Here is a 115,343-nt window from a genome sequence, read left to right as displayed (position 1 = left end):
CTCAACCAGTTACGAACTTAAGCTACAGTAGTAATGAACAGATTTACATCCCTGCTACAACGATGATGAACCGTCTGGGTGAGCAGAATATTACCGGATTGGACGTGTCTGCTAAGTCACCAGCCTTGATGGATCAGGCTCGTATAGACATATTGGAAAGCTTGCGTGTGACACACCAGCTCAAACCTTCAGAACCAGATCAATTTCAAATTATGAGTCTGTCCGAAGCAGCAGGTGCAGCTTCCGGTGTAGAAAGTATCATGACCAGTCTATTGGGTGGAGTAGCCGCGATATCCCTCGTGGTAGGGGGAATCGGAATTATGAATATTATGATGGTCTCGGTTATAGAGCGTACAAAAGAAATCGGTATTCGGAAAGCCATTGGTGCCAAGCCGAGAGATATTATGATTCAATTCCTGTCTGAAGCGATCATTTTTGGTCTGTTAGGAGGCACAATCGGGGTTGTTACAGGTATAGGGGCTTCCAAAATACTTGAGGCGGCTGCGCATATGACCATTGAATTTACAATCTCGCCGATCCTATATTCGTTTCTTAGCTCTGCAGGCACAGGCATTCTATTTGGGGTATATCCGGCTTATAAAGCAGCAAGATTAAAACCAATAGATGCATTAAGGTATGAATAATTGGATTGGCACATGGTCGCGACATAAAACGTGAACTGCTTCTAGGTTTTGGAGGAACATATACTATGGAAAAAAGCTATGTGCAAAATAGAACCAGAGCTCATCGGATAAAGAAAAATAGAAGAAGACTACTGTTTATTATTATCATTTGTATTATTCTAATTGTTTTAAAACTCTTTGACATTCTCAGTAGTAAACCACAACCAGTAAAAACGATTGAATTTGCAGAAAAAATAGAATCCGTATCAACCGGTAAATTAAATAACGAATCCCAAGGGAGCGAATCCCCTAAAAAAAATGTTTCGAGTGCTGAGGATGCTGCATTTGTTGAAAAGTACTTGAATCAGCAAATGCATGGGCAGCGGCCTGAGGGGATCGACGGTAAAAAAGTAGTCTATTTATCTTTTGATGATGGTCCATCAGTTACCGTAACGCCTAAAATATTAGATATTCTTAAAAAGGAAAATGTGAAAGCGACGTTTTTTGTGGTCGGAAAAGCAGTCGAAGAAAATGAAAGTACTAAACATTTAACCAAAAGAATAGTTAAGGAAGGGCATGCTATCGGAAATCATACCTACTCACATGACTACGGTTATTTATATCCTAATCAGACTGTGAATTCGAGCATTTTTATGAACGATATTGAAAAAACAAATCAAATTTTAAAGCAAGTATTGGGGCAGGGCTTTTCGACAAGGGTGATTCGATTTCCTGGTGGTCATATGACATGGCAGAGAAATGACCCCAATGGTATGGAAGTGCTGGACAAAGCTTTACGTGATAAGGATTATCATCAGATTGATTGGAACGTGTTACCTAAAGATGCAGAAGGTGCACCTAAGAATGCTAAACAACTAATTAGCGAATTCATGAGGAATATGGGGAATAGAGAAAAAGCAGTGGTGCTCATGCATGACACCTATGGGAAGGAAGAAACAGCCAAAGCCTTGCCTGAAATCATATCATATTTAAAAAAACAAGGATATGAATTTAAGACTTTAAGGTAGCTAGTATATTGAAGCCAAGAGGAACACTGTAACCCATCGAAACAGAAAGGAAAAGCAATAAATATGGACATTAAAGATCTAGAAGATCTATATTTATCTCATAAATCTGAACTCCTTGGCTATCTTTTAAGAATAGTGCATAACAAACAGGATGCTGAAGATTTGTTGCATGAATGCTTTATTCGGTTTATAAGGGCTGCTCCTGATTTGCCCGAAGATCGTATTCGATTTTATCTTTTGAGAATTGCTAAAAATTTAGCTATAGATGTAATAAGAAAACGAAAAAAGATGGAGGAATTTATTTTACGTAAGGAGCAGATCTACTATCACTGGGATATCTTCGATTTTGAAATTCAGGATGAGGTTAACCGAATTCTTCTGATGGCAAGTAATACCGAGCAAAGGACGGTACTTCAATTGCGTGTACTTCAAGGGTACTCCATAAAAGAAACGGCTAAAATTTTAAACAAGAGTGAAAACTCAGTGAAGTCTTCGCTTCACAGAGCCTCCAAACGTATCAAATTGAAATATATTTCCTGAACACTATGGAGTGCTTCCTTTTTATAACAAAAAGTAAAACAAACAGTCCCGATGAGAACTTTCGATTGCGGGGCTGTTTGTACGTTGTACATAGTAGGTAAAATGGTGGAGAAGGTCGTAAGTAATTACGGTTATTTTTTTATGCCGATCAACAAAACATCAGCTTCAAAATCATGCATACCTATGATCGTGGTGTGCTCTTGCACAGAGATTGAAGCTGTGCCAAAACGACGATTCTCCAGGTCAATGACCGTGAAGTCGTATTCACTCAAATCCACGTTCAGCTTCAGCACCGTGTTGATTGGAACATAGATGGCGACCTTGGTGTAATCGGCGCTTACAGCCGCACAAATTTCTTCCGTATTTTTAAGCACTATATTCCAAGGCTGCATACCTGTAATTCCATATATCCCGAAGAGCCATTTGGCCAATCCGTAATCCCATGCCCCTTCAAATGTAAGTGCAGACTGCCAATCATATGGACTGTCGAATCCCTCCCCAGTTACACCGAACCTTTTGCCTTTTCGATGCCAGCTCCAAATACCATGGGCTCCATAGGTTATGCCCGCAGACGCCCCGGACAGAAGACTTTGCCAGGCTGCCTTACGAACATCGGCGCGGCTGAAGCGGCCATAGACTTTTCGACTGTAGCCCATTTGTTCATAACAGGGCTCCGAGTTGAGCACCGGTCGGGTGACAGGCTTATTGCAGAAATCCAGTGCGAGTGTATACGCTGTTGGTTGAAATTGTGAATTATGTCCTGACTGGTACATGTAAAAATCCAAATGGGGGTCATCAATAAATTCCTCTGGCAGTGCCGCTAATCTTCCTTGAATATGCAGGGTGGTCAGACACTGCGGGCTGTGCTGTTTTATGGTATGGAGAGCAAGTCGGTAATATTGGTTGGCACGCTCGGAAGGGAAATCGGTGTCACCACTTATAATATAAATAGGGTAGAATTTGGAGAACCGATCGGCAATGTAACGCACATAAGGTTCCACTGCCCCAAGTGGCATTTTTTTCTCCTCACGAAGCTTGGCAGCCCAAGTATCCGGAATATAATTACACCATAATAGAACCAGGGCAGGAACAAAGCCTCTGTTTACAGCCATTTCGATCATCGTCTCGGCTCTGGTAAAATATTCTTCGTTCAGCATATAGAAATTGTAGCTGCCATCCTCGGCATATGCAAAAGGCTCATAGTTCAAATCGCTGCCACTTGCATCCCATTGGCGCAGCAAATTGATTTGCAAGACATTGAAGCCCTGACTTTTCCGATAATCCAGATAATAGGCCCATTCCTCCAGCGTGATGTTGGTAAATGCGCTCCAAACCGTATCCGCCAAATAAAAAAAGGGGTTCCCCTTATTCATGAAATATCGTTTGTTCTCAGCGATACTCAGTTGAATCAAAAGCTTCCTCTCCTAACGATTGTAATGGCAGAAGCGGCGAACGTTTATCCGTCTCACCGCTTCTGCCTTTTTATTATAGGATAACAGGACTTGCTGTGGTTTCATTTGCTTGCTTGTCCAGTTGCTCCTGCGCTTCGTGTTCCTTTTTTAGAGCCTGCTTATCCAGCGCTCTAAAGAACGGGTAGTAAATCAGCATACTGATCGGGATGAGCACCAGTTGTGCTGCGGCTAGTTTCCAACTGCCCTCAATGAAGCCCAGAGCAAAGATAGGGGTGCCGAAAGGCGGGTAAATCCCGATGGGTGCCGGCAACAAACCGATGTTGGTGGCAATATAGCCGAGTACCGCACAAATGATGGGGGCAACGATAAACGGAATGGCTAGCAACGGGTTCAATACCATTGGAATTCCGAAGATCAACGGCTCGTGAATGGAGAAAAAGGTACCCGGAAGACCAAGCTTGCCGATCGTGCGAAGCTGTTTGCTCTTGGCCAGGAAAACCAATAGCAGAGCAAATCCAAGCATCGGTGCATAGTTGCAGTAGATGGACCAGAAGGCCAGACCGATCGTGTTCGGAAGTGGAGCGCCTGCCTGGAAAGCGTCAAGGTTGGCTAGATCCAGACTCATCCAGATGGGCTTAACGATAGCGAGTATAACAATTGCACCGTGAATTCCGAACATCCACAGAGCCTGCATAATAATCAGCGCGATAATCAAAGCGCCGAGTGATCCGCCCAACCCTTCCAGTGGTATTTGGAGATAAGTGTAGATAAAATCGTGAACTGTACCAAATGGAGTCTGCATGAACAAACCAGCAACGATAACAAACACAACTGCTACCAAGACAGCTGGGATCAAGCCTGAGAAGGTTTTGACAACGGTGGGCGGGACCCCTTCAGGCATTTTAATCGTCCAATTGCGGTCGACAATCCAAATATACAACCGTGCAGCAACCAAACCGACGATCATGGCAACGAACAATCCCTGCGCGCCGAGCCATTGAAGTGGCAAGGCACGAACTTTATCAAAGGTTTGGATCGGTGTAACGATAAGAAAAGAGAGAAGAGCGGTTGCCGCTGGCACAAGGGGGTCCTTGTCAAAAGCTTGCGCCAGTCTGTAGGCGATAAAAAATACCGCATACAGTGCAATGATGCCAGTGGTCATTGTCGATGCCAACCCGATTATCGCCTTTACGGGTGCAATGAGATTCTGGTAAGGCTCCCAAGCAAGTGCAGAGAAGAGGGTTGCAAATGCTCCGATAATCAGAAAAGGAAGGGTGGACATCAGCCCGTTGGAAATTGCGCTCATGTAACGGTTTTGCTGAATTGTACCCGCTACTTTTTGAAGCTTATAAGAGAATTTTTGTTGGTTAGCCATATTTATTCAACTCCTACTATAGACTTTCATTCGCCTATATAATGACTTAGAGAACGCTTTCGTTTGGTGAAACCCCATGCAGAACCTCATATATCGTTGCCTGATTTGGCCAACCTCCTTGTTCTGAATGGTGAGTGAGCATCTGGCTCTGAGCTTTACAGCTTAAGCGCGTCTTCTAGCACTTTTTCACCGTTCATCATACCGTAGTCCACTATATTGATAACACTTACCTTAATGCCCTTAGGTTCATATTTTGCCTTGAAATCATCCTGCAGGTAGCCGACCTGTGGTCCAATTAGCAGTACATCTGTCTTGTCGGCATATTCTTTAAACGAACTTTCGGAAGTAGCCCTGATTTCAACCTCAAGGTTTTGTGCTTGTGCGGCCTTTTGCATTTTCTGTACCAACATACTTGTAGACATTCCTGCAGCACATACGAGTGTAATTTGTTTCATCCGTTGTTCCCTCCAATAGAAGTGTGGTTTGTGATTTCTTCATAACGATTTAGTCTGTTGTAAAGCTCGATTATATGTCCAGCTAGATCTTTAGTTGTGATGGCTGACATAAGGTGATCTTGAGCATGTACCATAAGCAGTGTGACTTCGTGGGCGGTTCCGCCAGCTTCTTGTTGAATCAGTCTCGTTTGTGATTTATGAGCTTTAACCAACTCGGCTTTGCTTTCTTCAAGCCGCTCTGCCGCCAACTGTGTGTTACCCTTTTGAGCAAGAGCGATTGCTTCCATCGCTTTACTCTTGGCAACACCTGAGTTGGTGATAATTCCCATAATGATTTCTTGATACTCCTCCATCTCGTTCACCTCATGCTTTTTTCTCTTTAACTTACAGTTTCAGTGTATAGGTTTACTGCCAAGATCTAAACCCAAGTCTTTTCCGCCAGTAGCGGAAATTCATTCATTGCTGCTACTCTTCCAATTTAAAAAGCTCCGAAGCAGCACCTGTTCTGTGATATCAGCCGGATGCACTGCGGAGCTTGATTCAATACAGCTTATATTTTACGATAATCCTGGAGAATTCCTCGTACGTTTCGCATTTTAACATCTGCTGGACGATATCCGAATTGTCGACCAGTTCCATGAGATGGTTATACATTTTAGCGGGTGGCTCTTTACCGTTTCTTTCAATGCTGAGGAGACAGATGAACTGCACTGGCTTGTCGCCCCATTCGATAGGCTGTTGAAGGGTGCAGACCGCCCATACGGTTTGATTGCTTTGCGGAATGATAGGGTGAGGAATGGCTACCAAATTTCCGTAAGCGGTGGGTGCAGCCTGTTCTCGTTCCAGGACAAGTCCATTAAAACCTTCGGCAGAGCGAATCAGCCCTTCAGCATATATGTTTTGGCCCAGAAATGAGATGACCTCTTCCTTGGTGGTAAAATTTTGCCTCAGAAATACGAGTTCCTTCCGGATGTAATGAAAATCAAACTCGGCTTCACCAGCCAGCAAATTTTCAATTTTCTCCATATCGCTGCCCCCAAGAAGAGTCTGCACGACTACGACTGGAACCGATAATGGCAGCTGAATGGGAATGGTGCTCACCACGAAATCAATGTCATGAAGGGGAACCTGCTGAAGCTTGTAATATTCCGTTGTACCCGCCACTTCAAGCAAGCTGCCAAAAGTGCTTTGCAGTTTGTATTTGAGCAGTCGGGCGCTTCCGACTCCTGAAGTGCAGACGACCAGACAGCGTTTTGGCGAGGTGTTCATACGCTGTCGTTCGATGGCTGCCCCGATATGAATGGCGAGATAGCCCATCTCCGCTTCCGGGATGGCAACATTCAGCTTGCTCTCGATCAGCTTGGCACCAATGACTCCCGCTTGAAAAGCCAGAGGATAGTTGCTCTTGACATGATCCAGCATGGGGTTTCGGATGTTCATCCCGTACTTTACCCGGTTCAGCGCTGGCTTCAGATGAAGGCAGATGCCTATGAGCAGTTCTGTATCACGGCTGATGTTCAGATTCAAATCCCTGTCAATCTCGGCGAGCATTTCCTTGCCCAGTTCATAGAGGTTCCAGTCCAGCAGCATCTCGGGTCCCATGTCCTCTATTTGGTGTCCTTCAATTCCGACAAACCACTTGTTCCCGGCAAGATGCATGGCAATGTAGGCGATTTCATTTTCAGGAAAAGACAACTGCAATTCCTTTTCGATCAGCTCGACAATATGCTCGGCAGCCCGAAATTCATCTGTGCCCCGCAGATCTCCTATTTCCGCCGAGAGCATAGCTACCTGATTTCCGTCACGAATGCGCTTGCAGGCGATCGCAATATGAATGGACAAATTGCTGAAGGCGATATCGGAGAGCGTTACTTCATATTTCTGAGTCTGTTCCAGAACGATCCCGCAAATCAGCGTCATTTCGCGAGGGGTGACGATGCGCAGCGCTGCATGAAGTGTTCCGCCTTGTTCTTCAGAACGGCTCACAATAAACTCGGACAAACAGAACCGAAGCTGAACTTCATCACCTTTCAGTTTGACTCCGTAATTTGGCCGTTTATCAATGGCGATTCCGTAGCTTTGCAGGGTTTGTTTAACCTCTTTGAAATCATTCTGCACCGTAGACTTGCTTATATATAGCTCATCTGCGAGGTCTTCCAGCTTCACATAATGATCAGCGAGCAGGAGACGCTTGATTAAATACAATTGCCGGTAGCCGGGAGAACCTGGATCATCGGGCTCGCCAGACAGGAATAACTGCTGCAGCAGTGCACGAAAGCTACGATGATCCGCAATTTTCAACTCATATCCCCTTGAACGAACAGGGTCAATTGCTGCCCCATGCTTGGATAGAAACTCATCCAGTTCCCGAATATCGCTGCGGATGGTACGTGAAGTAACTTGAATCAATTTGGCGAGATAATCACTTTTGACAGGGGCATCGGCAGCCAGCAAGTGCTGAAGAATTGAAACCATGCGTGCATTCATTCAAGGTTCCCCCCTTTCTGTAAAGCGGAATACGTGCAGTGTACATAAAAAACCTCCGATTATCCAAGTGTAACACCTGTATAATAATCGGAAGCTTGTAGTAGGCTCAAAAGTAAATGAGGAAGAATAAATCAACCATTAGCGGAGGAAGATGGTGTAAACGGCTGTTCTGAACGGATTACCATCTGCACAGCATTTTGCCAACCTGTATAAAGCCGCTGGCGACTAACTTCATCCATACTAGGAGTGTAGTGCTCATACAGATTCTGATCAGAGGTATCTCCCGTGACGATGCCTTTAGGATCTGACCAGTATCCGACACCGAGACCACCCAGATACACAGAACCCATTGCAGACAGCTCGGCACAGGTAGAGCGGGTAACGTGGCTACCCAGAATATCTGCCTGAAACTGCATGAGCCAGCTGTTAGATGAGGCTCCGCCATCCGTACGTAAACTAGTAAGGGGCACACCGGATTGTTCACGTATAAATTGTACCGCATCTTTCACTTGATACCCGATACTCTCCAGCGCTGCGCGCACAATATGTGCTTTGCCGTTTCCACGGGTCATACCCACAATTGCAGCACGTGCAGAGGGATTCCAGTAGGGAGCACCCAAACCGACAAAAGCAGGGACCAGATATACACCCTCATTGTCCTGCAATTCGGTGATCATGGATTGCATTTCCTCAAATGAAGAGAATAATCCTAAATTATCCCGTGTCCATTTTATACTGTCTCCGGTTGTACGTATAACAGCTTCCAATGCATAAGTAACTTTTCCTGAAGCCCCCCAGGCAATCGTTGTGACCAAGCCTTCACCGCCCTGCACGGGTTGCGAGCCAATATTCATAAGTACAGATGTTCCAGTCCCATATGTCGCTTTGGCGTCGCCAGTCTCGAAGCAACGGTGTCCGTACAGTGCACCCTGTGAATCTCCGATTATCCCTGATATCGCTACTTGTTCGTCCCATAATTCCGCTTCCTGTGTATAGCCATACAAGGCATCGGATGCTTTTACCTCAGGGAGCAGGGAGGAAGGAACACCAAATATATTGCACAAATCCATATCCCAAGCCAGAGTGTGAATGTTAAAAAGGGAAGTCCGGCTGGCGTTACTGTAATCGGTTGCATGCATTTGACCGCCCGTAAGCTTCCATAGCAGCCAGCTGTCCATGGTCCCCGCAAGTAGTTTACCTTCAGCAAGCAATTGGGGGGCATGAGGTACATGTTCCAAAATCCAATTGAACTTGGCGGCAGAGAAATAAGGATCGAGCATTAGACCTGTCTTGGAGCGTATAATATCTTCATAGCCAGTATTCTTCAATCGTGTGCAGACCTCTGCCGTTCGCTGGCACTGCCATACAATGGCATTATAGATAGGTAAGCCAGTAGAACGGTCCCAGATCAGAGCCGTTTCTCGCTGATTCGTAATGGTTACTGCGGCCAGCGAGGAAGGAGAAAGCCCGGCTTTCTCCAGTACGCCTTTCGCAGCAATAAGTACATTGTGATATATCTCAAGCGGGTCATGTTCAACCCAGCCCGGCTGTGGGTAATATTGTTTGTGCTCCAAAGAATAACGGGTAATCACTTCTCCCTGCTGATTGACCAGCAGTGTTTTGGTTCCAGAAGTGCTTTGATCGATCGCCAGAATATAGGTCTCGATATTCATTACAGCTACAGCTCCTTACTTGTTCATCAATTCGAGCACAATCTTGCTGATATTCTCAGAGGTAAGTCCATAATGTTTAAAGACTTCAGCTGTTTTGCCGGCAATCGCTGGTTCATCTGGTATGCCCAGTACTTTCATAGGAACGGGTTGATGTTGAACAACCACTTCTGCTACAGCGGCACCCAGGCCTCCGAATACACTATGCTCCTCTACGGTGACAATACCTCTCGTTTCCCGGGCTGCGGCGATGATCGCTTCCTCATCAAGTGGCTTGATGGTGTGCATATTGAGAACACGAGCTTTCACACCCATCTGCTGGAGCAACTCAGCCGCATGCAGAATGATACGGACGGTCTCACCAGCGCCAATTAGGGTAATGTCTGATCCTTCTTGTAGGGTAACAGCTTTCCCAATCTCAAACGGATAATCATCGGACGGATAGACATCCTCAACAGCATTACGTCCGATCCGTACATATGCGCCTCCTTCATGCTGAACCAGTGCTTCGGTCATTTTCTTGGTTTCATGACGATCGGCGGGGAGTAATACCATTAAACCAGGAATCGCTCTGGCTACAGCAATATCCTGGACAGAGTGGTGGGACATCCCCAGTGCGCCGTAGCTAACACCACCACTTATCCCAATCAGCTTTACATTGGTCCCAGAATAGGCTACATCTACCTTGATCTGCTCAATACTACGCATGCTCAGGAAGCAGGCAGGAGAGGTGACGAACGGCTTTTTACCGCTGTGTGCGAGTCCGGCAGACATACCGACGATATTTTGCTCGGCAATGCCTACCTCCACAAATTGTTCTGGATGTGCATCGGCAAAGGGGGCCATAGCAGCAGAGCCGCGAGAATCACTAGCCAACACCATAATATCCCGATCCTCTTTGGCAAGGCTAAGTAGCGTTTCACAGATGACCTGACGATTTGGGATTTTGTTCATTGTTTATCTCACCTGTCCTTCCCCGGATAATTCGTCTATTTCTTTCGTTAGTTCCGCCAGTGCACGTTCAAGTTCATCATCACTTGGAATACGGTGATGCCAGCCTGGAACACCCTCGGCAAAGGATACGCCTTTTCCCTTGATCGTGTTTGCCAACACCAACGTTGGTTTGCCTTCAATTTCAGGGACATTGCGGAATGTATGGATCAGTTCCTCCATGCTGTTGCCGTCAATGGAGATCACGTTCCAGCCGAAGGCGGTCCACTTTTCCTCCAACGGCTCAAGTCCCATAACTACCTCGGTTGTCCCGCTAATTTGCAGGCCGTTGCGGTCAATGATACCGACAAGATTATCCAGTTTGTAATGGGCACCTGCCATAGCAGCTTCCCAATTGGAGCCTTCCGCTTGCTCCCCGTCACCCATTAGACAGAATACACGGTAGGATCGTCCGTCACGCTTGGCAGCCAGTGCCATACCGACTGAGATGGGGAGGCCATGGCCCAATGCACCTGTATTCATTTCAATACCAGGAACTTTATTGTTCGGATGCCCAATCAGACGGGTTCCGAATTGACTATAGGTTTCCAGTTCTTCTTTAGGGAAGAAACCAAGGTCTGCCAGAATACACCATAAAGACTCGACGGAATGTCCCTTGCTGGCAATAAAGCGGTCACGTTCCTCCCATTTAGGATTAGCGATGTCAATATTCATGATTTCGTAGTATAGGGCGGTGAGTATATCTGTATTGCTCAACGAGCCTCCTGTATGCCCTGTTTTAGCACGATGAATAATGGTGAGCAGGTCCTTACGGATTTGTGCGGCTTTGATTTTCAAGTCTAGGATTTCCATAGTGTCCTCCTGAAATAATATAGTTAAACCAGAATACCCGACTTGGTGACAGCGAGATCGGAGCCACGCAACCAGCGCTGGATTTCCTGTTCGGTAGGATCTACCGGATCTGCCGTGACACCTGGAAGGTAGTTGCAGGCCTCGTACAGAGCCGGGATGACATTAGCGTGAATGCCAACGGAGTGATGGACGTAAGGACCTTTGACGAGCTTTTCTTCCCATAAAGGCCAGTCGTTGACTTCTACCCAGACATACGAGCCGCGGGTATAAGGTCCCTCAATTCCTTTAGCCTTGCCGAGGAAAATGGAATAATCTCCGTGATCACCATCAAAACGTGCGATGGTCATGCCGCCGCCTTTGATCTGTCCTTCATGTGTGCCTGGTGCGTGATCATCGAATAGAAAGTGCTTGCGTAGTTTGGGCTTGTTCTCAATAGACATGGATACTGGAAAGTTCCCACAGTGGAAAAGAAGCTCTCCATTTTCGTTCTCGGGGTGACGTACCGTAATATCAGCAAAAAAAGTAGGAAGTTCGTTCATCCCAGCCGCTTGCACCATAACTGATGTAATTGCTCCGTGAATATCGGTTTCGCAGGTGACCGGAATTTGTTCATCTGTCAAAATGGCATTGGCCAAACAAGGCATAATCCCCATGGCTTCCTGGAGGGAGGACCAGCATTGGATGGCGATGGCTGTACTTCCGGTTTCGATAGCATAGGATTTCATGGCTACTTTAAGTGCAGCGATGCGTCTGATATCTTCTTCGGTGACTTCACTGTAGTCCAGCTTCTCTTTGATATAATCAATCGCTTCTGAAAGTTCAGCACTGCTCCCGGCTGCAATTTTCTTTGAACGCAGCTGAATATCTACTAGCGTAATTGGATGAATCTCAATACCGAATCGCTCCAACAATTCTCCTTCATTGCAGATCATAGTCCAAAAGGAAGCAGGACGAGGACCTATCTGAAGAATCCGTAAACTTTTGAACTGTCGTACTACATTGGCAGCCGAGATAAAGTTGTTAAAGCCGCGTTCAAATACCGGATCAGCTACACGACTGTTTGTGATATAGGTAAAAGGGACATTAAAGCGACGAAGCACTTTCCCACTGGCGAACAATCCACACTGGGTATCCCGCAATCTCATGCCGTCGGCCAAAGGAGCCTCATCACGTGGACCCCACAATAGAACCGGCTTGCCAAGCGCTTTGCCCACACGGGCAACCGTATCCTCGGTACCAAAATTACAGTGGGGGAAGAAAACGGCGTCCACTTCCTCTTCCTTGAAACGTTTGATAATTAAGTCCGCGTTAATATGATCGTCATACAGCAAACCTTCCTCATTAAGTCCTTCCAAATCCACGATATCAATGTTCATTCCGAAGCTCTCGATTTGTTTGCGAATGGCAACTTTGTAGCGGAATGCATCTTCAGCACTGAAGGTGAATCGTCGAGTAGGTGCATAACCCAGTTTCAGCTTTTTCATAAATAACTCTCCTTGTACTAAAGTAAATGAACTGAAATTACGCTAAACAAAACTAAACTAAAGCAGCTAAATTAGATGTTATTTTATTTTCAAAGTCATCGTATCACCTATATAAACCGCTGTCAATTAGCTTGTTTATAAAAAAAGAGTTGCTTAGTTTAGTTATTTTGCGAAAATAAACTAAAAATTCGTATTTTGTTTAGAGTGAATAGCGTATGGATCGTATCTATTAAATTTGACAGGCTCCTAAATCTTTGTTAGAGTTTCAAACAAATATGAATAACCTTTTCATGGGATGTTACCGATAGGGCATAACCTGAATCGGCTTGTTTACACTGCAAGTGTACTCAGGCTGGTTTGGGTTTTTTTATTACTCACACCCTTTCTGTACCTCCTTTATCACACATTTGGAAGGAGAACGTTTATGTCTAGTTATGTTTTTCCTAAAGACTTTTTATGGGGTGGTGCTCTTGCTGCCAATCAGGCCGAGGGGGCTTATTTGGAAGACGGTAAAGGATTGAGTTTGGTGGATCTGCTGCCTACCGGAGAGAAGAGAAGAGGCATAATGAAAGGGATTGTTCCTTCGCTGACTCCACTTGAAAGCGAATTCTATCCTTCCCATGAAGCCATTGATTTCTATCATCGCTATCACGAGGATATTGCACTATTTGCGGAAATGGGTTTCAAAGCACTGCGTGTTTCCATTGCCTGGGCTCGTATTTTTCCAACTGGAGAAGACGCTACTCCCAATGAAGCGGGGCTGCAGTTTTACGATGATTTGTTCGACGAATTGCATAAACACGGCATTCAGCCGGTTGTAACCCTCGCTCATTTTGACGTGCCAGTAGCTCTGATCGAAAAATATGGAAGCTGGCGCAGCCGTAAATTGGTAGGTTTGTTCGAAACCTATGCCAAAACCGTATTCACTCGTTACAAGGATAAAGTGAAATACTGGATGACGTTTAATGAAATCAACATGCTGCTCCACTTGCCGTTTCTCGGTGCCGGGCTTGTATTCCAAGAAGGTGAAAACGTTAAACAAATTCAGTACCAGGCTGCACATCATCAGCTTGTTGCAAGCGCGCTGGCTGTAAAAGCATGTCACGAGATCATTCCAGATGCGAAAATTGGCTGTATGCTTGCTGCTGGCAGCTTCTATCCGTATACATGTAATCCCGAAGATGTATATCAGGGGATGGAAAAAGACCGCGAGTCCTACTTCTTCATTGATGTCCAATCACGCGGCGAATACCCTGGTTATGCGAAGCGCTTCTTCAAGGACCATGGATTAAACATCGAGATGGAATCCGGCGACGCAGCCATTTTGAAGGATCATACCGTTGATTACATCGGATTTAGCTATTATTCGAGCCGGACAACCAGCACAGACCCGGAAGTTGTCAAAAATATGACTAGCGGTAATGTATTCGGCTCCGTGGCCAACCCATATTTGGATAAGTCCGAATGGGGCTGGACGATCGATCCAAAAGGATTCCGCATCACAGCCAACCAATTGCATGACCGTTACCAAAAGCCTCTTTTCGTAGTGGAAAATGGCTTTGGTGCCAATGACGTGGTTTCACCTGAAGGAGAAGTGAATGACGATTACCGAATCGACTATCTCAAGCGACATATTGCCGAAATGGGTGAGGCTCTTCAAGACGGCGTCGAAATTATCGGTTACACCAGTTGGGGACCTATTGACATTGTCAGTGCTTCCTCTGGAGAAATGAAAAAACGCTATGGTTACATTTATGTAGACCGTGACAATGAAGGCAACGGTACGTTGAAGCGTATTAAAAAGAAAAGCTTCGACTGGTATAAAAACGTAATTCATTCCGACGGTGAAAATCTCGGCGAATAATCGTACGACAAGAAAATAGGATCGGATGTCCTCAATCAACGGGAATTTCCGATCCTTGTTTCCCAATTGAAAGCGTTGACAATCGTTCCTTTTCAGGCTATACTTGACGCAATTCCATCATTTTTAGGATTGTTACTGCATAGCAGGCAAAACCTAAGCCCACGAATAAGCGGATTTTGCAGTCTTGTTTATTTGGCGTGCTTCGGTTTTTTTTGTTTGCAAAAAAGTGGATGGAGCATGAGTGGCTCTTGCTGGCATATGGAACGGGGGATCGAGATGAATATAGCAAAGGTCATCAACAACAATGTAATTAGTGTCTACCAGACAGACGGTACAGAACTCGTGGTCATGGGACGGGGGATTGCTTTTAAGAAAAAGCCTGGAGACACAGTAGATGAAACCAGAATTCAGAAGGTATTTGCGCTGAAAAACAAGCAGACATCCGATAACTTCAAAATGCTGCTGCGTGAGGTACCGCTGGATTTGATCGTGATTGTGGAGGAAGTCATTAATGACGCCAAGCATAATCTGAACAGAAAGCTGAACGAAAATATTTATGTTTCTCTGACCGACCATATTAATTTCGCTATTGAAAGATACCGGGAAGGCCTGGAAATTAAAAACGCATTATTGTGGGAAATCAAGCAGCTATACAAAGAAGAATTCGCGATTGGTCTGAGAACGCTAGAACAAATCAAACAAAAGCTCGGTATTGAACTACCTGTGGATGAAGCCGCTTATATTGCCCTTCACATCGTGAATGCTGAAATGAACGAGGAAGTCATTACGACCATGAGTATTACGAAGTTTATCCAGCAAATTATCAATATCGCAAAGTATCATTTTAAGGTTGATTTTGACGAGGATTCTTTGAGTTATTTCCGCTTTATTACGCATCTGAAATTTTTTGCCCAGCGCGTATTTAAGGGAAATCACTATGAAAATAACTATGATCATTTGTATGACATGATTAAGGAAAAGCACAAGGAAGCGGCCGCTTGTACGGAGAAAATCGGAACCTTTGTAAAAAAAGAATACGATCACGAATTGACGAACGAAGAAAAGCTGTATTTGACTGTGCATATTGAACGAGTGGTGAACAGGTAAGCCAAACTCTTTATTCGAAAAAGAATCAAAAATATATCTTTAAATGTTTTTGTTGACAAATATGGCAGATTAAATGTATTATGAGAGCAACAGGAATTTAATAAGTTTTAACTGGGATTGTTACTGGTTATGCAGGCAAAACCTAAGTCATGAAAAATTGCGGGACTCAAGTGCCCACCATTTTTCAAGGCTTAGGTTTTTTGTGTGCCTAAATATGTAAAAAGCCCCTTAGAACATGGAGGTGTCCATCATGAGTTATGAAAAACTAGCTAAAGAAATTGTGCACCTGGTAGGCGGTGAAAAAAATGTAGTATCGCTCGTACACTGCGCCACCCGCCTGCGTTTTGTGCTAAAAGATGATGCGAAAGCAGACAAGGCAAAGCTGGAGAAAACCGATGGAATTATTACGGTCAAGCAGAGCGGTGGCCAGTTCCAGGTTGTGGTCGGCAACAAAGTACCAGAAGTATATAGTGCCATCGGCAAAGTATCCAACATTTTAAATGAAACTGGAAAAGAAGAGAATTCAGCTAAAGGCAAAAAAGGATTTGGCGCTGTCATCGACGTAATTTCCAGCATTTTTGCACCATTGCTCGGAGTTATGGCGGGTTCTGGTATTTTGAAAGGCCTGCTGCTGATTGCGAGCAACCTCGGCTGGTTGGTGCCGAAGGACACGACCTATATAATTTTGTATGCTGCGGCCGACAGCTTGTTTTATTTCCTGCCTCTCTTGTTAGCGGTTACAACGGCACGGAAATTCGGAGGTAACATCTTCGTTGCTCTGACCATTGCCGGAGGGCTGCTTTACCCAACCATTGTCACGCTGAAAACGGAAGGCACGCCTACCGATTTCTTCGGGATTCCCGTCGTGATGATGAGTTATTCGTCTACCGTTATTCCAATTATTTTAGCCGTTATCGTCATGAGTAAGCTGGAAAAATGGTGCAATCGCGTGATTCATGAGAGCGTCAAAAACTTTATTACACCTTTAATTCTACTTGTAGTTATGCTTCCACTGACTCTGATGGTCTTTGGTCCAGTCGGAGTGTATGTGGGCAACGCAATCGCTACCGCACTCGTTGCTGCGTTCAGCTTTAGTCCGCTGCTCGCTGGAGCAATCCTTGGTGCCTGCTGGCAGCTGCTCGTTATTTTCGGTGTTCACTGGGGTCTTATACCTGTATTTATTAATAACATTGCTGTTAACGGCCGGGATGGCATTAAGCCTGCTGCTTCGGCTTCCGTCTTTGCTCAAACCGGCGCAGCGTTTGGCGTCATGCTGAAAACGAAAAATAAAAAGCTGAAAACGCTGGCGGGTTCCGCTACACTTACTGCGTTGTTTGGTATCACAGAACCAGCGGTCTATGGGGTTACGCTGCCGCTGAAACGTCCGTTTATTGCAGGTATAATCGGTGGTGCTATCGGTGGTGCCATTATCGGCCAAGCGGGGACGCAAGCATTCGCCTCCGGCGCACCTGGATTGCTGACCTTGCCGATCTTTTACGGTCCAGGCGGACAAGGCTTCCCGGGATTGATTCTAGGGATTACTGTTTCATTCTTGGTTTCGGCCATCTTGACTTATATTTTAGGTTTCGAAGATCCAGTTGAAGAGGAAGAAACCACTGACCATTCGGCTAAAGAATCGACTTCTACGGTTGCCGTTTCTAATGAAGAGGTATTAAGCCCGATTGAAGGAACGGTGGTCGCTCTGTCGGAGGTTCCCGATCCTGCGTTTGCTTCGGAAGCTATGGGTAAAGGTATCGCCATCCAGCCGACAACAGGCAGAGTCGTAGCTCCGTTCGACGGAACCATTACTGTAGCGTTCAAGAAAAAGCATGCGCTAGCAGTGGTTTCGCATCATGGTGCAGAAGTTCTAATTCACGTCGGAGTAGATACGGTTAAGCTGGACGGTAAGCATTTTACTTCCTATATCAAAGAAGGCGATCAAGTAAAGGCAGGAGATCTGCTACTCGAATTTGATGTAGAGCAGATCAAGGCAGAGGGTTATCCTACGATTACGCCAGTTATCATCACAAATACTTCTGAATATACGGAAATCCTCCCCATCCCTCAAGGGCAGGTAGCGGAGCAGGCACCGTTGTTGAAATTGTCTAGCGCTCCAAATGAGCAAGCAGGCAACGCCTGAATATCTTAAGTAAGGACCAAGCTCTGATGATCCACATTCACGGATCATCAGAGCTTTTTTGTCGTCTTATGATGTAGCGAATACGTCTATTTGTAATTGACAATATGTCAATTAAATTAGCTTGTACGGTTGTGAAAACTAATCTATAATTTTTTGTAATTATGCAAATTTTCTGAAAACACAGACTAGATGAATTGATGGATCAGGGGGAAATGCAAGGAATGTTAGAGAAGTGGGCAGAGGCAGTAAATGGCGTCATTTGGAGCAATCCAGTGGTATATGTCTGTTTGGGCGTGGGGCTATTATTTTCGATCATGACTCGATTTTTACAAATCAGGCATTTCAAAGAGATGATTCGCCTCGTCTTTAAAGGAAAAAGCTCAGAGGCAGGCGTTTCTTCTTTTCAAGCCTTTACGATGGCGCTATCGGGACGTGTAGGGACGGGGAACATTGCTGGGATTGCATTGGCAGTCGGTATGGGGGGGCCTGGGGCGATATTTTGGATGTGGGTCATGGCCTTTATCGGGTCGGCCACTGCGTTTGTTGAATCTACACTGGCTCAGGTATATAAGGTAAAGCGTGATGGTCAGTACCGAGGCGGCCCGGCTTTTTATATTGAAAAAGGAACAGGCTTAAAATGGTTTGCCATTATTTTTGCGGTAGTAGCGTTGGTCGCTATGTGTTTGTTGATGCCGGGAACTCAATCGAACTCCATCGCCGTAGCCTTTCATAGTTCGTTTGGTATGGATATGAAGGTTTCTGGGATATTAGTAGTCGTGTTGCTGGCGCTTATCATTTTTGGCGGTGTAAAAAGAATTGCCAATGTGGCTCAGGTTGTCATACCGTTTATGGCACTGGGCTACATCCTTGTCTCTTTCTATATTATGATAACGAACATTACTGCGCTTCCCGAGGTATTTGCCCTGATCTTTCGCAGTGCTTTTGGTGTAGATTCAGTGTTCGGCGGTATAGCAGGGACAGCCATTGCTTGGGGTGTAAAACGAGGCATTTATTCTAATGAAGCGGGACAAGGCTCTGGTGCACATCCAGCCGCCGCCGCAGAAGTGTCCCATCCGGCAAAACAGGGGCTCGTTCAGGCCTTTTCCGTATATGTAGATACTTTTTTAGTCTGTACGTCTACGGCTTTTATGGTTTTGTTTACAGGTATGTACAACGTGAAGGGACCAGATGGGGGTTATATTGTGCAGCATCTCCCGGGTGTTGAAGAAGGAACCCAATATACACAGGCTGCTATTGAATCGGTATTCCCGGGTTTTGGCTCGAGTCTCTTGTCCATAACCTTGTTCTTTTTCGCATTTACCACCATTATTGCGTATTATTACATCGCTGAAACGAATATGGCTTACCTGGTTGCCGACCGTAAAGCCAAATGGCCTATGTTCCTGTTAAAGTTGGTGATTCTGGGCTCGACGTTTTATGGAACGGTCGTCAAAGAATCGGCCTTGGCGTGGACACTAGGGGATATGGGCGTCGGTATTATGCTTTGGGTCAATCTGATTGCTATGATCCTCCTGGCCAAGCCTGCGCTTCTCGTGCTCAAGGATTACGAGCAGCAGCGGGGGCAAGGGCTAGACCCGGTATTTGATCCGAAACAGGCGGGAATTTCAAATGCAGATTATTGGTCACGGGAATATCAGCTTTCTTCAGATGAGTTGACGATCACGGTTAAACCGGATAAGCTTCAAGCCTAAATAAGATAGATTACTACATTTAAAGATGGCTCCTTGTGGAGTCATCTTTTTTTCGTTATCTTGCCTTTACATTCCAAGAGGGGTACATATGTTCACAATTTAGTTTATAATTTAGGTGCGAGGAAGGGTATGTTGCACAAGAGAGGGGATTAACATGAGCACATCCGATTTATGCATAACAGATGAGAAGTGGAGAGCTATTGTAGAAAACGACAAGTCTTATGACGGGGTATTTTTGTATGCTGTGAAGACAACGAAAATATTTTGTCGCCCCTCCTGCAAATCCCGCCCTCCTAAAAGAGAGAACATTCGTTTATTCATATCAGCAGAGCAAGCTTTGGCTGAGCATTTTCGTCCATGCAAAAGATGTAAACCGACAGGACAACGATTGCCTGATCATGACTGGATCGCAGGAGTTACAGAATACGTAGATTCGAATTATATGAAGGACTTGACATTGCACGTCCTGGCAGAGATCAGTCATGGAAGTCCGTATCATTTACATCGTACCTTCAAGCGAATCATGCATGTAACTCCGATGGAATATATACAGCGTACGAGGTTGAAACAAGCGAAGAAGCTGCTTATTTGCTCGCATCAATCTGTAGCGGAAGTGGGGGAGAACGTAGGTCTGACCAATACACCTTACTTCATTACGTTATTTAAAAAGAATACAGGCTACACCCCGCTCCAGTACCGCCAACTCGAATCCATAGCAACTCAAAAAGGAGATACACAGCATGGTATATCAAATGAATAAAACGATCTATTGGTCATTATTGGCACATGAGGATTGGAATTTATACATTGCAGCTACATCGGAAGGATTATGTTATGTTGGTTCGCTTAATCAAACTGTTGAGGAATTGATTGTATGGGCAGGAAGTCGATTTCCCGGCAGTCCTTTAGTTGAAGAGGATACCATTTTACAGCTCTATGCCAAGGAGTTGATTGAATATTTCCAAGGGGAGCGCACACATTTTACATTCCCCTTTGACTTTCATGGAACTGCATTTCAAATGGCTGTATGGAACGCGCTGCGTAATATTCCGTATGGGGAGACACAATCCTATTCAGACATTGCCAACGTGATTCAAAAACCGAACTCTGTTCGTGCGGTAGGTACCGCTATCGGTGCTAATCCGATTTTGGTCACCATCCCTTGTCACCGGGTCATTGGTAAGAATGGAGCTTTAACTGGGTATCGTGGAGGTCTGGACATGAAGGTGAAGCTTTTGCAGCTTGAAAAGAATCGCACACACAAACCAATATAGTAGTGAGGTCAGGTATGAAAAATGAGTATTACAAATCCCCCAAGACTCTTTTGAATAAAGGGACCGGCTTCTTGTCAGGGTATACACACTCGTTGAACCCGTATACCGGCTGTACCTTTGGGTGCTCGTATTGTTATGTACGCCAATTGCCAGTCTCTACGTTTCGGAAGGAAGCTTGGGGAACATGGGTTGATATTAAGAAAGAGGCGGCAGATATTCTTCGCAAGGAGCTTCGCAGGGCCAAATCCAAGGGTAAAGTCACGATTTTTATGTCGTCAAGCACAGATCCTTACCAGCCGGCCGAGTACAAAGAAGAGGTGACCCGATCTCTGCTAGAAGTGATGGTGGAAGATCCGCCGGATTTTCTCTTTGTACAGACGCGTAGTCCGCTTGTACGACGGGATATTGATTTATTGCTTCAATTGAAAGAACGTGTACGTGTGAGCATCACGGTAGAAACAGACCGCGAGGATATACGCAAACATTTCACCCCGGAAGCACCTCCCATTCAGGCTCGTCTCCAAACGCTGCAACTTTTAAAAGAGGCAGGTGTACCGACGCAAGCTACCATTGCTCCGATGCTGCCAAGCAGTGAGCATTTTGCAGACAAGCTCATGCCTTTGGTCAACCGCGTCTGTATAGATGATTATTTTATGGGAGACGGCAGCGGGGGAAGGCGGACGCGTAGCTTGAAAATGGGTGCGCTGTACGAGTTATTGGGGCTGGAAGAATGGTATCACCCTGCTGCATATAAGGTGGTTTATGAGCGTTTTCTTCAAGTCTTTCCGAAAGAACAGCTCTATGTGAGCAAAGAAGGATTCGAACCCTGATATGTAAGCAACTATGCCATTAAATGAAGAGTTCACCTTACAAGGGGGCGGAAGAAGCAATGGAAATGGTAATGACCAAAAACTTTGACTATGGTGAAAAGGAAATCAACTACCTGAAGACGGTAGATACTGTACTTGGTACAGCTATAACGCAAATGGGCAAGGTAGAACGCGTAATCATCCCCGACCTGTTTGCAGCGCTTGTTCATGCGATTGTGGGGCAGCTTATTTCCGCCAAGGCGGTTCAGACCATATGGACAAGGATGCAACAGAAATTAGGAGCGATCACTCCACAAAACATAGCCGTTCAGACAGCTCAGGACATTCAAAACTGTGGCATCACCATGAAAAAGGCAGCATGTATCCTGAATATAGCCCAAACGATTGAGCAGGGAGCGTTGGATTTACAGGAGTTGTATGAGCTTTCCGATACACAGGTGATCCAGAAATTATCCTCGCTGCAAGGGATAGGGCCTTGGACGGCTGAAATGATGCTGATTAATTGCATGGAACGTCCAGACGTCGTCAGTTGGGGCGATATGGCTATTCGGCGGGGAATGATGAAGCTGTACCATTTAGATACATTGACCAAACAGCAATTTGAGGAATATCGCCGGGTTTATTCACCCTATGGTTCAGTGGCCTCCATTTATTTGTGGAGCATTTCATTTCGTTAACAAACAGGGAGTGGAAAATATGGAGAAGACCATCAGAGAACAGATATTGTCACATGTGGATACAGATTTTCAGAAATTTACAGCTGCATTGCTTCCAACGATTAATAATGTGCTGGGTGTGCGTCTGCCAGTGCTGCGTAAGCTGGCTCAAAATATTGCCAAAGGAGATTGGCGTCTCTATCTGGAGACCGCTGAAAGTGAACACTTTGAAGAAGTGATGCTGCAAGGTATGGTAATTGGTTCTGTAAAAGCAGATATTGAGGAAGTTTTGAGTTATACCGCCAAGTTTGTTCCTAAAATTGATAATTGGTCCGTATGTGACAGTTTCTGTGCCGGATTGAAAGTTACGAAGCAACATAAAGAAAGAGTATGGGATTTTATTCAGCCCTATCTGTTTTCTAAGAAAGAATATGAGATTCGGTTTGGGGTGGTTATGCTGCTGAATTTTTATATTGAGGAACAGTATATTAACCGGGTGCTTGCTTTGCTAGATCAGACCCATCGGGAAGATTATTATGTACAAATGGCGGTAGCATGGGCGATATCTATCTGTTATATCAAGCTGCCCGAGGTAACAACGGCGTATTTAAGTCATAATACATTAGACGATTTTACTTTCAATAAAGCTCTGCAAAAAATCACAGAATCATACCGGGTGGATCAGGCCACAAAAACAACCATTCGTAGTATGAAGCGAAAAAGAAAATAGGAGGAGTCCCCGCCTGTAAGTGTTATACTGAAAAAAACATCCGTGTATAAGACCGACAGGAGGGGAGTCTGTGAATTCGATCCCGCTGGGAGTGCTTGTTGTAGATGATGAAGCTAGACAGCGTCGTGGGTTGGCTGCCATGGTCCGGGATTTACGTCCAGAATACGAGGTATGGGAAGCCAAGAACGGAAAAGATGCTTTGACCATTTCGTTATCCCAACCGATCCAGATCGTTTTTACAGATATTCAAATGCCGATTATGAATGGAATTGAATATCTTCAACAATTGAGAACATCGGGTCAGCATGAGACCAAAGTTATTTTAGTGACAGTCTACCAGGAGTTTAGCTATGCACAGCAGGCGGTACGGTACGGAGCGAATGATTATTTGGTGAAACCGGTGCAATCACAGCAGCTTGTTGAAGTGATTCAACAAATGGAGAAGATCATTGTAGAAGAGCAGGGAGCACTCGGTGAAAATCGAACAGCGCTAAATCAGATCGAGCAGAGTATGCCTGCCTTTGTGGAGCATTTGTTTAGCAGATGCGTGACAGACAAGTTACAGCCTAACGAGAAAAGCTTATTAAAGAGTCACTTTGGATGGCAGGGGGTAGGAGAGGTCCTCGCATTAGGGGCATCTGCATCCCGCCCGGAGGATATATATGCGTGGAATTCTAAGCTACGAAACACGGTGGTTGAAATATTGCGGCCGTGGGCAGCTTCTGTCGTGTTCCCTCTTGAAACTGATAAAGACCACGTGATCGCTGTGGTGAATTGGAGGGATAGGGCTGAAGGCAGAGAGGCCAAAAGCACACTTCAAGCTGGACTGAAAAAGGTGGAGCAGCAGCAAGCTATCCCTATTTGGTTTGCTTGGGGTCAGCCTTTTGGTTTTGATGAAATGCAATTAAGCCAATCTCACGAAAAGGCCGCACGCCTTATCTCCATGCGTTTTTATACGCCTCATATCAGATGTCTGAACCTTGTCGTTTCAGACGATGAACAGCCGGTACAGGAAGTGAGCACTCACGAACAAATGGTTTTTCTGAAATCCATTGAAAGCGCTATCTCCAATGGAGAACTTAATCAGCTATTGGACGAGGTGCACCATTTCATTGGACGAATGACACAAGGGTATCCCCCACCTGATGCACTTAAAGCTAAATTGACACACCTGCTGCTGGTTCGTTTACCACGGTTAAATATAGGGTGGAGTGAGGAAGTCTTCTCACGTTACTCGGAACAGTTGAACCGAGCTGTCGAAGAGACCCCATGTCTTTCGCATCTTGAAGATTGTATTACAGCATGGTTAAAAGGGCTGATTCTTGAGCTTGACGGCAGCTCCAAAGGTGAATCCATTATGAAAAAATGCAAGGAATTTCTGGATGCACATCTACATGAAGACCTAAGTCTGGAGATTGTCGCCCGGCGCTTTCACTATAATGCGTCCTATTTTAGCATTCTGTTCAAAAACTATTTTGGGCTTTCGTTCACGGAATATATGGTGAAGCTGAGAATGCAAAAGGCTCAGCACTTACTGCTGCATACAGATGCCAAGGTCGTAGAAATTAGTAGACAGGTTGGTTATAAAGATATCAAGTACTTCTTTAAAGTGTTCAAAAAAAACGTAATGCACACACCCGAGGAGTTTCGCAGGAAATTCATTTAATCGTTAGGTGAAAGGAAGATACAATGCGCCAAGTCAAATATATATATCAAAAATTTTTGGACAGTAGCTTTCGTACGAAGTTGATGCTGTCCTATTTTTTGTTGTCTGGTTTTATCGTTTTGATCCTGGGCTTTGTCTACTTCGAAACCAGTGCGCGGAATATTACTGCAAACGTAACAGATAGCGTTACAAGTGTATTGCGTAGTAATAACCAGCTGCTGGATAACAAGTTGATAGCTATTCAAAAAACTGTGGATATGATTCCAATTGATCATGATCTTTTACAGACCATTACAGACGTGGATACTACGGATTCTTCATCGCTTTTACGAGCTGATCGGAGCATTACGAAAATTTTGTACAGATACTTTGGCAATATGGAGGAAGTGTACGCTTCTCAGATTATGACGCAAAAGTATGCATACGGAAGTACAGAGCGCATGTATATTCCCGTTCTGCCGTTCTATTCTTCTCCTTTGGCGACAACGGCGGTACAAGCCGAGGGGGCTACCAGGTGGATTCCTGCCTATTCGTATGCCGACACCTTTCATCAGCAGGATTTAAAACAAGGTTCCTATGATTTTAGTTCTTTATTTGCTGTGGTGAAGCAGCTTCATTTGACCGCATTAGATGATGTTGGAACCTTCCATACGCTTCCTGAAGGAAGGGAAAAGCCTATACTTATATTGAATTTCCGGCCTGATTTGTTAAAGGACGGTTTTGAAGATTATGCAGCCCGCAGCGGATTTGCACATCTATCCTACGGTATGATTCACGATAACAACGGGATAGTCATGAGCTCAGATCGACAGCAAAAAGCGGGGGAGCCCGTGGCGGATTGGCTAAAGAATGCCATTACTTCGGAACAAGGGACAAAAATGGTAAACGTGAAGGGGCAAAGTATACTACTGGTTTACGAAGCGATGAAGACAACGGGCTGGGTATCATATATAGCCATTCCCATGGAAGATGTACTGGGGCATTTGTCTACGATTCGTACCTACACCTTGTTCTTTTTAGGCTTTATGATGCTCATTGCTGTCATCCTTGCTTATTTGCTGTCGGTATACATCAGTAAGCCCATCACGGATATGAAACAGGCAATGAAGGTAATGGAGAAGGGACATTTTGATATTCGAATTCCTGAACGCGGCTATGATGAATTGGGGGACCTGGTGATCCGATTTAATCAAATGAATGAGAAAATTAAAGATTTGATCGAAGAAAATTACAAATCACGTCTGCGAGCCAAAGAGTCGGAATTAATGGCACTTAATTTACAGCTTAACCCCCACTTTTTGTATAACACCTTAACGACAATGTATTGGATCGCACTAGAACATAAACAACAGGAATTGGGCCGATTGATCATTAGTCTGGCGGAAATGCTGCAAATTACGACTCGAAACAAAAACGAGACCTGGAGCCTGGAAACCGATCTGAATTGGCTGGAAAAATACATTTATATTATGCAAAATCGCTTTGAGAACAAGTTCACAGTGGAGTATGATATTGATCCCATTTTACTTCAGATGGAGGTTCCCAAACTCTTCTTGCAGCCTTTTGTGGAGAATTCAATTATTCACGGATTCGCCGAAATGGAATCAGGTGGTCGGATTAAGATCACAGCCTGGGTCGAAAAGCAATTGGTGTGTTTTAAAGTCGAGGATAATGGATTAGGAATTCAAGAAGATCATATACGCCGCATTCAAGCTGGAGAAATCCGGTCAACGGGCATTAAAAATGTAGACAGAAGAGTACGGCTGTTATATGGGATGGAATATGGGGTTGCGCTCCACTCACCAGAAGATAAAGGGACATTTGTCCTGATCCGAATCGGAGAAATGCATAGATCTAATCAAATGACACCAATCCAATGAGAGTACGACTATTAAAAATGTAAGCGTTTGCTAGAATAAATTTAGTGACGAAGCAACAAACGAAAAGATAAAAAAATAAACGGTTTGGGGGCGTTACTCATGTTAAAACGAAAGTTATGGATCGTCTGCATGTGCTTGGTCGTTGGACTGATGTCAGCCTGTAGTTCAAATGAGAGCAGCAGTAAGCCGGTAGATTTACAAGGGCACGAGCAAGTGACACTGACCTATGCCAGTTGGGGGAGCACCAATGAGAAGAAGGTTCAACAGGAGATTGCCAAAAAATTCACAGACAAATATCCGTGGATCAAAATCAACTATATGCACATCCCCGGGGATTACGTCACCAAATTAACGACGATGTTTGCCGCCAATCAGGCACCAGATGTATTTCCTATTTATAAAGCACAGGCTCTGCAATGGGCTGAACAAGGCAAACTATATAATTTAAATGAATTTTTGAAGGAGGATAAGGAGCTAACGAAGGAGAGTCTCATTCCTAATTCAGTCATCTATTGGGATAAGGATAAAGTGGCAGGGATCAAGGTGACTGAGGAAGCCTTTGCGCTTTATTACAACAAGGATTTGTTTGATGAGGCTGGTGTTGCCTTGCCGCCAGTCAAAGCTGAAGAGGCTTGGACATGGGAACAGTTCTTAGAGACAGCACAAAAGCTCACCATCGATAAAGCGGGAAATAATGCGCTCAGCCCTAATTTCGATGCAAGTAACATCAAACAGTATGGAGTTCGGTTTGACACATGGATATGGCATCTGCTAGTTCCTTCCAACAACGCAAGCGTTATTTCAGACAAAGGGGACTCGCTTAATCTTGAAAACCCTGATGTGATTGAAGCCGTGCAAAAGATGGCGGATCTGATCAACAAGTATCATGTGGCGCCGTCACCCACGCAGTCCAAAAATATCCCTTCTCCGGCCGTAGCATTGCAAAGCAAACGTGTAGCAATGGATCTGGATGGGCAGTGGGTCCAATTGGATCTTGGAGAATCAAAGGTGAATTTTGGTGTGGGCGTATTACCCAAACTGAAAAGCAGCAAAACGATCTTGTTTGGCGAACCGGAAGTGATCTCTGCCAAAACCAAACATCCGAAAGAAGCATGGATGTTTTATAAATTCTTGCTGGATGCTGAAAGCGGGCTTGACATGCATTCCAGCGGATTGTGGATGCCTGTCATGAAAAAGTGGTACACCGAACCAGACTTGATTAGCAAATGGGCAGATGTCAAGCCAGGCCATGCTGACGGATATCGTGATGCTGTCATGAACCAAACGCTGCATAACGGTGTCAATTCTTATGACTACTATCTGAAAAATTCGGAAAAAATCAATGCGATTATTAACCCGGCGCTGGATCAAGTATGGCTGGGCAAGAAAACGGTGGAGCAAGCATTTAAGGAGGTTTCCGCCAAGGCGAATGCTGAATTTAGGGGGACATACCCGAAAGAATAAGGTGAAGGCAGTGACAGAAAGTGAGGGATAGAATGCAATCGTTATCTTCGATTCGTAAGAGGGAAAATGGGTTGGGGTGGCTTTTCGCCGCCCCTGCTATTCTCGGCTTTGTCATCTTTGTGCTGGGACCGATGTTCGCTAGTCTCTGGTTCAGTCTTACCGATTACAAGGTTGCTTCACAGGCCCATTTTATTGGTCTGGATAATTACGTCCACTTATTTGATGGTACAGATCAATTTTTTTATAAATCCCTTGGGGTTACGTTTTATTATGTGTTTCTGAGTGTGCCCCTACAAATTATTGTGGCTTTCTTTTTGGCCATATTGCTCAATCAAAAGGTAAAGGGGTTGGCTTTTTTTAGGACCGTTTTTTATCTACCTACGATTGTGCCGCTCATCGCATCGTCTATGATCTGGATGTGGCTGTTTGATCCGGATCTTGGCTTGCTGAATGTGGTGCTGCGCACGCTGCATTTGCCGGAAAGTCAATGGATTTATAGTGAAGGGTCGGTAGTTCCTACACTGGTTTTAATGAGTTTGTGGACCGTTGGGGGGACTATGATTATTTTTTTGGCTGGCCTACAAGACATACCTAGGCACTATTATGAAGCCATTGAAATTGACGGTGGGAACGCTCTTCATAAGCTTGTTTATATTACGATACCGTTGACATCGCCCACTATTTTCTTTAATACGATTATGGGCTTCATCGGTGGATTTCAGGTATTTGTCCAGCCTTACGTCATGACTCAGGGCGGACCTAACAATTCCAGCTTGTTCTACACGTTTTATTTATTCCGCGAGGCATTTACTTTTTCGAATATGGGTTATGCCTGTGCGATTGCATGGGTGCTCTTTATTGTAGTTTTGATCTTCACTGCCTTTCTATTCAAGACAGCCCGAAAATGGGTGTACTACGAAGGCGGGGGGGCATGAGGATGAAAAGCCGTGGTTTGAGTTGGGGCAGGATTTTACTCTATACGGTGCTCATTGTGGGGTCACTTTTTTGCATGTTTCCTTTTTACTGGCTGGTGAGAAGCTCCATGATGGATTTAAGTCAGATTTTTTTAATCCCGCCGAAATGGATTCCGGAGCCATTTGTACTTGAAAATTTTTTGCAGCCGTTTGAAGAGCTATCGTTTGGTCGCTATTTTGTAAATACATTTATCGTCGTAGCAGGTACTTTAGCCGGTGTACTTCTGTCGAGTACTATTTCTGCCTATAGCTTTGCGCGAATGAGATGGAATGGAAGAGATAAGGTATTTGCCGTGTTGTTAAGCAGCATGATGCTGCCGTTTGCGGTCACGCTAATTCCGACTTTTATTGGTTGGCAGGCGTTAGGCATGGTTAATTCGTATGTTCCATTGGTGTTACCTTCGTTTTTTGGTGGAGGCGTTTTTAATATCTTTTTGCTCAGACAATTTTATATGACTCTTCCGCGAGAGCTGGATGAAGCTGTATTTGTGGATGGGGGCAACCATTTTACTATCTTTACTCGCATTATTTTACCTTTGTCCCGGTCCGCGATTTTAGTCATCGGATTGTTTACATTTTTGAACACATGGAATGATTTTATGGGGCCGCTCGTTTATCTTAATGATGAAAGCAAATTTACGTTGGCGATTGGGCTACAGCAGTTTCAGGGAATATATTCAGCGCAATGGGGTGTTCTGATGGCCGCTTCTTTAATTGTCGTGTTGCCGGCTATCATTCTTTTTGCCATAGGACAGAAATATTTTATGGAAGGCATTGCCTTAACGGGGATCAAGGGATAAGAACAGCAGCCAGGTACGCACTTTGCTTTTTTTGGAATTTAATAATAAAATGGAAGTAACTTTCGAAAAGGAGATGACGTGAATTGGCAGAGCAAGTGCGTATTGGCAAAACTGATCTTTATGTAAAACCAATCGGTTTGGGTGCGAATAAGGTAGGAGGACATAATCTTTTTTCCGGTTTGAACGATGAAACGGGCAAAGAAGTCGTTCGCACAGCTTTGGATAACGGCATCAATTTTCTGGATACAGCTTTTATTTATGGGCCTGAGCACTCAGAGCGGTTGATCGGTGAGGTGCTTAAAGAGCGCGGCCAGCGTGAGGAAGCTGTCCTTGCGACCAAGGGGGCACATAAATTTGTAAACGGAGAGGTTGTTTTTGACAACTCGCCTGCTTTTTTACGTGAATCCGTCGAATCCAGTCTGAAAAGATTACAAACAGATTATATTGATCTGTTCTATATCCATTTCCCAGATGAAGCTACGCCGAAGGCAGAAGCAGTCGGAGAATTGAAGAAGCTCAAGGACGAAGGCAAAATTAAAGCTATCGGTGTATCTAACTTTTCCATTGAACAACTTAAGGATGCGAATAGTGACGGCTATGTAGATGTGCTTCAATCCCACTATAATTTGTTTCAACGGGAAGCCGAGAAGGATCTGCTGCCGTATACCAAGGAAAATGGTATTTCATTTGTGCCTTATTTCCCACTAGCTTCGGGACTGTTAGGTGGTAAGTATACGAAAGACATGACCTTCACGGACATCAGAGCGAAGGATCCTTTGTTCCAGGGAGATGCCTTTGCACGTAATCTGGACAAAGTGGAGCAGGTACGTGAGATTGCCAATGCATTGAATGCAGAGATTGCGCATGTGGTGCTTGCATGGTATTTGACCCGCGATTCGATCGATGCCCTCATTCCAGGCGCGAAGGGACCGGAGCAGGTTCTGGCGAATCTGAAAACATTGGACGTTCAGCTGAGTCAGGCCGATATCGAAAAGATTGACCACATTTTCAAATGAGTTTGAGTTGAATCGCAGTTGAAATTATATATGTTTACCCCCAAGAGGAGCTGCCGGACGGGCGGCTTCTTTTTCGTTTATTTGCGGCATATCCTTGTAAAGTAAGCTCATCGCTGCGGGGGGATCAGAATGAATAGAAAACCGCAATGGCACAGCAGACCGAACAGAAGGCGACGTGGTAGACGCAGGATGTGGCTCATTGTGGCATTGGCGCTGCTAGTAGGAATCGTACAAGTGGCTGCTTATGTGGAACAGCATTTGAAGCCACCCATGATGCATCTGGCCAAAGTGCGGGTCAAACAAATGGCGACAGAGGCTATTAATTCAGCAATTACTGCGCAGGTAGAGCAGGGGAAGACTGCTGATAACCTAATTGAATGGAGAACGGATACACAAGGGAGAACCTCTGGATTTGTTCTAAACTATGCGGAGCATATGAAAATTACGTCAGACACGCTCAAAGCAGTCAAGGCCACGATGGATAGCATGAGCCATTTTGATGAAAGTGTTCCGATTGGGCAGGCATTGGGTAGTCCACTGCTGGCAGCTTATGGACCCAAGGTCCCTTTAAAGGTGGAGCCGCATGGAGCAATCAAGGTGGATTTAAATACACGTCAGCAGGATGCAGGCATAAATATGATCTTGGTGGAAGTGTACATTCGGATTACGACAGAGGTTTCTGTGGTTATACCGTTTGAGATGCAACCTCAGATTGTGGAGACGGAAATCCCGGTTTCTTATTTACTGGTGGTGGGCAACGTGCCGATGTACTACTATGACAATCAGGGTAAACCTGTCGGTAAAAATGGTGCAACCGCTCCGCAGCTGGCTCTGCCTTCCCATTCCATAAAGAGCAGCGGCGCTGTAGATTCCAGCATTGAAAGTGTTCCAGAGATACAGGAAGACTCAAATTCTCTCAGCCAGTCCCCAACGCCATAAGGAAGAGGGGCGATGTGAGATACTTAGGAAAAACCAAAGGGACCTATGAGGAGGCCCCTTTGGTTTTTCCTGATTTGAGCGCTTTACGTTCACTCTGTTCCCACTGTCTTAATAACGGATAGGGGTCAAAGGACCAATCTGTCCAGCCATTGTCCCGATATATACCATAGTGCAGATGCGGTGGAAACTTGCCTTGGGTACCCGGTTTTCCATAGCCCGAGCTTCCGACCCAGCCAATCGTCTGACCAGGTGTAACGATGTCTCCGGTGTGGACGGTTTTGTCAAAGCCGGAAAGATGTGCATAGTAGTGATAGCGGTTGTGGAGATCACGAATTCCGATTCGCCAGCCTCCAAAGGGATTCCAGCCCTTCATTTCAACTACACCGTAGCAGGTACTGCGAACCGGAACTCCGTATCCAGCAAACAGATCAGTTCCTTCATGTATACGATAGCCGCCCCAGCTGCGACGGCTTCCCCAAGTGCTGCGGTAGCTGTAAATGCTGCTTAGAGGTAGCGGAAAAGCTTGGCTGACCAGATCGAGCTTGCCATATGTCTGATACAGCTTGGCAAACTGCTGTATTCTTTGAACCGCACGACTGTTATGGTAATATTCCCACACGGCAATCCCAAATTCATCCCCGTTATTTCCATACTTTCCGAGATAAGAAGCGATGCTGAACAGTAAATCCTTGTCATTATTGCGGTCAGCAATTCCATCGCCTGACCCGTCTTGTCCTAGCCCGGAAAAAAGTTCAATGGAACGGGGATTTTGATCCTCTGAATCAGGGTTCAACAGGCCGGACCATATTGGTCCTGTCACATAAATACCTATGATCCGTTCCGCATGCTTGCGATCCTTGGGATGAGCCACCGTAAGTGTGCGTTCATACTGGTCGATGGCAGCCAATCTGTACCAAGGGACTCCTGTCAGGGCTTCGATGGAGTGATATAAGGCAAGTCTAGAGGTATACAATGAAGACGAAGCATGTGAAGCATCTGCATTTGCTGTCATGTTATTTCCGGCTGACGAGGACTTTGTGTGCTCGGCAAAGGCATGAGCAGGAAGCGGACAGGCCGTTGTCAGTGTAGTAGCGCACAACAGCAGCGATAACAGACGAACAGCGCGGACTGCCCGCGTAGGGTAAGACACGTGAACCGACCTCCTATAACAGGCTTTAACGCCTGGTAAATTCTTGGCCCGTATCAAAGCGTAATTAGGGCGCTTTTGATTAGATTGAGCCATATCCGCCGCTTTTATCCATCTCAAGAGTTTACTTTTTCCGGCATCAATGTCATATCAAAAAGGGAACAATGAATGGAGGTTTTTCCATGGCTTTCATGCTATAATGTATGGCAATGACAGCTTAAGCTTATCAGAAAGAAGGTCTATGCCATTGTCTAAAAAAGTGAAGGAAGCTAAGCCCGACTGGATTCGTATTAAACTTACGACAGGCGATAACTATCAGGAAATCAAGAGCATGATGCGTTCCAAGACATTACATACCGTATGTGAGGAGGCACGGTGCCCTAATATATATGAATGCTGGGCCAACAGGACAGCTACATTTATGATTTTGGGTGATATTTGTACGCGTGCGTGTCGTTTTTGCGCAGTAAATACGGGAATGCCTACGGAACTGGACTTGCAGGAGCCTGAACGGGTCGCGGAAGCAGCTGAGAACATGAATTTAAAACACTGTGTCGTAACCAGTGTGGCCCGCGATGATTTGAAAGACGGGGGCGCTACAATATTTGCAGAAACGGTTCGTGCGATTCGCCGCCGATTGCCTTTTTGCAGTGTAGAAGTATTGATTCCCGACTTTATGGGCGACGTGGAGTCGCTACGAATCGTCATGGATGCCAAGCCAGATATTCTGAATCATAATATTGAAACGGTGGAACGCATGTCCGACAAGGTTCGGGCTAAAGCGAAATACCATCGCTCTCTCGAATTGCTTCAACGTGCAAAGCAATTAAATCCGGCGATCCCAACGAAATCAAGCATCATGTTAGGTGTCGGAGAAGAGTGGGACGAGATCTTACAAACCATGGATGATCTGCGTAAAGTCGATTGTGATATTATGACAATTGGTCAATACTTGCAGCCGTCCGAGAAACATTTATACGTGCAAAAATATTATCCACCGGAAGATTTTGCGAAGTTAAAGGAAGAGGGATTACAGCGAGGATTCAGCCACGTCGAATCCGGTCCGATGGTCCGCAGCTCCTACCAAGCGCATGAGCAGGTGAAGTCGGCTGCTCAGCATAAGGAAGAAAGCGCCCTTTCGCAGGTTTGATCCGGGAAAGGCGGTCAGAATAGCTTGTTTCAAATCGGTGGTAAAAACTATGAAGTGTTGCAGGATCACAAGAACGGGTGGAATCCCGAAGCCTTTCGTGATCGATATAGTGAAGTGTTGGATCGCTATGATTACATTATTGGCGATTGGGGTTACAATCAGCTACGTTTGAAGGGGTTTTATCGAGAGGGGCACCCCAAAGCCAATAAGGATACATCCATTGTGGTATTGGACGATTATATTAATGAATACTGCAATTTTGGCTGTGCCTATTTTGTGCTGCAAAAAAGCCGTGAAGTGGAAAATAAGAATGGCACCAATGATGACTTCGTTCCTCCCGACATTCAGCAGTTGGTAGATGCTCAAAGGGAACAGGCGGAAATGTCAGAATCCCAAGAGCGCCAAGAAGGATCGCAACCTACAACTGGACAACCGGAATGGCCACAACCACAGCAGGATTCCACAGCTACAGAGGAGTCACGAGTGGAGCAGTCTTCAGAAGCTCGTGAACCGCGCGAGCTGCAACGTAGGGAACCGAAGGATGTTCAGGAAGTACGTGAACGACAGCCTCGTGAAGCTCGCGAAAGTCGTCCATCCAGAGAAGGGCGTGAAGGAAATCGGCAGCGTGAAGCACGTGATTCGCGCCAGCCAAGGGAACCGCGTGAAGCAAAGGATGGACGAAATCCGGGGGAAGGGCAGCAAGCCCGGGAACCACGTAGGCAGCGCAATCAGCAAGGGAATTTCGATAAAAAGGAATCGCGTGGACCACGCAATGATCGCCAACCAAAGGAAAATCGGGAGGGACGGCAAGTTCGTATCTCACGTGAATCCGAGGGGCAGCGTCAGACGCAGCCGCCAGCCAAAGTCGAAAGAACTGAAGGTAGCAAAAAAAATAAAACATTCACATCTCCACAACAAAACGGTTCCTGAATTTTCAGGAGCCGTTTTGTTTGTAAGTCGTTCACAGCTGCCAATGCTATGACCAACTTTTTGTACATTTTAAAATGGAGCTAATCCCCCTCCTGACAAATTAAAAAAAGAGCCAGAATTCGGCTCTTTTACAGATTCTAATTGAGGAAAGCGTTGCGTACCCGATCCCAAAATGGAAAAGGACGGTAACGAGCGAAGCTGATCTTCTGACTTGCAACCTGACATCGAACAGAGATTAAGTCATCCACAGGAAAGTTCAGGTGATCTACTGTCAGTAAAAGACGCTGGTCTTTCCGTGAAAAAATATCACAATGATGATGTTTGGGCAATAGCAGTGGTGATCCCAGTGTCCGATATACACGGTTATTAATGGAGGCGATCTCAGTCAATTGCAATGCTTCAATGGTAGGGTGAACCATTGCTCCGCCAAGTGCCTTATTATAGGCAGTCGTTCCTGATGGTGTAGAGACACATATGCCATCACCACGGAACATTTCAAAGGTGATATCGTTAATATCTACTTGGGCAACGACTGTGCCATCTACCCCTTTTAACGTAAACTCATTTAAGGCAATAAAAGAAGCATTGCCTGACTTCTTGTGAATTTCCAACTCAATTAGTGGATATTTCACGATTCTCGGGTTAAGCGGTCCCTCAGAACCGTTTTGGCTCATCAGGTGGATTAGTTCCTCCAGCTCGTCCGCACGCCAATCCGCGTAAAAGCCCAGATGACCGGTATGTACACCAACAAAGGCAATATCCGGAATGCGGTCAATAAAGGTATGGAACGCATGAAGCATCGTACCATCGCCTCCAATAGACACGACGATTTCCGGCGACTCGGCATCCAGCTTGAAATTCTTTTCTTGGGCAAGACGGTGAAATTGCTGACTCAAGTCCATGGAGTGCTGATCCCCGCGATCCAGAACATAATATCTCAAGATGAAAAGCTCCTTTGTCATGGGTATATATCGATCATAATCAATTATGAGCAAGAACACAATCGTTCATTGCCGGTGTGTTCCTCTCAATCGTACGAATAAGCGACTTGTACCCACGCTTAACCCGGAGAGAGCCAGCATTCCGCCCAGCATACAGGCAAGAAGTAGCAGACTTTGCAGCAGCATGACAGACGAGAAGCCAGGGGACCATGCGATATCGTGTACCGGAGAAAAGACCGGAGAGCTTCCCTGTCCCATTAACGGACGCCATAACACGAGAGCGAGCAATGCGGAGATGATCCCATGTGCAGCCCGGGCCAGTAAAAATGGCATATAGCGGAGATTCGTCATATTTAAAATACTTGCAACCTGTGCATGAACCGATAGTCCGCCCCAGGAGAGAACAAAAGCTGCTGCGGCTACCTTGAACGGTAATGCCGCTACTGCGGCTTCACCCGCAGCCTGCGCGCCTAAAGTGACCTCAAAAATACCACCAACGATGGACTCTGTTAGTGCAGGAGGAAGCCCACATGCAGCCAAAAGGCTTGCTGTAAGCAGATGAAGCCCGCTCATTAAGCCAGAGTTCGTCAAAGCTTCTAAAATGACGCAGAAGAATACAACCAGCCCTCCTACGACAATAATAAGGCGTAGGGAGGAAACAATCGCCTGACGAAGCAACTCACCCAACGGGCGGCCGTCTTCCACACGTGCTGTATGCATGGCATATAACGCTTGGACGAATGGTCCAGACTGCTTATTGCGAGCTGCTGTTATGGTGCTATCTGACTTCGACCAGGCCTTTTGGGGAGGTAGAGAGCGTTCGCTGCGAATATCGTTTTTTTCTGAACGGGAACCGTGAAAGCGCATGAGTAGTCCGATGATGAGTACGCCACCGTAGTGGGCCGCTCCCAGTACGAGTGCAATTTCGGGTTGATGGAAGAAGCCAACAGAAACGGCACCAATCAGAAATATCGGATCAGAGGAAGTTGTAAACGCGACTAGACGTTCGCCTTCAATGCGTGTGATCCATTTTTGCTCCCACAGCTTAGCGGTTAATTTGGCCCCTATAGGGTAACCGGATGCACAGCTGACCGCAGCGACAAACCCTCCGCAGCCAGGTACACGAAATAGAGGCTGCATCAGCGGGTCCAGTAGCGCACCTATGAAATGAACAATTCCGAAACCGAGAAGAAGCTCGGAAATAACGAAAAATGGGAATAAAGACGGGAATAGCACATCCCACCAGATGGCAAGACCGCGAAGTCCGGCATTCAGAGAAGATTGCGGATACGCAGCCATAAGCACGAATAGGAATAACAGCATAAGAATGAGCAAAGGAAGCGAGTAACGGCGGTACATCGACATAGAGGCCCCTCCTTTGGAGTTGTACTATTATACCTATGTCGGGGATGGACAAAGAGTACAAAAAAGTAAAGAAAACGATTACATGGAATGCTGTTTTTTTGTAAAGAGTATGTTAAAATAAGAAAACAACGATTCCATAACCTTAAGGATGGAGTGATCAGGATGAGTATCGTTGCCGGTCTGTTTGTATGTGCTTTTGTGTATGTAATTCGTGCCTCTCTCGTCCATCCCGGTGAAGAGGATTGGCGGAGTTATTAGCTGTATTTATGAAATGACGAAGCTCTGTGCAGCGAAGCAAGCCTCTTCATATGTTAAATTGATAAAATGACGCTTATTTTTAGCGTCATTTTTTGTTTTTTGTTATAATACGAGTGTATATTTATTACCATAGCACAGAAAGTTGGAGGAAAAGTGAATCCTAGCCTGAGCATTTATGATAACCTTGGGGGTGCGGAAGGTATTCGTGCTATTATTGAGGCCTTCTACCCGAGAGTTTATAAAGATCCGTTGTTAAGTCCCCTGTTTCCTAAAGACATGGAGCCGGTAAAGGAAAAGCAGTTTATGTTCCTGAGCCAGTTTTTTGGAGGGCCATCCCTCTTTTCTGATGCATATGGTCATCCGATGTTACGTGCAAGACATATGAAGTTTCCCGTGACGGAGGAGCGAGCAGAGGCATGGTTGTCTTGTATGGCAGATGCGTTAACGGATACGGGAATTGAAGAGCCGCTTCGTTCAATCATACTTAGTCGTTTGTCCGGTCCTGCGCATCATTTTGTAAATACCCCGTAAGCTTTCGGGGATTGCCGAATTTTGGAGAGGGTTGTAAAAACATTGGAACTTGAACCGTTATACCAGATCAAAATCGCCTGTCCGCAGTGCGAACAAGAATTTCAGACATCCCGTGTCAGACCAAGCCTAAAGAAGGCTATTCGTACCGATTCAGATTTTTGTGCTTATTATAAGAACGAAAATCCGGATTTTTATGTCGTACGGGTCTGTCCTCATTGTGGATTTACCTCGACAGAGCACTCTACTGTTCAGTTAAGCGATCAGCAAACCAAGCTATTTAAGGATAAAATCGGTAATCGCTGGCAGCCCCGCGAATATGGTGGGCATCGTAGCTGGGAAGAGGCGTTAGAAACATACAAATTGGGTTTACTTTGTGCACAGGTCATCGGAGAAAAGGAACGCGTAGTAGCCAGTCTATTGCAGCATATTGCATGGATGTACAGATACCAGGGAAATGAGGAGCAGGAGCTTCGCTTTCTCAAATTTAGCTTGGATTCTTACGTTCGAGTCTATGAGCTGGAGGGTGTTGGTGCGAATAATGCCAAGCTGCTATACCTGATTGGTGAACTGCATCGACGTACGGGTAACTTTAACGAAGCAGTGCGCTGGTTTTCGCGTGTCATTAATGACAAGAAAATTATGGATGCGGCGATGATTAGAGCTTCCCGTGAACAGTGGTCTGTCCTACGCGAACAAATGCTGGCAAAAAACTTCCAGTTACCTGAGGAAATGCAAGACGCAAGCTCCTCTTGAAGAAATAAAGGTGTGCACTATGACCAAATCTAGGCTCATGGTTCACACCTTGTTTGTAAAACGGATTAATGATGGCGCAATGTGGTATCTGACAGCAAATAATCGTCGTCACAATCTACCAAAGTAATCTTGTTATGGCAGCATGGAAACACAAGCAGCTTTTTCATGCCTTCATGAATGAGCTTAAGCTCTTTGGGCTTCAGGGGCAGCAAAACGTTATCATGGTTGCAAAACGGACAAGACTGTACATAAACGTCTCCCATGACAATGTCATAAGGCCAGGTTTTATCAAAAGGAATCATGATTTGTCCGATTCTCCGCCGTCCGGGTTAGCGGTATCTTCTTTAGCCAGTTCGGCCAGCTTTTGCATCAAAATGTGCTGGGGTGTATGCATAAGGTGTTCCAGCGGAATGCCGAGTTTTTCGGATAATTTCACAGCCGTTTCCGGCGAAATTTGTAAGGGTCTCATCCTGTTTCCTCCTAATTGTAATGATTGCACCATCACGATGTAGCTTTATTGTATATGAAACCACATGAATTCGCCAAAAAAGAAAGGTGGAACTATTATGAAAACACCGTTAAAGCAAACATGGGATCTGGAATCCATTTTTAGCGGAGGCTCCTCCTCTGCCTCTTTTCATGCATTTTTAGAAGAACTGGAGAGCAAGGTCCAACAGCTGCAATCTCAGCTTAAAGTAGCCAAAGTGCCACAAACGGTGTTGGATACTGAGCGCCTGGATAGTGTTCTGAATAGCATACAGGAGCTGTTTAATGGAGCATCGCAGGCGGGTTCCTTTGTATCTTGTCTAACTGCTCAAAATCAGCATGACAAGTTGGCTGTTCAACTGGGGGCGCGTGTCAATTCTTTGTATGCCCAAGGGAAAAGTGCTTTAGTCGCTTTCCAAAACTTGCTGGCACAAACTAATGAAGACGTTTGGCAAAAGTGGATGGAGCGTGAAGCGATCAAGCCGATTTCTTTTGTTCTGACTGAATATCGGAACGAAGCGCGTGAAAAAATGGCTCCTGAGCTGGAGAGCCTTGCATTGGATTTGGCAGTGGATGGATACCATGGCTGGGGTGACTTTTATGATACCATTGTCAAAAATATGACGATCCCTGTGCCTGAAAATGGTGAGATTGTCCACTTGTCTGTAGGTCAGGCAGCTAATAAGCTGGACGAAGCAGATCGCAGCGTCCGTAAAGATGTATTTGCACGTTGGGAAGAGGCATGGACTCAGGTAGAGGACTATTGTGCCGATACACTGAATCATCTGGCAGGCTTCCGTCTCAAACTATATGAAAAACGAGGCTGGACAGACGTGCTTAAGGAACCGCTGGAAATTAGCCGTATGTCAGCCCAAACGTTGGATACGATGTGGCAAGTGATTAATGAAACCAAGCCTATTGTAGTTAAATATTTGGAACGGAAAGCGAAGTTGCTGGGCTTAGAAAAGCTGTCCTGGCATGACATTGAAGCTCCGCTGGGAGCATCGACTACTAAAATCCCTTACGACGATGCAGCCGTAACGATTGTTGAGCAATTTGGTAAATTTAGTTCGAGAATGGCGGATTTTGCCCAAATGGCTTTTGAGAAAAGCTGGATCGAAGCAGAGGATCGTCCAGGCAAACGTCCGGGTGGGTTTTGTACATCTCTGCGTCTAAGCAAAGAGACCCGCATTTTTATGACCTATGCCGGATCACCGTCCAACGTTTCGACACTGGCCCATGAGCTCGGACACGGTTATCATCAGCATGTGATGAATGAGTTACATTCATTGAATCAAAATTATGCTATGAACGTGGCTGAGACGGCATCGACGCTGGCAGAACTTATCGTATCAGATGCTTTGCTGGAAGCTGCTGAGGGGCAGGAGAAGGTAGCTTTGTTGGAGGATAAAATTCAACGTGGTGTAGCCTTCTTTATGAACATTCATGCTCGCTTCCTGTTTGAAACCCGCTTTTACGAGCTGCGGAAAAAAGGTGTTGTAGGAGCACAGCAGTTAAGCGAGTTGATGGAAGAAGCGCAACGTGAAGCGTTTTGTGGGGTTCTGGATGAGGCTCATCCTCATTTTTGGGCTTCCAAGCTGCACTTCTATATTACGGAAACTCCTTTCTACAACTTCCCATACACATTCGGTTATATGTTTAGTGCAGGGATTTACGCTTTTGCGAAGAAAAATCCGGATGGCTTTGCCGATCAATATGATGCTTTGCTGCGTGATACAGGTCGCATGACAGTAGAAGAACTGGCCTCCAAGCACTTGGGTACCGATTTAACACAAGCGGACTTCTGGCGTAATGCTGCGCAAGTTACTGTTCAGGATATTGAGCAATTTTTGCAAATGACAAAATAATAAAGTTATATTGTAAAGGGTCTCCTGTAAGGGGGGCCTTTTTTGTATTTTTTGCAGAGGTTGATGAATAAAGTCGCAAAATGTCGATATGTAATTGATACTACCTGTTAGCGAAATTTAAAATGATGGATATACTTAGAAAATAGTTATAAATACCCAATTATGTTGATTTTGATTGTAAGCTTAAAAACCTTCGCATATAATTGAGCCGTAAGACCTATTAAATATTTTTATACAAGGTATATAGGAGGGTTTTTTGATGGATGAAGTGGGTCAATTGTCGTTAGCAAGGCAGATGGATATTGTTTTTAAAGAATTGGATCATGAACTGGCGGGTTTATCGTCAGGCATCGTATTTGTGCAAATACGAAACAATGTAGTTGGGAAATTTGGGATTCGGCATAATCCAATTGCAGGTAAAGGTGGCACCTTTGCAGCAGTAGAACCAGGCTTATCTGCACAGCATCGGGAAGAGTTTCGGCGCATGGCCCTGGAAACGCTAAATCACAAGCGTAGCTGGACTCATGGTGAGATTGCTTTCGATTTTGCCATCAGACAAGGGACGATCTTGGTAGATGCAACATTAGAGTCCAACTACAACATGGCGAATCTCATGATCCGCTATAACAAGCCTACATATCGCGCGGCAAAATCTGAATAGTTAAAAAAGCAAAGAAAAGGCGGTCTTCTAATGAAGACCGCCTTTGTTATAGACCGTTATAACGTATTTTGGTAAATTACGATAACGGAATGCTCATGTGGAATAATGATGCTTATTGACCTGAACGACCTGATAATTGCTGTTCGGCCAGCTGTACTAAGCGTTTAGTGATATAGCCTCCCAAAGAACCAGCTTCACGGGACGGCATATCACCATAGTAACCGTCTGCCGGAATGGTGATGCCTAGTTCTTGCGCAGCTTCATATTTCAATTGTTGCAATGCATTAGTGGCTTGAGGAACGACCAGAGTATTGCTACGACGTCCTCTGCCTTGATTGGCTTCATACATGTGTAGTCACCTCCTTCGGCTGTGATGAGGTTAGTATGCGACAGAGATATGAAAATATGCGCCGAAGGAAGAAAAGTGACTATAGGAAAATTACGGATATAGGATATGAATCTGAGTTTTGAGGTCAATGGATTGTTGAGGTTCCAGACGGATCAACCCACCATCTGCGACTGGATCAGGTAAATTGGGAGCATTGGACAGCCAAGTATAAGGCTCAATGCAAAGGTACTGATCACATTCCCCTTTGGTATATAGCACCCAATATTTAAAGTATTGCTCATCTGCTGTGTAGCGGATTTGATAGCCGTCATCGCGCGTCAAGACAGCTTCAGCAGGGCCTTCCGTTGCTCGCAATAAAGTATCTAAATTTGTACCTTTCAGGGATAGACCCGAGGAGAGCTGCTCCAAATGATCTAAAGAAGTAACAACACCTGTAGGCAACTGCTCAGCATCTTGCTCGTATATTCCATTCACCGGCAGCTTCAAGCGCCAACGCTCAGGCTCTCCATCCACCATAAACCAAGTGTGGTATCCCAAGCCGAATGGTGCAGTTTTTTCACCTAGATTTGTGACACGCAGCGTTTGGCTTAATACGGTGCCCTGCAAACGATATGTCATTTCCAGCCGCAAAGGAATGGGATATTGTTCCATCCAGTGCGGATCGCTTTCTGTCAGAAGCTCAGTTGTTACACTGCAGCCTTCTTCATCCTCTTCAATATCGCTGCAACACCAGGATTGATTGCGGTGCAGACCGTGTATATGATTGTCGTTGGCTGTATTTCGGTCGAATTGATAGGGGACACCATCAAATTCAAATTGTCCTTTGCGAATTCGGCCTGGAGGAATCAGAATAGGTAAGCCAAAATGGTATGGCTTTTGTAAATAAAATGCCAATTCTTCCTCGCCAGGCCGACGTACGATATCCCGGTTCAGCTTCAGATCACGCACGGAGATAATATTATTCCCGAGACGAGGGATCATTGTAACTTCCAATTCACCACTATGTAAAACATACGTGTCGTAACCGTTCCAGTGTTCTTTGGTCACTTGTTTCATATCCATGCTCCTTTGTCCACTATAATCGGTTGAAGCTTCGTGTCATTATGATAACAGATTTTTGGGCGTATGGCACAATCGTCATTTGACAATAATAGTATGCGGAATTATCATTAACGTAGCTTAGAAAGAAATGACATCGATAACGCGATGATGAGGACAAGTAAGCTTTTGTATAAGCTCTTCAGAAAGCCGGTGGTAGATGAGAACCGGTGAGCCTGCACTGCTGAATGGACCTCGGAGTGCCGCACAGAACAGGATTTTACTTTCCTCAGTATGACGGCCGACTGCTCCTCGTTAACGGAGCTTTAAGATTGCAGGCGGCCACGGGGGATAGCTCCGATAGCTAATAAATGGTTGGCGGCAATGAATAAGGGTGGTACCACGGTCTCGCGTCCCTTGAGGATGCGGGGCCTTTTTGCGTTCTAAAAATATTGAATTAAACGGAGGAAGAAGAAGATGAAAACCGTACTTTCAGGTATTCAGCCTAGTGGACAACTTACTTTGGGTAATTACATTGGCGCAATGAAAAACTTTGTCAAATTGCAGGAGGATCATCAATGTTACTTTATGGTCGTAGACCTTCATGCGATTACTGTACCGCAGGAACCAGCTCAATTACGTGAGCAATCGGAGGCAGTAGCGGCATTATTTATCGCAGCGGGTATTAACCCAGAGAAATCCAACATCTTTTTACAATCCCATGTTCCTCAGCACGCTGAGCTGGGATGGTTGATGACGACACTGACAAATATGGGCGAGCTGGAGCGTATGACTCAGTTTAAGGATAAAGCGGCTGGCAAGGATTCCGTAGGAGCAGGGCTGTTCGTATATCCGTCGTTGATGGCAGCGGACATTCTGCTCTACAATGCGGATCTTGTCCCAGTAGGCGATGACCAAAAACAGCATCTGGAGCTGACACGTGATTTGGCGGGCCGTTTTAATCATCGTTATGGAGATTATTTTACGATTCCCGAGCCGTATATCCCTGAAGTAGGGGCGAGAATTATGTCCTTGGATGATGCATCCAAAAAAATGAGCAAGAGCAATCCGAATGCAGGTAGCTTTATTGCGCTGCTGGACGATCCGAAAGTTATACGGAAAAAAATCAGCCGTGCTACTACCGATTCGGGCAGTGAAGTTAAATATGATCCGGCCAATAAACCGGAAATTAGTAATCTAATGGGCATTTACAGCCAGTGTTCCGGCTTGTCGCTTCAAGAAGTGCAGGATCGTTATGAAGGCCAAATGTACGGAACATTTAAAAAAGAATTGGCAGAGACGGTTGTTGCTATGCTTGAACCGATTCAGCAGCGCTATCGCGATATCCGGGAATCCGGTGAGATTGGACATATTTTGGCCCAATCCGCAGAGCGTGCTCAAGAAGCTGCTGAAGTCACGCTGTCTGCGGTCAAAGAGCGCATGGGCTTTTTGCCACGCCTACGCTAGAGCCTATTGAAAAATATTTTTACAAATGGACTTAAGAGCGGCGTTGTCGGGCTTTGATTACGAAGCCCCAGCCGATATTGCCGACAGATAGAAGCCCGAGTAGTATAGCAAGCCATGCAGAATAGCTAATGGATATAGCGGCTGCTGTCAGCAGGACAATGGATGAAACGGCGAACCATAGGGATAGACCTTTGCTCATGGTAAAAACCTCCAGCATTCGAATGTTGAATTTCAGGAATAAGTAGATGTAAGTGAGCCATAATAATCTTGCAAGCTTGCAATGAACCTCACTCACAAAGAACTGAAAGGAGATTCAAATATGAGCAGACGTCGTTCAAACAACCTGCAAGTACCGCAGGCCAACGCCGCTTTACAACAATTAAAATATGAGGCAGCTCAAGAACTTGGCATCACCATCCCTCAGGACGGTTACTTCGGTAATGTCGTTTCCCGCGAAACAGGTTCTCTTGGGGGATACATCACGAAAAAGCTGGTCCAACAAGCAGAGCAATCCTTGTCGGGCAGCAGTCGCATGCAGTAATACACATAAACACTCCCATCTTGGAAGCTGTATTATGAGCAGCTGTGATGAAGAAAGTCCGGAGCGAACATGCTCCGGACCTTTTTGCGCATGCTTACGACCATTGTGAATCACGCAAGTCTGCTTCGTCAAGAGGGCGCTTTCACGAGATGTGATTTTTACGGGTTTGTTCAAAAAAACAGCAAGCTCCAGATTAAGGGAGACTTGCTGTTAGTCATTTATTCGCCTTATTGTTAGCTTTTCATATTTTAATTCGTGTGCAGGGAAAGGCGCTTCTGCATTTTCTCGTCACTGAGCCATCCAATATAACTGTTGATCAGTCCGAATTGCTTATCCATGGCAACGACTGCCACGAATGGATATTGCCTCCGGTGCCGATACCTTACGTCCCCCCAGCGCACAATATATCCCCATTCCAGTTCCTCCACCTCGGCAACGGCAAAGGAGGAAAAATAACGAAATGCTTGCACATCGCGAAAGGATTTGGATGCTTCTACGGCTGGATGTGTGGAAGGTATTGCGTGTTTCGTCCAAAATAATTGCTTGCCATTCAATCCGCCAATGTCATAGCTTCCATTCTGATGAGCTTTTACCACATGCCACCGGTTCCATGATACGGTGGGAATGATATAATAGGTGTCGCCTTCCTGACGTTTGATGTCCATATCACGTACCGCTTTTCTGGTAATAAAGTGATTCCAGGTTCGCCAAATGTAATACAGGCCAATAATGACGTACAGCGTAATAAATAAAGGAGCTGGTGGAACCAATCCAGTAATCCATAACATTATCGCAGCAACATGGGTGCCAAAAATAAAGGGATCAAATATATGGATAATATTCCAAGATATCCACTTATTCGTAAACGGTCGAAATGCCTGTGTTCCGTACGTATTGAAGAGGTCTGTGAATACGTGCAGGCACACTGCAATCGTTACCCATAATGCTATATGACCCGGGGGCACATCCCTGAAGATCAGGCAAATTAGTCCCGTTATGGACAAGATCCATATCAACCAGAAGGGGATAGAATGCGACAGTCCACGGTGATTGCGAATGTAGGCTGCATTGTTCTTTAACCGAAGCAAGGTGTCAAAATCCGGAGCCTGTGATCCTACGACCGTAGCAAGCAGTACGACTGCGGCCAGCTTTGGATCTCCGGCGACGACAGGATCAGTGTAGGCCAGCCCGGCCAATCCGATTCCCATGACAAAGTGTGTGGCTGTATCCATTTCTGTCGCTCCTTTTGTATTATTTCCTGTACTTATTACTACCCAAATTTACTGTAAACGATCAGTAGGGGTGATTTGCCATCTGAATTGTGAACGTTTTGTGCGTTTTCTGTCAAACTTTTTGGGGTAGGTATATGATAAAATTTATATCGGAGTTCAACTTACTCCCGAATTCATACATCTCTAAGGGGGAGTTACTCACAATGGATAATATTAGTTATAAGACTTCTTCGGATGCGGCTACCTATTCTGTAAAATCTAAACCACCCGGCAAGGCGGGCACTTGGAAGGATTTTATTACAGTAACGAAGCCAGGCATCCTTCGCACCAATCTGGTTGCAGCCTTTGGTGGTTTTTGGTTAGCATCGCAATGGGACGTTGACTATATAAAGTTAATCCTTACACTCTTAGGCACAATGCTGGTTATGGCCTCTTCTTGTGTGTTTAACAACTATTTTGATCGTGAGCTGGATTTGAAGATGGAGCGTACACGTAATCGCTCGTTGCCAACAGGGCGTCTGACCCCTACAACGGTGTTGTCATACGCTATTATTTTGGGCATCGTCGGATTGGCTGTTTTGTTCTACTTCTCCGGTGTGAAGGCAGGACTACTGGGCATATTAGGTATGATCGTCTACGTCGGCATCTATACACTCTGGTTGAAACGTTCGTCTACATGGAGCACATCCATTGGCGGTATTTCTGGGGCTATGCCTCCGGTAATTGGATATGTGGCCGCATCGGGTCGCATTGACATGGGCGCTTGGCTTTTATTCGCACTCCTGTTCTTATGGCAGCCACCTCACTTCTGGGCACTTGCCATTCGCAGAGTCGAGGAATATCGTGCAGCAGGATTTCCATTGTTGCCAGTCGTGAAAGGTATCCATCGGACCAAAATTCAGATGATTCCTTATATTGTGCTGCTGATTCCGGTACCCATCCTTATGTACGCTTATGGATATGCCGGTATGATTTTTATGATCGTGTCCGTGTTATTGTCCGTGCTTTGGGCATTTTATGCCTTTAAAGGATTTACGATTAAGGAAGAAGAAACGGATTCCTGGGCAAAGAAAGTATTTTTCTTTTCTATTAACCATCTGACACTCAGCTTCTTGCTGATGATCGTTGATACGGTTCATAAATTCTAATACCACTCCTAGAAGCATTGATGATGGTGTACTATATAGCTGTCCAACAGGCATGAAATTGGCCTGAGGACAGCTTTTTTTATTATTTGCAGGACTAAAAAACAGGAGGGTATACAATGTATTCCTCTAACCCTGCTTTTTCGAGCTGGGCAATCACATATTCATCCGGAGTACCTTCTACGCCAGCATAGCCTTTGCGTGTATACATATGAAGTGCATCTGGAAAGGCGTCTGCAAGCACACCTCTTATTTTTTTCCCTGAGCTGTCGTTGTCCATAAATAAATAGATTTCGTCATGCTTGGTCCGTTTACGGAGGGACTCCAATTTTATAGAGTTTAGTGTGCCGAAGGTGCATAAAATGTTGACCTCCGGATCAAGTAATCGGCGAAGTTTGCTACGGTCGTTTTTTCCTTCGACGATCACGGTTATCGTCATTTTGCTCACCCCTTGCTTGATGCCTGTGCTCGAAATTCCCCGGGAAATGAAGGAATATGTGTATAGTTTAGCTCTAAACGGGGTTCTCATGCAAAAAACAACAAAACAGCCTGCCGCAAGTGGCAGGCATGGGTTACAAGCAGCATGTTAGGGTAAATCAGACATTAGATCCAGCAAGTACGAAGAATGATGACGAGTAGAACATAAAGAACAAGAATGGTACCCGTTGAAGTACCAATAGGGCAAGGGCTTACAGGATGACAGTGGCTCACAGGCTGCACCTCCCTTTGTAAATGAATTGTTCAGTCAAATTAGTCTATGTTGGTAGGGGCATACGGTACTGTGCGTATACCCCCTAGCCAGCAATTTGGGCATTAAAGGTAGTACCTTGGCATAGCCCCTCAGAGGTAACTAGGAATGGTAAGGGCCAGAGGCAGGCAGTGGTGGTGTAGGAGATAATCGCTGAACGGGAGTGAATAGCAGACCCGTCATCAAAATCAAAAATGCGATAAAAAAAGGAGAAATGTGATCTGGAAGCTGACCAGCGAGTACGGGGCCGGCAAAAGATCCGATAGACGTTGCAATGGACTGCAGCGCAAATGTTTTGCCTAATCGCGACCCTCCAATACGTATGAAAAGCGAGGCGAGCGCGGGAAAAATAATGCCTTTGGCTGTTCCCAAAATAAACAGGATGATGCCTATTGTCGCTTCGGGCGTGATGGCGAGTGCGTAGAAGCTTAAAGACATCAGAATAATGCCGCAAAGTAGCCGTACCATCGGCGAATATTTGTTTAGAAAAAGCAAGCTTAGTGTACAGAGTGCTCCCAAACTGATGATGGAAAAAAGCAATCCGGTAGACATCATGGACGCTGAACCGTTATTTCGTAATGGGATCTCGTAAAATAAAATGCCTTGTGCGCACGCCAAAACAAACGGTAAAAGCAGATAGCGCCAATTGAAGGGTAACCGCGTCTGTGTTGCCGATAGCGGAGCGGGTGTCGCGTGACCATCAGATAATTGGGCCTGTGGAGCAGGGGCTTTTTTGGGTAAGGTGAAATAAGCCATAAGCCCCGTAATTACGAGAATGATGCCAAGGGAACTAAATGTCTCGCTAAAGCCGAAGCTGGCTACAATAAATGCGCCTGCTGCTGGAGACAGAACAGAGGCCAATGTGTGGACGACACCATGCCCCGACATATATTTGCCCTGCGTAACCGGATGATCAGACAGCTGCGCCAGCATGGCCAGACAGGCTGGAGATAAAAAAGCCAGCACATAACCACTAATCGCACGCAGAAAAAGTAATTCCCACGGCGTATGGATGTACGATTGAATGATCAGGATGAGGCCTGCAGCTGTCAGGCTGAACATAATATATCGGCGACTGCCGTGTTTGTCGACTTTCGGACCTGCCATCAAGTTACCAGGCAGGTGAGTTAGAGAGTAAATCCCCATCATCCAACCGATAAAGGTAGGGGCTGCCCCCAGAGAGATTGCGAATGGTGTCAAAATAGGATATTGTGCATGCAGATCGAAAAAGGCAATGAACAAAAATAGATACAGCCAGAGGGCTGTTTTCATGTGAATGACCCCCTTTCCCTAATGTAAACTTTCAGGTTACTTCGTATTGGCCCTTCCTAAGTTGTACGCCGAATTGGACGAACATAGACCACTTTGTTGGACAGGAATTGAATGACAAGGTATGTAATAGACTCAAGCTGACAGGACATTGCGTAATCATGTATAATTACATAGACTTTGCAATTTGAATCATGTAGTTGGAAACGGGAGTGTAGCGAATGGATAAGAACGTCTGGTCAGAGTTTTTGGAACATAATTGGCAGATCGTTCAGGATAACTGGCTGTATATATTGATTGGGCTTGTCCTATTGTTAGTCATATTGAAGATTGTAAGAACTCTCGTAAAATGGCTGATCGTCATTGTTGTGATTGCAGGCTTGCTAGTCTACAGTGGTATTTCCTTTGAACAGGTTGGCAAGGTCGTGACTCAGGCAAAGGATGATGCAATTAACAAGGTTCAGAGCGAGGCTTTGAACATGATGATAAAAGAGGGGCAAAATGCCAAATACACCTCCAACGGAGATGGTACATTTACAGTGACCAGTTCCAATCTGGAAGTAAAAGGTCCGTTTGAGGGGGACAAGGTTAAGGTATGGTTTCAGGGAATGTCGCTGGGCGAATGGAGTATGAGCGACACCGTCAAGAAGTATATTGAAAGTGCGAAAGACTTGGCTGCTGCACAGTCGCCACAGTCGCCATAGAGACAGGAGGAACACAAATGAACCCGTCCTGGCTGGAGTCTATTCGTCATTGGAATGGCGTGACGGTGTTTCTGATCGCCATCGTATTATTGTCGTTGATACAGGGATGGAGGCGAGGGGCTTCCAGATCTGTAGGCGCGCTGTTTAGCCTCATTGTAGATGGCATACTCACTGTGGCGGGTATTTTGTGCTCGCTTGGGTTAGCCATGTGGCTTTCACCGAAAGTGCAACAATGGCTGGCAGCTTACATGCAGCATTTGCCGCAGCGAAAACTAAGTGGGATTGAGCAATTTTATTACACGCTTGTGGCCGGGGTAGAGGGTTTTCCGCTGCTCCGGTTCGCCGTATTGTTCATGCTTAGCTATGCCATTGCCCAGTTTTTATTACGTGCCGTTTATGTATTAGTGGTAGGTGGGAAGTCGGATGCCCATGAGCATGAAAAGAAATCTGGCTTTTTCAGCAGGGTGGCCGGGGCCGGAATAGGTACTATTATCGGTGGAGCTCGCGCCATGATGATCATAGCCCTGCTGTTCATAGGCGTAAGTCTGTACCCGGACAGCGGGTTTAGCAGCTACGTACAAGCCTCGCCGATCTATAAGCAAGGTGCGCAGTCGGTCATTGAGCCGTTGTCAGGTACGCTAATTAAGGATAAGCTGCCCGTATTTACGCAGGCTGTTACCAAGGAATTAAACGGTATTATGCAGCGCAAATACGAGATAATCGACCGGGACATTCCGAGCGATATCGGTCAGGCAGCGGCCAAGATTACAGAAGGGGTTAGTGGTGATGAGCAAAAAGCTAGAGCGTTATATGAATGGGTAGGTACCCGCATTAGCTATGATTACAGTAAGGTGGAAGCCTATGAGCAACGTGGTGACTGGCATGAACAGACTCCCAAAGATACGTTTGATACACGTAAAGGAGTGTGCATTGATTATGCCCGCTTATACGCAATGATGGCTCGTTCGCAGGGACTACAGGTCAAGGTCGTAACAGGTCTTGGATACAACGGACAGGGAGGATACGGGTCCCATGCCTGGAATGAGGTGTATTTGAGCGGACAGGATCGGTGGGTACCGTTAGACCCGACTTGGGCACAAAGTGGAGACTGGTTTAATCCGCCTGGTTTTGCCCAAACACATATCAAGGATAAAGTGATTTAAAGAAGGAGTGGAGAAGGGTACATGAGAAAGATGGACAACGAGCAAGGAAAAGACAATGAGACATCCGACCGAAAAAGATTTAGCTTCCGGATCAATCTGTTCTTTTTCAGCTCGTTCATTATATTTACGGTCATTATTGTAAGACTGGCGATACTTCAATTTGTAGATGGACCTCAGCTCAAGCAGCAGGAGGCCAGTAATGTTACCAAAAATGTACCACTTACGCCGATTCGCGGGACGATTTATGATTCCACCGGGCAAAACAGACTGGCATATTCAACACCTGTACAATCACTGTATATCACGCTCTCCAAGAACTATAGTGACAGCATGGAGAAGTTGCGTAATCCAGATAAAAAGCTGTTGCCTGAGCTGGAGAATATGACACAAAAGCTGGCGAATCGATTTGCTCAATACGGCGATAAGAATGAGCCGAAAATGACGGCAGAGCAAATTATGGACGCTATGGACCGGAACTATCAGCGATTTAGCGGTTTTACACCACGTCTGATTAAAACGAATCTTAATAAAGACGAAGTTGCCTATTTTATGCAGCATAAAAGCGAGTTCCCAGGCGTAGATGTCGTAGAGGAAACGGTACGTCACTATGATCCTGATACAGTAGCTGTTCAAGCAGTCGGCTATATTAAAAGCTACAAAAGTGCGCGTGAAACGTTGCCTAAATATAAAGAAATTCAGAAATCACTCTCCGCAGATAATGATCCCGGACTCATTTATATGGATAATGAATCTGTGGGATTTGATGGACTGGAACTGCAGTATCAAGAGCAGTTACGAGGGAAAAATGGTTATAAAACGGTTCCGATTGACCCGCGCAATATGCCGGAAGGCGTAGATTCTGTTACTCCTCCACAAAAAGGAGATAATGTCTATTCTACGATTAACAAAGAAATTCAGGTGAAGACTGAAAATGCCATTACGGATCAATTGAGATGGCTCCATACACACGCAGTATCTGGCAGTACACATCCTTATGCGAAAACAGGCTTCGCTGTAGCGATGGAAGTAGATACAGGAAATGTGGTTGCGATGGCTAGTATGCCGGATTATGATGCGAATATTTGGCAGAATGGCACTATTTCAAGTGACCAATATCAAAAGATTGAACATGTTTATCAAAACGGTACTATTAAAAACTTTGGTTCTGGCCAAAGCGGACAGCATCCAGATTCGACCGTGCTGCTAGGATCGACGGTCAAACCTCTATCCGTTCTTATTGGACTAGAGGAAGGACTTTTTACGACAAATACGTACTATCAGGATACTGGGGCTGCTTACTTCGGGCGAAACAATTCGTCACGGGTTCGAAACTCTTCAGGTCATGTGTACGGTGGGCTTGATCCAGCTTCTGCTATTCGGCATTCCTCCAATGCATTTATGGTTGATATGGTGGGCAAACGTTTATATAACAAATACATCAATAATGCTAAAGAAGACCAAGGCGTTAACGTATGGGATCGTTATATGAAGGAGTTTGGATTAGGCGTTGCCACAGGAGTAGATCTACCAGGTGAATTTCGGGGGTTGCTTGAGTATAAGAGTAAATCAGAATCGGCACTTTCTAAGCTGGCATATGCTTCTTTTGGTCAGCAAGGTAAATATACGCCTATGCAACTTGCTCAGTATGCAGCGATGATTGCAAACAAGGGCAAACGGATGGAGCCACATCTGGTCAGTCAAATTAAAGATACCAACGGGAATGTAGTCCAGACTATTAAGCCTAAAGTGTTGAATGAAGTGAACTTCCCAGATGCTTACTGGAATGAGGTAATACGCGGAATGTCTACAGACGTCAGCGCATTTAATGGTTTCCCTTATGACTTTGCCCGCAAAACAGGTACATCGCAGCAAAGCGTAGGCGGCAAGCTGAAGGATAACGGGGTGTTCATTGCTTTTGCACCACGCAAAAATCCCAAGCTGGCCGTAGCTGTTGTTATTCCTGAAGGGGGCTTCGGGGCTTGGAGCGCCGGACCTGTAGCACGTAAAATTTTTGATGCTTACGATGAAGTATATGGATTGGACGGAGTACCTAAGAAAAAGGATACAGCAGCTACAACTGATCCTAATGCAGCCAAACAGCCATAATTGCTTTTATACAGATATTTGTTTATATAAGCTTCTCTTAGCCTTTGGGCTAAGGGAAGCTTTTTTTGTGTTTTTTATATGTTTTCTTACAAAATTGTAATCTTGAATTTCATCGTTTCTTGCTTCGAATATGGTAGGATCAGGAATATGAGACCCTGTTGGAAGGAGTAATGACCAGCTAATATGGACAGAGGAAGTTTAGATAAGAAGTTTTCATTCAAAAAGAAAAATGATGAAGAGAATGAAGAGTCACGAAAAAAACGGACGGTTTTTCGGACCAACCTACTGTTTTTTAGTGTTTTTGTGCTGTTTGCCCTGATCATTACCAGACTAGCTGTATTGCAGTTTATACAATCGGAGGAGCTGAAGGGGCAGCAGCAATCCATAAATACGAAAAATGTCCCGCTAACCCCAAATCGCGGTACGATTTATGACTCCACAGGTAAGATCAAACTGGCATATTCAACCCCCATGCAATCTCTGTATATAACCTTGCCTAAGGATTATAGCAAGCGTACGGAAAATGATCGCAAGCCGGGGGAGAAGCTGCTCCCTGAGCTTAATGCTTTTGCTGCCAAGCTTGCTAGCAAATTAAACGAACTGGGCCGTGCCGAAGGAGAGCAACTGGATGCAGAGGAAATTATCAAACGTCTCGACCCCGATTATATTCAATATAGAGGATTTACCCCGCGTTTGGTCAAATCTGACCTAAGTCAGAAGGAAATCGCTTATTTTCTGGAGCATCGAGCTGAGTTTCCAGGTGTAGAGGTCATCGAAGAAAGTGTACGCCATTATGACCCGGATCGGGTCGCAGTCCAAACGATAGGATATATGTACAAATTTAAAGGAGCCCGAGCGAATCGCTCCAAATATAAAGAGTTGTATGAGGCCAATTCGGAGGTCCTAAGACCGGAACAGGTGTATTCGGAAAGCGAAATTGTCGGATATGATGGCTTGGAGCTTCAGTATCAAGACGAGTTGAGAGGAAAAAACGGCTATAAGACGATAGAGGTCAACCCGCGCAGCATGCCGGAAGGCATTGAATCCATTACGCCTCCAGCGAAAGGTCATCATCTGTATTCTACTATCAACAAGGAAGTTCAACAAAAAACCGAACAAGCAATTATGGATCAACTCCACTGGCTTCATACTCATGCCGTATCAGGCAAACTTCATCAGGATGCTACCACTGGCTTCGCTGTGGCGATGGAGGTGGAGACCGGACATGTCGTAGCGATGGCCAGTATGCCTGATTATGACTCGAATGTATGGAAAACAGGAAGTGCATCACCCTCGGTATATAACGATATTCAGCATAAAATGGGGAACGGAACGATTAAATCCGTGCCTAGCGGAAAAGCAGGTCCGCACCCCGAATCCTCGGTTTTGCTGGGTTCAACCATCAAGCCACTGACTGTGCTGATTGGGTTGAAGGAAAATTTATTTTCGCCTGGACAAACTTATCAGGATACGGGGAGTGCGTACTATGGTAAAAATCGTTCCAGCCGGGTCGGTAATTCAGGCGGACATGTGTATGGCTCGCTAACACCTAGTAGGGCAATTGAGGTCTCGTCAAATACGTTCATGGTCGATATGATCGGCAAGCCACTGTATGCCAAATACGGAAGTAATGCAGGAATGCATCAGGGAATTGATGTATGGGACAAGTATATGAAGCAATTTGGACTAGGCGTACCGACGGAAGTCGATCTGCCCGGCGAGTGGGCAGGCAGACTGGAGTACACTAGCAAGCATGAAAGTGCACTGACACGCTTAGTACAGGCATCCTTTGGTCAGCAAGGGAAATATACAGCGATGCAACTGGCTCAATATACGACTGTACTGGCAACCAAGGGCAAGCGAATGCAGCCTCATCTAGTCAGTAAAATTGTGGATGATCAGGGGAATCTCGTACGTGAGTTTAAACCGGAGGTGCTGAATGAGGTCGCTTTTTCAGATACGTACTGGAATACTGTGATTCGCGGCATGGCTACCGATGTTAAAGCCTTTAACGGATTTCCCTATGATTATGCCCGCAAAACGGGAACTTCTCAGCAGGTGGTGGGTCGTACGGTTAAAGATAATGGGGTGTTCATTGCTTTTGCGCCGCGCCAAAATCCGAAGTTGGCTGTAGCCGTTATCATCCCGGAGGGGGGCTTTGGTGCGACGAGCGCGGGACCCGTTGCGCGTAAAATATTTGATGCGTATGACGAAGTATATGGGCTCGATGGCATTCCCAAAAAGCCTCAGACAGCAAATTGAGGGTTTGAATTCTTTTGTGGGCTTCTCTTTTTCATGGTAAAATGTCGTTGGACATAAGGGACATACAGGAGGAAGAGAGACGATGGGAGAAAACCAATATAAATACAAACTGCTTGCGCTCGACATGGATGGAACTTTACTGAATGATAATCATGAAATAAGTCTGGAAACGATTAACTGGATTAACAAGGCGATTCAGGAGGGAATTCATGTATGCTTGTCCACCGGACGTGCAGCGATGCATGCTTTGCCTTACGGTCAGCAACTTGGCCTGGAGACGCCTATGGTAACCGTAAACGGCAGTGAAGTGTGGAAATCACCTCACGAATTGTGGCGCCGCTACTTGCTTGATAAGGAACTTATTCGCAAAATGCACCAGATTGCCGTAGAGACAGACTCATGGTTCTGGGCTTACTCAACCGAGGAGCTATACAATAGAGATCGTTGGCCGGACACATTGGACACACAGGAGTGGCTTAAATTCGGATATAATACGGAAAATGACGAAATTCGTCATCAAATTTTGCTGCAACTCCAAGATATGGGGGGACTTGAAATTTCCAATTCCTCGATGACGAATCTGGAAATTAATCCGGCTGGTATATCCAAAGCCAGTGGCATCGCTGAAGTGTGCGACTTGCTTGATATAACGATGGAGCAGGTAGTTGCCGTAGGTGACAGTTTGAATGACCTGGCTGTGATTCAAGCGGCTGGACTGGGTGTAGCGATGGGGAATGCTCAGGATACGGTAAAAGAAGCCGCTAATGTGGTTGTGGCTTCGAATAATGAGGACGGCATTGTAGAAGTGATTCGCGATTATGTGCTTGTGTAATAAAATGATGGTGCACAAGCAAAATGAATAGACGAGAAGGAGGAGGCCCATGGACGTTGTAGGCTGGATTGTTGTCATTGTACTGTTCATTGTGGGCATGGCGGGAGCGGTATATCCCGTACTGCCGGGGGCACTCGCCATCTATTTTGCATTTTTTGTATACGGCTGGTTTTTCTCGTTTGCTCCATACAATGCATGGTTTTGGATTATACAAACACTAATTGTCGTTGCCCTTTTTGTTGCGGATTATGCTGTCAATGCGTGGGGAGTCAAGCGATTTGGCGGCTCGCGTCTGTCAGCGATCCTTAGTACGGTGGGAATCATTATTGGTCCTTTCGTTATTCCAGCATTTGGTCTGATTTTGGGACCCTTTATCGGTGCTGTGCTGGGTGAACTGATTGGCAAAGCCCCGCTGGATCGAGCTATAAAAGTGGGCTTTGGCTCCGTCTTAGGCCTATTTACTAGCACCGTGATGAAAGTAATTTTGCAGCTTGCCATGATTATTGTATTCTTGATTTGGGTGTTATAACCAGAGATTATGATTTGCAGAGACAGAATCGACATGCGGCTCCGCACCGGTGATGGCTCAGGCCATGACTGTTTGTTGCGGAGCTTTTGCATGCATGTGAACAGCAAGAAAGAAGGGAACGCATTTTGTCCAATAAAGAAACATTCCTTAAAGGTACGCTTATTTTAGCCGCTGCCGCCTTGGTAGCCAGAGTGCTGGGTCTGGTGCAGCGCGTTCCATTGGAGCATTTGCTCGGCTCCGTCGGGAACGCCTCATTTACTATTGCGAACAACGCTTATTTGATGCTGCTCACGGTCGCTACGGCCGGCATTCCCAGCACACTGAGCAAAATGGTTTCGGAACGCTACGCACTGGATCGGCCTGCGGAAGCGCGACGTGTGTATCGTGCGGCTTTGATATTCGCGGCCGTAGCCGGTATTATCATTACCGCGCTGCTGTATTTTGGAGCACCTTATTTTGCTGAGCATGTAGCAGGGGTTCCACAGTCTGCTCTGGCTATTCAGGCTTTGGCCCCTGCTTTACTGTTGTTTCCTGCCATTGCCATGATGCGCGGATACTTCCAAGGACGCGGTAATATGACCGCAGGCGGGATTTCGCAAATTGTAGAGCAGGTCGCACGGGTAGCAACTGCCATTCTGCTTGCCTTTATTATTCTCAAGCTTGGCTATGGAGATCGTGAGGTTGCGGCGGGTGCCTCCTTTGGGGGTGTCATGGGAAGTCTTGGCGCTTTGGCGGTTATGTTGTACTACACGGTGAAACTGCGCCGTCAGGATCGCCAAGATCGTCAAGAGCAATTCCAAGAGGAAAGCTCCGCGCTACCGATGATGCGTATTTATAAAGATATTTTCAAGCTCTCTATTCCCATTGTTTTGTCGTCCTTGACGGTTCCGGCGGTCAATTTTATTGATACATCGATTGTGGTTAGACTGTTGTCAGGGCAAGTGGGATTGGATCAGGCGACCACTCAGTTGGGTTATCTAGGCTCCAGAGCACAGAGTGTGGCAGGCATTCCGCCGATTTTGGCTATTGCACTCAGCCAATCGCTCATTCCGATTATTTCGGCGGCTTTTGCTCGTAAGGACGAGCAGCATTTACAAAATCAGATGACGCTCGCCTTGCGTATTTCTATTTTGACTGGTATGCCCATTGTACTGGCCTTATGTGTAACTGCTTATTCTATTAATGGTCTGCTGTTCAGCTCGCTTGGAGGCAGCGGAATTATCGCTGTTCTGACACTCGGAACGATCTTCCAGATTACGATGATGACCTCTAATTCGATATTGATCGGTATGGGCAAGCCGCGTATTTCAATGGTCAATGTCATGGTTGGTATCGTCGTGAAGTTGGCAGCAAGCTGGTTGCTGGCTGGTTGGCTTGGAATCTACGGAATTATTGCCGCAACCGGATTATGTTTTCTCGTCATTACGCTACTGAATTTGCGCGTGCTGAAAGGAATTGTTTCCTTTTCGATCATGGGCCGTCGCTGGGCAAGCTTCATAACTGCGGTCGTAGTCTCGGGAGCTATCGGGTACGGTGTAAATGAAGCCTGCATTTTGCTGGTACATCTGATGCCTGCGCGTGTAGCCTTCTTAATCGCGTGCTGCATTGCCGGAGCGGTTGTTCTGGTATGCTACTTGGTATTGCTGGTTGTACTGCGTGTATTGCGCAGGGACGAGCTGGGCAACTATCCACGTATGTTGCAGAAGGTATTGCGTCCGTTAATGCGCCTGCAGCGTGAATCCACTGGACAACAAGGCTAAAAGTTTCCTGTATCTGTTTAGTGAAAGGACCGCAAGCTGTTATGGGCATCATGGGCCATCGCTGTTTTTTGAATGCCATGGCGGTGTTCATGACGCATGGCGAATAACAGAGGCCGTCTTGGTTCACTGAGATGCCCAAGCGTGGAACCATCCTGAAACCAATCATAACGAGGGATCGGATCATAGGCGGTATCTGACCAGACAGCGTTAAGCTCCGGGCTATATAGACGTTGACCTGACGGGAGCCATTCATGTGCTAAAAGCGTTGCACTCTCTTTTGGAGAGCGCAGCGCTTTTTGTTCATTGGGAGTGAACAGGCCGGGCCAATAGTCGCTGCGAGAACCGGTATGCGGTACGCTGGTAACAAATGTGGTTACCTGCTCCAGTACCTGCTGATGGCCAAATAACATAGCATAGAGACTTTTGCCAAAACCGATCCGCTCGTCCAGATGTCCGAAACGCTCCATGACAAGTCCGGCAAGTCCATCGTTTAACCCAAGTGGAAATATAACCTGATTGAGCTGGAGCCAGTCATGTAAATAAAACCCGGGCTTGTGTGTCACAAATTTTTGAAAATACGGATCTTTTACGACCCGTCCTTCAATATAGTTTTGTTCATTAATAATGAGCGCTACCGTCAAAAGAGAACTATCCCGCCAAGCCCAGAAACGTTCCCAAAAGGGCTTCATGAATGGCGAAACGTGAAAATAAGGCAACAAATGAAAGCAACTCCGTCCCAAATGACGGCTGTGCATGTAAAGCTGCAATTGTGGATAAGCGTCCTGAAAAATAAGGGCGTTACAGCGCTCAAGCAGTCGATACAGCCACTCCTTTTCCTGTTCGCCGAACAGGTCGCCAATGAGCTCACTCTTCAGATCGGTCATATTATAGCCGCCATTACGAGAAACCAGATGAGCCAGTAATGCCCAGTGTAATTCAGGGTAGCCACGATAGCATTCGAGGTAAGCGGCAGTGCGCGTAATATTGCTGCGATTCTCGTGTGCTGTATCGTTCTTGATCCGCTCCAGCAGCTCACAGTCTGTTTCACATAAGGGCATATTTAGAGAAGAGGGACGCGTAGAGGGACCGTTCACCAGCATTAACGCTTCAGCCTCATTCATAGCAGCCTGTGCCGAATGATAATCCCACGGTAGATCACGTAAGGGATAGCGTAAATTTCGGGATTCGGTCCAAGCCGCACGTTTGCCTTCCCATGCCTCTTCTGCAGCACGCGGAACGGAACCCAGTAATTTTAGCCCTCCCTGAAGCTGCCGAGATGCGGCATGGAGCCATTCGGTGAGAGACATGTCTAAATAACCTCCTTTCAAGTGCAGGCATCCCCGTATTCCACCATGTATGTTGGGTATGCTGTTAGGATGTTGTCACTTTCATGACGCTGATGTTGATTCTTAAGTATATCTTTAGTATGCCTCAATGAGAGGGCTTCCAATCGGCATGTGAGCAGAATAGGGAGTGTGCAAAAGCTTTCCTTGGCGTTAAAATAGAAGGTACAGGACTTTCTATGCAAAAGAATTTAAAGGAGGAATTATGTATGCAAAAAATCGTCTCTCATGAAGACTTTAATAAGGCTATATCCAATTCAGGCGTAACGGTAGCTGTGTTCAAGGCGGACTGGTGCGGGGATTGTCATTTTATTGATCCGTTCATGCCTGAGGTGGAGCAGCAATATGCAGACAAGCTTTCATTAATTGAGATTGATGTAGAACAGGCCGAGAGTGTCAGTCAAGAGCAAAATGTTCTGGGCATTCCCAGCTTTATCGCTTACAGTGAAGGACGAGAACTGGTGCGTCTGGTGAACAGACTGCGTAAATCCCGCGAAGAAATTGAGCAGTTTTTGGACCGGGCCGTAGAAGTCCATGCTAATCTGGCAAAATAATGGGTCATAGTATGTATGATGGTTCCGAAGGGTACCCTAATCATCGGGACATTCAGAAAGCCGCTTCCTTTAGAAGGAGGCGGCTTTCTTACGGACACGTTCACATTTTGTCAACAAAGCTCGTATGTCAAGGACTGATATATCAGTTATAATTACTTTAAGTGATCATTTCACAACATCTAAAGTGAATAAATATTATATTTGGAAGGATACGGGTGAATTCATTGAATAACAAAATCAGAATATTAAAATGGCTGGCACTCGTAACATGTATTGTCATGTTTTTAGCTACCTTTGGTGGAGGGGTCGTGACGCGAACCGATTCGGGTCTCGGCTGTGGACGAGAATTCCCGCTTTGTAATGGTAAGCTGGTTCCAGCACATACCATCGCATCCCTTATTGAGTTCTCTCATCGGTCCGTCAGTGCCATGGCCGGGATTCTTTCTATTGCCTCGTTTGTCGGCTTTTTGCTGTTTATGAAGCATCGGAAGGATTTACAGCTATTCTCGTTGCTCACGCTATTGTTTGTAATCATACAAGGTGCAATGGGGGCGCTGGCTGTCGTCTTCTCTCAATCGGCTGCAGTTATGGGGCTGCATTTTGGCTTTGCGCTTATTGCATTTGCCAGTGCAACCATGATGACGCTAGGGGCCTGGCAGGAGCATGCGGATTCACGCTACACTCCGCGTCTGATTCCTGGGCGTGTCAGTCGGGGTTATCGTAACTTTATATGGCTGTCCACGATCTATACCTATATTGCTGTCTATTCAGGGGCGTTGCTTAGTCATTCGGTCATCCAGAAGGTTGTAAATATTGGGGGCATTATTTCTCCACTGCTGCTTCATCAAATTTCAGCCGGTCTGCTGTTCGTCATTATTTTGGCTGTGGGTCATTATTCGTATCGTTATCACCCGAATCACCGGGATATTCGTACACTGGGTGTCGTATCGGTCCTATTGATCATTCTTCAAGTCGTGATTGGCATTATTTTGCTGTACGTTAACAGACCTGAAATTTACATGTTTATCGTGCTGGGACATATGCTGGTGATTGCATCGTTGTTCTCCATTTTGGCTTATCTCAGCTATCGTGTATGGCAATTATCACCGGACCGCAAGCTTGCTTCGATCCAAGGACAGCGTACCTAAGCAATTCGTAGATCATATTGAAGCGTATTTTTGCCCAAGTGGCGTTGGAACACGTATAATAACATCATAAGAAACAAACCAGGCCCACGAGTTTCTCGAGGGCTTGATTTGCTTAGGAGGAATCATCCAGTTGATCTACCAGAATTTGCGCCAATTTATTGAAGCGCTGCGTAAAGAAAATGATCTTAAAATTATAGAAGCACCTGTTGATCCTTATTTGGAGCTGGCCGAGATCCACCGAAGAGTCATTGAGGAAGAAGGTCCGGCGCTGCTGTTCACCAATGTCAAAGGAACTCCGTTTCCTGTCGCCAGTAATTTGTTTGGCACGAATCGCCGTGTGGACATGGCTTTTGGGCCTCGCCCAGAGCAACTGATGGATGCAATTGTAGGTGCGACCAAAACATTACTTCCACCTACACCCAAAGCGTTGTGGAATGAACGTGGGCTGATTAAGGACATGCTAAAAGTAGGACTAAAAACAGTAACTCATAACGAAGCTCCTGTATTGGGCGTTCGCCGTACGGATGCTCCGCTGGCTCCACTGCCTAGAGTGACCAGTTGGCACGAGGACGGAGGACCGTTCATTACGCTTCCGCTCGTGTATACCGAGAAGCCGGGTCAGTCCAAGGATCACAATTTGGGGATGTACCGCATCCAGATTTACGATGATCAGACGACTGGAATCCACTGGCAGATCCATAAAGGCGGCGGCTTCCATTATCATGAAGCAGAGCTACGTAATGAGCCGTTGCCTACGACGATCATCATCGGTGGCCCGCCTGCCCTGATTGCGTCTGCGATTGCCCCTGCTCCGGAGAATTTGCCTGAGCTATTGCTGGCTTCCCTTATTATGGGGGGCAAGCTGCCCATGACGGAAGACCCGCTTGGAGGTCACCGGATTCCGGCAGAAGCCGAATTTGCAATCAGCGGTTATGTGCCGCCTCATGAACGCCGCCCAGAAGGACCTTTTGGTGATCATTTTGGCTATTACTCATTACAACATGATTTTCCTGTGTTTCATGTCAAACATATGCATCATCGCAAGGATGCCATTTATCCGGCAACCATTGTAGGTAAGCCACGGCAGGAGGACTACTATCTCGGCGAGTTTTTGCAACGTCTGTTGTCACCCGCCTACCCACTTGTGATGCCTTCTGTTAAGTCCCTATGGGCATATGCTGAAACAGGTGTACATGCGTTGGCAGCAGCAGTTGTACGTGAAAGCTACTCCCGTGAAGCACTTGTATCAGGTTTTACCATTCTGGGTCAAGGCCAATTATCGTTGACCAAATTCTTAATGCTGACAGATCGGGTGATCGATTTATCCGATTTTAACCTGCTGCTCGAAACCATTCTGGAGCGATTTAATCCAGCAAGAGATTTGTTTATTTTCAATCATACGTCTCATGATACACTTGATTACACGGGCCGCAAGCTGAATCACGGCAGTAAGGCGATTTTAATGGGAGTAGGCGAGCCTGTGCGTGAACTGCCTCGTGCTTATGAGGGCGGCGATCTGCCGGGAATTCGTGACATCGAAACCTATTGCGGAGGTTGCCTCGTTGTATCCGGCTCGTCCTTTGAGCAGGAGCCTGAACTCGCTGCGCGTGTATTGGAGCGATTAGCTGCGGGTGAGCAAGAGTGGCCGCTTGTCTTTATCGTGGATGATGCCAAAGAAGTTGTTCGCTCTCAAGCCTCGTTCCTGTGGACGGTATTTACACGCTTCAACCCGGCTACAGATATGTACGCAGACAGCGAAGTTCGTTTGCATCACCTGAACTATAAGCTACCGATTGTAGTGGATGCACGTATGAAACCGGGCTACCCTGATGAGGTACTCCCGCGTGAAGATATTGTTAAGCTTGTAGATCAACGGTGGACGAGTTATTTTGCCTAACGCCTACTAAAAGCATTTAACAGCCGGATTTTACAGATATGAAGGAGGCGTAAGCAATGATACGCAAGCTGTTGGGCGAGCCCCCACGTGTAAACCATGGTTTCCTGCTGGATGCCATGAATAGCATGTCAGACATGTTACATTTACTGGAACGGCAAATCCAGGCCAGTGGTGATCCAAGTCACGATTTTCGGAAGGCGGATATTTTGACACGTGGTCTGATGTCGTCTTTGGATGAACTGGAGCAGAGCCATCATGCTGCCGCCTTTTTCCGTATGAAAGTAAAAGCTGGATACGCCGAAGATATGAGCAAGGATGAAAAATCCGATTATGCTTTGTATGTTTTCTTTTACAAGGATGGGTTTGTGCGTGTATTCTCCATTTTGGATAAGCTTGGTAACTGGATGAATGATCTGTATGATTTAAAAACAGGGCAGTATAAGGCGCATTATTCTTATTTTACCGTGTTGCGACAGCTCAAGTATCTCAAAATGCATCCTGTATTGACCGATAATTTGATTGATATCAAGGACACATACAACGATGCCGTCAATCGGCTACGTAAGCGGCGGAATACGGAGATACACTACATGAACACGGAAATGCAGGATGATCTCTGGCAACGTCATCGGGCTTTATATGGCAAAATCCAGCTGGAGGACCTGGATCACCACCTGGAAGATCTACAGCAGGGCTTGGAGATGGTGTGCCGGTCGCTGTCAAATGTTTTTTCTTATACTGCGAAACATTGGGAGAACCGGGCAGTACGCCCATAATTATGTTAGAAAATATCCTTTGACAAAGCAATGTAAACTATCTATACTGAAACCTAGTTTCAGAAAATGCTTGATTTATATTTTATAAAACTTAACGGACAGCTAAAGCTGGAGTTTAACATATTTTTCTTATCCAGAGAGGTGGAGGGACTGGCCCGATGAAGCCCGGCAACCCGTTCTTTCCCAGTGTATTACACTGGGAGGAGAACATATGGTGCTAATTCCTACAAAACCGCTAGAGTTATAGCGGTTTTGGCAGATGAGAAAAGGTTCGCAAGGTGGGCCCTTTTCATTCTGTGAAAGGGGCTTTTTTGTATAAATAAATAGTGATTTTATACAATCCCAAGAGATAACAACTGGTTAACAGGGTAAGGAAGAAGTGAAGGAGGTCGCAGCACGTTGATAGAGCTTAAGCAATTAACCAAGCATTATGGTAAAGGCAACCGACGCGTTAATGCGCTGTCCGGGTTGAACCTTTCTATAAAGCGTGGAGAAATATTCGGGGTGATTGGTCACTCCGGGGCGGGCAAAAGCACACTGATCCGCTGTATTAATTTATTGGAGCGCCCTACTTCAGGCGAGGTATGGGTAGATGGGGTTAACCTTGCGACTGTGAGTCAATCGCAGCTACAGAAGCAACGTCGAAAAATCGGAATGATTTTTCAACATTTTAATTTGTTGTCTTCGGCGACAGTGTATGACAACATTGCATTTCCACTGCGGCTGGTCAATACCCCTAAGCAAGAGGTGGACAAGAAAGTCCGCGAGCTGCTGGAACTGGTGGGGCTGAAAGAACATAGTGGAAAGTATCCGTCACAGCTCTCAGGTGGACAGAAGCAGCGGGTAGGCATTGCACGGGCACTGGCTAGTGATCCTCATGTATTGCTGTGTGACGAAGCAACGTCTGCGCTTGATCCGCAGACGACAGGGTCTATTCTGAAATTGCTGATGGATATTAATCAGCGCTTTAATTTGACCATCGTATTGATTACACATGAAATGCATGTTATTCAAAGTATTTGTGATCGAGTTGGCGTCATTCATCAAGGCGACATCGTGGAGCAAGGACCGGTGGCGGAAGTGTTTTTGAAGCCACAGCACCAGGTAACTAAGGACTTTATCCAGCGGGAGGCAGAACATCCCGAGGAGTTGCAAGCAGCCATTGCAGCCGCAGGGAGCGGGGAATCGGCGCAGGTGGTACGTATTTCCTTCTTGGGCAGTAAAACGTATGATGCAATTTTGTCACGTACGGCTCGAAGTACAGGGGTTGATTTTGCAATCTTGCAGGGCACCATCTCTACGATTAAAAACGTGCCGTATGGACAGCTGATCGTTCGTTTTGAAGGAAATCATGAAGATATAGAGCATACGCTGCGCGAAGTGTCTGGGCAAGGACTTGATGTGGAGGTGATCGGACAATGAGCGAACTTGATTTCTCGCAAGTGAGTTGGGAAGAGCTGGGCAATTCTACTTTGGAAACCCTTCAGATGCTTGGGGCGTCTGCATTGTTCACCCTCATTATTGGTTTGCCGCTCGGTATATTATTGTTTCTAGCGAGCCGATCCTCGTTGAGTCTGATGAAGGTGATATACATTGTATTATCCTTCATTGTTAACATTTTGCGTTCCGTACCATTTATCATTTTGATTGTTGCACTTATTCCTTTTACACGTTCGTTGGTAGGTACCTCGACTGGGGTACTGGGCACCATCCCGCCATTGGTTATCGGGGCTGCCCCTTTCTTTGCCCGCCTTGTCGAAACGTCTCTGCGTGAAGTGGACAAGGGTGTCATTGAGGCTGCGCAAGCGATGGGGGCCTCGACAGGACAAATTATCCGGCGTGTGCTATTACGTGAGGCACTTCCGGGCCTGCTGGCCGCATTAACCATTACTGTCGTTACACTCGTATCGTACACGGCAATGTCCGGTATGATCGGGGGCGGTGGACTGGGTACACTGGCTATCAACTACGGCTATTATCGTTATGAAACGGCTGTAATGATCGTTGCGGTCGTGCTGATGGTCGTATTGGTTCAATTGCTGCAAATGGCAGGAGATCGCCTCGTGCGGCATTATACTCGAAAATAGGGAAAACATATATAGATATCCTTATTGATCAGGACGTCTGATCCTGAATATTACAAATTATTGGAGGGGTAACAACATGAAGAAATGGGTATTGGCTGTATTGAGCTTGACATTAATTGCGGTACTGGCTGCTTGCGGTACAAAAAGCACAACATCAGACACAAACAATGCGGCCGAAAATACAGGCGGGTCACCACGTGAAGTCGAACTGAAAGTTGGAGCTTCTCCTGTGCCTCATGCGGAAATTTTAGAAGCAATCAAGCCTCAGTTGGAAAAAGAAGGGGTTCGCCTTCAAGTCGTTCAGTTTAACGATTATGTACAGCCGAACGTACAATTGTTCGACAAGCAACTGGATGCTAACTTTTATCAACATGTACCTTACCTGAATGTGATGAACAAAGAGCGTAAAATGGATCTGGTTTCTGTTGGCGCGGTTCATCTGGAGCCATTCGGTATCTACTCCCAAAAATATAAAAAGCTTGATGAAATTCCAGACGGTGCAACGGTAGCGATTCCGAACGATGCGACCAATGGAGGTCGTGCATTGCTGCTGTTGGAGAAACAAGGACTGATCAAGCTGAAAGATGCAAGCAACATTGAAGCTACTGTAAAAGATATTACTGAAAATAAGAAAAACTTGAAGTTCAAGGAGCTGGAAGCAGCTATGCTGCCACGTCAGTTGCCTGAAGTGGATATTGCGTTGATCAACACGAACTACGCTTTGGAAGCTAAATTGAATCCAACCAAGGATGCATTGGCACTGGAAGATAAGGATTCTCCATATGCTAACGTACTGGTAGCACGTCCTGATAATAAAGATTCCGAAGCGATCCAAAAACTGCTTAAAGCTCTGCAATCTCCTGAAACTAAAAAATTCATTGAAGACAAATATCAAGGCGCGATTATCCCTGCATTTTAAGCAGAAAATAAGAACGCGCTGAATGTAAACCCCAGCTTCTCTTGAACAAGAGGACTGGGGTTTCTTTTTGGCTGAGAGTTGTAGGGACTGCTTAAATATTTTATACTTGGGGTTGACCGTTCTCTGTGAAGAGGAGGAAAATTGTTGAGAGACAAAGTCGCACTCATAACGGGCAGTGCCAAAGGTTTAGGTAAAATGACCGCTCTGCGTCTGGCTGATGAAGGTTGTGACATTGCCCTAAATTATGTCCATAGTCAGACTGAGGCTGAATCACTTAAGCAGGTAATTGAGTCTAAGGGAGTACGTTGCCTGTCTTTACAAGCAGATATCTCGGTTCAAGAAGATATCACGAGGCTGATTGGTGAAGTGCAGGATCGGCTGGGCGGGGTCGACATTATGGTGAATAATGCCGGACCATTCATCCGGGAACGCCGTCTGTTTGCGGATTACAGTGTAGCTGAGATTCATGCCATGATACAGGGAAATCTGGTGGGTACCATGTTGCTGGATCATTTGGTATTGCCGCACATGCGTAGCCAGCAATGGGGACGTATTATTCATTTTGGCTTTGGTCATGCTGGAGAAGCGAGGGCTTGGCCGCATCGCGCTGTCTACGCTGCTGCCAAGGTGGGGCTGGTGTCTTTTACGAAGTCACTGGCTGTAGAGGAAGCTCCCTATGGCATCACGGTTAATATGATCTGTCCAGGGGATATCCGAGGAGCGAACAAGGAAAAGTCGATTGCCGATGTTATCGGTATGCAGGATAAAGAGACACCGCGTGGGCGTCCAGGAAGCGGAGAGGATATTGCGCGAGTGATCGCCTATTTGTGTGAAGAGCATTCAGATTTTATAACGGGCAATATTATGGATGTGTCTGGAGGCTTGGACCCCATTCGGCCAACCATATAGCTTGAGAGAGCGGCAGACGTTCTAATACAAAAAAGAGTCTTGAGCTTCGTTACCGAACTCAAGACTCTCTGATCATTATGCATCGAGCATTAGAATACTTGTACCACTTCTTGGACGCCTTCGACTTCTTCGAGAAGAGCGCGTTCAATCCCTGCTTTCAGCGTAATTGTAGAACTTGGGCAGCTGCCGCAAGCGCCTACCAGTTTTAGCTTAACGATGCCGTCTTCAACGTCAACCAGCTCAACGTCACCGCCATCGCGTTGCAGGAACGGACGGAGCTTATCCAGTACGTCTGCTACTTCATCATACATTTGAACGCTTTGTGCTTCGCTCATTAGAATTCAACTCCTTTCCTATACCTTATTTATTATATTACAAAGCGGGCCAAATTAAAATGCCCGTCATCCAAAGCAGGTGAAAAAATGTTAAGACCTATTATTGAATTTTGCACCAGTAACATGCATTTTGGTACCGATGAGATTATGTCCAGACTGGAACAGAATCCGGATTATGATGTGATTGAATACGGCTGCCTAAGCAATTGCGGTCAGTGTAACGCTGAGCCGTATGCGATGGTTAACGGTGAAATTGTATCCGCAGATTCAGCAGAGCTTCTGTACGAGGTGATTATGAACAAAATCAAAGAAGCCGAAGCATGGGACAACCTGGATTTGGATTGAGAATAGAAGTCATCCACAAGCCAGCTTCCTCTGGTAGAATATACTTCATCTATAGATGCAATAACAAAGAAGACCTACTTCCAGAGCAGGTCTTCTTTGTTGATTAAAGATCTGATTAGCCAAAATGGCGTTTGGACTTCCAGAGCACACCGCTTTTCAGCAGACGTGGCACTCGTCCACGCAATGAGGTGCTGCCCATAAAGCCGTAACCGAATCCGGCCTTCTTGCCAAGCGCTCCTAATGTGCCGCGGAGCTTTAGAGGATGGGGATGAGGCGTTTGGCCTTTCCACAAGTCGCGCACAATGTGGGCAATCTGCTCTCCTTGCACCTCTGCCGCCTGAGCGCTTGGGGAGTAAGGGAGGCTTGCGCAGTCTCCGACAACGTAGACCTCAGGATGATCTGGTATTTGGTAATATTCGTTGAGCACGATGCGGCCCTGAGGGTCTTTAGGAACCGCTAAATCCTGCACCATTTTTACGGGCTGAATCCCGGCTGTCCATACAACCGCATCGGTCATGATTTGCTCGTTACGATTGTAGATAGCCCCTGGTTCAATACGCGAAACCGCGACATGATTCAGCGCATTCACTTGGTGCTCCTTGAACCAGGCATGTACATAAGCAGACAAACGTTGCGGAAATGCTGATAGCACCCGCTCGCCCCGATCCATAATCGTAATATTCAAATCCGCGCGGCTTTCACGTAACTCCGCAGCTATCTCAACACCACTTAGACCGCCACCTACAATATGCACATGTCCATAAGGCTTGATTTCATTCAAGCGCAGATACGTTTGGCGGGTATGATTAAAGGATTGGATCGTACAGCTGTATTCTTCAGCTCCCGGTGTATTATGAAAACGGTCGGTACAACCTAGCGCGATGACAAGCTGGTCATAGGGCAAAGGGTCACCGTCTTGAAAATGAACCATTTTACTTTCAAGATCCATCGAAGTGACTTCTCCGTATTTGCGAATAAGGCGTTGTTCGTCTGGAAAATGCACTCGCAAATCAAAATCAGATACCGTACCTGCCGCGAGGGCATAGTATTCTGTTTTTAATCCCTGAAAGGGCATCCGATCCACCAGAATAACTTGAATATCGTCGGGAATGTGTTTATCCAGCAATTCTTTGGCAATGGTAAGGCCGCCATAGCCGCCCCCCAGAATAACGAAATTTTTCATCAAAATCCGCCGTCCTTTCGTTACCGTGTCCCCGGCAAATGGTCTAGTGTCTTGTCGATCTAGCACAAGTTTTTGTTGTTGTAAAACCCGGATAAGCGGGTCTGCCTTGTGGCAGACAGACCCGTGTGTTCCGAGGCAGCTTGATGCTGCATGGTGTGAGTAATGGGGATAAAATGCACGCGGGAAATCTGAATCCGATCTTACACTTATTCGAAAACTTCGATTTCGTTATAGAAGGTGTCCCGTTCTACAGGAATGCGTCCTGCACCTTTGACCAGCCAGATGAGCTCTTTGCGGGTCAATCCAGCAGGGGTCAATGCACCTGCGGCATGGCTGATCTGCTCGCGCACAATCGTACCATGGACATCGGATGCGCCAAAGGTAAGAGCGACCTGCGTCAATTGTGGGCCAATATTAATGAAGTAAGCTTTGACATGGTCAATATTGTCCAGCATCAAGCGGCTGATCGCAATGGTCTTGAGATCCTCATAAGCAGAGTTGCGACGCATGATGTTGGCGTTTTTGCTTTTCGGCTGCATGGACAGTGGGATAAATACCATAAAGCCGTTCGTTTCATCCTGCAATTCACGAATTTGCAGCATGTGCTCAATCCGATCCTGATAAGTTTCGACTGAACCGTACAGCATAGTTGTATGAGTTTTCATACCGAGATTGTGGGCCGTACGATGAACTTCAAGATAGCGGTCCACATTGGCTTTCGTAACACGCATCTTCTTCCGATACTCATCAGATAAGATTTCTGCGCCACCACCAGTTAGGGATTGAAGTCCTGCCTTTTGCAGTTCTTGAAGAACTTCTTTAACATTCAAGCCGCTTATGCGTGTGAAAAAGTCAATTTCCGCTGCAGTGTAAGCTTTCAGTGTAACGTTGGGGTACTTTTCATTCAGCGCCTTCAGTGAATCTACATAGTATTGGAAAGGTACATGATTATTATGACCGCCAACAATATGGAATTCTCTTACACCCGGATGGATATGTTGCTCTACATAATCAATCATTTCCTGCCCAGACAACGTATAAGAGCCTTCCTCCCCCTGATCCTTGCGGAAATTGCAGAACGCGCAGCGCGCTTCGCATACATTGGTGAAGTACAGGCTCATGTTTTCGATAAAATAGACCTTTTTTCCGTTCTTGCGTAAATTAGCTTCGTTAGCCAACTGACCTAATGTGAGAATATCGTCAGTTTCATACAAATATATACCATCTTCGAGGTTCAAACGAATCCCGTTTTGTACCTTTTCTACAATTTCCGCCATTCTGCGGTCTGTAAAAGGTGTAACTAATGTGGACATGCCTATTCCTCCTTCAAGTTGCTCTGTGCGAGGCCGTTCGCCAAATCAGCGGAACGAGCGCTAGATGCGCACAGGATGTCCGTTCCGTCGGAAGAATCCGGCAGCGCGGAAATACGATATGTGAAAAATGTTACAATGCCAGGCTACAATGATGAAAGTCTCAAAATATCGCCTTTGAAATGACAAATTTCCGACAGTTTCTTTTACACACTCTTCACCTATTATAAACCTCACACCACCGGTGTTCAATACAAACGAATAGAAAAAGCGGGGTTTAAGCCTGTAGCGGAAGGACATTCCATGACTTGAGCACCCGCAAATAAGAGAGTATACTGAAGGGGAGCATGAAGTAAAAGAGGAGGCTGGAGCTATGATTAACATCACCGATTCCGCTGCTGAACGTCTGAAAGAAATGCTGGAGCAGCAGGAAACGCCGAATATGTTTTTACGTCTGGGTGTTACGCCAGGTGGTTGTACCGGATTTTCGTACGCCATGGGCTTTGACGACAATGAGACGGATCAGGATATATATATGAATGTACAGGATATGAAAGTAGTTGTGGAAAAGGAAAGCATCCGCTATCTGGACGGTTTGGAAATCGACTTTGAAGAGTCCGGTATGTCCGGCGGCTTCACGATTCATAATCCGAATGCTGTAGCTACATGCGGCTGCGGTTCAAGCTTCCGTACAGCTACAGATGCAGGGAAACCAAGCGAAGAACCTTGTTAATTTTTCGAGTGGTGGCCTGAACTATCTCTAAAGACACGCGTTTAGGTTACGGATAACGGCCTTTGTGACGAATTTTACTCGTTGCGAAGGCCGTTTTTGTGTCGTTTACAGAAGCTAATATGGCGCGTTATAACCTGATTATGCAGTGCTTTTTTTGTTTATGTTCATCTTCTGCTTAGGATATACCGATATAACATTAAGTCTAAAGAACTATTTTGTACATAATAATTTACCTAAAGGAAGTGGAAAAAAGATGTTGAAAAAGAAATGGCTGATTACCTCTATAGTTGTGGTGGCCCTGTTTTTCAGTCAATCCGCATTGGCGGCAAAAACGTTTCCTGATGTGGACGGTACAAAATATGAATGGGCAGCTGAATCCATCCGTTCGATGGTCGACAAAGGTGTTGTCAGCGGTTATAAGGATGGGACCTTCAAGCCAGGAAAAACTATAACAAAAGCGGAATTTGTCCATATGTTTCATAAACTTTTTCCAGAAATCAATTATTCAGCTGGTAAATCTTCAGAGTTTGTGGATGCGCGCAAGCACTGGGCGAATAAAGATTTTGCAGCCATATTCAACGGGGATTATGTGTGGCTGTTTGCTGAAAGTGTAGGGGCCGATTATCCAAACTATCAATTCTATGTCAAACCCGACAAACCGCTGACCCGGTGGGATATGATGATGATTGCTTCTGTTCGAACAGACTATACCAATCAGACTCTTCATCCTGAGATTCCCGAAGTAATTTCCTCAGCTGCGCAGTACAACGATATCAAAGTTCGTAAGGCCAATTACAAAGACAATTTCTCTGCCTACTATCCGGTACTGTACATCGACCAAACGGGAGATGAGTACTTCTATGATGGAGATTCCCAGGATCAAAAGGCAGAAGCATTCTACACCCTGACCAAGATGGGCGTCTTTACCGCTGACAATGGATACCTTCACCCAAGAGCGCAGGTCACACGGGCCGAAGCTGTTACTGTTTTACAGCGTTTGTACGATGCCACAACCAAGTGATTTAGCAAGACAGTGAAAAAGAAGAGCGCTACCCCTAAAAAGGGTAGCGCTCTTTCACTTACGCCGCGTCATATGAGTTAGTCATGAATATTCTCGCCGCGGTCACCCACCTAACCCAATTTCGTTACCAATTGCGCTAGGACCTTAAATCCGTAAACAGCTCCTCTGCAGTACGCACAAATAACTGTACAGCAAGTGAAGCATTGTGTAGAGAGGGGATAGCGATACCGATTTGGCGCGTGATCAGAGGTGTGGTTTCTTTGACGGTCAGATCATGGGGGAACGTGGATAAGGCGAGTGAAGAGACAATTCCCATACCTAGTCCTTGTCGGACCATGCTGACCAGGGTGCTGATATTGTGAGTAATGAATTGTGCCTGCAACTGACTTTGCTCGCGTTCAAAACCTTCCATAATGGCGACCTCATGTCCACCTTTGCAAAAGATCATATCCTGTTGATTCAAGTCCCGAATGGCGATTTTGTCGTGCAATTGAAAAGGGTGACCGTCAGGCAGCAGAATAACCATGTCATCCTGACATAAGGGGATTACATCCACCTCTGGGTCTGGCAATAGAATGATTCCCGCTTCAATTTCTCTGTTATGCACCCACTCTTTAACTTCATTCGTGGAGCCTTCATGTAAATCGAAAACAAGGTTCGGATAGTGCTGACGAATATGATCAATAATCGGAGGCAGAAAATAGGCAGAGGCAGATGGAAAGGCACCAATTGTGATCGTACCCACATCCAAACCTTTTTCAGCGGCCACCTGCTGCTGTACCTTTTCCATACTTTGCAGCATCATGCGGAATTGCAATAACACCTTATGTCCGATATCTGTCAGGAGCACGCCTTTTTTTCGATCCCGCAGCAGTAGCTGAACATCAAGCTCGTTCTCGATACTGGCGATGGCATGGCTGACCGCAGGTTGCGTCATATGCAGCTCATGGGCAGTTTGGGTAAAGTTTAGTGTTTCAGCTACGCGAACAAAGATCATAATCTGAGTTATAGTCATAAGTGAAAAGTTATCTCCCTTATTGAAAACATTCATTTTATTTATTAGTGATCACAGTATAAGCTAGTAAAGCAAAACTTTGCAAACGGCTGATTAGATTTTAGTCGTAAGCAAAACGCAATGAAATTCTAAGGAGAGAGACAACTATGAAAAAATTAACGCCTAAAGCTACGTTGTGGCTTGTTTTGATATTAGTGATGGTATGGGGGATCAACTGGCCGTTGACCAAACTGGCTTTGCCAGATACACCGCCGATATTTTTTTCAGGAATCCGCACTTTGCTGGGTGGTGTGATTCTGCTGCTGTTCGCTATGCGTAACCGGGAAAGCTTGCGTCTTAGACAAAATGCGTGGACTTATCTTGTGCTGGCTATTTTTAATATTGCAGGCTACTATGGCTTGCAGACGGTAGGGCTGCGTTATTTGCCTGCTGGGTTGTTTTCCACTTTAGTATTCCTTCAGCCGATCTTGTTGGGTTTATTCTCCTGGATGTGGCTGGGAGAGCGTATGTTTCCCCTGAAGGTCATTGGACTGGTACTGGGTTTTGGCGGAGTAATCGTGATTAGCTCAGGCGGCATGGCAGGTCATTTGTCTGTGCTGGGCATTGTGTTAGGGTTAGCCTCAGGACTATGCTGGGCGCTCGGAACGATATATATGAAGAAAAAAAGCAAACAACTGGACTCCATTTGGGCGGTGACAATGCAGCTTATTCTGGGGGGGATCCTACTCAACGGAATTGGGTTTACGACCGAGAAATGGAGTGATATCCACTGGACAGCCTCCTTTATTGCGATTCTATTGTTTATTTCGATATTCGTCATTGCGATGGGCTGGTTGATTTATTTTAAACTGATCGACAACGGGGATGCGGGAACCGTCGGCTCGTATACGTTTATGATTCCGGTGCTATCCACGATCTTTAGTATGGTCATGCTCGGGGAATCTCTCACTTTAACATTTGTAGTGGGGCTGGTGCTGATTGCAGGGAGTGTGTATCTGGTAAACACAGCATCTCCTGGGAAGGGGAACTCAAGCTCAAAAGCTGATGAAGCGAATTCCTGTACAAATGCTTAGAAGATATAGAATTAGGAAAAATATACTAGATTATCAGAGGGGCTGATAGTAAAATATGACTAAGATCATCGGTCAGCAGCAGGAGAACTCTAATGTTATCCGATGCTAGGCTACAGATTTTTGTCTTAAGGAATGCGATTTGAGCGGGGGAGTTAAGAAATGGACAGATACACACCTACAGCGAGGGAACGCTGGCAGATGAAACAGAGTGAGCCGCAGCCGCAGGGCTGGGTGCTTGCTCTATTTGGCTGGATTTTTTCAGGTTTGGGGTTCGTATTTAGTTTTTTTGTTATTGGCGGCTTATTGGGGCTGATAGGTCTGGTTTTCGGAATTTTGACTAGAAAGATGGAACAAAGAAACACGCAGGGCATCCTTATTATCGTCATCAGTTCCGTTGCTATCGGTATTGGCTTATTGATTTTTATGATTTTTTTCGCGCATGGTTTTGTAGAAGGTCTGAGAGAAGGTTATAATGAGCATTATTAGGTCAGGGAGGTAACACTTTTGAGCGTCATTATTTCACAGCAAATCTCGGCAACCGGTGTGAAGGAATATACGAAGGTGATAAAAACATTTGATTCCTCGTTTACACCTTTGGTTGGGCAGAAAATCAGGGATACGGCATTTGGCGATATGCAATATTACGACGTCGAGGATGTGTTTATTGATTTAGCGGAGAATGAATATTGGGTAATTCTACCTGCCGTTTTGCTGCATACAGATGATATTGAGGATCTACGAGATGCTGTGCGTGAGTATCGTTCACATGGTTGGGAATGTACGAAACCTCTGTAAAGTCAAACCACTTAAGCATCTATATGGAAGCGTCTTTCTTTTGCGAGATAGGCGTTTTCTTGTGTGATTGTTTATAAATTATTCCTAATGATTGGCATGAAATGAAAGAAATTATGCTGAAAATGCGCAAAATGTATCATTTTTTATCATAAAACGACAAGTTGGGAAATGAAAACGGACTTAATGTGTTATACTTAGTATATCAAAGGACAAGAGTCTAAAACGACCGGTAAGGCCCTTTCTTTGAAGAACCTCTGGAGGGTTCAACGTTTATCCAAAATAAATGGTCAAAAGGAAAAGGGGAAATGCTAACGTGAGAGTGAATTTGAAATTTACGAACAAAGGGCAAGTTGCAGTTGAGAAGTTCAACAATGAGGAGCTTATCGAAATCTTTAGCCGCTACATTAAAACGTTATGCAAGAAGTACGATATCTCGGTTACGGTACCTGAGGACCTGAATGAGCAGATCTTGGAAGAGGGAACCGTGAAGGTTGTGTTGGATAAGATTAATTGTGACATGGACGCTTTTTTCAAGGAGCTGAGCCGGGATATCAAGGTGCCGCTGGTCAAACGATTGGGTACCAAACTGGATAATGTGTTTAAGACCGAGGTCGTGGAGCAAGAACAGAGCTAATAATAAGGATCAAGCGAGATCTAATGAAGATTTGATTATGAAGTGAAATGAAATTATAAAACCTCCCGAATGGGGCGCATGGCTAGGCAATGTGCTCGTTCGGGAGGTTTTATATGTTTAAGCTGCTCTATTCAGTAGAAAACATGCATGGCATGTCTGCCTTTTTTAACGAGTTGTAGTAGAAGGAAGGCGCAGTTTGGCTAAATCAAACGAAGGCACCAGCCCTTCCTGTGCGGCGCGACCAAGCAAGGCTTCGATAGCGGCATAGCCGCTGTCGCCCAGATTAGCGGTAAAATCGTTCACATACAGGTCGATATGCGATTGGGCGACATCGGGTGATAGCTCTTGCGCATGAGACAATACATATTCACGCGAAGCTTCGGGATGTCTCCAGGCATATTCGACCGAGGCACGTATCCAGTCGGTGATCGCATCCAGATCTAGTGTACGACGGGCAATAATAGCTCCGAGCGGGATCGGTAGCCCTGTATCTTCTTCCCACCAGTTCCCCAGATCTACTTGCTTGCTAAGTCCATAGGACGGATATGTGAAGCGTGCTTCATGAATAACTAAGCCCGCATCCATATGACCGTCACGGACAGCAGGCATAATTTGGTCGAACGGCATCACGACGATCTCGCCGACTCCCCCAGGTACGTGTTTGGCCGCCCATAGACGGAATAGCAGATAAGCAGTGGAACGTTCACTTGGAACAGCTACACGCTTGCCGGACAGTGCCTCCGGGCCTTCGACGGTTGAACCTTCCTTAGTCAGCACGAGCGGTCCGCATCCCCGGCCCAATGCGCCACCGCATGGCAGCAAAGCGTATTCATCCAGCACCCATGGGAGTGCAGCATACGAAATTTTCATGATATCAAGTCCGTCTGGTGTGATCGCCAGATTGTTGGTAATGTCGATATCGGCGAATGTAATGTCCAGTGCGGGTGCACCCGGAATCAATCCATGCGCCAAGGCATGGAAGACAAAAGTATCGTTAGGACAAGGTGAAAAAGCAATTTGCATCTATATAACCTCCGTTAATGTAGAAAATGCGGCTTCCAACGCTTGCAAAGCCTCTTTGATTCGCCAAGCTGCACGGTCACGTGGACCAACAGCGTTGGAAATCGCGCGGATCTCCATCATCGGCAGCTCCAGCGTGTTAGCCGCTACGGCTACGCCGTAACCCTCCATCGCTTCGGCAGCAGCTCCGGGAACGCGTTTGGCTAAGCGTTCTGCTGTTGCCGCTGTGCCGGTGGCTGTCGAGACGGTCAGGATCGGTCCGGCGACAGCCGTCTGGCCAGCGTCACGCAACGCCAGAACGAATCGCTGCGTGGTAGCAGCGTTTACGGCAATGCGGCTGGAGCCAAAACCCAGCTCGTCCACGCTGCTGAAGCCCTCTGCCGTCTCTGCCCCCAGGTCGGCGGCAATAATCGCGTCAGCAACGACGACGCTCTCCAATGCGGCAACCTCTGCAAAGCCGCCTCCAATCCCGGCGCTAATGACCAGACGGTAGCCACCGGTCGTCAGTGCCAGCGCGGTTGAAGCCGCTGCGGACGGAGCGCCTACACCAGCCAGCTCGACTACAAAGCGAGTGTCGCCTTTCAGGCCGCGCAGCACAGCCTCCCGTTCGCCTTCAACCGCGGTCATGACCAGGATGCGCCCATCTGATGTTGTATGCTCCATCGGTTGATTCCCCTTTAAATTTAGGTAATATGCATTCTTATCATACTGCTTTTCCAAACGATGTTCAAAAAAAGTCGACAAAAAAAGCGCTCTATGGCGCTTTTTCAGAGAAACTGCAAGATTCAACAGATATGAAAATTGGTAGTTTAAACATATAATCATTCTAATCTGGAAGAACAGCGCAGACATAGCATATAATAATTATATCGGCTGATCCTTTGTGATTAGCTGAAACATTGTGATGTTGCGGTCATAATGGCTTGGGGTCCCATCCTGATTGCGCACTCGAATCATCTCGCTGCTGAACAATTCGATATATCCACAGCCTATCTCACAGTATACGCCCGCAGGGTCTTCTTGCCAGACTGAAACCAGGTGTTGAGACAGCGCTGCGGTAAAAAATTCGATGTTTTTTTGCAGTACGCGTGGCGTTTTCTTGGGTTCCATAACGTAAATCCTCCCTATATCATGCCATATGAAAATCAGCAATTAAACGTGGCTACTAGTGGTTACTACACATCATAATGAACTTAAACAACTGTAAAGGTATGGTTCGTATTCTATTCTATGAAACAGACGTTAACACTGTACCGCTTAATGCTATTTTTGTAAAGCATCCGTTTGACCTTTTCAACATCCATTTTGTGTTTACACACATTTTACATTGCGTTTACACTTCTGTGATGCTAGTGCGTTTCATCTAATAGTACAATAAAGGGTAACTATACTGCATGAAATTGATGGAGGCCATATGTTGATAGAGAGTCAGAAGAAGGATAAAGCCGGGTCAGAACGTTACTTTAATCGGGATTTAAGCTGGATTGAATTTAATCGCCGTGTGCTCCAGGAGTCACAGGATACAGATACACCGTTGCTGGAGAGAGCCAAATTCTTAGCAATTGTGTCCAGCAATTTGGATGAGTTTATGGCTGTTCGTGTTGCTGAGACGCGCGAGAAGATTAAGGCTGGTTTTATGCAAAAAGATTTTACGGGATATACCCCCTCGGGTTTGTACAAACGGCTAATGAAGCGTGCAGTTTCGATGGTATCCGAGCAATATCGGACTTATCGTGATATTTCCCGCCTATTGACGAAAAAAGGTCTGTTACTGCTCGAATATAATGACTTAAATACGACACAGCGCAAGTCGCTGGATGCATATTTTCATGAAATTATATTTCCGGTGCTCACGCCGATGGCAGTCGATCAGAGCCGCCCATTTCCACTGGTTCACAATAAATACGTATATTTGGCAGTCGTCTTGAGACGTCCGGGAGATACGGAGGAGGATAAGCCGCTTTTTGCCATTGTGCAGGTGCCTTCCAATATTCCACGTGTGGTTTCGGTGCCGTTACGTTCCAATAGCAAGAAGAAATCATTTATTTTAATTGAGGAACTGATTAAGCATCATATACAAACGCTGTTCACCGGATATATTCCCGAGGCAGTTCATGCCTTTCGCGTTACGCGCAACTCCGATTTGTCTATTAATGAAGAAGAGATCGAAGATTTGCTCGAAGAGATTGAAAAAGAGCTGCGTCGCAGACGGCGGGGAGCACCAGTCAGACTGGAAGTGGAGAAAGGGATCAATTCCTTTGCCCTAACGGAGCTACAACGTGAATTCAAGCTGTTTGATCATGTGTTTGAGATCGACGGGCCGTTAGATCTGACGTTTCTGTCGTCTTTTGCCGATCATTTAGAGGGGTATTCGCATCTGAAATTTCCGGCAATCAAACCCTTGTATCCAGAAGAACTGCCTCCGCAAGAGGATATCTTTAACGTACTTCGCAAACGGGACGTGCTCGTATACCATCCGTATGAATCATTCGATGCAGTAACTGATTTTATCATTGAGGCATCAGAGGACCCGGATGTAATGGCCATCAAGATGACCCTGTACCGTGTCAACGGAGAATCGAAGCTCATTCCGGCTCTGGCACGTGCAGCCGAATCGGGCAAGCAGGTGACAGTGGTGGTCGAGCTGAAGGCACGTTTTGACGAGGAACGTAATATTGCTTGGGCACGCACGCTTGAAAAAGCTGGCTGTCATGTAGTATACGGGTTGGTCGGCTTGAAGACACACGCCAAAATTATTTTGATCGTACGCCATGAGCGTAATATGCTCAAACGATACGTGCATGTGGGAACTGGCAACTATAACGAAAGCACGGCACGTGTATATACGGATATTGGTTTATTCACAGCGGATCCGGTGCTAGGTGAGGATGCCTCTGAGCTGTTCAATGAAATCACAGGCTTCTCGGCGCTCAAGACCCCACAAGCGTTCACCGTAGCCCCGACGGGCATGAAAAATAAGCTGTTTGAGCTGATCCGCAGGGAAGCCGAGCACGCACTTGCAGGCAAGCCAGCCCGTATTATTGCCAAAATTAATTCTCTATCCAATCAGGAAATGATTGATGAACTATACGCGGCTTCTCAAGCAGGTGTAAAGATTGATTTAATCATTCGAGGAGTCTGCTGTTTACGTCCCGGTGTAGAGGGCTTTAGCGAGAACATTCGGGTTATCAGTATTGTCGATCGTTTCCTGGAGCATTCCAGACTGTTTTACTTTGAAAATGCAGGGAGTTCGGAGCTATTCTTGTCCAGCGCGGATTGGATGACGCGCAATTTGACTCGCCGGATTGAGCTGATGTGCCCGATTTATGACGACCGAATCAAAGAAATGCTGGTGGATATTTTACGTTTATCTTTGAAAGATAACGTGAAGGCGCGCCAGCTGTTACCTAACGGCAGCTATCAATTTGTAGCCAGAAACAACGAAGAGGCTCCTATTAGGAGCCAATTCGAAGCATTGAAGGTTAAAAACTGGAAGAAGGAAGAATGGACCACGACAACATAAGGTTCCAGGCTTTTTGAAAATCTTTTGCGACAGCCACCAGCTCCCGTTGCTCCAGAATCGGTTCACTCTTGCTTTCCAGACGAATATGTAGTGCATCGTCTCCTATCGTGGGTTGGATGCTGGTGATGATGCCGGATTCGCTGCGATCCATGCCAATCGCTAGCTGGAGCAGCGAGCCGAGCCGATGTACACGTTCTTCGTCGGAAGGCTCCAAAATATCCGCATGTGCGCGCAGCAAGCGAGGAGTCCGGTTTTTGGGGTGGTAATCAGCGATCAGCGCGGCTAGCACTGTTTCACGGTGAGATAAACCGCCAATGCCTGCGTGCAAGATCCAGAACACGGAATGCTGGCGGAAATGATAGTAGTTCAGGGCTGCGCCTGTTTTGTAAAGAGTTGCTGCGGTCAGTAGCAAGCGTTTGTCCATAGTAGTTGAGGTTCCCTCAGCTAAAGTGTCATAGAGCCGACCGGCGTATTCGTTAACCCGTTTGACATGCGCTTCGCTAACCGGGACAGCAAACGATAAGATATTGTTAATGGACGCAATGAGCGGATTAGCCACCACAGGCTGTTCAGCGTTGACCAGCTCATGAAACAGACCGTCTCGCAGACCCGCTCCACTGACCAAATATGCGGAGCCTTGAGCAGCTTCAAAGATCGTTTTTAATATAATGAGACCCGGTACGATAATGTCGGCTCTGTCTTTGGACAGGCCGGCTGTTTTTTTGCGTTTTTCATAAGGGAGATGGGGCAGGCTGCTATAGAAATAATCGACATCTTCTGTCGTCATTTCGTAATGGTGCGTCACCGGAAGCGAGTAATCGCGTCGTTTCTGATTGATTTTAGCCAAAGTACGGAGGGTTCCACCCAACCCGATAAATGGCAGCCCTGGATTGGAGAAGATCCAATCATGGTTTTGCAGTGAAGAACGGACAAAGCTCTCCATTTCCTCAATCTGTCCAGGGGACCATTCTCCATTTTTGACCTCACGACCAAAGCGCCAATTCATATTGACTGCGCCAAAAGGAAATGAAACCGTACACAGTCGTGTCCGATCACGGAACAGTGTAATTTCGGTGCTGCCGCCCCCGATGTCAATAATAATTCCGTCACTCACATTCATTGTATTCACTACGCCCAGAAAACCGGCATAGCCCTCTTGCTCTCCGCTCAGTATTTCCAGTGTTAAGCCTGTCTCTTCCGCAATCCACTGGACGATTTCGTCCGAATTCGCCGCATTGCGGATGGCCGCTGTTGCTGCTGCACGCATTTGGACAACTCCGTGCGTACGGCAAACTTCCATAAATTGGCGAAGCAACGGAGCGATACTGCGGATTGCTTCTCGTTCCATACGGCCGTTAGGCCCAACTTTTTCGCTCAGCCGGGCAGCTTCTTTGCATTCCTGCACAATTCGATAGGCCCCTGTCTCTGTCATTTCATAGATCACGAGACGTATGGAGTTTGAGCCAATGTCCATGATGCCAATTTTGCTATTCATGAGTTGACCTCCTTGTTGAAAAAACAATTTGCCAGCAAATTCAACTGCTCCGTTCAAAATGGTAGTCAGATTATTGTCATTGTACCAGTGATGTCCGGTGTATGCTACCGTTCGCTGTGATCTTGTCGAAATAGACACGTGATCCTGACAATCATCCAAGAATAGCGTATCCCTGTTGAGTATGTATAAGTATACCTGACGGCGAAAGGAGAGAATCAGATGAGACAACTTGCAAGCAAATGGTTAAAGACAAAGGCGCTGCTTCATCATTCATATACCGCCGTTTATATACCGGAAACCTGTCTGTATAGTGAAGATCAATTGCGCATGATGCTGCGGCGACATGCTTTTGTATTTATAAAGCCCGTCAAAGGGGGCGGAGGAGTCGGGGTCATGCGCGTGGCAAAGGAGGGGAGTAACTATACCTGCACGCGTATGGAACAAACACATCGGTTCAGCCATTTTAGAGCGCTTGTGATCGGAATCAATAAGCTCCGAATCCAACGTCCGTATCTCATTCAGCAAGGTATTCAGCTGGCGAGCATTCAAGGTAGACCTGTTGACTATCGAGTCAAAGTCGTAAAAGAAGGAGAGAAATGGGGCTTTCGCGCGGTGGTGGCACGTCTTGCTCGCCCCGGACTGGTCATAACGAATCTGTGCAAAGGGGGAACCTTGCTGAAGGGAACAGAGGCGCTTCGGATGATATATCCCCAGCGGCTAGCTTCACGAAAGCGACGAGAGATCATTGAACTTACTCGGCACTGTATTCCAATACTCGAAAGAAGATTTCCTGGCATCGAACAATTGGGATTTGATTACGGGCTTGATCGGAACGGACAGGTATGGATTCTAGAGGTAAACACAAGGCCTCAATAAATTTATCTTTTTTTAAAAAGTTTCCATTAATATCTATTAACAAGATGCTAAATATAATATATTTGTATAAATATAAAAAAAATTTTTTTTGCGGTAAATCGCCAAAATTCTGTGTATAAATATTGTCCACATTATCCCCTGTCACATATAAGGGGTAACGACACTTACCAACAATTTGTACACAGGATTTCCACAATTGTCTGTGGATAACAGAACGCTTGTTCCGTTTTTGGTATTTTGATAGAATAGATTTTGAAATAAAAGGAAAGGTTGTGTCGAGGATGGCTATGCTGACGGATGAAATGCTTTTGGATTCCTATCAGATGGCAATCGAGCTTAAACTTGAATGTGACTTCATTGCACTGTTGCTGGCTGAAATTCACAAAAGAAATCTAGAGATGAATACAGCCGTAGTCCTTCATTAGACCGGACAAGCTCTCGTACTGCGACTGTAAAGTCATTCTGGGTTCGAATGACTTTACGGACAATCACTGCAACGAATAGGCACACCGTGAAAAAGGGTATTTCACTCCAAGGATTCTAAACCTGGAGTAAAATACCCTTTTTTGTCATAGTCTAAACTAACTACAATTTCATGTTACTGCTGTGACCCGGAGACAACTTGGCGTCTGGATCTACATAGATCTTGGCGTTGTTGACTGCCGTAGGAGCTTCACCAAAGCCAACCGCAATCAGCTTGAGCTTGCCTGGATAGGTAGTGATGTCTCCTGCAGCGAAAATGCCGGGGATATTCGTCTCCTGGCGGGAGTCAACCACAATGGAGTTACTCTCGATTTCAATTCCCCATTCAGCAATCGGACCAAGTGTGGAAACAAATCCAAAGTTAACGATGACATCGTCCACTTCGATTTCCTGAGTTTCTTTGGTTTTTACATGAGCAAGAGTGACCTTCGTAATCGTATCTTCCCCATGCAATTCTGCAATTTCCGTTGGTGTAATAACGTTTACTTTGGAAGCGAGAAGGTTTTCGACACTGTGTTCATGCGCGCGGAATTTGTCACGGCGGTGAATCAATGTGACCTGTTCCGCGATCGGTTCCAGCATAAGGGCCCAGTCTACAGCAGAGTCACCGCCACCGCTGATTAATACCTTGCGGCCTGCAAATTTGCTCAGGTCGCTGACAAAGTAATGCAGGTTCGTTTTCTCAAAACGCTCAGCCCCTGGAAGTTCCAGTCTGCGCGGCTCGAAAGCACCCACACCAGCGGTAATAATAACCGCTTTACCATGATACTCGCCACCTTTGTCTGTTTTTACGATGAAGTGGCGTTCGTCTTTCTTCTCTAATGATACGACTTTTTCTTCTAGCTGCACCTGTGGACTAAAATGGTTCATTTGTTGAACCAGATTGTTCACCAACTCCTGTGCAGTCACTTTAGGAAAGCCGGCAACGTCATAAATATATTTTTCAGGATAAAGGGCTGCAAGCTGGCCGCCCAGTTGGGGCATACTTTCAATTAAGGTGACGGATGCCTGACGCATTCCCCCGTAAAAAGCGGCGAAAATACCGGCTGGACCGCCTCCGATAATGATCAGATCGCGGATTTCCGCACCTGTGGATTGAGCTGTCACTCTAAAAACACCTCCGAAAGGGATAGTATGAATTGTAGATATTGAATCAGCCGCATAGAGGTTCAGATAGCCGCCGAACGCATGATTCACTGTTTATCATTATAAACTGCTGGGTTCCTCTTGCAAAGTTAAAGCGATTAATATTTGATGAAGACTTTCCTGTGAGTAGAGTATTAATTAACCGTGTTGAGAGAAAAGCTGTGAATATTGAATGATTATGTATATCGGAAGGGGTAGAAGCATGAGCAGTATTCCCAAAATTGTCATTGTGGGTGCTGGATATGGAGGTATATTGACGGCTCAGCAATTGCAAAAAGAGCTCAAGCATAATGAGGCGGCTGTTACGCTAATCAACCGTCATGATTACCACTATATTACGACACATCTTCACATGCCTGCGGCAGGCACGGATACGATTGAGCATTCGAGGATTCCGATTGCGCAGCTAATCGATGAGTTCAAGGTGGATTTAGTCAAAGGAACAGTGAAAGAAATCATACCAAAGGAGAAAAAAATCGTGCTGGAGGATGGCTCGCTATCCTACGATTATTTGGTCATCGGCCTAGGCGGGGAGCCGGAAACATTCGGTATTCCGGGGATGGATCAGTTCGCGCTAACGATCCGCAGTATTAACTCTGTGCGCCTGATTCGTGAGCATATTGAATACCAGCTGGCCCTGTATAAAAATGACGGTAAGCCGGGTCGCCTGAATTTTGTCGTAGGGGGCGCTGGTTTTAGTGGCATTGAGTTTATAGCGGAGCTAGCGGATCGTCTGCCACAGCTGGCTAAAGCTTATGACATTGATTTTAACCGGATTCAAATTATTAACGTCGAGGCAGCTCCTACAGCATTGCCAGGGTTTGATCCTGAACTGGTGGAGTATGCAATGGATGTCCTCAAGCGTAAAGGCGTTAAATTCCGTATTGGAATTCCGATTAAGGAATGCCTGGAGGATGGTGTAATCGTCGGTGAGGGGGAAAAGATTGAAGCCTGCACAGTGGTCTGGACGGGCGGAATCCGTGGGAACGGATTGATCGAGAAGGCCGGATTCGAAGTGATGCGTGGAAGAGTGAAAATCGACGATTTTTTGCGTGCGCCGGATCATGATGATATTTTCATTATCGGGGACAGCTCCCTGATGTTTAATCCCGAGGGGCGCCCATACCCACCGACGGCCCAAATTGCAATGCAGCAAGGGGTGCTGTGTGCCAAAAATCTAGCCGCTACACTTCGCAAAAAGGAACTGCATAAGTTCGTATTTTCCAACAAGGGTACGGTTGCTTCTCTAGGGAAAGGCGAAGCCGTAGCCGTAGTCGGTAAGCGCAAAATCAAAGGCTGGGTGGCCGCGCAATTGAAAAAAGTTGTGGATCTACGCTATTTGTTCATCATTGGTGGCATTCCATTGGTTTTGAAGAAAGGGCGGTTTTTTTAAACAGAAAGGTCTTCACTCCTAAAAAGGGGCTTGGAGACCTTTTCTATTTTGCAAGCCCGAAAAAAGATATTGACTCATAACTATTCGATGACATATAGTGTGATTACTAATTACATAGGGGGAGCTTCACATTGAATTCTGATTTTAAAATTAATGCCGATCCGAAGAGAATAAATTTACTGACTGAAAAGTTTCCAAATGTGGACTCCCAATCGTTGAATACGTTAATACTTTTTGTGCAGGCCGCACATGAAGTGTACAATGGGGTGTCTTCCAGGCTGTCTGAGTATGGATTATCCATTGGAAGTCTTAAAATCCTAATGCCTTTGTTTTTGTATGACCGTTCATTAACTCCGTCTGAGTTGGCTGAGTATTCCGGTGTTACACGTTCAACAGTAACCAGCGTAATTGACAAACTGGAACGGGACGGGATCATCCGAAGAAGTACACTGACAGATCGCCGTATGACAGCCATTATTTTGACTGATGAAGGAACACAATTAATGACGGAAAAAATCCCGCTGTTCATTCAGCTTTTTTCGGATTTGTTGAATGAATTTACGCAGGAAGATCATGTTCTATTTGCTAGATTATTAAATAAGCTTTCCTCAGGTCTTGAACAGATAAAAAGGGAATGACCAAATTCCCGTCTTAGATAGTTAGACGTCGTACTATCAGGTGTCTTACTTGTTTTTCTATAAATTTTTACTATCACTGGCTAAATCATCATGTAGGAGGGTTTATTCTAATGAACAAAAAAATCATCGTGTACATGTTACTTGTTGTCGCGTTAGGTACCGGGGGTACGCTAATGGCAATGAGCGGTAAGGATGCTGTGAGCTTGGCAGCTGCACAAAAAAATACACTGCTGGCCGCAGATACCGTAAATGTTGCTTTTCAGGGCGTAGGTGGAAGAGTAAAAACGATTGAGGTGCAGGAAGAACAGCAGGTAAAAAAAGGGGATGTGCTCATGACTCTTGATCCTGTAGACCTTGATTTGCAAATTGAGAAATTAAAAACGGATATCGCACAGGCTGATATGAAAATAAAACAGGCTAAAGAAGGGTTGCAAAATCAGTTTGAAAAAATTTCAAGTTCGGAAATACAAGGACAATTAGACATTCAAGCCGCGCAAGCGGGAGAGACCTTATTAAATCAAGGCGCACGTACAGAGGATATCGAAAGACAAAAGCTGGCCATTGAAGCAGCACGGCAATCGTTGGACGCAGCCCTCACAGGAGTGGAGACTGCCAAAGGAAATGCGGAAATTGCGAAAAAAACAGTGGCATCCAGACAGCAGGCTTTAGAATTGGCCAAAGTTAATTACAACCGACTCAAAGTGTTATATGATGCCGGAGCTGGAAGCAAGGCAGAACTGGATAACGCTAAAAACCAACTGGATAATGCTCAAATTGCGTTAGATACAGCTAAAGACCAGGTTGAAATAGCCAATAACCAGATTACAGCAGCTAGCAAACAATCGGACATTACTAAAAATGGAATCGCTCAGCAGCAGACCGTTTTGGATAAATTGGAGGCTGGAGCAACGGCTGAGGAACGTCAGCAGGCTCGGATCAAAACAGAAAAAGCCAAGGAAGCTCTGAATCAAACCTCGCAAACACGAAAAGATGTTAAGAATAGCCAATACAATGTCGATCTTCTGGCTCAACAAAAGCAGGCATTTATGGTTCAACTCAAAACTGTTGAGTTACAGCGCGGACGTATGGTGCTGAAGGCATCCACGGATGGTAAGGTTTCGCGTATTGTACCTAAACTGGGGGAGATTATTTCTACGGGAGCAACGGGTGTCGTCATTGAAACCAATCAGCTATACTACGATATTTATGTGGGCGAGGATTCCATATCGCAGTTTAAAGCTGGACAAAATGTGATTTCGCATGTTGTAGCTTTACATAAAGATGTTCAGGGCACGGTGAAGTACATTACTTCCGCCCCTCAGTATACCAACATGAGGATGAGTCGGGACAAAGGTCTAGCGGATATAAGCTCCTTCCAAGTACGGGTGAATGTCCAGCGAACATCTGAATTATTGCCTGGAATGACGGTAGAGGTTGTGACAAAATGAAGTCGTTTATAGAAGAGTGGAAGCTGTTGGTCAGCGGCAAAATGGTCTTCGTAATGCTACTTGTTCCGATTATAGTAGCTGTAGCCTTTGGATTTGTTTTTAAAAATAATCAGCTTAACGATGCTTCTGTAGCTGTAGTTGATTTAGATCATAGCAGTTATAGCCGACAGCTTATTAATAAGTTGGATGCATCACAATATATTGATGTACATCATGTGCAAGAGAATGAAACCGATCCGAATTTACTTTTATATAATGAAAAGTTTTTTGCAGTGATTTACCTTCCAGCTGGGTTGGAGGAAAATAGGATTAGAGGAGTTCAGAGCAATATTGGCTTTTATGTAGATAATACGGTAGGTCAGGCTACTGGAAACTTACGCTCGGCAGTCACAGAGATCATAGCGACGGAAAATGCAATGCTCGCTGGCGGTGGATTAAAGGGTATGGGAATGAGTGACAGCCAGGTTACAGGGCTTACTTCCAATATGCTGCTTCAGCAGCGCCTATTGTATAACCCTACCAATGCTACTTTAATGACTTCGGTAATGGGGTTCATCAATACGGTCATGATTTCACTGCTTGGTGCTGCTACACTGACAATTGTTCCACGATTGCGGGAGCAAGGAAGATTAAAAGAGGAGCTTCAGCATTCGTATGGTTTGATTCTTAGAGTGTTACCCTATACATTGGTAGGATGTGTGTCCTTTTACCTCTCCATTGGTTTGCTTAAGCAAATTGGTGGCTTACGCTTTGAAGCAAATGTATGGCAGCTCAGTATTCCATTTCTCCTGTACACCATTACGTTGAGTTTGTTTGCGATGGCTCTAGGGTGGAGTGCGGCCAATCCAGGAAAAGCTTCTTCACGCCTCATGCTAATTATATTGCCTTCGTTTTTACTGAGCGGTGCTCAATTGCCGGTGGCTATGCTGCCTCAATCGCTGCAATATGTAAGTAATATCCTTCCATTAACCTGGCATTTCAAGTTTCTGAGAGGTATGGGCTTTAAAGGTGGGAGCTTAAAGTATTTTATTCCCGAGTTGGGGGGCTTTTTGATCTTATTAAGTGGTTTGCTACTTATTATCTTTATACTGATCGCTCTGGAAAAACGAAAACTGGCGAAAAGTGAGGATTTATCCGTAGGGGCGGAGCCTGTACTGCAATAAAAAAAGGATTCCGTAGTCCTCAGAGGGGAGTGTACGAAATCCTTAGTTTAATCGTGCAAAGAGTTCTAGTTGTCTGCGTCTTACATTTTCAGCATGTCTTCAAATGTTTCTTCATTCAAAACGCTGCCGACATAGAAGGAACCGAATTCACCGTATCGGGCACTCACTTCATCAAAACGCATTTCGTAAATTAGTTTCTTGAATTGAAGTGCGTCGTCGGAGAACAGGGTCACGCCCCACTCCCAATCGTCGAAGCCGATGGAGCCTGAAATGATTTGCTTTACTTTGCCAGCATAACTGCGTCCAATTAAACCGTGGCTGCGCATCAAAGTGCGACGCTCGTCCATCGAAAGCATGTACCAGTTGTCGTCCAGATCACGTTTCTTGTTCATTGGATAGAAACAAATATAACGAGCTTTATTTAATACAGGCTTCAGGCGTGCGATAATCTGTGGATTTTGCATTGGATCTTCATCCTTGCTCAAATAATTACTCAGTTCCACCACACTCACATAAGAATAGGTTTTGGTCGTATATTTGGCAAAGGTTGTTTTGTTAAATTCATTTTCTAGTTTATTGAGGTCTTCCAGCGTTTCACGCAGGTGCAGCATGACAAAATCAGCCTTTTGTCCGACTATAGTATAGACAGCCGAGCTGCCCAGACCTGCTTCCTCGGTAACGCTCCATTCCTTCATAAATTCTTGAAGCTCGTCCAGTGCTCCCGCACGCTCTTCATCATCTGCAGTTTTCCATGCCGTCCAGTTGATGGACCGGAAATCGTGAAGCGCGTACCAGCCTTCCAGTGTGGAGGTTACTTCGTTGGGTGTTGCCGGGGTTTGTTGAGGTTGATGTTGATTCACGATCTACACTCCTTTACGATCTGTAAATGTAATCGGCTTTAGCCGAAATATGTGTACTTCCGTATATCGTTCCTGTATCCAATGCGCCATCCAATACGTAATGCTTAACCATTATATTGTAGCTCAATTTGGAGCTTTTCACCAATGAAAGAAGTGTGAAGAATATTATTTTTTCCATGATGCAGGTCACAAAGTCATAAAATAGTTAGTATTCTCGAAAAAAGGAGAACTCAGACGAATACGGCTGCCAAAAAGGAGGACAATTGCCCTTATTTTGTTGGTCCCACCCGAGGGCAAGTATGATAGAATAGAAAAACATCTTGGAGAACGTTATGTCAGGAAAGGAAGAATGTCGAAATGCGGATGAAAAACCTGCTGCACTATACTGAGAACCACCGCTACTGCGTTTATCGGGAATTTGGCTTGAGCGCACTGGATGAATTGATGCTGGGAAGTGTCTATCAGCCGATGGTAGGCGCATTTGCGGTCAGTCTATATCGACTGTTGTTCCAGCATGTGCCAGTCGGACAGATTGGTTATTCGCCGTTGGAACAGCAACGTCGACTTTTTCTGACATTGGGACTGGAGCCGAGTGAGAAGGGACGCAAGTATTTGATTGAGCAGACCTCCAAGCTGGAGGCTGTCGGTCTGTTACAGACGTCCAGGCTGTATGCGCCCGAAACGGACGATTATATGTATGAATATGAGATGCAGCCGCCGCTGGCACCTGCTGAATTTTTCAGAACGCAGCACCTGACCCTTTTGTTGAGAGACAAAATCGGTAAGTTTGCAGTGCTTTCACTGAGAGAATCGTTGTGGAGCAGGGAATCTAGCGAATGGTCGCAATCTTCCTATAATAAAGAGAATATTTCGGTTCCGTTTTATGAACTGTTTGAGCTGAATACCCATGTTATCGATTATGAGCTGGAACAGGCGCTGTCCGAGGTGTCTACGAGCCGTCAGACTGGAGCATTAGCGTCCGAATCGGAGGAGGCATTGAATTATGCAGATATTATCCTTCGTTTTCCGCGTGAATCCGCCAATCGCAAGCACGTGGAGCGTCTTCGATTTGAACATGAGCAATTAGGGATGGTCAATTACGTGGTCCGCAAATTTGACCTTTCTGTACAGGATATCAGCCGCTTGCTGGATGAGGATGGAATTTTTACCGAAGCAGGCGATTTATTGCTCGACGAGCTTCAGCTTCGGGCTAGCCAACACTCCAGGCAGGAACGGAAGCGTCAGGAGGAGCAGCAAGTACAGGCCGCCAAGGTGGTTGCCTTGCGCCAGAGGGAAGCTTCGACACCTGAAGAGCCGCCTGCAGAGCAAGCTGTGGAAATGGAGTTTTATGTAGAGGTTCCACCACAATTTACAGCCAAGTGTGACATTCACCAATATAATATGATGCTGCGCAACGAGCCTTATCGCCGTTTGCTGCAAACCTTTTTTCCCGGCACGGTTCCCGGTAATCTGCTGGATATATTCGAAAAGATTGATATCAGCTATAAGCTGCCTGGCGAAGTCATCAATGTGCTGATTCATTATTTAATGTCACTGCTCGTATCGGGGAGCGATCAGCGGATTAACCGCAATTTTGTCGAGGCCGTCGCCTCCAACATGCTGCTAAAGCAGGTAAACACTTACGAAAAAGCCGTTCAATATATAAGAGATCAAGCCAAGGTAAAAGGAAAACAGTCTACTGCTTCTTCTTCCGCGGGCAGATCCCGCACGTATGCCAAAAACAATGGGCCTGCCAAGCCAGCTATTCCGATCGTACAAGACCACCCTTCCGAAGAAACCGTATCCGAGGAAGAACTGGATGAACTGCTTCGCCTGGCCGAACGAATGCAATCGGGTAAACAGAAAAAGGTGTAGTGGAAGCCTTACGTTAAAGTTATTTAGGTTTTATAAAATTATTAGGCGCGGAGCCAATTCAATAATGTGTCGACTTTATGGCGGTAGGTAGCGAGCGGGCAGAATTGTTCTGAAGAAGCGAAGCGTTTGCCTTTATCTTCGGATTTTAACCTTTAAATCCTTATTCAATAGAAAAAATCCGGAGATAACAGCAATCGGAAGAACAATCTGCACGCGAAGCGTCTCTCCCGCTCCATAACTCTGCACATTTTAGAAAGGAGGAGCGTTCTTGGAATCACTCGGCGATTTGCTACAGCAGATGCAGAACCCTTCGTTTCGCCAACGCACTCGCAGTGTAGCCGATCAGGTTCTGAACGATCCGCTGGTGAAGGAATTTTGTGCTGCCCATCCTGATGTGGACGAAACGCAATTGCGACTTAATATGAGTATGCTCTTTCAGTATGCCCGGGATCGTCGAAATTGCGACAACTGTCCAGGATTGGAACGGTGTCCCAACGATTTTCAGGGTCACTTTTGCAAGCTGGGCGTGGAGTACCCCAATGGAACAGCGGAAATCGTGGACATTCGGACCCCATGTGCCAAGCTGGTAGCCTCCCAGCATGAACAACGGGTGCGCCAGCGCATCAAAAGCTTTTATGTAGATGAGCGCGCGCTGTTGGAAGGCTATAATGCCGTTGAAATTGCCCGCAAGGATTTGCAACGTGTGCCCGCAGTAAATCAGGTATTCCGCTATATTGAAGAAACGAAAAGTCAGGGTTTATTAAAAAAAGGGCTGTATCTGGAAGGCACGTTTGGTACGGGAAAAACCTTTTTGATGGGCTATCTGTTGCACGAATTGGCTCTGTCGGGCTTCAATGGTGTGATTGTGTACATGCCTGATTTTGTAGAGGACTTAAAGTCCATGATTCAGGATGGACAGAAGCTCAAGGAAACGACCGAAATGCTTAAAAATTGTGATTTGCTCGTATTTGACGATATTGGTGCTGAAAATTTGAGTCCATGGGTACGGGATCATGTAATGGGCTCCATTTTGAATTACCGAATGAATCGCAAACCGACCTTTTATACTTCAAATTACTCGCTGCAAGGGCTAGAGAAGCATCTTAGTTTTACAAGCAAAGACGGTGAGGAAATGTACAAGGGACAGCGCTTGATGGACCGGATTCGTCCTTTTGTAGATGTCATTACCGTCAAGGGCAAAAATCAGCGAGGATAAGCATTCATCTGCCTACTCTTTTGATATCTTACAATTAAAAGACTATTGTGATATAATTAAAAGGTGTCGAAACAGACATTACAGGTTATAATAATCTTGACTTTTCTATAAAGGAGGAACATACAATGGCAATTGTTAACGTGTCCGATCAATCCTTCAACGCAGAAGTCGAAGGCACAGGAACCGTTTTGGTTGATTTTTGGGCGCCATGGTGCGGTCCTTGCAAAATGATCGCTCCAATTTTGGAGGATCTGTCCACAGAAGTTGGCGATAGTGTCAAAATCGCAAAGGTGAACGTGGATGAAAATCCAGAGTCTGCTTCCCGTTTTGGCGTAATGAGTATTCCTACCCTGATCGTCTTCAAAGACGGACAGCCTGTTGATAAAGTGGTAGGTTTGAACTCCAAAGAAGCACTGAAAAGCATGCTTACCAAACACCAATAATCATGGAATGTGACCCATGCTCCTGCGGGGGCTTGGTGGAGCGGCATGAATGGTCAATGCCTCCGGTTATATATACCGGGGGCGTTTTTGTGCATTATTCCTATATAATATAAGTAGTTAGTTGAGCAACCACTAAGAATGGAAGGAGGAACCGGGCGAATGAAATCCTATGCGGAGGACTTGCACAATCAGGAGAAGGCGCTGGAGAATATACGGCACAAATTAGCATTGCTGCCGGATGCATCAGGCTGTTACCTGATGAAGAACAGCGAAGGCACCATCATTTATGTCGGCAAGGCCAAAGTGTTGAAAAACCGGGTCCGTTCCTATTTTACAGGTAGTCATAACGGCAAGACGCAGCGATTGGTTGCCGATATTCGGGATTTTGAATATATCGTTACAGGCAGCAATATGGAGGCGCTCATTTTGGAGTGCAACCTTATTAAAAAGCACCAGCCGCGTTATAACGTGCTGTTGAAGGATGATAAGACCTTTCCGTACTTGAAAATTACGAACGAGGCACACCCCAAGCTGGAGGTAACCCGTCGCGTTCTGAAAGATAAAGCGAAATATTTTGGACCGTACCCTAATTCCTACGCGGCACATCAGACGAAAAAGCTGCTGGATCGCATGTATCCGTTACGCAAGTGTGGTGTGATGCCCAAGGAAGTGTGTCTGTATTATCACATGCATCAGTGCTTGGGACCTTGTGTGAAAGAGGTCGAGAAGGAAACATATGACCAGATCAGTCAGGAAATTGGTTCCTTTTTGAGCGGGGGACATGAGGAAATTAAAAAGGATCTCCAGCGTAAAATGCAGGAGGCTGCAGAGGAATTGTATTTTGAGCGTGCCAAGGAGCTGCGGGATCAGATTATTAGCATCGACGCGATGATGGAAAAGCAGAAAATCACCACCTCTGATGCGAAGGACCGAGATGTATTTGGCTTTTCGGTGGATAAGGGCTGGATGTGTGTACAGATCCTATATGTCCGCAAGGGAAAAATGATTGAGCGCCATATGTCGATGTTCCCTTTTTACGGCGAAGCTTACAGTGATTTTATGTCCTATGTGACGCAATATTACAGTGACAACCCGGCAGTACCGCAGGAAATATTATTGCCGGATTCTCCTAAGCTGATGAAGGCAAAATCGGCTGATGTCGATCAACCGATTGTAGCAGAAACTGAACTTTACAGTGCAATCACAGCTGAGACTACCAGCATTACAGATGAGGGAGCAGTAGAGACGGAGTTGGACCGTTCTGTTGATTCACTGCGGGTAGCCGAAGCACGAGCGTCTTATGCAGAAGGAACGATTCAAGACCCAGTTGGTGACCAAGCAGCCGGGGAAAAAGAACCCGAAACAGAAACAGAAACTGAAACTCAACTATCCGGTGGATTAGAGGACCCAACGGCGGCAGCTCTTGCTCTGGCTGAATGGCTGGATGTAAAGGTACTTGTGCCGCAGCGTGGGCTGAAAAAGCAAATGACGGGGATGGCGACGGAAAATGCACGTGTTGCTTTGGATGAGAAGTTTAAACTGATCGAGCGGGATGAGGAACGGACATCAAAAGCTGCAAGCAATTTGGGACGTGCCATTGGGCTGGATAGTCTGCACCGGGTAGAGGCGTTCGATAATTCCAACATTCAGGGTTCCGATCCAGTGTCGGCCATGATCGTCTTTATTGACGGGAAGCCTGCCAAGAAAGAGTATCGAAAATACAAGATCCGTTCTGTGCAGGGACCAGATGATTATGAAACGATGCGTGAGGTTATTCGGCGCCGATATGAACGTGTACTGAAGGAAAACCTCGAGCGTCCCGATTTGATCATTGTGGATGGTGGTCGTGGACAAATAAAGGCGGCAACCGATGTATTGGAAAATGAGCTGGGATTGTTTATTCCTGTGTGTGGTTTGGTGAAAGATGCCAAACACAGAACTTCCCAATTACTGATGGGGGATACATTGGAGGCCGTAACACTTGCACGCAACAGCGAGGAATTTTATCTGCTGCAACGGATTCAGGATGAGGTTCACCGTTTTGCCATTACATTCCACCGTGAGCAGCGTGGCAAATCTATGGTAACTTCCCAATTGGACTCCATTCCGGGCATTGGAGAGAAACGGCGTAAGCTGCTGCTTAAGCACTTTGGATCGCTCAAAAAAATAAGAGAGGCCAGCGTCGAAGACTTCCGGCCTCTCTCTATTGGGGATAAGCTTGCTCGTCAGATTATAGCTGCCCTTCGGGAGGAGGAGTCGTAGAATACGGCTCCTCTTTTTTTAGATTATAGAATTTATAAGTTTTCAGTAGAGCCGAACAATTCTATAATCGCAAGAAAAACTCCCGCTAAGCGCGGTCTGGATCCTGTGAAGGTTCGTCGATAGACGTTTTCTTTATGGGCTCAAACATGATTCGATTGGGCTTTTTAGGGCTAAACCAGTAAATGATGTAACCAACAATAGCTGGAAGTAAGATCCAGAATAGACCAGCGCTCACATTCACGGTGTCTCCCAGACTTATCACACTAAGCCCCATGAGTATGCTGTCAAAAATAACGTGGCTGAACATGGCGGCGATAAAGCCATAGCGCAGAAACACAAAACTGAACAGCAAACCAAGAAAGGTCAGCTCAATAGGTCTGGAAATCACCGGATAGATTGGATAAAGCGTATGTCCCAGTGCCCAGATAAGTGTGGTGATCAGACAAGCAACAAACGTATTTTTGACTATTTTTTTGACCATCGGAATACCAAACAAACGGTAGACAGTTTCTTCTCCAATGCCTGCCATCCAGGCCATAATCGGTAGTAGCCATGGATAAGCCATATTGTAAGGGGATTGCGTGGCATCTGTTGTAGAGAACGTATTAAATGTGCGCTCCAGTACAAAGAACAAAATGGATTGTACGCCGAGTAAAATGAAGGCCCACAGGTAACCGACATACATACTGCGAAGCACATACAGCCCGTAGCCCGGCTCTTTGGCGCGTGGCCATGCATTAAGTCCAACTTGACGCATAAGCCCATCACCACCGACCAAGGAGAAATAGAGGGCTACGGCCATGACGAAGGTAATACCAACCTGGAATACCATAAGAAAGATAAGCATGCCCTTGCTGCCTGCTTCAGCTTGCAATAAAGGCAGCATGTTCATGGTCCCAGCTACACTAGCAATAAAGTATACAATGGACAGAATAATACCACGTACAAAAGAAGTGTGACGACGGGTGAGTGATGCATACACAATGGCAAGTACACCTAAGACAAAGCTAAATAGGGCATACCCTGCGTAAGTCATCCAATTCGCCCAAAATGTTTGCTTTTTGACATAGTCGGTATAAGACGAAGGGGCCGAAAAGCTTTGGGTAAACGAGCGAACATCCCCGTCTTCAAAAGTAAAGGCGAGTGTAAGCACCGAGGCGCCGATTTTCTTTTCGTCCACGGTATACTTTAATCCACCCTCTCCCTCAGAAGTGACGAGCTTCAATTCCGACGGCTTGAAGCCAAAGCGTTTGATCCATATTGCTGCAGCCTGTTCTTTGGCTTCAAGCGTCATGTCGCCCTCAGCTGCACGTACAAGCCTGCTTCGTGTTTGTTCATCCGTTGAAACATCAGCCTGTGTGTAGTTGGTGCTGGAGGTAATTCGCTTAAAGCTAACGACCTTCCCGGTGGATAAATCTACATGAATTTGCAGTTTGCCCTTCGCAGAGGAGTCGGGCAAATCAACCCGAAAGGTTTCATAAGGATAATTTTTTTTCCATGTACGATCGTATTGCTGAAGCAGTTTCTCCCTGGATAAATAACCATACAAATCCGTTTCAGCCTGATAGGTCACGACAGGGTTCTCTGGCTGCGATTCCGTATAACTCAGCTCGGAACGGGCAAAGTCCAGTGCATGTATGACTGCTTCTTGTTTGCTGATGACTTTTGCATTCATTAATGATTCTGGACTCGGATTGCTAAGCGAGGGAATAAGCAATTGAAAGACAAAAAAGCAAATCAGGCCAATCCCGCCCAGCAAGCCTAATTTTTTGAAGTTGGCCGTGAGCACGACCGGTTTCCCGATAGGATTCATGAGTTTCCTCCTTAATCTGTAAATAAGAACATCCATTAAAGATATCATACTGCACAGGTTCCCGCCAACAGACCAACGATATTCATGAAAACAGAGTGAAAGCACTTTAAAGTTTTAATAAAATTAGATAAGCAGTGATTAAACGATGCCTATTCGCAAATTAAAGCCAATTTCACGTTTTTTCGGCGAAATTGGTTTTGTGATCTGGATAGAGAAGGATTATAATCTTGAGGCAATGCCTATGAATTATATAGGTAATGATATACATCTAAGCCGAATTTCTATGAGAAAACGGGGGAACCATGTTACTGGGGTGAATTTTACAGCCGATCCTGATGGACTGGAACTGTAAATAGGGCATACTGTGCTGTCCGAATCCGTCAGCTAACCTCGTAGGCTGTAGGCAGGAACCCAGTCAGGCACTCGGTTTTCCGGTGTCTTTTTTTGTGTGTATAAAAGTGTTTGGATTGGTTAGGCCGCTGCGGGTTCAGATTATTCTTCCGATTGCTGTTATCCCCAGATTTTTTGATTGTATAAACCCTTTAATGGTTAAAATCCGGAGATAAAGGCAAACGCTTCGCTTCTTCAGAACAATTCTGCCCCCTTCGTTGCTGCCCGCCAATAGCATAGGGGGCCGAGTAGTGCTTGACATGCATTCTTCCTGTATTCAGGGAATGTTAATTATAGTTATTTAAGGTTTGGAAAATTAAAAAAATCAGGGGCAACGACGATCGGAAGACAAATGGAACGCGTAGCGGGTTTACACCGTATTAAATCACTGTTTTTATAGTTTTAAGGATTTAGGAGAGAAGTGATGAATAAATGAATCCCAATGCAAGGTGGCTTCGGCTTTCTCCACCACAGATATTCGTTGCAGGCTTTGCCATTATCATTCTAATAGGTAGTTTATTGTTAATGCTGCCCATCTCTAATACAACAGGAAAGCCACTAGCGTTTATAGACGCTTTGTTTACTGCTGCGTCCGCGACCTGTGTAACCGGGCTCGTCGTTAAGGATACAGGGAGCTTTTTTACAACCTTTGGCCAAATTGTCATCGTTGCGCTGATCCAGATTGGCGGACTTGGCTTTATGACCATGGCTACCTTGATCGCACTGGTGTTCAAGCGTCGGATTTCCTTGCGGGAGCGCCTTATTTTGCAGGAAGCGATGAATCAGACCTCTATCGAGGGGATTGTCGGCTTGATTCGCAAGGTGCTGTGGTACTCGCTGATGATTGAGGGCGTATGTGCAGCTATTTTTTCGATTCGCTGGTCGTTTGATATGCCTGTAGGCAGGGCGATTTATTTTGGAATATGGCACGCCATTTCCATGTTTAATAATGCTGGTTTTGACTTATTCGGTGAATTTCGCAGCCTAACAGGTTATGTATATGATCCAATTGTTAATTTTACAGCTATGTTTCTCATTATTTCGGGCGGTATTGGTTTTGTAGTAATGTCAGACCTGGTAGAATACCGGAAGCGCAAGAGACTGTCCTTGCATACCAAGGTGGTACTCAGCATGACAGCCGCTTTAATTGTAGTTGGGACGCTCGTCATTTTTGTATTTGAGTTTACGAATCCGAAGACGCTTGGCTCGCTTGATTGGGGTGGTAAACTGCTGGCTTCTTTATTCCAGGCTGTTACCCCTCGTACCGCAGGTGCCAACACGCTGGACATTGCAGGCTTGCGGCAGGCAACGCAGTTTTTTATCATCATACTCATGTTTATTGGGGCTTCGCCTGGCTCCACTGGAGGCGGGATTAAGACCACGACATTTGCACTGCTCGTTGGGGCGGTGATTTCAATGCTGCGAGGGCGGGAAGATATTGTGCTGTTCCGTTACCGACTTGCGCAGGGACGCATTTATAAGGCTTTAACCATTACCTTGCTGGGACTGCTGTTCGTGATTGGAGTGACGATGATTCTGTCCGCAACCGAAGATCATCATTTTTTGATGATCTTGTTCGAGACGGTGTCTGCATTTGGTACGGTAGGACTGTCCATAGGGCTTACACCTGATTTGTCAGTCGTAGGCAAGCTGGTGATTACGCTGACGATGTTTGCAGGCAGACTGGGTCCACTCACGCTAGCTTATGCACTGGGTCCGAAAAAGGGTAAGGAATTGTATCGTCATCCAGAAGGTAAAATAATTATAGGGTAAGGGAGTTTTCGAGTAGATATGAAAACGCAGCAGTTTGTAGTCATTGGTTTGGGGCGGTTTGGCTCAAGCCTGGCTTTGCAATTGGTGGATATGGGGTGCGAGGTGCTGGGCATTGATCGAAATGAGGATGTCGTAGACAGTATGAGTGAGGTTCTGACACATACTGTCGTGGCGGACGCTACAGATGAGGATGCGTTGCGATCACTGGGCATCCGTAATTTTGATTGCGGCATTGTTGCGATTGGTGATGATATCCAGGTAAGCATCCTGACCACCATTTTGCTGAAGGAGCTGGGCGTGAGAAAAGTCGTAGCCAAAGCCATATCTGTGCTGCATGGGCGTGCGTTAGAGAAGCTTGGTGTGGACCGTATTATTTATCCAGAACGGGATATGGGCATTCGGGTAGCGCATCAGCTTGTCACGCCTAATCTGCTCGATTATTTGGAGTTGTCCAAGGAATACAGCATTGTGGAACTTAATGTTCCTACATGTCTGAATGGCAAAACGTTAGCAGAATTAAACGCCCGCACCCGCTTTGGTTGCAGCATCGTGGCGCTTCATACGGCGAATGGTATTCTGATTGCGCCGACAGCTATGGATCGGCTAAAAGCAGACGATATTATGGTCATCATCGGCTCCAATGACAATATCGGCCGTTTTGAGGATGAGGTGGTTAATGTCAATGAAAAGGGTTAAATCCTCTACACCATACGATAGCCTGCAAACGATGCACGTGTCTCGCTAATCCAGCGTCGTGCTGTCGGGCCAAGATCGGCCGTTTCTGAGTAGATGAGGGAGGTCGTTCGGCGTGTCTCTTTCAAATCAGGCAAGTACAACGCAGTAAGTCCATTATCTCGCAGCAGCTCGCTGCGCAAATAGGATTTGGGCAGCAATGCCGATGCCTTGCAGGTAGGAAGCAGGCGTACAATCGCCTCGAAGGAGTCAATTTCCATGCGAATATCTGGCATAATGCCGCTGCGCTGGAACAAGTCGTCCGTCAAGCTGCGATACCAGGTTCCTTTGGAAAAAATGATCATCGGTAATCCTTGCAGGTCCTTCATTGAGGCCGTTTCTGTTTTGACTGTTAATTCATGTCCGATGGGGACGACTAACTCCAAATGATCGTCAAATAGCGGAATGCAACGCAGTCCAGCTTCATGAATGGCAGACCCGACCACGCCGGCGTCTGCTTTTTTATCGCGTACAAAGGCAACGATTTCATGCGTTTTGCCAGTGAGCAGCTTTAGCTCAGTCTGAGGATGCTTGCTCATGAAAGCCTCGACGAGGGTAGGCAGTGTCGTTTGGAGTGTCGTGAGACTGGCGCCCAGTGTAAGCATGCTCTGAGCTTCATTTTTGTGCTGTGACAGCTTTTGTAAGAAGCGAAGCTGACGTTGCCGTTGCTCCAGCGCAAAAGTATATACAAATCGGCCAGTCGACGTAATTTCGAGCCGTTTACCCCGACGATCAAAGAGATGGACACCGAGTTCTTCCTCCAGCTTGGCAATTTTGCGGGACAGGGCAGGTTGGGACAGATTCAGTAGCTTGGAGGCTTTATTCAGGCTGGACTGCTCGACAATAACGGCAAAAGCGTTCAAATCCTCAAACAAATCATCCACTTCCTCTCTATATGCAAAAAAGACATAATAATTAATACGTATATTGCAATTCCATTATAAGCCGAAAAGGAGTAACATGAAAGCGACACAAGATGTTCACACTTTTGTTTTTCCTTATAAGGGACACCTTGTTGGACATTTCCTGTCGGGAACTGTCATTTTATATGTTATATTACTATTGAAAACGCTATTATTGGGAGAAGGGAGCATTACCTAGATGAGAGGATTTTATTCCAGAAAGCTGCATTCGCTTCTTGGCGTCATTCCGTTGGCTCTATTTTTTGTTGAGCATTTGGTGACGAACTTCACAGCGGTGGAGGGCGGCAAGGAAGGATTTAATCGCAGCGTGGCCTTCCTGAATGGTTTGCCACTGGTTATTGTGCTAGAAACATTATTCATCTACTTGCCATTATTGTTCCATGGAATCTATGGCTTGTATATCGCTTATCAGGCTGATCCGAATGTCAAAAGGTTTGGCTATTCGCGTAACTGGCGCTTTTTGTTCCAGCGCATTTCCGGCGTCATTACGTTTGTATTTATTATCTGGCACGTATACGACACACGCTTTCAGGTGGCTTTGGGTAATGTAACTCATGAGGAACTAGGCGGCGTAATGCACGGCATAGTGACGAACCCGGTCTATTTTATTTTGTATTTAATTAGTGTCGTTTCAGCATCATTTCACTTTGCTAATGGACTGTGGGCGTTTATGGTCAGTTGGGGAATTACGGTGGGACCCCGTGCCCAAAAAGTATCTTCCTACATCTGTATGACCCTGTTCGTGGTGGTGTCGATCGGCTTCGTTGCTTCCCTGCTTGCATTCCGCAGTGCGGAATTCCAGGAAACGGCAACAGCCCTGGTGCAATGCAGCGCTTTTAAACAGCTATTGTAATGGAGTCTTTTTAAATTATACATCGTGTTGAGATCCTATTTTGAAGGGTAAAAGGGGATTTGGTACAAATCCTGAAAAGAAGGAGTGAGCAGAAATGGCAGCATCCAACATTATCGTCGTGGGCGGCGGTCTGGCAGGTCTAATGGCTACGATCAAAGCGGCAGAGGCGGGAGTCCACGTTCATTTATTTTCTTTGGTTCCGGTCAAAAGATCCCACTCCGTTTGTGCTCAAGGTGGCATCAACGGCGCGGTAAATACCAAAGGTGAGGGAGACTCACCCTGGATTCACTTTGATGATTCAGTCTATGGCGGTGATTTTCTGGCAAACCAGCCGCCGGTAAAAGCAATGTGCGAAGCAGCTCCGGGCATCATCCATCTTATGGACCGCATGGGCGTCATGTTTAACCGGACACCGGAAGGACTGCTGGATTTCCGCCGCTTCGGCGGTACCCAGCATCATCGGACAGCCTTTGCTGGTGCGACGACAGGACAGCAGCTCCTGTACGCTCTCGATGAGCAGGTACGACGCTGGGAATCTGCAGGTTTGGTGACCAAGTACGAAAACTGGGAGTTTTTACAGGCTGTACTGGATGATGAAGGCATCTGCCGAGGGATTTGTGCGCAGGATTTGCGTACGATGGAAGTGAAGACTTTTGCAGCAGATGCCGTTATTTTGGCATCCGGTGGTCCCGGGATTATTTTCGGCAAAACCACGAATTCCGTCATTAATACTGGCACGGCTGCGGGTGCAGTGTATCAGCAAGGCGTTCGCTATGCGAACGGTGAGTTTATTCAGATTCATCCGACGGCTATACCCGGTGACGACAAGCTGCGTCTCATGTCCGAATCGGCACGGGGAGAGGGCGGTCGTATTTGGACGTATAAGGACGGCAAGCCGTGGTATTTCCTCGAAGAAAAGTATCCGGCATACGGAAATTTGGTGCCTCGCGATATTGCGACCCGTGAAATATTCAGTGTATGTGTTGATGAGGGACTGGGGATTAATGGCGAGAACATGGTCTACCTAGATTTGTCCCACAAGGACCCGAAAGAGCTGGATGTAAAGCTAGGCGGCATTATTGAAATTTACGAAAAATTCGTTGGCGACGATCCACGTAAAATTCCAATGAAAATATTCCCGGCTGTTCATTATTCAATGGGCGGCATGTGGGTCGATTATAATCAGATGACGAATATACCAGGTCTGTTTGCAGCTGGTGAATGTGAATTCCAGTATCACGGAGCGAACCGCTTGGGTGCAAACTCATTGCTGTCGGCCATTTATGGCGGGATGGTGGCTGGACCGAAGGCTGTGGAATATATCAAGGGCTTGAAAAAGTCTGCCCAGGATGTAGCTTCTTCGGTATTTGATGCGGCAGTCAATCAGCAAACTGAGAAGTATGAGCGTATTTTGCATATGGACGGAAAAGAAAATGCCTATGTTCTTCATAAAGAGCTGGGTGAGTGGATGACGAACAATATGACTGTGGTTCGTTATAATGACAAGCTGGAAGCTACGATTCAGAAGATTAAGGAGCTGAAGGAGCGTTACTCGAACATTAATATTAATGACGCTTCGCGCTGGAATAATGCGGGTGCAGCGTTTACACGGCAGCTGTGGAATATGATGGAGCTGGCCGAAGCGATGACCAAGGGGGCGCTACTGCGCAATGAAAGCCGCGGGGCTCATTACAAGCCGGACTTCCCGGACCGCAACGATGAGGATTATCTGAAAACGACGATCGCAGATTGGACACCGGAAGGACCACAAATTTCGTATGAAGAGGTCGACGTTTCACTGATTAAACCGCGTGTTCGAGATTATTCCAAGAGCAAATAACAGAAGGGAGTGTATTTAGATGTCGGAGCAAGCAATGAAGTCGAATAAAACAGTGAAGTTCATCGTAACTCGTCAGGATGAGCCTAATGCTAGTTCCTATACGGAAGAATTCGAATTGGCCTACAGACCGGGAATGAACGTGATCAGCGCGCTGATGGAAATTCAGCGTAATCCGGTAGATAGCCAAGGTAAAGAGACGGCTCCGGTGTGCTGGGAGTCGAACTGCCTGGAGGAAGTATGTGGAGCTTGCTCCATGGTGATTAACGGCAAGCCGCGTCAAGCCTGTGCAGCGCTCGTCGATAAGCTGGAGCAGCCGATTACGATTGCGCCGATGAGTACATTCCCGGTCGTACGGGATCTGGTCATTGACCGCAGCCGGATGTTTAACGCGCTCAAGAAGGTCAAAGCGTGGATTCCGATTGATGGTACCTACGATCTGGGACCTGGCCCTAGAATGGCAGAGAAAAAGCGGCAGTGGGCATATGAGCTGTCCAAGTGCATGACCTGTGGTGTCTGTCTGGAAGCATGCCCAAATGTCAATGAGAAGACAACGTTCATCGGACCTGCGGCGATTTCTCAGGTTCGCCTGTTTAACAGCCACCCGACAGGGGAAATGAATCAGGAGGAGCGCCTGGATGCATTGATGACGGACGACGGGCTGGAGGGCTGTGGCAATTCGCAAAACTGCGTGCGCTCTTGTCCAAAAGGCATTCCGTTGACAACTTCTATTGCCGAAATGAACAAGCAAACGACCAAGCATATGTTCAAGCGCTGGTTGACCGTGTAGCACAGCCAACTCACAAATTGTACCTAAACAGGCTTTTTTCCAAATCGGAGAAAGGCCTGTTTTTTGCGCTCAGGCATAATGGAGGGTAACATGGAGGAAGGAGCGCGGAATAGCACTTATGGTATAATTATGGTATTGTGTATCGTTTTTGGAGAAAGGGAGGCTGGACAGGTGACTGTGCAACCGATAATGAAACGACCTGTTACGAGGTCGGATGTGTTGAAAGGATTAAAGGAGCTGGGAGTTCGGAGCGGCATGACATTGCTGGTTCACTCGTCGATGCGCAGCTTTGGACGTTTTGTTCCAGGCGGAGCCTCTGCCATTATTGCTGCATTAACTGAAGCGATTGGCCGGGAAGGGACGCTGGTGATGCCAACACAGTCACACGACTTGACAGATCCGTCTATCTGGATGAACCCGCCTCTGGATGAGTCATGGTGGGAACTGGTACGCGAGGAAATGCCCGCTTATGATCCGGCCTGGACGCTGACCGGGGGAATGGGCGTCATCGTAGAGACGTTCCGTGGCTTGCCGGGAATAATGCGCAGCGGGCATCCGCACGTTTCTCTGGCGGCACGTGGACCGGCTGCTTCAGGCTTGCTGGAAGCGCATGAGCTTGATTTTGGGCTGGGTGAGCATTCACCCTTGGCGAAGCTATATGAGGCAGACGCCTATGTACTGCTGCTGGGTTGCGGACATGACAGCAACACGTCTTTGCATTTGGCGGAATACCGAACAGCCTATAATGGACGTGAAGTCATCACGCATCAAGCCCCTATGATGGTGGATGGGGCCAAAGCGTGGGTGTCTTTTCAGGATTTTAATATTACCTCGGATGATTTTGAGCAGTTGGGACTTGATTTCGAACGGGAATGTCCCACATCCTTTACGCGGGTGAACATTGGAGAGGCTTCATGTTTTTTCGCAAGGCAACGGGATTTGGTTGACTATGCAGAGCAGTGGCTGTCCACTAATCGGTGTGCTTTGGGAACGTGAATTGTAAAAAAAGTGAATAGATCACAAGGAGGGAACGTATATGGGGAAGACGCCGCAAATCCGCCGCGAGAGCCAGGATGGCCCACACCAGAAGGCCGCTAGCCCTCCCGGTTCTTCGCGGCGTTCCTTATCAAATGAGCCAGCTAATCCTTCCCGCCGCCGTTTTTTGAAAAAAGCGGCTTTGGCCACAGCAGGAACTGCACTTTTGGCTGGAGGATATGCTTCCTTATGGGAGCCTAATCATTTGGAGATTACACGCTTCAACTTGTCTCTTCCTCGTCTTCCGTCTGCATTTGACGGAATTAGGGTGGTACATTTCAGTGATGTGCACTTGGGCTTTCACATGGATGAGCAGGATCTGCGTGAGCTTGCGGACCGGATAGCAGATCTGAAGCCGGATTTGCTCTGTTTTACTGGCGATATTGTAGACGACTATTCCGTATCAATGAAGGCTGCTGTTCCAGTTATGGCTTCCATGCACGCTACCCTTGGTAAGTTTGCTATTCTGGGCAATCATGATTATAGAGGTTTACCCGCCGGCGTTCAGGAGTTGTATCCGAAAACCGGATTTACGTTGCTGAGAAACGAGCATGTAGTTGTAGAGCGCGCAGGACAGCGTGTGGCTATTGTTGGCTTAGAGGATAACATCATGGGCAAGCCCAATCCGCAGCGTGCCATTCACGGACTGCCTGATGAGATGTGCAAGCTGCTGTTGATGCATGAGCCAGACTATGCAGATGTGGTGGCGCAAATGTCCTTTGATCTTCAATTGTCAGGACATACGCATGGGGGGCAGGTACGTTTGCCTGTTATTGGGGCACCGATGCCACCTCCGGGTGGACGCAAGTACATTCAGGGGTTATTCCATGTGGGACCGGATAGAATGCCACTGTATGTCAGCAGAGGCATTGGTATGACGCATTTGCCGATTCGTGTGCTGTGCAGACCGGAGCTTAGTGTCATTACGTTAAAATCTGGCCAATAGGCCATGATCTTTTTTTCTTCTTCATCCTATATGTTGGAACTACATAATGTTGGCTTGAATGTAGTGTAGAGATGTAGCCGTTTTGAACAAAGGAGTGGGATTCAGATGGATCGTATTGCTGTCATTTCAGATATTCATGGCAATTGGCCAGCTTGTGAGGCGGTGCTGGAAGATATTGCTTCCCGAGGCATTAGCCGTGTGTTTTGTTTGGGGGATCTGATCGGCAAAGGGCCTAGCCCATGCGAGGTTCTGGATGCTATCCGTCAACATTGTGAAGTCGTCGTTCGGGGCAATTGGGATGAACTGGTTAGCATAACGGATGATCTCCATTTTAGCTGGCAAGCCGAACGTTTGGGTGCAGAGCGAGTGCAGTACTTGGCACAGTTACCGTTTCATTATGATTTTACAATGAGCGGACGTCGTATCCGCTTGGTGCATGCCTCGCCGCAAAGCGTGTATCACCGTGTGCAGCCATGGGATGAGCCAGCCAAAAGGCTTGCCATGTTCGATCCGCTAACAGAAGAAAGTGGAAAAGCTCCTTTTGCTCCAGAGGTCGTGGGCTATGGTGATGTGCACAATGCTTTTATTCAGCATTTTCAGGGGAAAACACTTTTTAACGTCGGGAGTGTCGGGAATCCATTGGATATCACGCAGGCTTCCTACTGCATTTTAGAGGGGAAATGGGGAGAAGAGCAGCTCACGTCTTTTTCCATTCATTTTGTACGCGTACCGTATGATATAGAGTTGGCAGTAAAACAAGCAGAAGAGGCGGATGTGCCTTCTTTGGCATATTATATTCGAGAACTGCGTACCGGAATTTACCGGGGAATTCAGGACCTGGATTAAGTATGGAAATGTAAAATATGTATTGCTAAAAGCAGAATCCATCCGCAGGAGGGAACATTGTGCTGACCAGAGAAATGCTTCGTCTCGGACTGCCGGAGCTTTGCACTTGCCGAGTCCGATTGCGCCAGCTCAGAGCGGAAGATTATCCTGCGCTGGAGCGGATTTTATCCGATCCATTGGTAATCCAATATGTGAATCGAATTCGCAAGCCAGTCTATGCAAGAATGAGGCGCCTGGTTGCACAAATTAAAATATCTGCTGACTCCCTAGATTCCCTGCATTTCGCAGTGGAATGGCATCGGAGAAATACAGAAAAAAGCAATCTGCATGATGAATTCCACGAACGGATCTCTTCACCGTTGCTTGGTATCGTTTCTTTTCAGCAATGGAATGAAAGAACGGGGGAGGCACAACTGGGCTATATTCTGGATCGGCCTTTTTGGGGAAAGGGCCTGGCTACAGAAGTCGTGGGAGAGATGCTGAAATTTGGTTTCGAGTCTTTGAAGCTCAATCGAATCGAAAGCCGTTGCCAAGAGAATAACCAGGCTTCTATGCGTGTGCTTATGAAAAATAAGATGCGCCTGCTGCGCACCATTGGTGCCTATGATCCCTCTGGAGAGGTGCCGAGTATATTGGTATTTTCGATGACCCAAGGGGATTATGCATAGAAATGACATTGGAATATTTTGTTACAAAGATGAAATATAACTGCAAAACAACTCTAACACAGGACGGGTACAATACAGACATGACCCCCTTTTGAATAATATATGTTGCTGGGACCCGATGATTCGGGTCCTCTTTTTTTGTTATCCTATAGTTAGAACCAATCAGGAAAGAAGGGCTGGCATTGGCTTTAAATATATGGAGTGCAGACATTCATCATTTATTTGAGCAATTCACAGAGGTTGTGGATGGTCCTATTCAGGAGGCTTGTCCGCTCTTTGAACTCAGCTATTGCTTAAACGGTGAAATATACTGCGAATAAAACGGCAGAGAAAGCCATACCCAAAGTTTGACCGGGAATATTTTATATTTAGAGGATGAACTGGTTTTGACATGATACATTGTAACTACAATGGGACGATGAAACGGTTATACATGGAAAGTAAGGCAAGGGAGTTGATTGCATTTTTTGGGGAGATCGATGGACATGTAACCAGGGGGGCAAGCCATTTTATAAGCCGTGAGGATATATCAAAGCTTCATAAGGCTCGTGAGATGCTAATCTGTCGGATTATATCAGGGCATTCTCTATTTCTGTGGCGGTGAGTGGTTTTCTTGCCTTGGCTGCGCTCATTTGTGTTTCATTTTGTTACAAAAATGAAATATAAATGCAAAATTACTTTAATATAGAGTGGGTAAAACATAGACATGACCCCCTTTGAATCATATATATTGCTAGGACCCGAAGCTTCGGGTCCTCTTTTTTTATGATTCATAGGTACGGTTCAGGCTGGTTATCAGCTCTGGTAACCATTCGTTTAGGGAGAGGAATGAGTATCCCTCTGACTGGGCCTTTGTTGTATCCATATACCATGATTGTGTAATACCAAATGGAGACATGTGCTCGTCTGCTGTTTGTTTTTGGATCACAGCTTGTTTGCCCGTGACCTGTTCAATAATCGAAATGATATCTCCAATCCGAACTGTACCGTTGGAGCAAGCATTTACAGGGCCTGTTAGATCAGCAGAACCAAGCCAGAGCAGAAAATCTGCGGCTTCATCGGAACGAATAAATGAGATAAGTGCTGTGGAATTAGGTAGTCCGATTTCTTGGCCTGCACGAACATGTTCAATATGAAATTGAAGTCTTTTCGTATAATCATCTGTTCCCAATACAATTGGAAAACGAACAGCCACTACAGGAAACGTGGCTTGTTGCATAAAAACGGCTTCAGCCTGCCGCTTAGCCTCTTGATATGTAAAATCGTCCTTCCCGCCCTGACGAACCAGATAAGCTTGAGGGTCAAAGATCCCTTCTGTCAGCGCTTCCGGGCTTGGATTATAGACAGATAGACTAGAGGTCATAATGTATCTTTTGGCTGTAGCATCAAAAATACGACAGGCTTCGCTGGCTTCATCTGGAGAATAGCAAATATTATCATAAACAACGTCCCATACTTGCTCACCTACCGCCTCAGCAAGCGCTTGCGAGTCGGTACGGTCTGCACAGATCCGCTGAACGCGGTCACCGAACGAATCGCTTGTGTGACCTCGCGTAAGGATGGTAACGGAGTTTTCGGAACTGTCCAGCAGACGTTCCACCAGTCTTTTGCCAAAAAATCGTGTCCCACCCAATACGAGTATCTTTTTCATACTTATGTCACTCCTCCTGAAATGGTTTTCACTTATATTAAGGTAGACGGACTAAGGAATGGAAAAGATACAGGATGCTAAATTTATTCACCTAGAAGCTTCAAAAAATTGGCTGGTACCGTAATTTGCTGATTATTAATCATAATCTTTCGAAGCTCTTCCATAGAGTCTTCTTCACCTCTGGCATCTTTAATCTCCTTGATTTCACGATGCAGACGTTCCATTTGCAGATCCAGCGCATTAGCGGAATCCGCTGCGTTCTTTAATTCACGTGTCAGACTCTCGGGAACAGACTGGTTGTATTTATAAAAGATTTTATGCTCCAGGCTTGCCCAAAAATCCATCGCAATGGTTCGAATCTGCACCTCTACGCAGACAAGTTCCTCACAGTCCGACATAAATACAGGAACTTGAACGAGCAGATGCAGACTCTGATAACCGTTCGGCTTGGGATTTTTGATATAATCCTTGATTTCCAGCACCTTGAGGTCACTTTGTCTTTGGAGCATGTTACTAACATCATAAATGTCAGAAATGAAAGAGCAAGTAATACGCAAGCCCGCGATATCCTTGATAGAATCTTTGATAGCCTCCAGCGATAACTCGCTATTTTTACGAAGCATTTTGTTCATGATGCTCTCAGGAGATTTAAGGCGTGATTTGGTGTGCTCAATAGGGCTGTAATCATGCAATGCTTGAAACTCCTGCTTTAATATTTCAATCTTGGTTTCCATTTCGTCGAGTGCAAACTTATAGATGAGCATAAAGCGCGTGATGTCATGCTTTAGCTTTTTGAGCTTGTCCATAGGATCTTCCAATTGCATATGTAATTCTCCTCACACAAAGATGTTATTTATTTAAGATAATGGAGCTGTACGGTTTAAGGCGATTGGTAGCAGAGCGAGGATTTGAATCTGGAGAAGCGTAGTGTTCGCCCTTGCAATGGGATTATTACTCTAACTCTATAAAGAAATACCTAAGCATCCCATTGCAAACAGCGATTAACACCTTTCATGCCTTTTAAAGCGCCACAGGAATTTTACGTTTTTCTTTAAAATAAACCCATTCCCGGAAGCCGATATCCTTCAGCATCGCTTTTACGTCTTCCCAATCGTCACCTACCCGCGAAGGCTTATGGGCATCCGAACCAAAAGTGACCTCGACACCAAAATGGTGCGCTCTTTCTAAAATAGAAGCAGACGGGTACCATCCGCCACTCAGCTTGGTTTTGCCTGAAGTGTTAATCTCAATTGCCACATTGGATTCCGCAATCACTCGCAAGGTTTCGTCAATGGCTTCATCGGCGGGAATGTCTGAAAAGGCAGGGAAATTCCCCTTCATGGCGTCAATATGACCTAAAATTTGAAACATGCCGCTTCGCGCAGATGCCTGAATGAGCGCATAGTAGGCTTGTTTGACCTCAATTTTAAGAGCATCATTTAATTTTTTCCAACGATTGCGGTTAAAAATGCTGTCCCCTTCGACATTGTGAATCGACCCGATGAGGTAATCAAATGGGTAAGGAGCCAAAGTGGAGCGATACAATTCAGCAAAATCGGGGAAATAATCGGTTTCCAATCCAAGGAGCACGTCTATACGACCTTCGTATTCCTTCTTAAGCTCCTGTACCTCTTTTACATATTCAGCAAGCTCTGATTTGGCCATATAAATTTTGGGGAAAGCCTGATCTTTATCGCTACATAGGAAGGGGGAATGATCGGAAATACCAATAGCTTGTAAGCCAGATTGAATACCTGCTTCGATATAATCCCGAATGTTGCCGTCTGCATGACCGCAGCGGAAATGATGGGTGTGCAGATCAAATTTCATGGACTGTCTTCCTTTCGTAACCAAGGTTTATATTGTGTATGTTGTTCATAGCGAATTACGTTATTCAGAACTGGTGAAATTCGTCTCTGGCATCCCCTTCAGATCGCTTAAAAATTGCTGCATTGCTGAGTTTAGATAACGGCCAGACTTATAAATCACCCCTACCGGATGACTGACTTCCAGCTCAGGAATATGGATCATTTTTAATGTACCTGTACGCAGCTCAGAAGTGACGGACAGTCTGGAAATGATGGCAGCACCGAGATTGATTTCGACCATCCGTTTGACTTCCTCACTGCTGGACAACTCGATCACGACATGGGGCACGATTTGGTGCTTTTTAAAAACATCGTCCACGAATTTCCGCCCTACCGTATCGGGAGAGAGCAGAATGAGCGGAATTTCCCGAAGTGCTTCAATGGTAGCGTGTGGTTGCGAGGCCAGCGGATGAGTAGGAGACACAACAAGTTCAAAGGAGTCATAATACAGGACCGAAGTGCTTAGATTGGGATTACGTTCGATCAGATAACCGATACCAACATCAATAAGTCCGTTCTCCACCTGCTGATAGATCATCGAGGAAGCCATGGATTGAATGGAGGTTTTGATGAGAGGGAACTGGTCCTGAAAGTAGGAGAGCACACGCGGTAAAATTTGAATGGCGATGGATGTTGTGGTACCCAGCGCAATGTGACCCTGTGGTGTTTCGTTTAGGTCGTACAATCTCTGTCTTAATTCCTCAACAACCTCCAATATGCGCTCGGCGTGTTCCAAAAAAACAACTCCCCGATCGGTCAGGGTGACGGGCTGGTTGCGGTCAATCAGAATGGTTTTGAACTCATCCTCCAGACTTTTGATTTGGGCGGACACCGCCGGCTGCGTCAAATTGAGAAGTTCTCCGGCTTTGCGGAAGCTCATCGTTTTGGAAATCATGATAAGCGTTTCAAGTTGACTGATGTTCATGAAGTTCCTCCTCTCTTTTCTTTAGCTTGTCGCAGCTGTATAGACTGAGTTTAGCCAATCTACTTGTTTATATGTAAAACCATCGTTATGCTTTATTTCATTAGATTATAGGTTATTCGAGCAGGAAGGGCAATGAATCGAAGCAGTCTACCGTAAAGTGTGGTATATTGGGAAATAAAGACTAAAGTCCTGATATACTTCAAAAATAACCTGTCTAAATCCGACATAGAGCAAAGATATAGGACATTATTCACATTTTTTGTGACTTAGCTATAAAAAATTGCCGGACTGCTGTCGATAAGTGATAGAGAGAGCATTTTATTGCAGGTTGAGTCGTTATACAGCATTATTTAAATAAAAACTTAAATTTAAATGGGACTTTTGTTGTGTGTCTAAAAGCCCATCGTAAAGGGGCGCAATGATCGTGAAGGCAGAAGTGATAAATCCTTTTTTGGAGTCGGCGAGACGGGTCATTGAACAATTGATCCAAGTATCTCCTTCACCCGGAAATCTCGGTGTGAAAAATGTCGAGCTGGTGGACGACCACATCTGGATTATGATCGGGATGACCGGACAGCTTAGCGGAAATATTGTGTTCGGCCTGAATGAACAGGTGGCGCTACGTATGGTATCAGCGATGATGGGCGGATTTGTGTTGACTGAAATTGATGAGATGGGAAAAAGTGCGATTTCGGAATTGGGCAATATGATTAGCGGCAATGCCAGTACGATTTTGTCCAATCAAGGAATTGTTGTGGATATCACCCCTCCGCAGGTCATGAAATCAGAAAACCTGACCACTTTTGTACCTCAGCGTGCTCTTTGTATTCCGCTTTCGGTGGAAGGAATCGGTGAGCTGGATATTCAGGTGATGATCTCTTAATATTAAGGAGTAAGTTTCTTTAATGTGGGGGGATGACCATGAGTACATTGCAGGATAAGGTAATTGTGATTACAGGTGCATCCAGTGGGATTGGCGCTCTTTGCGCTCAGTTGTTGAGTGCAAAGGGCGCAATTCCTATTTTAACAGCGCGCTCACGGGAGCGACTGAAGCAAGTATCTGCGGGAATCAGCGGCAGGCATGAACTGATCCCACTGGACGTTACCCGCCAGGAGCAGGTAGAGGCTGTTGCTGCACGAGTATTGGAAAAGTACGGACGGGTTGATATATTACTCAACAATGCGGGCTACGGAAAGTTTGAGTTTTTTAA

Annotated in this window: 111 protein-coding genes, 2 riboswitches and 1 other annotated feature (2 of these 114 cut by a window edge); of the genes, 73 read left to right on the top strand and 38 right to left on the bottom strand. The window is 45.9% G+C overall.

The window, feature by feature from the left end; all coding sequences use genetic code 11:
• From ABEW32_RS06085 to ABEW32_RS06075, 3 genes are all read left to right on the top strand, one after another.
• Positions 1–644: the 3' portion of an ABC transporter permease gene (locus ABEW32_RS06085; protein WP_430185675.1), read on the top strand. 571 nt of this gene lie to the left of the window's left edge; only the last 644 of its 1,215 coding nucleotides appear in the window; its start codon lies beyond the left edge, outside the window; it ends in the stop codon at positions 642–644.
• A 65-nt stretch (positions 645–709) separates the two neighbouring features.
• Positions 710–1,651: a polysaccharide deacetylase family protein gene (locus ABEW32_RS06080; protein ID WP_430185673.1), complete on the top strand. Its 942-nt coding sequence runs from the start codon at positions 710–712 to the stop codon at positions 1,649–1,651.
• A 63-nt stretch (positions 1,652–1,714) separates the two neighbouring features.
• Positions 1,715–2,191 carry an RNA polymerase sigma factor gene (locus ABEW32_RS06075; protein WP_430185671.1) on the top strand — a complete coding sequence of 159 codons (477 nt, stop codon included), beginning with the start codon at positions 1,715–1,717 and terminating at the stop codon, positions 2,189–2,191.
• 131 nt (positions 2,192–2,322) lie between these two features.
• Here ABEW32_RS06075 and ABEW32_RS06070 read toward each other — a convergent pair whose 3' ends face one another.
• The 9 genes from ABEW32_RS06070 to ABEW32_RS06030 form a co-directional block, all read right to left on the bottom strand.
• Entirely contained in the window at positions 2,323–3,603 is a 1,281-nt protein-coding gene (locus ABEW32_RS06070; protein WP_430185669.1) for a glycoside hydrolase family 140 protein, read from the bottom strand.
• Between the two features lie 73 nt (positions 3,604–3,676).
• A complete protein-coding gene (locus tag ABEW32_RS06065; RefSeq protein ID WP_430185667.1) occupies positions 3,677–4,978 on the bottom strand; it encodes a PTS sugar transporter subunit IIC in 1,302 nt (433 codons plus the stop codon).
• A 155-nt stretch (positions 4,979–5,133) separates the two neighbouring features.
• The gene (locus ABEW32_RS06060) at positions 5,134–5,433 is read right to left on the bottom strand and encodes a PTS sugar transporter subunit IIB (protein ID WP_430185664.1); all 300 of its coding nucleotides are present in this window, start codon (positions 5,431–5,433) and stop codon (positions 5,134–5,136) included.
• Positions 5,430–5,786, bottom strand: a complete 357-nt coding sequence (locus ABEW32_RS06055; protein ID WP_430185661.1) for a PTS sugar transporter subunit IIA — start codon at positions 5,784–5,786, stop codon at positions 5,430–5,432. Before ABEW32_RS06055 ends, ABEW32_RS06060 begins: the two co-directional genes overlap by 4 nt.
• Before the next feature lie 187 nt (positions 5,787–5,973).
• Positions 5,974–7,920, bottom strand: a complete 1,947-nt coding sequence (locus ABEW32_RS06050) for a BglG family transcription antiterminator (RefSeq protein ID WP_430185659.1) — start codon at positions 7,918–7,920, stop codon at positions 5,974–5,976.
• Positions 7,921–8,051: 131 nt separating this feature from the next.
• Positions 8,052–9,593 carry a glycerol kinase GlpK gene (gene glpK, locus ABEW32_RS06045; RefSeq protein WP_430185657.1) on the bottom strand — a complete coding sequence of 514 codons (1,542 nt, stop codon included), beginning with the start codon at positions 9,591–9,593 and terminating at the stop codon, positions 8,052–8,054.
• 15 nt (positions 9,594–9,608) lie between these two features.
• Positions 9,609–10,544 (bottom strand): transketolase family protein, encoded by a 936-nt coding sequence (locus ABEW32_RS06040; RefSeq protein WP_430185655.1) that lies wholly within the window; start codon positions 10,542–10,544, stop codon positions 9,609–9,611.
• A 3-nt stretch (positions 10,545–10,547) separates the two neighbouring features.
• Entirely contained in the window at positions 10,548–11,393 is an 846-nt protein-coding gene (locus tag ABEW32_RS06035; RefSeq protein ID WP_430185653.1) for a transketolase, read from the bottom strand.
• A 23-nt stretch (positions 11,394–11,416) separates the two neighbouring features.
• Positions 11,417–12,877, bottom strand: a complete 1,461-nt coding sequence (locus tag ABEW32_RS06030; protein WP_430185651.1) for an L-fucose/L-arabinose isomerase family protein — start codon at positions 12,875–12,877, stop codon at positions 11,417–11,419.
• A gap of 424 nt (positions 12,878–13,301) precedes the next feature.
• Between ABEW32_RS06030 and ABEW32_RS06025 the strand changes: the two genes are divergently transcribed.
• The 16 genes from ABEW32_RS06025 to yunB all read left to right on the top strand — a co-directional run bounded on the left by ABEW32_RS06025 (position 13,302) and on the right by yunB (position 31,929).
• On the top strand, positions 13,302–14,741 hold the full coding sequence (locus tag ABEW32_RS06025) for a 6-phospho-beta-glucosidase (RefSeq protein ID WP_430185649.1): 1,440 nt from the start codon (positions 13,302–13,304) through the stop codon (positions 14,739–14,741).
• Positions 14,742–15,017: 276 nt separating this feature from the next.
• The gene (licT, locus tag ABEW32_RS06020) at positions 15,018–15,848 is read left to right on the top strand and encodes a BglG family transcription antiterminator LicT (RefSeq protein ID WP_430185647.1); all 831 of its coding nucleotides are present in this window, start codon (positions 15,018–15,020) and stop codon (positions 15,846–15,848) included.
• A 250-nt stretch (positions 15,849–16,098) separates the two neighbouring features.
• Positions 16,099–17,988, top strand: a complete 1,890-nt coding sequence (locus ABEW32_RS06015; protein WP_430185645.1) for a beta-glucoside-specific PTS transporter subunit IIABC — start codon at positions 16,099–16,101, stop codon at positions 17,986–17,988.
• A gap of 221 nt (positions 17,989–18,209) precedes the next feature.
• Positions 18,210–19,700 (top strand): alanine/glycine:cation symporter family protein, encoded by a 1,491-nt coding sequence (locus ABEW32_RS06010; protein ID WP_430185643.1) that lies wholly within the window; start codon positions 18,210–18,212, stop codon positions 19,698–19,700.
• 154 nt (positions 19,701–19,854) lie between these two features.
• On the top strand, positions 19,855–20,460 hold the full coding sequence (locus tag ABEW32_RS06005) for a bifunctional transcriptional activator/DNA repair enzyme AdaA (protein ID WP_430185641.1): 606 nt from the start codon (positions 19,855–19,857) through the stop codon (positions 20,458–20,460).
• Positions 20,441–20,974, top strand: a complete 534-nt coding sequence (locus ABEW32_RS06000; RefSeq protein WP_430185639.1) for a methylated-DNA--[protein]-cysteine S-methyltransferase — start codon at positions 20,441–20,443, stop codon at positions 20,972–20,974. Before ABEW32_RS06005 ends, ABEW32_RS06000 begins: the two co-directional genes overlap by 20 nt.
• A gap of 14 nt (positions 20,975–20,988) precedes the next feature.
• Complete coding sequence (locus ABEW32_RS05995; RefSeq protein ID WP_430185637.1) at positions 20,989–21,804, top strand: SPL family radical SAM protein; 816 nt, start codon at positions 20,989–20,991, stop codon at positions 21,802–21,804.
• 59 nt (positions 21,805–21,863) lie between these two features.
• Positions 21,864–22,481: a DNA-3-methyladenine glycosylase family protein gene (locus ABEW32_RS05990; RefSeq protein WP_430185635.1), complete on the top strand. Its 618-nt coding sequence runs from the start codon at positions 21,864–21,866 to the stop codon at positions 22,479–22,481.
• Between the two features lie 19 nt (positions 22,482–22,500).
• Complete coding sequence (locus tag ABEW32_RS05985) at positions 22,501–23,190, top strand: DNA alkylation repair protein (protein WP_430185633.1); 690 nt, start codon at positions 22,501–22,503, stop codon at positions 23,188–23,190.
• A gap of 70 nt (positions 23,191–23,260) precedes the next feature.
• The gene (locus tag ABEW32_RS05980) at positions 23,261–24,856 is read left to right on the top strand and encodes a response regulator transcription factor (protein ID WP_430185631.1); all 1,596 of its coding nucleotides are present in this window, start codon (positions 23,261–23,263) and stop codon (positions 24,854–24,856) included.
• Between the two features lie 23 nt (positions 24,857–24,879).
• Positions 24,880–26,736, top strand: coding sequence for a sensor histidine kinase (locus ABEW32_RS05975; protein ID WP_430185628.1), 1,857 nt, complete (start codon positions 24,880–24,882; stop codon positions 26,734–26,736).
• 99 nt (positions 26,737–26,835) lie between these two features.
• A complete protein-coding gene (locus ABEW32_RS05970) occupies positions 26,836–28,200 on the top strand; it encodes an ABC transporter substrate-binding protein (protein ID WP_430185625.1) in 1,365 nt (454 codons plus the stop codon).
• A 32-nt stretch (positions 28,201–28,232) separates the two neighbouring features.
• Positions 28,233–29,135 (top strand): carbohydrate ABC transporter permease, encoded by a 903-nt coding sequence (locus ABEW32_RS05965; protein WP_430185622.1) that lies wholly within the window; start codon positions 28,233–28,235, stop codon positions 29,133–29,135.
• 2 nt (positions 29,136–29,137) lie between these two features.
• Positions 29,138–29,974, top strand: a complete 837-nt coding sequence (locus ABEW32_RS05960) for a carbohydrate ABC transporter permease (protein ID WP_430185619.1) — start codon at positions 29,138–29,140, stop codon at positions 29,972–29,974.
• An 83-nt stretch (positions 29,975–30,057) separates the two neighbouring features.
• Positions 30,058–30,990 carry an aldo/keto reductase gene (locus ABEW32_RS05955; RefSeq protein WP_430185617.1) on the top strand — a complete coding sequence of 311 codons (933 nt, stop codon included), beginning with the start codon at positions 30,058–30,060 and terminating at the stop codon, positions 30,988–30,990.
• Between the two features lie 189 nt (positions 30,991–31,179).
• On the top strand, positions 31,180–31,929 hold the full coding sequence (gene yunB / locus ABEW32_RS05950; protein ID WP_430185742.1) for a sporulation protein YunB: 750 nt from the start codon (positions 31,180–31,182) through the stop codon (positions 31,927–31,929).
• A 43-nt stretch (positions 31,930–31,972) separates the two neighbouring features.
• Here yunB and ABEW32_RS05945 read toward each other — a convergent pair whose 3' ends face one another.
• Positions 31,973–33,079, bottom strand: coding sequence for a M23 family metallopeptidase (locus ABEW32_RS05945; RefSeq protein WP_430185615.1), 1,107 nt, complete (start codon positions 33,077–33,079; stop codon positions 31,973–31,975).
• A gap of 244 nt (positions 33,080–33,323) precedes the next feature.
• Between ABEW32_RS05945 and lipA the strand changes: the two genes are divergently transcribed.
• Both lipA and ABEW32_RS05935 read left to right on the top strand, forming a co-directional pair.
• Positions 33,324–34,226, top strand: a complete 903-nt coding sequence (gene lipA, locus ABEW32_RS05940) for a lipoyl synthase (protein ID WP_430185612.1) — start codon at positions 33,324–33,326, stop codon at positions 34,224–34,226.
• Positions 34,227–34,250: 24 nt separating this feature from the next.
• Positions 34,251–35,156 carry a YutD family protein gene (locus tag ABEW32_RS05935; protein WP_430185610.1) on the top strand — a complete coding sequence of 302 codons (906 nt, stop codon included), beginning with the start codon at positions 34,251–34,253 and terminating at the stop codon, positions 35,154–35,156.
• A 137-nt stretch (positions 35,157–35,293) separates the two neighbouring features.
• On the opposite strand, the gene ABEW32_RS05930 is transcribed toward ABEW32_RS05935, so the two are convergent.
• Both ABEW32_RS05930 and ylbJ read right to left on the bottom strand, forming a co-directional pair.
• On the bottom strand, positions 35,294–36,097 hold the full coding sequence (locus ABEW32_RS05930) for an NAD kinase (RefSeq protein ID WP_430185608.1): 804 nt from the start codon (positions 36,095–36,097) through the stop codon (positions 35,294–35,296).
• Between the two features lie 66 nt (positions 36,098–36,163).
• Positions 36,164–37,462: a sporulation integral membrane protein YlbJ gene (gene ylbJ / locus ABEW32_RS05925; protein WP_430185606.1), complete on the bottom strand. Its 1,299-nt coding sequence runs from the start codon at positions 37,460–37,462 to the stop codon at positions 36,164–36,166.
• A 411-nt stretch (positions 37,463–37,873) separates the two neighbouring features.
• Between ylbJ and ABEW32_RS05920 the strand changes: the two genes are divergently transcribed.
• Entirely contained in the window at positions 37,874–38,251 is a 378-nt protein-coding gene (locus ABEW32_RS05920) for a globin domain-containing protein (protein ID WP_013372940.1), read from the top strand.
• Positions 38,252–38,272: 21 nt separating this feature from the next.
• Positions 38,273–39,004 (top strand): DUF2225 domain-containing protein, encoded by a 732-nt coding sequence (locus tag ABEW32_RS05915; protein ID WP_430185604.1) that lies wholly within the window; start codon positions 38,273–38,275, stop codon positions 39,002–39,004.
• 65 nt (positions 39,005–39,069) lie between these two features.
• On the opposite strand, the gene ABEW32_RS05910 is transcribed toward ABEW32_RS05915, so the two are convergent.
• Together ABEW32_RS05910 and ABEW32_RS05905 are read right to left on the bottom strand one after the other, a co-directional pair.
• The gene (locus ABEW32_RS05910) at positions 39,070–39,306 is read right to left on the bottom strand and encodes a hypothetical protein (protein WP_430185602.1); all 237 of its coding nucleotides are present in this window, start codon (positions 39,304–39,306) and stop codon (positions 39,070–39,072) included.
• Positions 39,303–39,473 carry a YycC family protein gene (locus ABEW32_RS05905; RefSeq protein ID WP_430185600.1) on the bottom strand — a complete coding sequence of 57 codons (171 nt, stop codon included), beginning with the start codon at positions 39,471–39,473 and terminating at the stop codon, positions 39,303–39,305. Before ABEW32_RS05905 ends, ABEW32_RS05910 begins: the two co-directional genes overlap by 4 nt.
• Positions 39,474–39,570: 97 nt before the next feature.
• On the opposite strand from ABEW32_RS05905, the gene ABEW32_RS05900 reads away from it, so the two are divergent.
• A complete protein-coding gene (locus ABEW32_RS05900) occupies positions 39,571–41,358 on the top strand; it encodes a M3 family oligoendopeptidase (protein WP_430185598.1) in 1,788 nt (595 codons plus the stop codon).
• 259 nt (positions 41,359–41,617) lie between these two features.
• A complete protein-coding gene (locus ABEW32_RS05895) occupies positions 41,618–42,019 on the top strand; it encodes an O-methyltransferase (RefSeq protein ID WP_430185596.1) in 402 nt (133 codons plus the stop codon).
• Positions 42,020–42,131: 112 nt separating this feature from the next.
• Here ABEW32_RS05895 and ABEW32_RS05890 read toward each other — a convergent pair whose 3' ends face one another.
• Together ABEW32_RS05890 and ABEW32_RS05885 are read right to left on the bottom strand one after the other, a co-directional pair.
• Complete coding sequence (locus tag ABEW32_RS05890; RefSeq protein WP_430185594.1) at positions 42,132–42,368, bottom strand: alpha/beta-type small acid-soluble spore protein; 237 nt, start codon at positions 42,366–42,368, stop codon at positions 42,132–42,134.
• 90 nt (positions 42,369–42,458) lie between these two features.
• Positions 42,459–43,424 (bottom strand): aldose 1-epimerase, encoded by a 966-nt coding sequence (locus ABEW32_RS05885; RefSeq protein ID WP_430185592.1) that lies wholly within the window; start codon positions 43,422–43,424, stop codon positions 42,459–42,461.
• 141 nt (positions 43,425–43,565) lie between these two features.
• Positions 43,566–43,827: a binding site (T-box leader), on the top strand.
• 56 nt (positions 43,828–43,883) lie between these two features.
• Between ABEW32_RS05885 and trpS the strand changes: the two genes are divergently transcribed.
• Positions 43,884–44,873 carry a tryptophan--tRNA ligase gene (gene trpS, locus ABEW32_RS05880; protein ID WP_430185590.1) on the top strand — a complete coding sequence of 330 codons (990 nt, stop codon included), beginning with the start codon at positions 43,884–43,886 and terminating at the stop codon, positions 44,871–44,873.
• A 31-nt stretch (positions 44,874–44,904) separates the two neighbouring features.
• Here trpS and ABEW32_RS05875 read toward each other — a convergent pair whose 3' ends face one another.
• Positions 44,905–45,072: a hypothetical protein gene (locus ABEW32_RS05875; RefSeq protein WP_016324694.1), complete on the bottom strand. Its 168-nt coding sequence runs from the start codon at positions 45,070–45,072 to the stop codon at positions 44,905–44,907.
• 120 nt (positions 45,073–45,192) lie between these two features.
• On the opposite strand from ABEW32_RS05875, the gene ABEW32_RS05870 reads away from it, so the two are divergent.
• Positions 45,193–45,414, top strand: coding sequence for an alpha/beta-type small acid-soluble spore protein (locus ABEW32_RS05870; RefSeq protein WP_430185588.1), 222 nt, complete (start codon positions 45,193–45,195; stop codon positions 45,412–45,414).
• A gap of 248 nt (positions 45,415–45,662) precedes the next feature.
• Here the strand turns inward: ABEW32_RS05870 and ABEW32_RS05865 are convergent, their stop codons facing one another.
• Positions 45,663–46,646: a metal-dependent hydrolase gene (locus ABEW32_RS05865; protein WP_430185586.1), complete on the bottom strand. Its 984-nt coding sequence runs from the start codon at positions 46,644–46,646 to the stop codon at positions 45,663–45,665.
• 203 nt (positions 46,647–46,849) lie between these two features.
• Here ABEW32_RS05865 and cyoE point away from each other — a divergent pair, with 203 nt between their 5' ends.
• Positions 46,850–47,794, top strand: a complete 945-nt coding sequence (gene cyoE / locus ABEW32_RS05860) for a heme o synthase (RefSeq protein WP_430185584.1) — start codon at positions 46,850–46,852, stop codon at positions 47,792–47,794.
• Between the two features lie 94 nt (positions 47,795–47,888).
• On the opposite strand, the gene ABEW32_RS05855 is transcribed toward cyoE, so the two are convergent.
• The 3 genes from ABEW32_RS05855 to ABEW32_RS05845 all read right to left on the bottom strand — a co-directional run bounded on the left by ABEW32_RS05855 (position 47,889) and on the right by ABEW32_RS05845 (position 49,811).
• Complete coding sequence (locus ABEW32_RS05855) at positions 47,889–48,230, bottom strand: toprim domain-containing protein (protein ID WP_430185582.1); 342 nt, start codon at positions 48,228–48,230, stop codon at positions 47,889–47,891.
• A 164-nt stretch (positions 48,231–48,394) separates the two neighbouring features.
• Positions 48,395–48,469 carry a YjcZ family sporulation protein gene (locus tag ABEW32_RS05850; protein WP_430185740.1) on the bottom strand — a complete coding sequence of 25 codons (75 nt, stop codon included), beginning with the start codon at positions 48,467–48,469 and terminating at the stop codon, positions 48,395–48,397.
• A 172-nt stretch (positions 48,470–48,641) separates the two neighbouring features.
• Entirely contained in the window at positions 48,642–49,811 is a 1,170-nt protein-coding gene (locus ABEW32_RS05845; RefSeq protein ID WP_430185580.1) for an MFS transporter, read from the bottom strand.
• Positions 49,812–50,029: 218 nt separating this feature from the next.
• On the opposite strand from ABEW32_RS05845, the gene ABEW32_RS05840 reads away from it, so the two are divergent.
• The 7 genes from ABEW32_RS05840 to ABEW32_RS05810 all read left to right on the top strand — a co-directional run bounded on the left by ABEW32_RS05840 (position 50,030) and on the right by ABEW32_RS05810 (position 59,164).
• A complete protein-coding gene (locus ABEW32_RS05840) occupies positions 50,030–50,512 on the top strand; it encodes a hypothetical protein (protein ID WP_430185578.1) in 483 nt (160 codons plus the stop codon).
• Between the two features lie 17 nt (positions 50,513–50,529).
• Entirely contained in the window at positions 50,530–51,675 is a 1,146-nt protein-coding gene (locus ABEW32_RS05835) for a transglutaminase domain-containing protein (RefSeq protein ID WP_430185577.1), read from the top strand.
• Between the two features lie 21 nt (positions 51,676–51,696).
• On the top strand, positions 51,697–53,781 hold the full coding sequence (locus tag ABEW32_RS05830; RefSeq protein WP_430185575.1) for a peptidoglycan D,D-transpeptidase FtsI family protein: 2,085 nt from the start codon (positions 51,697–51,699) through the stop codon (positions 53,779–53,781).
• 183 nt (positions 53,782–53,964) lie between these two features.
• The gene (locus tag ABEW32_RS05825; RefSeq protein ID WP_430185573.1) at positions 53,965–56,043 is read left to right on the top strand and encodes a peptidoglycan D,D-transpeptidase FtsI family protein; all 2,079 of its coding nucleotides are present in this window, start codon (positions 53,965–53,967) and stop codon (positions 56,041–56,043) included.
• An 82-nt stretch (positions 56,044–56,125) separates the two neighbouring features.
• A complete protein-coding gene (locus tag ABEW32_RS05820) occupies positions 56,126–56,875 on the top strand; it encodes a Cof-type HAD-IIB family hydrolase (RefSeq protein WP_430185571.1) in 750 nt (249 codons plus the stop codon).
• Positions 56,876–56,924: 49 nt separating this feature from the next.
• Positions 56,925–57,404, top strand: coding sequence for a DUF456 domain-containing protein (locus tag ABEW32_RS05815; protein WP_430185569.1), 480 nt, complete (start codon positions 56,925–56,927; stop codon positions 57,402–57,404).
• A 125-nt stretch (positions 57,405–57,529) separates the two neighbouring features.
• Positions 57,530–59,164, top strand: a complete 1,635-nt coding sequence (locus tag ABEW32_RS05810; RefSeq protein WP_430185567.1) for a putative polysaccharide biosynthesis protein — start codon at positions 57,530–57,532, stop codon at positions 59,162–59,164.
• 17 nt (positions 59,165–59,181) lie between these two features.
• On the opposite strand, the gene ABEW32_RS05805 is transcribed toward ABEW32_RS05810, so the two are convergent.
• Positions 59,182–60,471 (bottom strand): DUF2515 family protein, encoded by a 1,290-nt coding sequence (locus ABEW32_RS05805; RefSeq protein WP_430185565.1) that lies wholly within the window; start codon positions 60,469–60,471, stop codon positions 59,182–59,184.
• A 245-nt stretch (positions 60,472–60,716) separates the two neighbouring features.
• Here ABEW32_RS05805 and ABEW32_RS05800 point away from each other — a divergent pair, with 245 nt between their 5' ends.
• The 8 genes from ABEW32_RS05800 (at position 60,717) to ABEW32_RS05765 (ending at position 68,797) form a co-directional block, all read left to right on the top strand.
• Positions 60,717–61,061 carry a thioredoxin family protein gene (locus ABEW32_RS05800; protein WP_430185563.1) on the top strand — a complete coding sequence of 115 codons (345 nt, stop codon included), beginning with the start codon at positions 60,717–60,719 and terminating at the stop codon, positions 61,059–61,061.
• 215 nt (positions 61,062–61,276) lie between these two features.
• A complete protein-coding gene (locus ABEW32_RS05795; RefSeq protein WP_430185561.1) occupies positions 61,277–62,209 on the top strand; it encodes a COX15/CtaA family protein in 933 nt (310 codons plus the stop codon).
• A gap of 130 nt (positions 62,210–62,339) precedes the next feature.
• Entirely contained in the window at positions 62,340–64,106 is a 1,767-nt protein-coding gene (locus ABEW32_RS05790; RefSeq protein WP_430185559.1) for a UbiD family decarboxylase, read from the top strand.
• Between the two features lie 56 nt (positions 64,107–64,162).
• Entirely contained in the window at positions 64,163–64,882 is a 720-nt protein-coding gene (locus tag ABEW32_RS05785; protein WP_430185556.1) for a Cthe_2314 family HEPN domain-containing protein, read from the top strand.
• A 126-nt stretch (positions 64,883–65,008) separates the two neighbouring features.
• A riboswitch (SAM riboswitch) is annotated at positions 65,009–65,148 on the top strand.
• A gap of 133 nt (positions 65,149–65,281) precedes the next feature.
• Positions 65,282–66,304, top strand: a complete 1,023-nt coding sequence (locus tag ABEW32_RS05780; protein ID WP_430185554.1) for a methionine ABC transporter ATP-binding protein — start codon at positions 65,282–65,284, stop codon at positions 66,302–66,304.
• Positions 66,301–66,969, top strand: a complete 669-nt coding sequence (locus tag ABEW32_RS05775) for a methionine ABC transporter permease (protein ID WP_430185552.1) — start codon at positions 66,301–66,303, stop codon at positions 66,967–66,969. The genes ABEW32_RS05780 and ABEW32_RS05775 overlap by 4 nt, the downstream gene beginning before the upstream one ends.
• 76 nt (positions 66,970–67,045) lie before the next feature.
• Positions 67,046–67,888 carry a MetQ/NlpA family ABC transporter substrate-binding protein gene (locus ABEW32_RS05770; protein WP_430185551.1) on the top strand — a complete coding sequence of 281 codons (843 nt, stop codon included), beginning with the start codon at positions 67,046–67,048 and terminating at the stop codon, positions 67,886–67,888.
• Positions 67,889–68,032: 144 nt separating this feature from the next.
• Positions 68,033–68,797, top strand: coding sequence for an SDR family oxidoreductase (locus ABEW32_RS05765; protein WP_430185548.1), 765 nt, complete (start codon positions 68,033–68,035; stop codon positions 68,795–68,797).
• An 89-nt stretch (positions 68,798–68,886) separates the two neighbouring features.
• Here the strand turns inward: ABEW32_RS05765 and ABEW32_RS05760 are convergent, their stop codons facing one another.
• Complete coding sequence (locus ABEW32_RS05760; RefSeq protein ID WP_013372910.1) at positions 68,887–69,132, bottom strand: NifU family protein; 246 nt, start codon at positions 69,130–69,132, stop codon at positions 68,887–68,889.
• Between the two features lie 87 nt (positions 69,133–69,219).
• Between ABEW32_RS05760 and ABEW32_RS05755 the strand changes: the two genes are divergently transcribed.
• Entirely contained in the window at positions 69,220–69,477 is a 258-nt protein-coding gene (locus ABEW32_RS05755; RefSeq protein WP_014277865.1) for a YuzB family protein, read from the top strand.
• Between the two features lie 115 nt (positions 69,478–69,592).
• On the opposite strand, the gene ABEW32_RS05750 is transcribed toward ABEW32_RS05755, so the two are convergent.
• Both ABEW32_RS05750 and mqnE read right to left on the bottom strand, forming a co-directional pair.
• The gene (locus ABEW32_RS05750; RefSeq protein WP_430185545.1) at positions 69,593–70,660 is read right to left on the bottom strand and encodes an NAD(P)/FAD-dependent oxidoreductase; all 1,068 of its coding nucleotides are present in this window, start codon (positions 70,658–70,660) and stop codon (positions 69,593–69,595) included.
• 206 nt (positions 70,661–70,866) lie between these two features.
• The gene (gene mqnE / locus ABEW32_RS05745) at positions 70,867–71,973 is read right to left on the bottom strand and encodes an aminofutalosine synthase MqnE (protein ID WP_430185543.1); all 1,107 of its coding nucleotides are present in this window, start codon (positions 71,971–71,973) and stop codon (positions 70,867–70,869) included.
• A gap of 370 nt (positions 71,974–72,343) precedes the next feature.
• Here mqnE and ABEW32_RS05740 point away from each other — a divergent pair, with 370 nt between their 5' ends.
• A complete protein-coding gene (locus tag ABEW32_RS05740; RefSeq protein ID WP_017427286.1) occupies positions 72,344–72,703 on the top strand; it encodes a HesB/IscA family protein in 360 nt (119 codons plus the stop codon).
• A gap of 253 nt (positions 72,704–72,956) precedes the next feature.
• Positions 72,957–73,724: an S-layer homology domain-containing protein gene (locus ABEW32_RS05735; RefSeq protein ID WP_430185540.1), complete on the top strand. Its 768-nt coding sequence runs from the start codon at positions 72,957–72,959 to the stop codon at positions 73,722–73,724.
• A gap of 136 nt (positions 73,725–73,860) precedes the next feature.
• Here the strand turns inward: ABEW32_RS05735 and ABEW32_RS05730 are convergent, their stop codons facing one another.
• Entirely contained in the window at positions 73,861–74,739 is an 879-nt protein-coding gene (locus ABEW32_RS05730) for a LysR family transcriptional regulator (RefSeq protein WP_430185538.1), read from the bottom strand.
• Positions 74,740–74,885: 146 nt separating this feature from the next.
• On the opposite strand from ABEW32_RS05730, the gene ABEW32_RS05725 reads away from it, so the two are divergent.
• The 4 genes from ABEW32_RS05725 (at position 74,886) to ABEW32_RS05710 (ending at position 77,241) form a co-directional block, all read left to right on the top strand.
• Positions 74,886–75,812: a DMT family transporter gene (locus tag ABEW32_RS05725; protein WP_430185535.1), complete on the top strand. Its 927-nt coding sequence runs from the start codon at positions 74,886–74,888 to the stop codon at positions 75,810–75,812.
• 159 nt (positions 75,813–75,971) lie between these two features.
• Complete coding sequence (locus ABEW32_RS05720; RefSeq protein ID WP_430185533.1) at positions 75,972–76,298, top strand: hypothetical protein; 327 nt, start codon at positions 75,972–75,974, stop codon at positions 76,296–76,298.
• Positions 76,299–76,316: 18 nt separating this feature from the next.
• Entirely contained in the window at positions 76,317–76,607 is a 291-nt protein-coding gene (locus ABEW32_RS05715; RefSeq protein WP_430185531.1) for a hypothetical protein, read from the top strand.
• A 313-nt stretch (positions 76,608–76,920) separates the two neighbouring features.
• Positions 76,921–77,241: a hypothetical protein gene (locus tag ABEW32_RS05710; RefSeq protein WP_013372898.1), complete on the top strand. Its 321-nt coding sequence runs from the start codon at positions 76,921–76,923 to the stop codon at positions 77,239–77,241.
• A 165-nt stretch (positions 77,242–77,406) separates the two neighbouring features.
• Here the strand turns inward: ABEW32_RS05710 and ABEW32_RS05705 are convergent, their stop codons facing one another.
• From ABEW32_RS05705 to ABEW32_RS05695, 3 genes are all read right to left on the bottom strand, one after another.
• Complete coding sequence (locus tag ABEW32_RS05705) at positions 77,407–78,264, bottom strand: 1,4-dihydroxy-6-naphtoate synthase (protein ID WP_430185529.1); 858 nt, start codon at positions 78,262–78,264, stop codon at positions 77,407–77,409.
• Positions 78,265–78,924 carry a futalosine hydrolase gene (locus ABEW32_RS05700; RefSeq protein WP_430185738.1) on the bottom strand — a complete coding sequence of 220 codons (660 nt, stop codon included), beginning with the start codon at positions 78,922–78,924 and terminating at the stop codon, positions 78,265–78,267.
• Between the two features lie 201 nt (positions 78,925–79,125).
• Positions 79,126–79,371: a hypothetical protein gene (locus tag ABEW32_RS05695; RefSeq protein WP_016820022.1), complete on the bottom strand. Its 246-nt coding sequence runs from the start codon at positions 79,369–79,371 to the stop codon at positions 79,126–79,128.
• A gap of 304 nt (positions 79,372–79,675) precedes the next feature.
• Here ABEW32_RS05695 and ppk1 point away from each other — a divergent pair, with 304 nt between their 5' ends.
• Positions 79,676–81,784 (top strand): polyphosphate kinase 1, encoded by a 2,109-nt coding sequence (gene ppk1, locus ABEW32_RS05690; protein WP_430185527.1) that lies wholly within the window; start codon positions 79,676–79,678, stop codon positions 81,782–81,784.
• Here the strand turns inward: ppk1 and ABEW32_RS05685 are convergent.
• Positions 81,744–83,279, bottom strand: coding sequence for a Ppx/GppA phosphatase family protein (locus tag ABEW32_RS05685; RefSeq protein WP_430185525.1), 1,536 nt, complete (start codon positions 83,277–83,279; stop codon positions 81,744–81,746). The two genes, ppk1 and ABEW32_RS05685, sit on opposite strands and share 41 nt — an antisense overlap.
• Before the next feature lie 219 nt (positions 83,280–83,498).
• Between ABEW32_RS05685 and ABEW32_RS05680 the strand changes: the two genes are divergently transcribed.
• Both ABEW32_RS05680 and sda read left to right on the top strand, forming a co-directional pair.
• Complete coding sequence (locus ABEW32_RS05680) at positions 83,499–84,155, top strand: YheC/YheD family protein (protein WP_430185523.1); 657 nt, start codon at positions 83,499–83,501, stop codon at positions 84,153–84,155.
• 281 nt (positions 84,156–84,436) lie between these two features.
• Positions 84,437–84,580 (top strand): sporulation histidine kinase inhibitor Sda, encoded by a 144-nt coding sequence (sda, locus tag ABEW32_RS05675; RefSeq protein ID WP_007431918.1) that lies wholly within the window; start codon positions 84,437–84,439, stop codon positions 84,578–84,580.
• A gap of 160 nt (positions 84,581–84,740) precedes the next feature.
• On the opposite strand, the gene ABEW32_RS05670 is transcribed toward sda, so the two are convergent.
• Positions 84,741–85,745, bottom strand: coding sequence for an NAD(P)/FAD-dependent oxidoreductase (locus tag ABEW32_RS05670; RefSeq protein WP_430185521.1), 1,005 nt, complete (start codon positions 85,743–85,745; stop codon positions 84,741–84,743).
• Between the two features lie 241 nt (positions 85,746–85,986).
• Here ABEW32_RS05670 and ABEW32_RS05665 point away from each other — a divergent pair, with 241 nt between their 5' ends.
• The 4 genes from ABEW32_RS05665 (at position 85,987) to ABEW32_RS05650 (ending at position 90,426) form a co-directional block, all read left to right on the top strand.
• A complete protein-coding gene (locus tag ABEW32_RS05665) occupies positions 85,987–87,177 on the top strand; it encodes an NAD(P)/FAD-dependent oxidoreductase (RefSeq protein WP_430185519.1) in 1,191 nt (396 codons plus the stop codon).
• A 131-nt stretch (positions 87,178–87,308) separates the two neighbouring features.
• On the top strand, positions 87,309–87,815 hold the full coding sequence (locus tag ABEW32_RS05660; RefSeq protein WP_430185517.1) for a MarR family winged helix-turn-helix transcriptional regulator: 507 nt from the start codon (positions 87,309–87,311) through the stop codon (positions 87,813–87,815).
• 110 nt (positions 87,816–87,925) lie between these two features.
• Positions 87,926–89,263 carry an HlyD family secretion protein gene (locus ABEW32_RS05655; RefSeq protein WP_430185515.1) on the top strand — a complete coding sequence of 446 codons (1,338 nt, stop codon included), beginning with the start codon at positions 87,926–87,928 and terminating at the stop codon, positions 89,261–89,263.
• A complete protein-coding gene (locus ABEW32_RS05650; protein WP_430185513.1) occupies positions 89,260–90,426 on the top strand; it encodes an ABC transporter permease in 1,167 nt (388 codons plus the stop codon). Before ABEW32_RS05655 ends, ABEW32_RS05650 begins: the two co-directional genes overlap by 4 nt.
• An 80-nt stretch (positions 90,427–90,506) precedes the next feature.
• On the opposite strand, the gene hemQ is transcribed toward ABEW32_RS05650, so the two are convergent.
• Positions 90,507–91,286 carry a hydrogen peroxide-dependent heme synthase gene (gene hemQ / locus ABEW32_RS05645; RefSeq protein ID WP_430185511.1) on the bottom strand — a complete coding sequence of 260 codons (780 nt, stop codon included), beginning with the start codon at positions 91,284–91,286 and terminating at the stop codon, positions 90,507–90,509.
• A 357-nt stretch (positions 91,287–91,643) separates the two neighbouring features.
• Here hemQ and ABEW32_RS05640 point away from each other — a divergent pair, with 357 nt between their 5' ends.
• The 4 genes from ABEW32_RS05640 to uvrC all read left to right on the top strand — a co-directional run bounded on the left by ABEW32_RS05640 (position 91,644) and on the right by uvrC (position 97,082).
• Positions 91,644–93,161: a replication initiation and membrane attachment family protein gene (locus ABEW32_RS05640; RefSeq protein WP_430185508.1), complete on the top strand. Its 1,518-nt coding sequence runs from the start codon at positions 91,644–91,646 to the stop codon at positions 93,159–93,161.
• A gap of 268 nt (positions 93,162–93,429) precedes the next feature.
• Positions 93,430–94,377: a primosomal protein DnaI gene (gene dnaI, locus ABEW32_RS05635; protein ID WP_430185505.1), complete on the top strand. Its 948-nt coding sequence runs from the start codon at positions 93,430–93,432 to the stop codon at positions 94,375–94,377.
• A gap of 125 nt (positions 94,378–94,502) precedes the next feature.
• Positions 94,503–94,820, top strand: coding sequence for a thioredoxin (trxA, locus tag ABEW32_RS05630; protein WP_010347861.1), 318 nt, complete (start codon positions 94,503–94,505; stop codon positions 94,818–94,820).
• 159 nt (positions 94,821–94,979) lie between these two features.
• Entirely contained in the window at positions 94,980–97,082 is a 2,103-nt protein-coding gene (gene uvrC / locus ABEW32_RS05625) for an excinuclease ABC subunit UvrC (protein ID WP_430185503.1), read from the top strand.
• Positions 97,083–97,167: 85 nt separating this feature from the next.
• Here uvrC and ABEW32_RS05620 read toward each other — a convergent pair whose 3' ends face one another.
• Entirely contained in the window at positions 97,168–98,895 is a 1,728-nt protein-coding gene (locus tag ABEW32_RS05620) for a CPBP family glutamic-type intramembrane protease (protein ID WP_430185501.1), read from the bottom strand.
• Between the two features lie 261 nt (positions 98,896–99,156).
• Positions 99,157–99,309, top strand: a riboswitch (cyclic di-AMP (ydaO/yuaA leader).
• Positions 99,310–99,717: 408 nt separating this feature from the next.
• On the opposite strand from ABEW32_RS05620, the gene ABEW32_RS05615 reads away from it, so the two are divergent.
• Positions 99,718–101,058 (top strand): TrkH family potassium uptake protein, encoded by a 1,341-nt coding sequence (locus tag ABEW32_RS05615; protein WP_430185499.1) that lies wholly within the window; start codon positions 99,718–99,720, stop codon positions 101,056–101,058.
• An 18-nt stretch (positions 101,059–101,076) separates the two neighbouring features.
• Positions 101,077–101,754: a potassium channel family protein gene (locus tag ABEW32_RS05610; RefSeq protein WP_430185497.1), complete on the top strand. Its 678-nt coding sequence runs from the start codon at positions 101,077–101,079 to the stop codon at positions 101,752–101,754.
• Between the two features lie 5 nt (positions 101,755–101,759).
• On the opposite strand, the gene ABEW32_RS05605 is transcribed toward ABEW32_RS05610, so the two are convergent.
• Positions 101,760–102,665 (bottom strand): LysR family transcriptional regulator, encoded by a 906-nt coding sequence (locus ABEW32_RS05605; RefSeq protein ID WP_430185494.1) that lies wholly within the window; start codon positions 102,663–102,665, stop codon positions 101,760–101,762.
• Between the two features lie 226 nt (positions 102,666–102,891).
• Here ABEW32_RS05605 and ABEW32_RS05600 point away from each other — a divergent pair, with 226 nt between their 5' ends.
• The 8 genes from ABEW32_RS05600 (at position 102,892) to ABEW32_RS26470 (ending at position 110,292) form a co-directional block, all read left to right on the top strand.
• Complete coding sequence (locus ABEW32_RS05600) at positions 102,892–103,566, top strand: succinate dehydrogenase cytochrome b558 subunit (RefSeq protein ID WP_016820038.1); 675 nt, start codon at positions 102,892–102,894, stop codon at positions 103,564–103,566.
• Between the two features lie 94 nt (positions 103,567–103,660).
• Positions 103,661–105,406 (top strand): succinate dehydrogenase flavoprotein subunit, encoded by a 1,746-nt coding sequence (gene sdhA / locus ABEW32_RS05595; RefSeq protein WP_430185491.1) that lies wholly within the window; start codon positions 103,661–103,663, stop codon positions 105,404–105,406.
• A gap of 19 nt (positions 105,407–105,425) precedes the next feature.
• Positions 105,426–106,193 (top strand): succinate dehydrogenase iron-sulfur subunit, encoded by a 768-nt coding sequence (sdhB, locus tag ABEW32_RS05590; RefSeq protein WP_430185488.1) that lies wholly within the window; start codon positions 105,426–105,428, stop codon positions 106,191–106,193.
• A gap of 171 nt (positions 106,194–106,364) precedes the next feature.
• Positions 106,365–107,189, top strand: coding sequence for an AAC(3) family N-acetyltransferase (locus ABEW32_RS05585; protein ID WP_430185735.1), 825 nt, complete (start codon positions 106,365–106,367; stop codon positions 107,187–107,189).
• A 40-nt stretch (positions 107,190–107,229) separates the two neighbouring features.
• Positions 107,230–108,174 (top strand): metallophosphoesterase, encoded by a 945-nt coding sequence (locus tag ABEW32_RS05580; protein ID WP_430185486.1) that lies wholly within the window; start codon positions 107,230–107,232, stop codon positions 108,172–108,174.
• 105 nt (positions 108,175–108,279) lie between these two features.
• Positions 108,280–109,020, top strand: coding sequence for a metallophosphoesterase family protein (locus ABEW32_RS05575; RefSeq protein ID WP_430185484.1), 741 nt, complete (start codon positions 108,280–108,282; stop codon positions 109,018–109,020).
• Positions 109,021–109,079: 59 nt separating this feature from the next.
• The gene (locus tag ABEW32_RS05570; RefSeq protein ID WP_430185482.1) at positions 109,080–109,688 is read left to right on the top strand and encodes a GNAT family N-acetyltransferase; all 609 of its coding nucleotides are present in this window, start codon (positions 109,080–109,082) and stop codon (positions 109,686–109,688) included.
• Positions 109,689–110,079: 391 nt separating this feature from the next.
• A complete protein-coding gene (locus ABEW32_RS26470; protein WP_488168818.1) occupies positions 110,080–110,292 on the top strand; it encodes a hypothetical protein in 213 nt (70 codons plus the stop codon).
• Positions 110,293–110,451: 159 nt separating this feature from the next.
• Here ABEW32_RS26470 and ABEW32_RS05565 read toward each other — a convergent pair whose 3' ends face one another.
• The 4 genes from ABEW32_RS05565 to ABEW32_RS05550 form a co-directional block, all read right to left on the bottom strand.
• Positions 110,452–111,339, bottom strand: a complete 888-nt coding sequence (locus ABEW32_RS05565) for an NAD-dependent epimerase/dehydratase family protein (protein WP_430185480.1) — start codon at positions 111,337–111,339, stop codon at positions 110,452–110,454.
• A gap of 83 nt (positions 111,340–111,422) precedes the next feature.
• Complete coding sequence (locus ABEW32_RS05560) at positions 111,423–112,163, bottom strand: GTP pyrophosphokinase (protein ID WP_430185477.1); 741 nt, start codon at positions 112,161–112,163, stop codon at positions 111,423–111,425.
• Between the two features lie 196 nt (positions 112,164–112,359).
• Positions 112,360–113,169 (bottom strand): histidinol-phosphatase, encoded by an 810-nt coding sequence (locus tag ABEW32_RS05555; RefSeq protein ID WP_430185475.1) that lies wholly within the window; start codon positions 113,167–113,169, stop codon positions 112,360–112,362.
• Between the two features lie 60 nt (positions 113,170–113,229).
• Positions 113,230–114,132 carry a LysR family transcriptional regulator gene (locus ABEW32_RS05550; protein ID WP_016820048.1) on the bottom strand — a complete coding sequence of 301 codons (903 nt, stop codon included), beginning with the start codon at positions 114,130–114,132 and terminating at the stop codon, positions 113,230–113,232.
• Positions 114,133–114,556: 424 nt separating this feature from the next.
• Between ABEW32_RS05550 and ABEW32_RS05545 the strand changes: the two genes are divergently transcribed.
• Both ABEW32_RS05545 and ABEW32_RS05540 read left to right on the top strand, forming a co-directional pair.
• Positions 114,557–115,015 (top strand): chemotaxis protein CheX, encoded by a 459-nt coding sequence (locus ABEW32_RS05545; protein WP_430185473.1) that lies wholly within the window; start codon positions 114,557–114,559, stop codon positions 115,013–115,015.
• A gap of 38 nt (positions 115,016–115,053) precedes the next feature.
• Positions 115,054–115,343 carry the start of an SDR family NAD(P)-dependent oxidoreductase gene (locus ABEW32_RS05540; protein WP_430185471.1) on the top strand. 490 nt of this gene lie beyond the right edge of the window, so only the first 290 of its 780 coding nucleotides appear in the window; the start codon lies at positions 115,054–115,056; the stop codon falls past the right edge of the window.

The sequence above is a fragment of the Paenibacillus jamilae genome (assembly GCF_050482105.1).
Lineage (GTDB): Bacteria > Bacillota > Bacilli > Paenibacillales > Paenibacillaceae > Paenibacillus > Paenibacillus jamilae_B.
Note: the sequence above shows the minus strand (reverse complement) of the source record. Positions and strands in the feature narration are given on the sequence as shown.

Coding starts and splice junctions, on each gene's coding strand:
- ABEW32_RS06080 (WP_430185673.1), top strand. CDS start 710: ATGGAAAAAAGCTATGTGCAAAATAGAACCAGAGCTCATCGGATAAAG.
- ABEW32_RS06075 (WP_430185671.1), top strand. CDS start 1,715: ATGGACATTAAAGATCTAGAAGATCTATATTTATCTCATAAATCTGAA.
- ABEW32_RS06065 (WP_430185667.1), bottom strand. CDS start 4,978: ATGGCTAACCAACAAAAATTCTCTTATAAGCTTCAAAAAGTAGCGGGT.
- ABEW32_RS06060 (WP_430185664.1), bottom strand. CDS start 5,433: ATGAAACAAATTACACTCGTATGTGCTGCAGGAATGTCTACAAGTATG.
- ABEW32_RS06055 (WP_430185661.1), bottom strand. CDS start 5,786: ATGGAGGAGTATCAAGAAATCATTATGGGAATTATCACCAACTCAGGT.
- ABEW32_RS06050 (WP_430185659.1), bottom strand. CDS start 7,920: ATGAATGCACGCATGGTTTCAATTCTTCAGCACTTGCTGGCTGCCGAT.
- glpK (WP_430185657.1), bottom strand. CDS start 9,593: ATGAATATCGAGACCTATATTCTGGCGATCGATCAAAGCACTTCTGGA.
- ABEW32_RS06040 (WP_430185655.1), bottom strand. CDS start 10,544: ATGAACAAAATCCCAAATCGTCAGGTCATCTGTGAAACGCTACTTAGC.
- ABEW32_RS06035 (WP_430185653.1), bottom strand. CDS start 11,393: ATGGAAATCCTAGACTTGAAAATCAAAGCCGCACAAATCCGTAAGGAC.
- ABEW32_RS06030 (WP_430185651.1), bottom strand. CDS start 12,877: ATGAAAAAGCTGAAACTGGGTTATGCACCTACTCGACGATTCACCTTC.
- ABEW32_RS06025 (WP_430185649.1), top strand. CDS start 13,302: ATGTCTAGTTATGTTTTTCCTAAAGACTTTTTATGGGGTGGTGCTCTT.
- licT (WP_430185647.1), top strand. CDS start 15,018: ATGAATATAGCAAAGGTCATCAACAACAATGTAATTAGTGTCTACCAG.
- ABEW32_RS06015 (WP_430185645.1), top strand. CDS start 16,099: ATGAGTTATGAAAAACTAGCTAAAGAAATTGTGCACCTGGTAGGCGGT.
- ABEW32_RS06010 (WP_430185643.1), top strand. CDS start 18,210: ATGTTAGAGAAGTGGGCAGAGGCAGTAAATGGCGTCATTTGGAGCAAT.
- ABEW32_RS06005 (WP_430185641.1), top strand. CDS start 19,855: ATGAGCACATCCGATTTATGCATAACAGATGAGAAGTGGAGAGCTATT.
- ABEW32_RS06000 (WP_430185639.1), top strand. CDS start 20,441: ATGGTATATCAAATGAATAAAACGATCTATTGGTCATTATTGGCACAT.
- ABEW32_RS05995 (WP_430185637.1), top strand. CDS start 20,989: ATGAAAAATGAGTATTACAAATCCCCCAAGACTCTTTTGAATAAAGGG.
- ABEW32_RS05990 (WP_430185635.1), top strand. CDS start 21,864: ATGGAAATGGTAATGACCAAAAACTTTGACTATGGTGAAAAGGAAATC.
- ABEW32_RS05985 (WP_430185633.1), top strand. CDS start 22,501: ATGGAGAAGACCATCAGAGAACAGATATTGTCACATGTGGATACAGAT.
- ABEW32_RS05975 (WP_430185628.1), top strand. CDS start 24,880: ATGCGCCAAGTCAAATATATATATCAAAAATTTTTGGACAGTAGCTTT.
- ABEW32_RS05970 (WP_430185625.1), top strand. CDS start 26,836: ATGTTAAAACGAAAGTTATGGATCGTCTGCATGTGCTTGGTCGTTGGA.
- ABEW32_RS05965 (WP_430185622.1), top strand. CDS start 28,233: ATGCAATCGTTATCTTCGATTCGTAAGAGGGAAAATGGGTTGGGGTGG.
- ABEW32_RS05960 (WP_430185619.1), top strand. CDS start 29,138: ATGAAAAGCCGTGGTTTGAGTTGGGGCAGGATTTTACTCTATACGGTG.
- yunB (WP_430185742.1), top strand. CDS start 31,180: ATGTGGCTCATTGTGGCATTGGCGCTGCTAGTAGGAATCGTACAAGTG.
- ylbJ (WP_430185606.1), bottom strand. CDS start 37,462: ATGTCGATGTACCGCCGTTACTCGCTTCCTTTGCTCATTCTTATGCTG.
- ABEW32_RS05910 (WP_430185602.1), bottom strand. CDS start 39,306: ATGATTCCTTTTGATAAAACCTGGCCTTATGACATTGTCATGGGAGAC.
- ABEW32_RS05905 (WP_430185600.1), bottom strand. CDS start 39,473: ATGAGACCCTTACAAATTTCGCCGGAAACGGCTGTGAAATTATCCGAA.
- ABEW32_RS05900 (WP_430185598.1), top strand. CDS start 39,571: ATGAAAACACCGTTAAAGCAAACATGGGATCTGGAATCCATTTTTAGC.
- ABEW32_RS05895 (WP_430185596.1), top strand. CDS start 41,618: ATGGATGAAGTGGGTCAATTGTCGTTAGCAAGGCAGATGGATATTGTT.
- ABEW32_RS05890 (WP_430185594.1), bottom strand. CDS start 42,368: ATGTATGAAGCCAATCAAGGCAGAGGACGTCGTAGCAATACTCTGGTC.
- ABEW32_RS05885 (WP_430185592.1), bottom strand. CDS start 43,424: ATGAAACAAGTGACCAAAGAACACTGGAACGGTTACGACACGTATGTT.
- trpS (WP_430185590.1), top strand. CDS start 43,884: ATGAAAACCGTACTTTCAGGTATTCAGCCTAGTGGACAACTTACTTTG.
- ABEW32_RS05875 (WP_016324694.1), bottom strand. CDS start 45,072: ATGAGCAAAGGTCTATCCCTATGGTTCGCCGTTTCATCCATTGTCCTG.
- ABEW32_RS05870 (WP_430185588.1), top strand. CDS start 45,193: ATGAGCAGACGTCGTTCAAACAACCTGCAAGTACCGCAGGCCAACGCC.
- ABEW32_RS05865 (WP_430185586.1), bottom strand. CDS start 46,646: ATGGATACAGCCACACACTTTGTCATGGGAATCGGATTGGCCGGGCTG.
- cyoE (WP_430185584.1), top strand. CDS start 46,850: ATGGATAATATTAGTTATAAGACTTCTTCGGATGCGGCTACCTATTCT.
- ABEW32_RS05855 (WP_430185582.1), bottom strand. CDS start 48,230: ATGACGATAACCGTGATCGTCGAAGGAAAAAACGACCGTAGCAAACTT.
- ABEW32_RS05845 (WP_430185580.1), bottom strand. CDS start 49,811: ATGAAAACAGCCCTCTGGCTGTATCTATTTTTGTTCATTGCCTTTTTC.
- ABEW32_RS05840 (WP_430185578.1), top strand. CDS start 50,030: ATGGATAAGAACGTCTGGTCAGAGTTTTTGGAACATAATTGGCAGATC.
- ABEW32_RS05835 (WP_430185577.1), top strand. CDS start 50,530: ATGAACCCGTCCTGGCTGGAGTCTATTCGTCATTGGAATGGCGTGACG.
- ABEW32_RS05830 (WP_430185575.1), top strand. CDS start 51,697: ATGAGAAAGATGGACAACGAGCAAGGAAAAGACAATGAGACATCCGAC.
- ABEW32_RS05825 (WP_430185573.1), top strand. CDS start 53,965: ATGGACAGAGGAAGTTTAGATAAGAAGTTTTCATTCAAAAAGAAAAAT.
- ABEW32_RS05820 (WP_430185571.1), top strand. CDS start 56,126: ATGGGAGAAAACCAATATAAATACAAACTGCTTGCGCTCGACATGGAT.
- ABEW32_RS05815 (WP_430185569.1), top strand. CDS start 56,925: ATGGACGTTGTAGGCTGGATTGTTGTCATTGTACTGTTCATTGTGGGC.
- ABEW32_RS05805 (WP_430185565.1), bottom strand. CDS start 60,471: ATGTCTCTCACCGAATGGCTCCATGCCGCATCTCGGCAGCTTCAGGGA.
- ABEW32_RS05800 (WP_430185563.1), top strand. CDS start 60,717: ATGCAAAAAATCGTCTCTCATGAAGACTTTAATAAGGCTATATCCAAT.
- ABEW32_RS05785 (WP_430185556.1), top strand. CDS start 64,163: ATGATACGCAAGCTGTTGGGCGAGCCCCCACGTGTAAACCATGGTTTC.
- ABEW32_RS05775 (WP_430185552.1), top strand. CDS start 66,301: ATGAGCGAACTTGATTTCTCGCAAGTGAGTTGGGAAGAGCTGGGCAAT.
- ABEW32_RS05770 (WP_430185551.1), top strand. CDS start 67,046: ATGAAGAAATGGGTATTGGCTGTATTGAGCTTGACATTAATTGCGGTA.
- ABEW32_RS05760 (WP_013372910.1), bottom strand. CDS start 69,132: ATGAGCGAAGCACAAAGCGTTCAAATGTATGATGAAGTAGCAGACGTA.
- ABEW32_RS05755 (WP_014277865.1), top strand. CDS start 69,220: ATGTTAAGACCTATTATTGAATTTTGCACCAGTAACATGCATTTTGGT.
- ABEW32_RS05750 (WP_430185545.1), bottom strand. CDS start 70,660: ATGAAAAATTTCGTTATTCTGGGGGGCGGCTATGGCGGCCTTACCATT.
- mqnE (WP_430185543.1), bottom strand. CDS start 71,973: ATGTCCACATTAGTTACACCTTTTACAGACCGCAGAATGGCGGAAATT.
- ABEW32_RS05740 (WP_017427286.1), top strand. CDS start 72,344: ATGATTAACATCACCGATTCCGCTGCTGAACGTCTGAAAGAAATGCTG.
- ABEW32_RS05735 (WP_430185540.1), top strand. CDS start 72,957: ATGTTGAAAAAGAAATGGCTGATTACCTCTATAGTTGTGGTGGCCCTG.
- ABEW32_RS05730 (WP_430185538.1), bottom strand. CDS start 74,739: ATGACTATAACTCAGATTATGATCTTTGTTCGCGTAGCTGAAACACTA.
- ABEW32_RS05725 (WP_430185535.1), top strand. CDS start 74,886: ATGAAAAAATTAACGCCTAAAGCTACGTTGTGGCTTGTTTTGATATTA.
- ABEW32_RS05720 (WP_430185533.1), top strand. CDS start 75,972: ATGGACAGATACACACCTACAGCGAGGGAACGCTGGCAGATGAAACAG.
- ABEW32_RS05705 (WP_430185529.1), bottom strand. CDS start 78,264: ATGCAAATTGCTTTTTCACCTTGTCCTAACGATACTTTTGTCTTCCAT.
- ABEW32_RS05700 (WP_430185738.1), bottom strand. CDS start 78,924: ATGGAGCATACAACATCAGATGGGCGCATCCTGGTCATGACCGCGGTT.
- ABEW32_RS05695 (WP_016820022.1), bottom strand. CDS start 79,371: ATGGAACCCAAGAAAACGCCACGCGTACTGCAAAAAAACATCGAATTT.
- ppk1 (WP_430185527.1), top strand. CDS start 79,676: ATGTTGATAGAGAGTCAGAAGAAGGATAAAGCCGGGTCAGAACGTTAC.
- ABEW32_RS05685 (WP_430185525.1), bottom strand. CDS start 83,279: ATGAATAGCAAAATTGGCATCATGGACATTGGCTCAAACTCCATACGT.
- ABEW32_RS05680 (WP_430185523.1), top strand. CDS start 83,499: ATGAGACAACTTGCAAGCAAATGGTTAAAGACAAAGGCGCTGCTTCAT.
- sda (WP_007431918.1), top strand. CDS start 84,437: ATGGCTATGCTGACGGATGAAATGCTTTTGGATTCCTATCAGATGGCA.
- ABEW32_RS05665 (WP_430185519.1), top strand. CDS start 85,987: ATGAGCAGTATTCCCAAAATTGTCATTGTGGGTGCTGGATATGGAGGT.
- ABEW32_RS05655 (WP_430185515.1), top strand. CDS start 87,926: ATGAACAAAAAAATCATCGTGTACATGTTACTTGTTGTCGCGTTAGGT.
- ABEW32_RS05650 (WP_430185513.1), top strand. CDS start 89,260: ATGAAGTCGTTTATAGAAGAGTGGAAGCTGTTGGTCAGCGGCAAAATG.
- ABEW32_RS05640 (WP_430185508.1), top strand. CDS start 91,644: ATGCGGATGAAAAACCTGCTGCACTATACTGAGAACCACCGCTACTGC.
- trxA (WP_010347861.1), top strand. CDS start 94,503: ATGGCAATTGTTAACGTGTCCGATCAATCCTTCAACGCAGAAGTCGAA.
- uvrC (WP_430185503.1), top strand. CDS start 94,980: ATGAAATCCTATGCGGAGGACTTGCACAATCAGGAGAAGGCGCTGGAG.
- ABEW32_RS05620 (WP_430185501.1), bottom strand. CDS start 98,895: ATGAATCCTATCGGGAAACCGGTCGTGCTCACGGCCAACTTCAAAAAA.
- ABEW32_RS05615 (WP_430185499.1), top strand. CDS start 99,718: ATGAATCCCAATGCAAGGTGGCTTCGGCTTTCTCCACCACAGATATTC.
- ABEW32_RS05610 (WP_430185497.1), top strand. CDS start 101,077: ATGAAAACGCAGCAGTTTGTAGTCATTGGTTTGGGGCGGTTTGGCTCA.
- ABEW32_RS05600 (WP_016820038.1), top strand. CDS start 102,892: ATGAGAGGATTTTATTCCAGAAAGCTGCATTCGCTTCTTGGCGTCATT.
- sdhA (WP_430185491.1), top strand. CDS start 103,661: ATGGCAGCATCCAACATTATCGTCGTGGGCGGCGGTCTGGCAGGTCTA.
- sdhB (WP_430185488.1), top strand. CDS start 105,426: ATGTCGGAGCAAGCAATGAAGTCGAATAAAACAGTGAAGTTCATCGTA.
- ABEW32_RS05580 (WP_430185486.1), top strand. CDS start 107,230: ATGGGGAAGACGCCGCAAATCCGCCGCGAGAGCCAGGATGGCCCACAC.
- ABEW32_RS05575 (WP_430185484.1), top strand. CDS start 108,280: ATGGATCGTATTGCTGTCATTTCAGATATTCATGGCAATTGGCCAGCT.
- ABEW32_RS26470 (WP_488168818.1), top strand. CDS start 110,080: ATGATACATTGTAACTACAATGGGACGATGAAACGGTTATACATGGAA.
- ABEW32_RS05565 (WP_430185480.1), bottom strand. CDS start 111,339: ATGAAAAAGATACTCGTATTGGGTGGGACACGATTTTTTGGCAAAAGA.
- ABEW32_RS05560 (WP_430185477.1), bottom strand. CDS start 112,163: ATGCAATTGGAAGATCCTATGGACAAGCTCAAAAAGCTAAAGCATGAC.
- ABEW32_RS05555 (WP_430185475.1), bottom strand. CDS start 113,169: ATGAAATTTGATCTGCACACCCATCATTTCCGCTGCGGTCATGCAGAC.
- ABEW32_RS05550 (WP_016820048.1), bottom strand. CDS start 114,132: ATGAACATCAGTCAACTTGAAACGCTTATCATGATTTCCAAAACGATG.